Source organism: Hydrogenibacillus schlegelii (assembly GCF_001653195.1).
GTDB lineage: Bacteria > Bacillota > Bacilli > Thermicanales > DSM-22653 > Hydrogenibacillus > Hydrogenibacillus schlegelii.
Genome location: NZ_JXBB01000002.1, coordinates 1 through 86,444, shown reverse-complemented (window position 1 = coordinate 86,444; position 86,444 = coordinate 1). Strand labels below are relative to the sequence as shown.

At 65.3% G+C, this 86,444-nt stretch carries 86 protein-coding genes, 1 pseudogene and 1 riboswitch; of the genes and pseudogenes, 62 read left to right on the top strand and 25 right to left on the bottom strand.

Annotated elements, in window-relative coordinates; genetic code table 11:
- The first annotated feature begins 165 nt into the window (after positions 1 to 165).
- The 25 genes from SA87_RS01905 (at position 166) to SA87_RS01780 (ending at position 23,437) form a co-directional block, all read left to right on the top strand.
- Positions 166 to 1,236 carry an ABC transporter substrate-binding protein gene (locus SA87_RS01905; protein WP_066198298.1) on the top strand — a complete coding sequence of 357 codons (1,071 nt, stop codon included), beginning with the start codon at positions 166 to 168 and terminating at the stop codon, positions 1,234 to 1,236.
- Between the two features lie 51 nt (positions 1,237 to 1,287).
- Positions 1,288 to 2,274, top strand: coding sequence for an ABC transporter permease (locus SA87_RS01900; RefSeq protein WP_066198296.1), 987 nt, complete (start codon positions 1,288 to 1,290; stop codon positions 2,272 to 2,274).
- A complete protein-coding gene (locus SA87_RS01895) occupies positions 2,240 to 3,034 on the top strand; it encodes an ABC transporter ATP-binding protein (protein WP_066198294.1) in 795 nt (264 codons plus the stop codon). The genes SA87_RS01900 and SA87_RS01895 overlap by 35 nt, the downstream gene beginning before the upstream one ends.
- Before the next feature lie 22 nt (positions 3,035 to 3,056).
- Entirely contained in the window at positions 3,057 to 4,190 is a 1,134-nt protein-coding gene (locus SA87_RS01890) for a Glu/Leu/Phe/Val family dehydrogenase (protein ID WP_066198291.1), read from the top strand.
- A 14-nt stretch (positions 4,191 to 4,204) separates the two neighbouring features.
- Complete coding sequence (pdhA, locus tag SA87_RS01885) at positions 4,205 to 5,269, top strand: pyruvate dehydrogenase (acetyl-transferring) E1 component subunit alpha (protein WP_066198288.1); 1,065 nt, start codon at positions 4,205 to 4,207, stop codon at positions 5,267 to 5,269.
- A complete protein-coding gene (locus SA87_RS01880; protein ID WP_281180912.1) occupies positions 5,256 to 6,284 on the top strand; it encodes an alpha-ketoacid dehydrogenase subunit beta in 1,029 nt (342 codons plus the stop codon). The genes pdhA and SA87_RS01880 overlap by 14 nt, the downstream gene beginning before the upstream one ends.
- Positions 6,281 to 7,627 carry a dihydrolipoamide acetyltransferase family protein gene (locus SA87_RS01875; RefSeq protein ID WP_066198286.1) on the top strand — a complete coding sequence of 449 codons (1,347 nt, stop codon included), beginning with the start codon at positions 6,281 to 6,283 and terminating at the stop codon, positions 7,625 to 7,627. Before SA87_RS01880 ends, SA87_RS01875 begins: the two co-directional genes overlap by 4 nt.
- A 152-nt stretch (positions 7,628 to 7,779) precedes the next feature.
- Positions 7,780 to 9,285 carry an aldehyde dehydrogenase family protein gene (locus tag SA87_RS01870; RefSeq protein ID WP_066198283.1) on the top strand — a complete coding sequence of 502 codons (1,506 nt, stop codon included), beginning with the start codon at positions 7,780 to 7,782 and terminating at the stop codon, positions 9,283 to 9,285.
- Between the two features lie 69 nt (positions 9,286 to 9,354).
- Positions 9,355 to 9,660, top strand: a complete 306-nt coding sequence (locus SA87_RS01865; RefSeq protein ID WP_066198280.1) for an EthD family reductase — start codon at positions 9,355 to 9,357, stop codon at positions 9,658 to 9,660.
- 4 nt (positions 9,661 to 9,664) lie between these two features.
- On the top strand, positions 9,665 to 10,078 hold the full coding sequence (locus SA87_RS01860; RefSeq protein ID WP_066198278.1) for a PaaI family thioesterase: 414 nt from the start codon (positions 9,665 to 9,667) through the stop codon (positions 10,076 to 10,078).
- Positions 10,075 to 11,403 (top strand): phenylacetate--CoA ligase family protein, encoded by a 1,329-nt coding sequence (locus SA87_RS01855; RefSeq protein WP_066198273.1) that lies wholly within the window; start codon positions 10,075 to 10,077, stop codon positions 11,401 to 11,403. The genes SA87_RS01860 and SA87_RS01855 overlap by 4 nt, the downstream gene beginning before the upstream one ends.
- Before the next feature lie 76 nt (positions 11,404 to 11,479).
- Positions 11,480 to 12,256: an enoyl-CoA hydratase-related protein gene (locus SA87_RS01850; protein WP_066198271.1), complete on the top strand. Its 777-nt coding sequence runs from the start codon at positions 11,480 to 11,482 to the stop codon at positions 12,254 to 12,256.
- An 11-nt stretch (positions 12,257 to 12,267) separates the two neighbouring features.
- On the top strand, positions 12,268 to 13,059 hold the full coding sequence (locus SA87_RS01845; protein WP_245637602.1) for an enoyl-CoA hydratase/isomerase family protein: 792 nt from the start codon (positions 12,268 to 12,270) through the stop codon (positions 13,057 to 13,059).
- A gap of 195 nt (positions 13,060 to 13,254) precedes the next feature.
- Complete coding sequence (locus SA87_RS13645; protein ID WP_066198265.1) at positions 13,255 to 14,154, top strand: 3-hydroxyacyl-CoA dehydrogenase family protein; 900 nt, start codon at positions 13,255 to 13,257, stop codon at positions 14,152 to 14,154.
- Positions 14,144 to 14,959, top strand: coding sequence for a 3-hydroxyacyl-CoA dehydrogenase family protein (locus SA87_RS13640; RefSeq protein WP_211258122.1), 816 nt, complete (start codon positions 14,144 to 14,146; stop codon positions 14,957 to 14,959). Before SA87_RS13645 ends, SA87_RS13640 begins: the two co-directional genes overlap by 11 nt.
- Before the next feature lie 41 nt (positions 14,960 to 15,000).
- Positions 15,001 to 16,206, top strand: a complete 1,206-nt coding sequence (locus SA87_RS01825; protein ID WP_066198256.1) for a thiolase family protein — start codon at positions 15,001 to 15,003, stop codon at positions 16,204 to 16,206.
- Between the two features lie 32 nt (positions 16,207 to 16,238).
- Positions 16,239 to 16,697 carry a hydroxyphenylacetyl-CoA thioesterase PaaI gene (paaI, locus tag SA87_RS01820; RefSeq protein ID WP_066198253.1) on the top strand — a complete coding sequence of 153 codons (459 nt, stop codon included), beginning with the start codon at positions 16,239 to 16,241 and terminating at the stop codon, positions 16,695 to 16,697.
- On the top strand, positions 16,694 to 17,116 hold the full coding sequence (locus SA87_RS01815; protein ID WP_066198248.1) for a thioesterase family protein: 423 nt from the start codon (positions 16,694 to 16,696) through the stop codon (positions 17,114 to 17,116). Before paaI ends, SA87_RS01815 begins: the two co-directional genes overlap by 4 nt.
- Positions 17,117 to 17,223: 107 nt before the next feature.
- Complete coding sequence (gene paaX, locus SA87_RS01810) at positions 17,224 to 18,057, top strand: phenylacetic acid degradation operon negative regulatory protein PaaX (protein ID WP_066198246.1); 834 nt, start codon at positions 17,224 to 17,226, stop codon at positions 18,055 to 18,057.
- 87 nt (positions 18,058 to 18,144) lie between these two features.
- Positions 18,145 to 19,131: a 1,2-phenylacetyl-CoA epoxidase subunit PaaA gene (paaA, locus tag SA87_RS01805; RefSeq protein WP_066198342.1), complete on the top strand. Its 987-nt coding sequence runs from the start codon at positions 18,145 to 18,147 to the stop codon at positions 19,129 to 19,131.
- A 117-nt stretch (positions 19,132 to 19,248) separates the two neighbouring features.
- Complete coding sequence (locus SA87_RS01800; protein ID WP_066198244.1) at positions 19,249 to 19,587, top strand: hypothetical protein; 339 nt, start codon at positions 19,249 to 19,251, stop codon at positions 19,585 to 19,587.
- Positions 19,587 to 20,408 (top strand): 1,2-phenylacetyl-CoA epoxidase subunit PaaC, encoded by an 822-nt coding sequence (paaC, locus tag SA87_RS01795; protein ID WP_066198240.1) that lies wholly within the window; start codon positions 19,587 to 19,589, stop codon positions 20,406 to 20,408. Before SA87_RS01800 ends, paaC begins: the two co-directional genes overlap by 1 nt.
- 174 nt (positions 20,409 to 20,582) lie before the next feature.
- Complete coding sequence (locus SA87_RS01790; protein WP_082718566.1) at positions 20,583 to 21,125, top strand: PaaD-like zinc ribbon domain-containing protein; 543 nt, start codon at positions 20,583 to 20,585, stop codon at positions 21,123 to 21,125.
- Between the two features lie 75 nt (positions 21,126 to 21,200).
- Complete coding sequence (lpdA, locus tag SA87_RS01785) at positions 21,201 to 22,643, top strand: dihydrolipoyl dehydrogenase (protein ID WP_066198235.1); 1,443 nt, start codon at positions 21,201 to 21,203, stop codon at positions 22,641 to 22,643.
- A gap of 29 nt (positions 22,644 to 22,672) precedes the next feature.
- Positions 22,673 to 23,437 carry an enoyl-CoA hydratase-related protein gene (locus SA87_RS01780; RefSeq protein WP_066198232.1) on the top strand — a complete coding sequence of 255 codons (765 nt, stop codon included), beginning with the start codon at positions 22,673 to 22,675 and terminating at the stop codon, positions 23,435 to 23,437.
- 10 nt (positions 23,438 to 23,447) lie between these two features.
- On the opposite strand, the gene msrA is transcribed toward SA87_RS01780, so the two are convergent.
- Entirely contained in the window at positions 23,448 to 24,407 is a 960-nt protein-coding gene (msrA, locus tag SA87_RS01775; protein WP_245637601.1) for a peptide-methionine (S)-S-oxide reductase MsrA, read from the bottom strand.
- Between the two features lie 167 nt (positions 24,408 to 24,574).
- Between msrA and SA87_RS01770 the strand changes: the two genes are divergently transcribed.
- The 11 genes from SA87_RS01770 to SA87_RS12965 all read left to right on the top strand — a co-directional run bounded on the left by SA87_RS01770 (position 24,575) and on the right by SA87_RS12965 (position 35,753).
- Entirely contained in the window at positions 24,575 to 25,381 is an 807-nt protein-coding gene (locus tag SA87_RS01770) for a segregation and condensation protein A (RefSeq protein WP_066442316.1), read from the top strand.
- Between the two features lie 185 nt (positions 25,382 to 25,566).
- Positions 25,567 to 26,121 carry an SMC-Scp complex subunit ScpB gene (scpB, locus tag SA87_RS01765; protein ID WP_066198227.1) on the top strand — a complete coding sequence of 185 codons (555 nt, stop codon included), beginning with the start codon at positions 25,567 to 25,569 and terminating at the stop codon, positions 26,119 to 26,121.
- A gap of 70 nt (positions 26,122 to 26,191) precedes the next feature.
- A complete protein-coding gene (locus SA87_RS14280; protein WP_066198224.1) occupies positions 26,192 to 27,811 on the top strand; it encodes a D-alanyl-D-alanine carboxypeptidase family protein in 1,620 nt (539 codons plus the stop codon).
- Entirely contained in the window at positions 27,784 to 28,383 is a 600-nt protein-coding gene (locus SA87_RS01755; protein WP_066198221.1) for a nucleoside recognition domain-containing protein, read from the top strand. The genes SA87_RS14280 and SA87_RS01755 overlap by 28 nt, the downstream gene beginning before the upstream one ends.
- A gap of 3 nt (positions 28,384 to 28,386) precedes the next feature.
- Positions 28,387 to 28,929 (top strand): spore maturation protein, encoded by a 543-nt coding sequence (locus SA87_RS01750; RefSeq protein ID WP_066198218.1) that lies wholly within the window; start codon positions 28,387 to 28,389, stop codon positions 28,927 to 28,929.
- A 163-nt stretch (positions 28,930 to 29,092) separates the two neighbouring features.
- Positions 29,093 to 29,836: a pseudouridine synthase gene (locus SA87_RS01745; protein WP_245637600.1), complete on the top strand. Its 744-nt coding sequence runs from the start codon at positions 29,093 to 29,095 to the stop codon at positions 29,834 to 29,836.
- Between the two features lie 230 nt (positions 29,837 to 30,066).
- Positions 30,067 to 31,662: a cytochrome c biogenesis protein ResB gene (locus SA87_RS01740; RefSeq protein WP_066442312.1), complete on the top strand. Its 1,596-nt coding sequence runs from the start codon at positions 30,067 to 30,069 to the stop codon at positions 31,660 to 31,662.
- Between the two features lie 5 nt (positions 31,663 to 31,667).
- The gene (ccsA, locus tag SA87_RS01735) at positions 31,668 to 32,879 is read left to right on the top strand and encodes a cytochrome c biogenesis protein CcsA (protein ID WP_066198327.1); all 1,212 of its coding nucleotides are present in this window, start codon (positions 31,668 to 31,670) and stop codon (positions 32,877 to 32,879) included.
- Positions 32,880 to 32,993: 114 nt separating this feature from the next.
- Complete coding sequence (locus tag SA87_RS01730) at positions 32,994 to 33,710, top strand: response regulator transcription factor (protein WP_066198213.1); 717 nt, start codon at positions 32,994 to 32,996, stop codon at positions 33,708 to 33,710.
- Complete coding sequence (locus SA87_RS01725; protein WP_066198209.1) at positions 33,707 to 35,464, top strand: sensor histidine kinase; 1,758 nt, start codon at positions 33,707 to 33,709, stop codon at positions 35,462 to 35,464. Before SA87_RS01730 ends, SA87_RS01725 begins: the two co-directional genes overlap by 4 nt.
- 148 nt (positions 35,465 to 35,612) lie before the next feature.
- Positions 35,613 to 35,753 carry a YqzM family protein gene (locus tag SA87_RS12965; protein ID WP_169793372.1) on the top strand — a complete coding sequence of 47 codons (141 nt, stop codon included), beginning with the start codon at positions 35,613 to 35,615 and terminating at the stop codon, positions 35,751 to 35,753.
- 137 nt (positions 35,754 to 35,890) lie between these two features.
- On the opposite strand, the gene SA87_RS01720 is transcribed toward SA87_RS12965, so the two are convergent.
- A complete protein-coding gene (locus SA87_RS01720) occupies positions 35,891 to 36,397 on the bottom strand; it encodes an inorganic diphosphatase (RefSeq protein WP_066198207.1) in 507 nt (168 codons plus the stop codon).
- A 117-nt stretch (positions 36,398 to 36,514) separates the two neighbouring features.
- On the opposite strand from SA87_RS01720, the gene SA87_RS01715 reads away from it, so the two are divergent.
- Positions 36,515 to 37,345 carry a LysM peptidoglycan-binding domain-containing protein gene (locus SA87_RS01715; RefSeq protein WP_066198205.1) on the top strand — a complete coding sequence of 277 codons (831 nt, stop codon included), beginning with the start codon at positions 36,515 to 36,517 and terminating at the stop codon, positions 37,343 to 37,345.
- Between the two features lie 108 nt (positions 37,346 to 37,453).
- Positions 37,454 to 37,942 carry a hypothetical protein gene (locus SA87_RS01710; protein ID WP_066198202.1) on the top strand — a complete coding sequence of 163 codons (489 nt, stop codon included), beginning with the start codon at positions 37,454 to 37,456 and terminating at the stop codon, positions 37,940 to 37,942.
- Between the two features lie 30 nt (positions 37,943 to 37,972).
- On the opposite strand, the gene SA87_RS01705 is transcribed toward SA87_RS01710, so the two are convergent.
- Positions 37,973 to 39,103: a polysaccharide deacetylase family protein gene (locus tag SA87_RS01705; protein WP_066198197.1), complete on the bottom strand. Its 1,131-nt coding sequence runs from the start codon at positions 39,101 to 39,103 to the stop codon at positions 37,973 to 37,975.
- A gap of 112 nt (positions 39,104 to 39,215) precedes the next feature.
- On the opposite strand from SA87_RS01705, the gene SA87_RS01700 reads away from it, so the two are divergent.
- The 5 genes from SA87_RS01700 to SA87_RS01675 all read left to right on the top strand — a co-directional run bounded on the left by SA87_RS01700 (position 39,216) and on the right by SA87_RS01675 (position 44,623).
- Positions 39,216 to 39,530 carry a hypothetical protein gene (locus tag SA87_RS01700; protein WP_066198195.1) on the top strand — a complete coding sequence of 105 codons (315 nt, stop codon included), beginning with the start codon at positions 39,216 to 39,218 and terminating at the stop codon, positions 39,528 to 39,530.
- Between the two features lie 139 nt (positions 39,531 to 39,669).
- Positions 39,670 to 40,761, top strand: coding sequence for a sporulation integral membrane protein YtvI (gene ytvI, locus SA87_RS01695; RefSeq protein ID WP_066198192.1), 1,092 nt, complete (start codon positions 39,670 to 39,672; stop codon positions 40,759 to 40,761).
- 119 nt (positions 40,762 to 40,880) lie between these two features.
- Positions 40,881 to 42,044, top strand: coding sequence for an iron-containing alcohol dehydrogenase (locus tag SA87_RS01690; protein ID WP_066198189.1), 1,164 nt, complete (start codon positions 40,881 to 40,883; stop codon positions 42,042 to 42,044).
- A gap of 286 nt (positions 42,045 to 42,330) precedes the next feature.
- Positions 42,331 to 43,269 (top strand): AAA family ATPase, encoded by a 939-nt coding sequence (locus SA87_RS01680; RefSeq protein ID WP_066198182.1) that lies wholly within the window; start codon positions 42,331 to 42,333, stop codon positions 43,267 to 43,269.
- Positions 43,270 to 43,336: 67 nt separating this feature from the next.
- Positions 43,337 to 44,623, top strand: a complete 1,287-nt coding sequence (locus SA87_RS01675; RefSeq protein WP_066198324.1) for a methionine gamma-lyase family protein — start codon at positions 43,337 to 43,339, stop codon at positions 44,621 to 44,623.
- 137 nt (positions 44,624 to 44,760) lie between these two features.
- Here SA87_RS01675 and lexA read toward each other — a convergent pair whose 3' ends face one another.
- Positions 44,761 to 45,402: a transcriptional repressor LexA gene (lexA, locus tag SA87_RS01670; RefSeq protein ID WP_066198179.1), complete on the bottom strand. Its 642-nt coding sequence runs from the start codon at positions 45,400 to 45,402 to the stop codon at positions 44,761 to 44,763.
- 182 nt (positions 45,403 to 45,584) lie between these two features.
- Between lexA and pdaA the strand changes: the two genes are divergently transcribed.
- The 7 genes from pdaA to SA87_RS01635 all read left to right on the top strand — a co-directional run bounded on the left by pdaA (position 45,585) and on the right by SA87_RS01635 (position 53,431).
- Positions 45,585 to 46,493 carry a delta-lactam-biosynthetic de-N-acetylase gene (gene pdaA, locus SA87_RS01665; protein ID WP_066442252.1) on the top strand — a complete coding sequence of 303 codons (909 nt, stop codon included), beginning with the start codon at positions 45,585 to 45,587 and terminating at the stop codon, positions 46,491 to 46,493.
- A 96-nt stretch (positions 46,494 to 46,589) separates the two neighbouring features.
- Positions 46,590 to 46,705, top strand: a riboswitch (SAM riboswitch).
- A gap of 168 nt (positions 46,706 to 46,873) precedes the next feature.
- Positions 46,874 to 47,977, top strand: a complete 1,104-nt coding sequence (locus tag SA87_RS01660; RefSeq protein ID WP_245637599.1) for a methionine ABC transporter ATP-binding protein — start codon at positions 46,874 to 46,876, stop codon at positions 47,975 to 47,977.
- Positions 47,978 to 48,032: 55 nt separating this feature from the next.
- Positions 48,033 to 48,632, top strand: coding sequence for a methionine ABC transporter permease (locus SA87_RS01655; protein ID WP_082718525.1), 600 nt, complete (start codon positions 48,033 to 48,035; stop codon positions 48,630 to 48,632).
- Between the two features lie 205 nt (positions 48,633 to 48,837).
- Positions 48,838 to 49,725, top strand: a complete 888-nt coding sequence (locus SA87_RS01650) for a MetQ/NlpA family ABC transporter substrate-binding protein (protein WP_066198175.1) — start codon at positions 48,838 to 48,840, stop codon at positions 49,723 to 49,725.
- A 138-nt stretch (positions 49,726 to 49,863) separates the two neighbouring features.
- Complete coding sequence (locus SA87_RS01645) at positions 49,864 to 50,949, top strand: fatty acid desaturase (RefSeq protein ID WP_066442250.1); 1,086 nt, start codon at positions 49,864 to 49,866, stop codon at positions 50,947 to 50,949.
- A gap of 131 nt (positions 50,950 to 51,080) precedes the next feature.
- Positions 51,081 to 52,049 (top strand): aldo/keto reductase family protein, encoded by a 969-nt coding sequence (locus SA87_RS01640; RefSeq protein ID WP_066198318.1) that lies wholly within the window; start codon positions 51,081 to 51,083, stop codon positions 52,047 to 52,049.
- On the top strand, positions 52,046 to 53,431 hold the full coding sequence (locus SA87_RS01635) for an amino acid permease (protein ID WP_066198171.1): 1,386 nt from the start codon (positions 52,046 to 52,048) through the stop codon (positions 53,429 to 53,431). The genes SA87_RS01640 and SA87_RS01635 overlap by 4 nt, the downstream gene beginning before the upstream one ends.
- A 29-nt stretch (positions 53,432 to 53,460) precedes the next feature.
- Here SA87_RS01635 and SA87_RS01630 read toward each other — a convergent pair whose 3' ends face one another.
- Entirely contained in the window at positions 53,461 to 54,102 is a 642-nt protein-coding gene (locus tag SA87_RS01630; protein ID WP_066198168.1) for a hypothetical protein, read from the bottom strand.
- A 118-nt stretch (positions 54,103 to 54,220) separates the two neighbouring features.
- Here SA87_RS01630 and SA87_RS14320 point away from each other — a divergent pair.
- The 7 genes and pseudogenes from SA87_RS14320 to SA87_RS01590 form a co-directional block, all read left to right on the top strand.
- A pseudogene (locus SA87_RS14320) lies at positions 54,221 to 54,364 on the top strand (hypothetical protein); the annotation flags it as partial.
- A 33-nt stretch (positions 54,365 to 54,397) separates the two neighbouring features.
- Complete coding sequence (locus SA87_RS01620; protein WP_066198164.1) at positions 54,398 to 55,096, top strand: tRNA (adenine-N1)-methyltransferase; 699 nt, start codon at positions 54,398 to 54,400, stop codon at positions 55,094 to 55,096.
- A 68-nt stretch (positions 55,097 to 55,164) separates the two neighbouring features.
- On the top strand, positions 55,165 to 56,532 hold the full coding sequence (locus tag SA87_RS01615; protein ID WP_066198315.1) for an FAD-dependent oxidoreductase: 1,368 nt from the start codon (positions 55,165 to 55,167) through the stop codon (positions 56,530 to 56,532).
- A gap of 302 nt (positions 56,533 to 56,834) precedes the next feature.
- Entirely contained in the window at positions 56,835 to 57,902 is a 1,068-nt protein-coding gene (locus SA87_RS01610) for a c-type cytochrome (RefSeq protein ID WP_066198162.1), read from the top strand.
- Between the two features lie 181 nt (positions 57,903 to 58,083).
- Positions 58,084 to 58,869: an N-acetylmuramoyl-L-alanine amidase gene (locus SA87_RS01605; protein ID WP_066198159.1), complete on the top strand. Its 786-nt coding sequence runs from the start codon at positions 58,084 to 58,086 to the stop codon at positions 58,867 to 58,869.
- A gap of 456 nt (positions 58,870 to 59,325) precedes the next feature.
- The gene (proB, locus tag SA87_RS01595) at positions 59,326 to 60,450 is read left to right on the top strand and encodes a glutamate 5-kinase (RefSeq protein ID WP_066198154.1); all 1,125 of its coding nucleotides are present in this window, start codon (positions 59,326 to 59,328) and stop codon (positions 60,448 to 60,450) included.
- A gap of 111 nt (positions 60,451 to 60,561) precedes the next feature.
- Positions 60,562 to 61,902 (top strand): glutamate-5-semialdehyde dehydrogenase, encoded by a 1,341-nt coding sequence (locus SA87_RS01590; protein WP_245637598.1) that lies wholly within the window; start codon positions 60,562 to 60,564, stop codon positions 61,900 to 61,902.
- Between the two features lie 429 nt (positions 61,903 to 62,331).
- On the opposite strand, the gene SA87_RS01585 is transcribed toward SA87_RS01590, so the two are convergent.
- On the bottom strand, positions 62,332 to 63,444 hold the full coding sequence (locus SA87_RS01585) for an ABC transporter substrate-binding protein (protein WP_169816883.1): 1,113 nt from the start codon (positions 63,442 to 63,444) through the stop codon (positions 62,332 to 62,334).
- A 247-nt stretch (positions 63,445 to 63,691) separates the two neighbouring features.
- Between SA87_RS01585 and SA87_RS01580 the strand changes: the two genes are divergently transcribed.
- Together SA87_RS01580 and SA87_RS01575 are read left to right on the top strand one after the other, a co-directional pair.
- Positions 63,692 to 64,588 (top strand): manganese catalase family protein, encoded by an 897-nt coding sequence (locus tag SA87_RS01580; RefSeq protein ID WP_066198151.1) that lies wholly within the window; start codon positions 63,692 to 63,694, stop codon positions 64,586 to 64,588.
- A gap of 134 nt (positions 64,589 to 64,722) precedes the next feature.
- Positions 64,723 to 65,079 carry a hypothetical protein gene (locus SA87_RS01575; protein WP_066198148.1) on the top strand — a complete coding sequence of 119 codons (357 nt, stop codon included), beginning with the start codon at positions 64,723 to 64,725 and terminating at the stop codon, positions 65,077 to 65,079.
- Positions 65,080 to 65,203: 124 nt separating this feature from the next.
- On the opposite strand, the gene SA87_RS13405 is transcribed toward SA87_RS01575, so the two are convergent.
- Positions 65,204 to 65,470 carry a hypothetical protein gene (locus SA87_RS13405; protein WP_169816882.1) on the bottom strand — a complete coding sequence of 89 codons (267 nt, stop codon included), beginning with the start codon at positions 65,468 to 65,470 and terminating at the stop codon, positions 65,204 to 65,206.
- Here SA87_RS13405 and SA87_RS01570 point away from each other — a divergent pair.
- Both SA87_RS01570 and SA87_RS12960 read left to right on the top strand, forming a co-directional pair.
- Positions 65,469 to 66,428 (top strand): Gmad2 immunoglobulin-like domain-containing protein, encoded by a 960-nt coding sequence (locus tag SA87_RS01570; protein ID WP_169793363.1) that lies wholly within the window; start codon positions 65,469 to 65,471, stop codon positions 66,426 to 66,428. The genes SA87_RS13405 and SA87_RS01570 overlap by 2 nt on opposite strands.
- 490 nt (positions 66,429 to 66,918) lie before the next feature.
- Entirely contained in the window at positions 66,919 to 67,062 is a 144-nt protein-coding gene (locus SA87_RS12960) for a hypothetical protein (RefSeq protein ID WP_156423675.1), read from the top strand.
- 193 nt (positions 67,063 to 67,255) lie between these two features.
- On the opposite strand, the gene SA87_RS12955 is transcribed toward SA87_RS12960, so the two are convergent.
- The 9 genes from SA87_RS12955 to SA87_RS01525 all read right to left on the bottom strand — a co-directional run bounded on the left by SA87_RS12955 (position 67,256) and on the right by SA87_RS01525 (position 75,584).
- Positions 67,256 to 67,720 (bottom strand): hypothetical protein, encoded by a 465-nt coding sequence (locus tag SA87_RS12955; protein WP_156423674.1) that lies wholly within the window; start codon positions 67,718 to 67,720, stop codon positions 67,256 to 67,258.
- 208 nt (positions 67,721 to 67,928) lie between these two features.
- Complete coding sequence (locus SA87_RS01560) at positions 67,929 to 69,404, bottom strand: sensor histidine kinase (protein ID WP_066198139.1); 1,476 nt, start codon at positions 69,402 to 69,404, stop codon at positions 67,929 to 67,931.
- 1 nt (position 69,405) lies between these two features.
- Positions 69,406 to 70,155 carry a response regulator transcription factor gene (locus SA87_RS01555; protein WP_066442243.1) on the bottom strand — a complete coding sequence of 250 codons (750 nt, stop codon included), beginning with the start codon at positions 70,153 to 70,155 and terminating at the stop codon, positions 69,406 to 69,408.
- A 114-nt stretch (positions 70,156 to 70,269) separates the two neighbouring features.
- Positions 70,270 to 70,563, bottom strand: a complete 294-nt coding sequence (locus tag SA87_RS01550; RefSeq protein WP_066198136.1) for a hypothetical protein — start codon at positions 70,561 to 70,563, stop codon at positions 70,270 to 70,272.
- 51 nt (positions 70,564 to 70,614) lie between these two features.
- On the bottom strand, positions 70,615 to 70,872 hold the full coding sequence (locus SA87_RS01545) for a hypothetical protein (protein WP_066198131.1): 258 nt from the start codon (positions 70,870 to 70,872) through the stop codon (positions 70,615 to 70,617).
- Between the two features lie 99 nt (positions 70,873 to 70,971).
- Positions 70,972 to 71,283 (bottom strand): hypothetical protein, encoded by a 312-nt coding sequence (locus SA87_RS01540; protein WP_066198129.1) that lies wholly within the window; start codon positions 71,281 to 71,283, stop codon positions 70,972 to 70,974.
- Positions 71,284 to 71,531: 248 nt separating this feature from the next.
- Positions 71,532 to 71,948: a DUF2231 domain-containing protein gene (locus tag SA87_RS01535; protein ID WP_066198124.1), complete on the bottom strand. Its 417-nt coding sequence runs from the start codon at positions 71,946 to 71,948 to the stop codon at positions 71,532 to 71,534.
- Positions 71,949 to 72,072: 124 nt separating this feature from the next.
- Positions 72,073 to 72,846: a hypothetical protein gene (locus SA87_RS01530; protein WP_066198121.1), complete on the bottom strand. Its 774-nt coding sequence runs from the start codon at positions 72,844 to 72,846 to the stop codon at positions 72,073 to 72,075.
- Positions 72,847 to 72,977: 131 nt separating this feature from the next.
- Entirely contained in the window at positions 72,978 to 75,584 is a 2,607-nt protein-coding gene (locus tag SA87_RS01525) for an S-layer homology domain-containing protein (protein WP_066198118.1), read from the bottom strand.
- A 213-nt stretch (positions 75,585 to 75,797) separates the two neighbouring features.
- On the opposite strand from SA87_RS01525, the gene dat reads away from it, so the two are divergent.
- Positions 75,798 to 76,652, top strand: coding sequence for a D-amino-acid transaminase (dat, locus tag SA87_RS01520; RefSeq protein ID WP_066198115.1), 855 nt, complete (start codon positions 75,798 to 75,800; stop codon positions 76,650 to 76,652).
- Positions 76,653 to 76,806: 154 nt separating this feature from the next.
- On the opposite strand, the gene SA87_RS01515 is transcribed toward dat, so the two are convergent.
- From SA87_RS01515 to nrfD, 9 genes are all read right to left on the bottom strand, one after another.
- Positions 76,807 to 77,700, bottom strand: a complete 894-nt coding sequence (locus SA87_RS01515; protein WP_066442241.1) for a lipoate--protein ligase family protein — start codon at positions 77,698 to 77,700, stop codon at positions 76,807 to 76,809.
- Between the two features lie 14 nt (positions 77,701 to 77,714).
- On the bottom strand, positions 77,715 to 78,005 hold the full coding sequence (locus SA87_RS01510) for an AzlD domain-containing protein (RefSeq protein WP_066198112.1): 291 nt from the start codon (positions 78,003 to 78,005) through the stop codon (positions 77,715 to 77,717).
- A 17-nt stretch (positions 78,006 to 78,022) separates the two neighbouring features.
- Complete coding sequence (locus tag SA87_RS01505) at positions 78,023 to 78,751, bottom strand: AzlC family ABC transporter permease (RefSeq protein ID WP_066198110.1); 729 nt, start codon at positions 78,749 to 78,751, stop codon at positions 78,023 to 78,025.
- Entirely contained in the window at positions 78,748 to 79,602 is an 855-nt protein-coding gene (locus SA87_RS13400) for a lipoate--protein ligase family protein (RefSeq protein WP_169816881.1), read from the bottom strand. Before SA87_RS13400 ends, SA87_RS01505 begins: the two co-directional genes overlap by 4 nt.
- Before the next feature lie 98 nt (positions 79,603 to 79,700).
- Positions 79,701 to 80,552: a sulfite exporter TauE/SafE family protein gene (locus SA87_RS01495; protein WP_322787505.1), complete on the bottom strand. Its 852-nt coding sequence runs from the start codon at positions 80,550 to 80,552 to the stop codon at positions 79,701 to 79,703.
- 162 nt (positions 80,553 to 80,714) lie between these two features.
- Positions 80,715 to 81,830 (bottom strand): P-loop NTPase, encoded by a 1,116-nt coding sequence (locus tag SA87_RS01490; RefSeq protein WP_066198102.1) that lies wholly within the window; start codon positions 81,828 to 81,830, stop codon positions 80,715 to 80,717.
- 134 nt (positions 81,831 to 81,964) lie between these two features.
- A complete protein-coding gene (locus SA87_RS01485; protein ID WP_066198100.1) occupies positions 81,965 to 82,528 on the bottom strand; it encodes a hypothetical protein in 564 nt (187 codons plus the stop codon).
- Between the two features lie 43 nt (positions 82,529 to 82,571).
- Positions 82,572 to 85,598 (bottom strand): molybdopterin-dependent oxidoreductase, encoded by a 3,027-nt coding sequence (locus SA87_RS01480; protein WP_066198098.1) that lies wholly within the window; start codon positions 85,596 to 85,598, stop codon positions 82,572 to 82,574.
- A gap of 99 nt (positions 85,599 to 85,697) precedes the next feature.
- Positions 85,698 to 86,363 (bottom strand): NrfD/PsrC family molybdoenzyme membrane anchor subunit, encoded by a 666-nt coding sequence (gene nrfD, locus SA87_RS01475; RefSeq protein WP_211264133.1) that lies wholly within the window; start codon positions 86,361 to 86,363, stop codon positions 85,698 to 85,700.
- Positions 86,364 to 86,444: the final 81 nt, after the last annotated feature.

Genomic DNA, 86,444 nt, shown 5'->3' with positions numbered 1-86,444 from the left:
TGAGCCATCCGGTATCCCTCCTGGTGAAGTGGTTTCTTCTCCGTCTCACATTCTACCAAAGAGGGCCGGATGGCTCATTTTATGTTACCTGGACCATCCGTTTTTACACATGATACCGGACACGACTCCGTTGAAAGCGGTTTAAAAATCGGGAGGTGGTCGACGATGACGTGGAGGAACAAGAAGCGCCTCTGGCGGACGCTTGTTCCTAAGCTGGCGGTCCTGCTGGTGTTCGGTCTTACGGCGTGCGCTCAGACGACGTCCGACAAGATGAACGCCGGACAATCCGAGAGCGGGACGTCCGCCCAAAATCCGAACGCCACGGAAAAAACAAAGCCCAAGGTTATTGGCGCAACGCAGATCATCGAACATCCGTCGCTCGACGATGCGTTCCGGGGCTTTAAGGCGGCGCTTCAAGATGCGGGTTTTGTGGAAGGGACGACGGTCCTCTACAACGGTCAGAACGCTCAGGGGGATATGAACAACGCTCAGACGATCGCCCGGAACTTCGTCGCCGACCGGGTGGATCTCATTTTCGCGAATTCTACGCCGAGCGCCCAGGCGGCCCTCAACGCGACCAAGACGATTCCGATCGTCTTTACCTCCGTGACCGATCCGGTCGGCGCGGGTCTCGTGCCGTCGATGCATGAAGCGGGGGAGAACATTACGGGAACGACAGATACCCATCCAGATGCCATTCAAAAAATGCTGGCATTTATCGTTCGGGAGATGGGCCTCAAGAAAATCGGCATCGTGTACAACCCCGGCGAACAAAATTCGGTCGCCCAGGTCGACGCGATCCGAACGATCATCAAAGCACAAGGCTATTCCCTGGACGTCGTCGAAGCGTCCGTCAGCAACACGTCCGAGGTGAAACAGGCGGCGGAGTCGCTGGTCGGCCAAATCGAAGGGTACTACGTCATCACCGACAATACGGTCGTCTCGGCACTCGAAGGGCTTCTCGCCGTCGCCGATGCGAATAAACTTCCGGTCTTTACCGGAGAATTCGATTCGCTCAAACGGGGCGGCTTTGCCGCCTACGGATTCCGCTACTATGACATCGGCTATCAGGCCGGGCAGATGGCGGCCCTTATTTTGAAAGGCGAAAGGAATCCGAAAGATATTCCGCCGGAATATCCCAAGACGCTGCACCTGGCAATCAACAAAACGGTGGCGAAAAAGCTCGGCATCCCCATTCGGCCGGAATGGGAAAAAGAAGCAGAATTCATCGAATAGGTTCCCGAATATCGGAAGCGATATGAACACTGCCTGAAATGGGGGAAGGGGATGGCGGCGGCACTGATCGGCGCCGTTGAAGCCGGACTCATCTTCGGCGTGATGGCGCTCGGCGTGTACCTTTCGTTTCGGGTGTTGAACTTTCCGGACTTGACCGTCGACGGCAGTTTTGTCACCGGCGCAGCTCTGGCATCGATCCTGGTCGTCTACGGCGTTTCTCCCTGGACGGCCAACCTGGCGGCGTTTGTCGCCGGAGCGACCGCCGGCCTGATCACCGGCGTACTGCACGCGTGGGGCAAGATCAATCCGCTCCTTTCCGGCATTTTGATGATGATCGCTCTTTATTCGATCAATCTACGCATCATGGGCCGGCCGAACATTCCGCTCCTTCATCAACGCACCATGTGGACCGATCTCGCTCCTTGGACAGAGCGGCTACAGACCGTCGTCCCGGGCGCCGATCACCTCATCGTGCTCTTCGTCCTCGGTCTGATGGTCCTGGCGATGAAGTTGATCCTGGACTGGTTTTTAAAAACTGAAATCGGCTTGGCGGTCCGGGCGACCGGCGACAGCCCCCGGATGGTGCGGAGTTTTTCGGGCGACACCCGCCGCTTCATCGTGCTCGGTCTCGCGGTGTCCAACGCGTACGTGGCGTTTGCCGGCGCCCTCATGGCCCAATACGGCGGCTTTGCCGATATCGGGATGGGCATCGGGATGATCGTCGTCGGCCTGGCTTCGGTCATCATCGGGGAAACGCTGTTTCGCCAGACGTCACTTCACCGCTTGACGGCAGCGGTGATCGCGGGGGCCGTTCTCTACCGGATCATCATCGCCTTGGCGCTTCGGGCGCGGTTTTTGGAAACCGGCGACGTCAAGCTTATCACCGCGCTGATCGTTATTTTGGCGCTCGTCCTGCCCGAGTGGCGCGGCGGCCGAAAGATGACGAAAGCCAAACCGGCGTCGCGGATCCTTCGACCGCTTCCGTCGGAAGGAGGAGAAGTCGGTGCTTCGCCTGGTGGGCGTCTCCAAGATCTATAACGCCGGGACGTCGGACGAGAAGGCGGCGTTAAAAGGAATCGACCTGGACGTTCGGGAAGGCGAGCTGGTTACGATCATCGGCTCCAACGGCGCCGGAAAATCGACGCTCCTCAACGTCATTGCCGGAACGATCACCCCGGACGAAGGGCACATCGTCCTCGACGGAACGGACATCACCGATTGGCCGGAACACCGCCGGTCCCGCTGGATCGCCCGGGTGTTCCAAGATCCGGCCGCCGGGACGGCGCCCAACATGACCATCGAGGAAAACCTGGCGCTGGCGCTTGCGCGGGACGGACGTAGAACCTTTCGCCGAGGTGTGACCGATGAACGCCGTCAGGCGTTTCGAGAAAGGGTGCGCCAGCTCGGCATCGGCCTGGAAAACCGCCTCGGCGTCAAGGTCGGTGCCCTCTCCGGCGGAGAACGGCAGGCGCTGGCGCTCCTTATGGCGACGCTCTGCCGGCCCAAGTTGCTTTTGCTCGATGAACACACCGCCGCCCTCGATCCAAAACGGGCCGCCTGGGTGTCGGAGCTCACCGTCGGTTTGATCCGGGAGCTTAAGCTCACCGCCCTCATGGTCACCCACAACATGAAGCAGGCGATCGAGATGGGCGACCGGCTGATCATGATGGACGAGGGCGAGGTGATCCTCACCTACGAAGGGGAGGCGAAGCGGTCTCTGACCGTCGAAAGATTGCTTCAATCTTTTGAGCGCGTCCGCGGAAGCATGCTTGACACGGATCGGGCGGTGCTGGCCTAACCAAGCGAAAGGAGGCGCCGAGATGCTCGATTTGCCGACGGTTGCCCGCGGCGATCTCTTTTCGGCCATCGGAGACCACGAACACGTTCTCTTTTTCCATGACCCGGATGTCGGTCTGAAAGGCATCATCGCCATTCACGACACTTCTCTTGGTCCGGCCCTCGGCGGCACCCGGATGGCGCCGTATCCGGATCTCGAAGCGGCGCTTTTCGACGCCCTTCGGCTCGCCCGGGGAATGACGTGGAAGGCGGTTGCGGCCGATCTGGACGTCGGCGGCGGCAAGGCCGTCTTGATCGGCGATCCGGAAAAAGATCGATCGCCGGAACTGTTTCGCGCCTTTGGGCGGCAGGTTCACGCTCTTGGCGGAAGATTTTACACCGGAACGGACATGGGAACCCGGCCGGAAGATTTCGCCTACGCCTATCAGGAGACGCCGTATCTCGTCGGCCTGCCGGAAGCGTACGGAGGGAGCGGTGATTCGTCCGTCACGACTGCCGAGGGCGTCGTCGGCGCCATCCGGGTGACGCTTGAGTTCCTCGACGGGGATGGCGACCTGAAAGACCGGACGTTTGTCGTCCAGGGCCTGGGGAAGGTCGGTCTGAAGGTCGCCCACCGCCTGCTCGAAGCCGGTGGACGACTCATCGTGGCCGATCCGTCGGCGGAACGGGTCGACGCGTTCCGGCGGCTGGCCGAATCGTTCGGCAAAACGTTCCAGATCGTTTCCCCGGAGGCAATCTACGATGCGGAAGCCGACGTGTTCGTCCCGTGCGCCTACGGCGGAGTCATCACCGAAGCAGTCGCCCGGCGGCTCCGCGTGCGGGCGATCGTCGGATCGGCCAACCAGCCGCTCGCCCACCCGGGCATTGCCGAAACGTTAAAGGCGAAAAACATCCTCTTCGCACCGGATTACCTGGCCAACGCCGGCGGCCTCATCCAGGTGGCCGATGAACTGTTCGGCCCCAATCCGAGGCGGGTTGAGCAGAAGCTTTCCGTCGTGCTGGAGACGCTCCGGTTCGTGTACCGGCGGTCCGACGCAGAAGGCCTCACGACGGTCGAGGCGGCCGAGCGCCTCGTTCGGGAGCGGTGGGAACGGCGAAAGCGGCTCAATGTCCGCTACCGGCCGGATGTGCCGCCGAAGTGGCGGTTCCGGCGATGAAGGAGGGTGGCGCGATGCTCGAACTTTCTCCGCCGTTTACCGAGGGAGGATCGGGGGAAGCGCTTTTTCCCCTCTGGCGCCTGGTGGATGAAGAGGGGCGGTGGACGGACGAGCGGTGGGCCGATCGGTTTTCTCCGGAGTGGATCGAGACGGCCTACCGGCACATGCTTCGGGCCCGCCGCTTCGACCGGAAGTGCTTGAGCCTGCAGCGGCAGGGACGGATCGGGACGTATGCGCCCTATGAGGGCCAGGAAGCGGCTCAGGTCGGGAGCGCCCTTGCCCTCGGCCCGGGCGACTGGCTGTTTCCGACGTACCGCGATCACGCGGCGGCGATGACGTTCGGGCAGCCCCTCGGGCGCATTCTCCTCTACTGGAAGGGGCGCTACGAAGGCGGCATTCCCAACGAAGGGCGGAAGATATTCCCACCCAGCGTGCCGATCGCTACACAGCTCCCTCATGCGGTCGGAGCGGCCTTCGCCGAGCGATTTCTCAACACGCCACATGTCGCCCTTGTCTACTTTGGCGATGGGGCGACTTCCGAAGGCGATTTTCACGAAGCGCTCAATCTGGCCAGCGTCTGGAACGTTCCGGTCGTCTTTTTCAATCAGAACAACGGCTACGCCATCTCCACCCCGCTCGACAAGCAGATGAAGTCCAAAACGATTGCCCAGCGGGCGCTCGGCTATGATCTGCCGGGGATCCGGGTGGACGGCAACGATGTTTTCGCCGTCTACGCGGCGACGAAAGCGGCCGTCGAGCGCGCCCGATCGGGCGGCGGCCCCGCCTTGATCGAAGCGGTGACCTGGCGGTACGGGGCGCACACGACCGCCGACGATCCCCGGCGCTACCGGGATCAGTCGGAAAGCGACCGGCTCCGGGAAAAGAGCGATCCGCTTCTCCGCGTGGAACGGATTCTTGAGCGACTGGGGCGATTCGACGCCGAAGCCAAGACGAGGTGGCTCACAGCGATCGATGCGGAGATCGAGGCGGCGGTTCGGGAGATGGAATCCGCATCTCCGGTCTCGGAAGCAGATCTGTTCCGGCATGTCTTTGCAGAATCTCCTGATGCTCCGGCTTGATGAGGGGGAAATCTCCATGACGTCGATTCAGGCGGCTCAAAAGACGATGACGCTGGTCGGGGCCGTCAATGAAGCCCTGCATCTGATCTTGGAGCGGGATGAGCGGGCGATCGTGCTTGGAGAGGACGTCGGGGTGAACGGCGGCGTCTTTCGCGCGACGGAGGGGCTTTTCGAGCGGTTCGGCGGGCAGCGGGTGATCGATACGCCGCTCGGCGAATCCGGCTTCGTCGGCGCGGCCATCGGCATGGCCGCCGCCGGCCTGAAGCCGATCGTCGAAATCCAGTTTCTTGGATTCATCTACCCAGCCTTTGAGCAGATCGTTTCGCACGCTGCCCGACTCCGGGTGCGAAGCCAGGGGCGGTTTTCGGTGCCGATCGTCATTCGGGCGCCATACGGCGCCGGCGTCCGGGCGCCGGAAATTCATTCGGACAGCACGGAAGCCTTTTTCGTGCACATGCCGGGCCTGAAGGTGGCTGTCCCTTCGACGCCCGCAGACGCCAAGGGGCTTTTGCTAGCCGCTTATGAGGATCCGGACCCGGTGATTTTCCTCGAGCCGATGCGGCTTTACCGGAGCGCCCGAGGAGAAGTCCCGCCGGGGTGGGCGCCGGTGCCCCTCGGCCGGGCGCGCCTCGTCCGGGAGGGGGAGGACGTGACGGTGATCGCCTGGGGCGCGATGGTCCCGGTGGCGGAGCAGGCGTCGCGCATGGCGGCCGAAGCGGGGATCGACGTGGAACTTCTCGATCTTCGCACCCTCTACCCCCTCGACCGGCAGGCGATCGCGCGGTCGGTGGAAAAAACGGGACGGGCGGTCATCGTCCAAGAGGCTCACGACACCTTGGGGGTGGCCAGCCACATCGTGGCGATCATTCAAGATGAAGCGTTCTACGCCCAGAAAGCGCCCCCCCGTCGCGTAAGCGGTTTCGATGTGCCGGTGCCGCTTATGGCGTATGAGGATCTGTATCTCCCGACGCCGGAGAAGGTGCTGGCGGCCGTCCGGGAGGTGATGGCCGGATGACCGCCGGAACCGGGGGCGAAGTTGCCCTCCGCCTGCACGACCTCGGCGAAGGGCTCACGGAAGCCGTGGTGCTCCGCTATTTCGTTGCTGTCGGGGACCGCGTAACGATCGACCAGCCGGTGGTGGAAGTCGAGACGGACAAAGTGACGGCCGAGCTGCCGGCGCCGACCTCCGGCATCGTCGCGGCGATCGAAGCGCCGGAAGGGACGAGCGTTCGGGTCGGCGACGTCCTCCTCCGGATCCGGTCGGACGCTTCGGTGCCCACCTCTGGCGTTCGGGAGGCGGATCGAGAACGGGTGGCTGAACGACTCACGCCGGCTGCCGATGCGCCGGGTGGAAAAACCGCCGAAGAGGCGAAGGAGTTGACGAAGCGCCCCGTTCTGGCCAGCCCTTACACCCGTCGCCTGGCCCGCACGCTCGGCGTTCCTTTGGAAGCGGTTGCGGGGAGCGGTCCGGCCGGCCGCATCGAACCGGAGGACGTCCGCCGATATGCCGACCGCCGCGCCGCGGCTATACCGGTTCTCTCGACCAGGTCGCCGGCAACCTCGTCGCCGCCGACGCCCTCGGTCACGAATTCCCCAGCGGAAGAGGTCGCCGACCGCCCGATCGCCCAGAGGCCGGCGGCGGGATTCGGATCAGCCGACGGAGAAGCGGAGACGCTTCCGTTTCGCGGCCGGCGGGAAGCGATTGCCCGCCACATGGTCCATTCGGTGACGACCATCCCGCATGTGACGCAGCTGGATGAGCTGGAGGCGGACGGGCTTCTCGCCTTAAAGGCCCGGCTGGATGCGTTAGAACCCCCGATTCCACTCACGGCGTATTTAATCAAGATCGTTTCCACGGCGCTTCGGGCCCACCCCCGTTTCAATGCCCGCTTGGATGAGGCGGCCGGCATCATCCGGCTGTTTCGCCATCACCACATCGGCGTCGCGGTGGATGCTCCGGAGGGGCTCATCGTGCCGGTGATCCGGCACGTCGAGGGGCGGAGCCTGCGGGAGATCGCTGTGGCGCTCGAGGACCTCGTGCAAAAAGCCCGGACGGGGACGCTTGGTCCGAAAGAGATCGCCGGCGGAACGTTTACCATCAGCAACGTCGGCCCGATCGGCGGAGCGTATGCCGCAACGCCGATCATCCGCCCGCCGGAGGTGGCCATTCTGGCGTTTCACCGGATCCGGAAGCGCCCCGTCGTCGACGAGGACGACCGGATCGTCGTTCGCTCGATTCTGCCGGTTTCGCTCTCGTTCGATCATCGCGTGCTCGACGGCGCCGACGCCGTCCGTTTTGTCGAGACGTTGCGGTCGCTGGTGCGGGAGCCGGAGCGGCTTTTTTTGTCGATGCGATGATTTGTGAAAAAAGATCGGCTTGACGACATTCAAACACCGGAACTATACTGTTTAACGTAACAACGTTTAAAAAACGTTATATGAACAAAACGTTGTAAAGGTCGGCATCGACGGCGGAGGGGAGGCCGGCGCTTAAAGAAGGAGGCGTGCGGATGATCGATTCAGAGAAAGTCAACCGCTACCGGCGTTCGTATTACCCGATGTTCATCGACGGGGAGTGGGTTGACGCCGCCGACGGCAACCGCTACACGGTTTACAACCCGGCGAGCGGGGAGCCGCTGGCAGAGGTGGCAAGGGCCGGACGGGCCGACATCGACCGGGCCCTTCAGGCGGCGCGGCAGGCGTTTGAGTACGGAAAATGGCGCCACTTTTCCGTCTTGCGGCGGGCGCGAGTGTTGAACCGCATCGCCGAGATCATGCGGGAGCGGTTCGATGAGTTGGTGGAACTGGAAATTTTGAACACGGGTAAGACGCTCTTTGCCGCTCAGGGCCAGATCATGCAGGCGATCGAGGACTTCGAGTTTTACGCCGGTGCCATCGTCGGCCACCGGGGATACGTCAACAACATGCCCAGTGGCTTTTTCAACTATACCCAGCGAGAGCCCGTCGGCGTCTGTGCCCAGATCGTCCCGTGGAACTATCCCCTGATGATGGCCGCATGGAAAATCGCTCCGGCGATCGCCGCCGGCTGTTCGGTCGTCGTCAAGCCGGCGACGCTTACGCCGGTGACCGCCCTCGTTCTGGCGGAGATTGCTGCCGAGGCCGGCGTGCCGAAAGGCGTCGTGAACGTCGTTCCCGGTTCCGGGCGGGATGTCGGCGATTACCTTGTCACCCACCCGGAGGTCGATAAGATCGCCTTCACCGGGTCAACGCCCGTCGGTCGGCACATCATGGAGCTCGCCTCCCGTTCGTTGAAAAAGGTGACGCTCGAACTCGGCGGGAAGTCGCCGAGCCTCATCTTTGACGATGCAGATCTCGATGCGGCGGTCGACGGATCGGTGTTCGGGATCTTCTATAACACCGGCCAATCGTGCGAAGCCCGATCCCGCATCTACGTCCAGCGGTCGGTCTATGACGCATTCATGGCGCGGTTCGTCGAGAAGGCGAAAAAGCTCAAGCTCGGCAACCCGTTCGACCCGGAGACGCACGTCGGTGCAGTCATCAGTCGGGAGCAGGTGGATGTGATCGACGGTTACGTCCGTTCCGCCTTGGAAGACGGCGCTCAGGCGGTCTTGGGCGGCGGCGAAGTTCGCGTTCCGGGGTTTGAAGGGGGGTACTGGTACGCGCCGACGATCCTCGTCGACGTCCACCACGGCATGAAGGCGGTTCAGGAGGAGATCTTCGGCCCGGTCGTCACGGTCATGCCTTTTGACACCGAAGACGAGGCGGTCGCCCTCGCCAACGACACGATGTACGGTCTCGCGGCGGCCGTCTGGACGAAAGACGGCGCCCGGGCGAAGCGGATGGCCGACCGCATTCGCGCCGGCATCGTCCTCGTCAACACGCCGTTTTCCGCTTTTCCCGGCATGCCGTTCGGCGGCACGAAGCAATCGGGTTTCGGCCGGGAGCTCGGCATCGAGGCGCTCGACCTGTACACCGAAGTCAAAAGCGTGCTCATGTACTACGGCACCAAACCGCTGAATCCGTTCAAGCTGTAATCCGGTGTTTGACCATCCAAAGCGTCCGGCCCGGCACCGGGCCGGACGAAAGAAGGAGGAGCTTCACGCATGGTCAAGCTGATCGCCGTCTACCGTCGGCCCGATGACGTCGAGGCGTTCGAACGCCACTACCGCGAGGTCCACGCCCCTCTCGCTCGCTCGATGCCCGGCCTTCAGCGCCTGGAAGTCAACCGCGTCTACGGGATCCCGGGCGGCGGTGACTCGGACGTCTACCTGATCGCGGAGATGCTTTTTTCCTCCCGGGAAGCCCTGGAGGCGGCCCTCGCCTCGCCGGAAGGTCGGGCGGCCGGAAAAGACTTGATTTCGTTTGCCCGGGGGATCGTCTCGCTTTACCTGGCGGAGGTGGAGGCGTAGCGCCGTGGTCCAAAAGCCAGGAAACCGCGTCGAAAGCCTGAACGCTTTCAACCGCCTTCTCGGGATTCGCGTTTTGGAAGAAACGCCGGACGGCGCTCGGGCGGAGCTGGTCGTTCGGCCGGAGTTTTTCAACAGCATGGAGGGGATCGTCCACGGCGGCGTCGTGGCGACGCTCCTCGACGTCGTCATGGGGCACGCGGCGGCGCCGCATCAGGACGGCGTGCAACAGAGCGTGACGGCGGAATTTAAGGTCAACTTCCTGCGCCCGGCCACCGGTGAGCGGCTCGTGGCGGCTTCCCGCATCGTCAAGCGCGGCCGTCGCCTCGTCGTCGCGACGGCGGAGGCGTACGGCGGCGATGGGGCGCTCGTGGCGGTGGCGCTGGGGACATACGCCTTGCGAGGGGAGGTCGGACGATGATCTTCAACGTCGAAATGGAAACGATGCCGCGGGTAGAAAAAGAGAAGCTGCAGCTTAAGCGGATTCAAGAGACGGTCGCCTACGCCTATGCGCGGGTGCCGTTTTACCGCCGGCGTTTCGATGAAGCCGGCGTTCGCCCGGAAGACATCCGGAGTTTGGATGACCTTCGTCGGCTGCCGATGATGAAAAAGAACGACCTTCGGGAGCATTATCCGTTCGGCCTGTTTGCCGTCGACACCAAGGAGATCGTCCGGTTTCACGCGTCTTCCGGCACGAAAGGCAAGCCGACGGTCGTCGCTTATACCCGTCGGGATATCGATAACTGGGCGGAAATCGTGGCCCGAACGATCGCCGCCGCGGGCGGGAGACCGGGCGACATTTTTCACAACGCTTACGGTTACGGCCTCTTTACCGGAGGCCTCGGCCTTCATTACGGAATTGAACGCTTCGGTGCGGTCGCCGTTCCGGCGTCCGGCGGAAACACCGCCCGGCAGATCACGCTGATTCAGGATCTCCGGCCGCGGGGGATCTCTGGGACGCCGTCGTACATCCTGAACCTCATCGAAACGATGCGGGCGATGGGCCTCGATCCGCGGAAGACGAGCCTGGAGTACGGGATCCTCGGGGCCGAGCCGTGGACAGAAGAGATGCGCCGGCAGATCGAGGATGCGCTCGGCATCAAGGCCGTCGACATCTACGGCCTGAGCGAAGTCATCGGCCCCGGCGTCGCCATCGAATGCGCCGAAGGGCAGGACGGCCTCCACCTCGCCGACGATCACTTTATCGCCGAGGTGATCGACCCCGACACCGGCGAAATACTTCCGTATGGCGAAACCGGGGAACTCGTTTTTACGTCCTTGACCAAGGAAGCGTTTCCGGTCATCCGCTACCGGACCGGCGACATCGCCTCCCTCAATCCGGAGCCTTGCCCCCACTGCGGCCGGACGACGATGCGCATGTCCCGCGTCAAGGGGCGGATCGACGATATGCTCATCATCCGCGGCGTGAACGTCTTTCCCTCGGAAGTTGAGGCGGAATTGCTGAAATACGCGGAACTGGCGCCGCATTATCAAATCGTCATCGACAAAGACGGCGCCCTCGATCGGTTCGAGGTGCACGTCGAAGTGATCGAAACGGCCCTGGCCGGCGTCGGTGACGTCGAAGGGTTCAAGGCCGAACTCCGCGGTCGGGTCGCTCGGCAGTTGAAAGACGCCCTCGGCATCACCGTCGTCGTCGAGGTGCACCCGCCGAAGGCACTCCCTCGAAGCGAGGGGAAAGCCGTTCGCATCGTCGACCGCCGGAACAAACAGACGGTGACGTCCTGAGTCCTTTGGCGCTGATGATGGGTGGAACGCCGGCCGGTCTGCCGGCGGGCGCCGAGGGATACGGAGGAGGAATCCGATGGCGGAGGAGATGTCGCTTCTTGTGTCGCAGGACGGTCCGGTGGCCATCCTTCGGCTCAATCGTCCAGAGGTGCTGAACAGCTTAAACCGGGCGCTCGTCGAGCGGCTCGTCGCCGAACTTGAACGGCTCGACGCCGATCCGGCTGTGCTGGCGATCGTGATTACAGGCGATGAGCGAGCGTTTGCGGCTGGCGCCGATATCGGCGAGATGGCGGATGAATCGGCCATCGATATGTTGATTCGAGATCAGTTTACCGTCTGGGACCGCATCCGGGCGATTCGAAAGCCGCTTATCGCCGCCGTGAGCGGGTATGTCCTGGGCGGTGGGGCGGAGCTGATGATGAGTTGTGACCTCGTCGTCGCATCGGAGTCGGCTCGGATCGGCCAACCGGAGATTCGCCTCGGCGTCATGCCCGGCGCCGGAGGAACCCAGCGGCTTACCCGGGCGCTCGGGACGCGGCGGGCGCTGGAGCTCCTTTGGACCGGCGAGCCGATCGACGCCGAAGAGGCGTACCGGGCCGGTCTCGTCAACCGGATCGTTCCGGCGGAACGGGTGCTTCCGGAGGCCCTGGCCCTCGCCCGAACGATTGCTTCCATGCCGCCGCTCGCCGTCCGGCTGATCAAGCGGGCGGTTTACCTGGCGGAAGAAGCGCCCCTCGACGTCGGCCTCCAGTTTGAGCGGCACGCCTTTTACCTGTTGTTTGCAAGCGACGATCAGAAGGAAGGCATGCGGGCGTTTTTAGAAAAGCGGCCGCCGCAATTTCGAGGACGGTAGGAGGGATCGCCGTGGCGAAACAGGCGACGGACGTCCTCATCGAACAGCGGGGCGCCGTCCGGTGGATCGTCTTCAACCGTCCGGAGGCGATGAACGCTTTGACGGACGTCATGCTCGAGGCGCTGGAGCGGGCGTTTCGGGAAGCGGCCCGAGCGGAAGACGTCCGTGCGATCGTCCTCGCCGGCCGCGGACGGGCGTTTCAGGCGGGGCAGGATTTGTCGGCGCTCGGGGAGGCGCCGGAACCGGAGACCTACGGCGCGCTGCTTAAAAAGCGCTACCACCCGGTGCTTCGGGCGATGCGGGAGACGCCGAAGCCGATCCTCGCCGCCGTCGGCGGCGTCGCCGCCGGCGCCGGCATGAGCCTCGCCCTTGCCGCCGATTTTCGCGTCATGTCCGACCGGGCGGCGTTCGTGCCGGCGTTTTTCAAACTCGCCCTCGTCCCGGATACAGGAATGGCGTATTTTCTTCCGCGGCTCGTCGGTTTCGGGCGGGCGCTCGAGTGGATGACGCTCGGCGGCCGCATCGGTCCCGACGAGGCACTTCGGACCGGGCTCGTTCACAGGGTCTTTCCGGCGGACGGCTTTGAGTCGGCGGCTCAGGCGTTCGCTGAAACGCTGGCGGCGCTGCCGACGAAAACGTTCGGTATGCTGAAGCGTCTGCTGCAAAAGGCCGAGGCCGCGCCCCTCGGCGAGGCGCTCGCCTACGAGCGGATGCTCCAGAGCGCTGCGGCGGCGACGGAAGACCACCGCCGGGGGATGACGGCGTTTTTCGCCAAGACCGAACCGACGTTTACCGGCCGCTAGGCGCCGGGGACGGCCGAAGAGGTCGACCGGCGGGCGACCCCCTCCGAGCGTCCGGACGGCCGGGAGAACAGGCCGGCACGATCGTCGATGGGCTTTACGTCCGCCGATGGTCGGTCGACGATCGGAAACGGCCGAAACGTGGAGGACCGAAGAATGAGGAAAGGGAAAAAAAAACCGGAAGACCGGAGGATGACGATGGCCGATCGGGTCCAGGAACCGGACCGCGAGGCGAACAAGTCGTCTCTCCGGCGCCTCGGCATCGTCGGCGCCGGGACGATGGGCCGCGGTATCGCCTGGACGGCGGCCCGGGCGGGGTTTACGGTCATCGCCGTCGATGTCGACGAAAAGGCCCGCCAGGCGCTCCTGGATCATGCCCGGGCCCGGGCCGAACGGGCGGTGGGCCGGGGCGAGCTTTCGCTGGAAGCGGCCGAAGCGGCGCTCCGGCGCCTTTCCGCTCACGAGGCGCCGGAGGCTTTGGCCGGCTCCGAGGCGGTGATCGAGGCGGTGTACGAGGCGCCGGACGTCAAGCGATCGGTCTTTGCCGCCGTCGAGGCGGCAGTCGATCCGGCGACGCTCCTTCTGACCAACACGTCGTCGCTGTCGGTGACGGAGATCGCTGCCGGCCTCCGACGGCCGGAACGGCTGGTCGGCATGCATTTTTTTAATCCGGCCGACGTGATGCCGCTCGTCGAAATCGTGCGGGCCGCCCAGAGCGACCCGGCGGCTGTCGCGGCGGCCGTGTCCCTCGCCGAATCCCTGGGCAAGACGCCGATCGTCGTCCGGGACACGCCGGGGTTCGTCGTCAACCGGGTGGCCCGGGCGTACTACAACGAATCGCTCCGGCTCATCGAGTGGGGGCAGGGAAAGCCGGAGGCGATCGACGCCCTGTTCGAAGCCCGGGGGTTTAAGATGGGGCCGTTTGCGCTTCAGGACCTGATCGGCCTCGACGTCAACTTCGCCACGACGTCGACGGTGTTTGCCCAGACGTTTTACGAGCCCCGCTTTCGGCCAAGCCTCCTGCAAAAAGCATATGTGTTCGCCGGTCGCCTCGGTCGGAAGCGCGGACGGGGGTTTTACCGCTATGATGACCGTTGACCGCGTCTGGCTCGTCGGAGAGGGCGTGCTCAAAGCTTTTTGGCTAGACGTCCTCGGGCGCCGGGGCATCGCCGTCGAAGACGGGACGGCGGCCGTCGACGGCCGGCCGGGCGGGCGCCGGCCAGGGCGGGGCGTCGCGCTCCGCTCCCCCGGGGCTGGCGAAGCGCAGCTTTTATCTGCGCCGGCCCTCATCATCGACGTGGAAAACGTCGATCTCCGGGCAAAGCGCCGCCGGCTCCGACGTCTCGGCGCCCGGCTTCATCCGCATGGACTCCTTCTTACGAGCGCCCACGCCGTATCGGCCACCGAAGCCGCCGCCTGGTTCGGTCGACCGGACGCCGTCGTCGGCTACGGCGCCTTTCCGGCCTACGGGACGGCACCGGCGGTTGATCTGGCGGCGCCCCTCGGCGCCGATCCGTCCGGGATCACCCGGGCCGAAGCGTGGCTCGCGTCGATCGGCGTCCGGACGTTCCGCGTTGGCGACGAAGTCGGTCTCGCCTTTCCCCGGGTGCTCGCGATGATCATCAACGAGGCGGCTTTCGCCTTGATGGAAGGGGTGGCGGCGGCGGAGGACATCGACCGCGCCATGCGCCTCGGGACGAACTATCCGGAAGGGCCGCTCGCATGGGCAGATCGGATCGGCCTCGACGAAGTTCAGGCGGTGCTCCGGGGGCTTTACCGGGCGTTCGGCGAAGACCGCTACCGCCCGGCGCCGATTTTCCGGCAGCTCATCGCTGCCGGTCGCCTCGGCCGAAAGGCGGGACACGGGTTTTACGCGTACACCGACGAGGCGAAAGAGCGCTGACGAAGGCGAACGGCCATCATCGACGAACAGGAGGGTGCGGCGTGCAGGAAGCGGTCATCGTCGACGGCATCCGGACGCCGTTCGGCCGCTACGGCGGGGCCCTCGCCCGCGTGCGGCCGGACGATCTGGCGGCCCACGTCATCGCCGAGCTGGTAAAGCGGCATCCGGAGATCCCGCCGGAGGCGTACGACGACGTCTATTTCGGTTGCGCCAATCAGGCCGGCGAGGACGGCCGAAACGTGGCGCGAATGGCCGTGTTGCTTTCGGGCCTCCCGGTCGAGGTGCCGGGCGCCACGGTGAACCGCCTGTGCGGCTCGGGCATGGAGGCGGTCATTCAGGCGGCGGCAGGCATCCAGACCGGCCGCGGCGAGATTTTCATCGCCGGCGGCGTCGAGAGCATGTCCCGGGCGCCGCTCGTCCTCTTAAAGCCGGAGGAACCGTTTGCCCGCGGGCACCGGTCGCTCGAAGACACGACGCTCGGCTGGCGGTTCACCAACCCGCGGCTTGCGGCCGTCTACCCGCCGATCACCCTCGGGGAAACGGCGGAAAATGTCGCCGAGATGGACGGCATCACGCGGGAAGACCAGGACCGGTTTGCTCTCGAGAGCCAGCGAAAGTACCAGGCGGCCAAAGCGCAGGGATTCTTTAAGGAAGAAATCGTTCCCGTCCCGGTGCCGGGGCCGAAGGGCGAAACGATGATCGTCGAGGAGGACGAACATCCGCGGCCGAACGTGACGCTGGAGGCGCTGGCGCGGCTCAAGCCGGCCTTCCGGGAAGGGGGGACGGTCACCGCCGGCAACTCGACGGGGTTAAACGACGGGGCGGCGGCGCTCCTTTTGATGAGCCGGGAAAAAGCCGCCGCCCTCGGGCTTCGTCCCCGGGCCCGCATCATCGCCGCAGCGACGGCCGGCGTGCATCCGTCCATCATGGGACTCGGTCCGGTGCCGGCGTCCCGGAAGGCGCTGAAAAATGCCGGGCTGACCGTCGACGACATGGACGTCGTCGAGATCAACGAAGCGTTTGCCGCCCAAGTCATCGCCTCGGCGCGGCGCCTCGGCGTCCCGGAGGAGAAGCTGAATCCGAACGGCGGCGCCATTGCCATCGGCCATCCTCTGGGCGCGAGCGGCGCCCGGCTGGTGCTAACGCTGATGCGGGAACTCGAGCGGCGGGGCGGCCGCTTCGGGCTGGCGGCGATGTGCATCGGAATCGGCCAGGGGATCGCCGTTGTCCTGGAGCGGATGGCGTAAAATGGATTTCACCGCTAAAAGGAGGCGGCGAGGTGAAGCTTCCGGAAGAGCGGCTCCGGCACTTTGCGACCGATCGCTTCATGCAGCATCTCGGCATGCGCCTCGTCGACGCGACGCTTGGTGCAGCGACGGTCGAGATGACCGTCACCGACGACATGTTGAATTTCCACGGCACGGCAAACGGCGGCGCCGTTTTTGCCCTCGCCGACGTCGCCTTTGCCGTCGCCAGCAACAGCCACGGCGTGCCGGCGGTCGGCGTCCAGATGACGATCAGCTACATGGCGCCGGCCGGTGCCGGCGACCGCCTCGTCGCGACGGCGATGGAAGAGCGTCGGACGCGGCGACTCGCCTGGTACCGAATCGAAGTCCGGCGAGACGAGACGCTACTCGCGCTTGCCCACGGGCTCGTCTACCGGATGGAGGCAGACCTACCGAAGGAAGTCCGGCCGGACGCGGCCACAAAACCGCGGGAAAAAGGAGGGTCCCGATGAAACCCGGGCTGAAACCGGGCGTCCGCGCCGAAGTCACCTTTACCGTAACCGAAGCGATGCTCGCCGGCTTTGACGACGCCGTCGTCCACCCCGTCCTCTCGACGGTGTCGATGATCTACCACATGGAAAAGGCGGGTCGGATGATCATCCTTCCGTACCTCGAGCCCGACGAAGAAGGCGCGGGGTACGAAGTGTGCGTCCGGCACCTCCGGCCGGCGGTCGTCGGCGAGACGGTCGTCGTCGAAGCGACGGCGACGGCGGTCGACGAGCGGTTCGTCGTCGCAGACGTCCGCGCCCGCGTTGGCGAGCGCGTCATCGGGGAAGGGACGTTTACGCAGGTCTTGTTCCGCAAAGAGACGTTAGCGCGGAAGATCGGCGCGTTGAAGCAGGCGCTCAAACGGACGACCGGCGGCGCATGAGCGACCGCTTCTTTTCCGGATAGGGCGTTTCCTGCCGTTTACTTCAACGACCGAGTATGGCATAAAGAGGGCAGGATGCGGAAACGCCCCGAAGAGGAGGAAAACCCATGCGCCCGCGGTCTCTTTTGTTTACGATTTTCGGCGAATATGTCCGCCACTACGGAAACGACATCTGGATCGGCAGCCTGACGCAGCTTCTCGGCGCCTTCGGCATTCGGGAGGCGGCCGTCCGGGTTGCCGTCTCCCGGATGCAGCGCCAGGGCTGGATTGTCGGGGAAAAGCACGGCAACCGAAGCTTTTACGCCCTGACGCCGAAAGGCCGAAAGCGGCTCGACGAGGCGGCGGCGCGGATTTACAAATTCGGCGCCCACCGTTGGGACGGCCGCTGGTATATGGTCCAGTTCAGCATTCCGGAAAGCGAGCGGGAACGGCGAGACGAGCTCCGGAAGGAACTGCAGTTTCTCGGGTTCGGCATGCTTACGAATGGGTTATGGCTTTCACCGAACCCAATCTTAAGCCTCGTTCATGATTACGTCGAAGAACATGGCCTTAAGCCCTACGTCGAGTTTTTTGTCGCCGAACATCGGGGGTATGCCGACGACCGGGAACTGGTTCGGCGCTGCTGGAATCTGGAGGAGATCGAAGCGGCCTATCGACGGTTCATCGAGCGGTTTCGCCCCGAGTTGGACCGGCTTGAAGGGCGAGATCCCAAGTGGGTGCCGAACGATGAGGAGGCGTTCGTGTTAAAAACGATTCTCGTCCATGAATACCGGAAGTTTCTCTTCATCGACCCGGATCTGCCGGCCGAACTTCTGCCGGACGTCTGGGCAGGCGACGAAGCGGATGCACTTTTCGAACGTCTTTATCAGGCCCTTCACCCGGCATCGCTTCGTCATTTCGAACGTGTGTACGAAGGGAGCGCCGCCCAAGTGAAGCGGTAAAGATTACACTTGCCATCTTGTGTTACGAGATCGTATAATTACGTTAGAAAAACGTTATACAATTAATCGTTATGCGAGGTGAGGTTGATGAGCATCTTCGATTTGCCGGCCGTCCGGGAAGATCCGGAACAGGTCGAGGCGTTCCTCGCCCGCATCGACCGCGGAGAAAAAATCGAAGCCGACGACTGGATGCCGATGGACTATCGGCTGCAGCTCGTCAAGCTCATCGCCATGCACGGCATCAGCGAGATCATGGGCGCTTTTCCGGAAAAGGAGTGGGTCCCTCGTGCGCCGACGCTTCGCAGGCGCCTGTCGCTCATGGCCAAGGTCCAAGATGAAATGGGCCACGGTCAGCTTCTCCTTCGGGTGGCAGAAGACCTCATCCGGCCGTTCGGAAAGACGCGGGAAGACATTTTGAATGACTTGTATGCGGGGCGGCTCAAGTTTCACAACGTCTTCCACATGCCCGCTCCGACGTGGGCCGATGCGGCCCTCATCGGCTGGCTCGTCGACGGGGCGGCGATCATCACCCAAAAGATGCTCGTGCAGGGCTCCTACGCGCCGTACGTTCGGGCGCTCCGGCGGATCATCATGGAAGAGCGGTTTCACGCCTTCCACGGCGAAGATATGAGTCAGGCTCTCGGCGACGGCACGCCGGAACAGCGAAAGATGCTCCAGGAGGCGCTCAACCGCTGGTGGGACGCGCTGCTCATGTTTTTCGGTCCCCCGGAAGAAGAACAGATGCCATCCAATCAGCTCAAGAATCTGCGCTACCGGATCCGCACGAAGACGAACGAAGAACTCCGCCAGGAGTTTTTGAGCAAGTACGTGCCACAGATCTGGGCCCTCGGGCTTACGGTGCCCGATGAGACGCTCCGCTTCGACGAGGCGACGGGGCGCTGGGTGTACCGCCATCCGGATTATTCGTACCTGCGGAATGTCATCGGCCGCAACCGGGGGCCGCGGTCTGAGGCGCGGCTTCATCTTCGGCGCTCGGCGTTCGAACACAACCGCTGGGTGCGGGAGGCGCTCCTCGCCCGACAGGCGGTGCAAAAAGAAGCGGCGATCGTATAAAGCCGCTCCAATCGTATAACGCCGTTTCAAGAGACAGGCACTTCACGTCGAACGGCGGAGGCGGGCTCACCCGTCTCCGCCTCGTCGACATCGCGTGGTGGGAGGGCTGGTGCGATCATGGAAAAGGATTATGAGATTTACGAAGTCTTCAGCCAGAAAGAGCCGACGGGCAAATACGAAAGCCAGTTCAGCCTGCTTGCCCCGAGTCCGGAGATCGCCCTGGCCATGGCGCAGGAAAACTTCTTGCGCCGGGAAGACCCCCCGGCCAATCTGTTCGTCGTCAACCGTCGGCACATACATTTCATCTCCCCGGAAGCGCGGGTGGCGCTCCGGCGGATGGACAACAAGGCGTACCGGATGCCCGGCTACTACGGTCGGGTGCTCAAAAAGTGGCATGAACTGAAGGCCCGCCGCGGGATCGGCGATCGGCTGCTTAAAGTCGAGGAGGATGGATGATGGAACGATTCGCGTCGCCGGAGGCCATCGTCAACCGCCCGGACGCTCGATCGGCGCTGGTGGAGCTTCTTTTTCAGCTGGCGGACGATGATCTTTTTGTCGCCCACCGGGCATCGGAGTGGCTCGGGCTAGCGCCGCACATCGAAGAGGACGTCGCCTTTTCGTCCATCGCCCAGAACACGATGGGGCACGCCCTGTACTGGTACACGCTCCTTGAACCCCTCACCGGAAAGAACGCCGATGATCTCGCCTACCTCCGGCCAAGGGAAGCGTACCGCCAGGCGATCCTTGTCGAACGGCCAAACGGTCCCGGTCTCTTCTACGAAAATCCATCGTACGACTGGGCATACGCCGTCGTTCGGGGTCTTGCCTACGAAACGTTCAAGCGCATACGCCTGGAAGCGCTTGCGTCCTCAAGCTATGTCCCGCTTGCGGAAGCGGCCCTGAAGATGCGCGATGAGCAGTTTTATCACCTGTATCATTGGGAAACGTGGTGGACGGAATTGTCGCAGTCGACCGATGAGGCGCGGCGCCGCCTTACTGAAGCCGCACGGTCGGTGTTTCACGATCTGCCGACCCTGTGGGACCTTGGTCCGAAGGCGGAAACGATTGTTCGATTGGGGCTTGGGCCGTCGGCGGAGGAGATCGAACGGAAGACGTTGAAAGCGCTCGAGGCGGAGTTTCGACGTGTCGCTCTTTCGTTTCCGCCCCTCGGTTCGCCGGCGTTTACCGGTCGGGAAGGGCAGCACACTGACGAAGGATGGGCGGCCATCCAAATGATGGGTGAAGTGTATCGGATGGCGCCGGAAGCGGCGTGGTGAGGCCGAAGCGAAAAGAAGCGAAAAGCGGAACTCGAATTAATAAGAGCCAGGATCCGGAAAGGGGGGGAGACCGTGACCGTCGATCGTCCGATCGGGAACGCGAGCTCGAAGAGAGAGGCGGAAAAAATCCGTCGACTGGTTGAAAGGGCGCTGGATAACGTCGGTGATCCGGAGATGCCGGCTGTGAGCTTGTCTGAGCTCGGCATGGTGCATGAAATTCGGATCGTCGAAGCGGATAGAAGTTTTCGCGTGGAGATCGATTTGTTGCCGACATTTGTGGGCTGCCCGGCTCTCGAACTCATGCGGCGGGAAGTCGAGCGAACCGTGCGACCAATTCCGGGCGTCGTACAGGTCGAAGTCCGTTTCGTGTCCCATCCCCGGTGGACGACGGATCGCATCCGCCCGTCGGCCCGACCCAAGCTGGAGGCATATGGAATCGCGCCGCCGCCGTGTCTCACCGTCCGCTCTCCGGCGCCGGCGCCGGACGAAGCGCCGCCTCCGAACGGAGCCCCAGCTCCGGCGGAGGCGACAGTCGCGGTCGGAGCTTCGGTCGAATGGAATCCCCGCTGTCCGTACTGCGGTTCAGAGGACACGATTCTGGAGAATCCGTTCGGTCCGACATCGTGTCGGAGCATCTTTTATTGTCGTTCATGCTTGAACCCTTTTGAAGCGATGAAACCCCTCGGGGTGCCGGTCGTTTTACAGAGGAGGCCGTAAACGGCGAACGGCGACGGCCGATCGCCGGCGGACCTAATAGGCATATTATTACGGATCATAAAGGGGCGATCTCCGTTGGTCGTCGGAGAGACGACGCTCGAGGCGGACGTCGTCGTCATCGGCGCCGGCCCCGGCGGCTACGTTGCCGCTCTCCGGGCCGCCCGCCTCGGACGGAAGGTGACGCTCATCGAGCGGGAAGCCGTCGGCGGCGTTTGCCTAAACGTCGGTTGTATCCCGTCCAAAGCCCTCATTGCCGCCGCCCACGACCTTTACCGGCTGCGCCAAGGAGCGGCTTACGGCCTTTCGGCCGACGTCCGCCTCGACTTTCCCCGCCTCATCGCCTGGAAGGACGGCGTTGTCCGGACGCTCACCGGCGGCGTGGAAAAGCTCCTAAAGGGAAACGGCGTCGAGCTCCTTTTCGGCGAGGCGTTTTTCACCGGTCCGCGGGAACTGCGCCTTCTTGAGACCGGCGATGCGGTGATGAACATCCGTTTTCGGACGGCGATCGTCGCCACCGGCTCTCGACCGGCGACGCTTCCGGGTTTTCCGTTCGGCGGCTTCGGCGGTCGAGTGATCTCATCGACGGAGGCGCTGTCACTTAAGGAGGTGCCGGAGCGGCTCGTTATCCTCGGCGGTGGCGTGATCGGGGTCGAGCTTGGGCAGGCGTACGCCCGCTTCGGGAGCCGGGTGACGATCGTCGAGGCGGCGGAGCGAATCCTGCCGGCGTTTGAGGCGGACCTCCTTCGGCCGCTTCGTCGGAGGCTTCAGGCCGAAGGCATCGAACTTCTGGAACGGGCCAGGGCCATCGGCGCCGCGGAAGGGGAGAACGGGCTTATGGTCCTAGTCGAAACGCCGGAAGGGGAGCGGGAGCTTGCGGCCGACTATGTGCTCGTTGCCGTCGGGAGGCGGCCGAATACCGATGCCCTCGGGCTCGAGACCGCCGGCGTCCAGGTGGACGGACGGGGATACATCGCGGTCAACGACCGCCAAATGACGAACGTTGAGGGGATTTATGCCGTTGGCGACGTCGTGCCGGGGCTGCCGCTCGCTCATAAGGCGACAGCGGAGGGGAAGGTGGCGGCGGAGGCGATTGCCGAAGAGGCGGGGGCGGCCGCAGATTTCCGGGCCGTTCCGATGGTCGTCTACAGCGATCCGGAGGTGGCGACGGTCGGGATGACGGCGGCGGAAGCGGAGGCGGCAGGCTTTCGGGTAAAGGTCGGGATGTTTCCGCTTGCGGCGAACGGCCGGGCGCTTACGCTCGGGGAGAAGGACGGCTTCGTCCGGCTCGTCGGAGACGCCGAAACGGGGGCGCTCCTCGGCGCCCAAGTCGTTGGACCCGGCGCTTCGGAGTTGATCGCCGAGCTGGCGCTCGCGGTGGAGATGGGCATTCGGGTCGAAGATCTTGCGCTTACCGTCCATGCCCACCCCACGTTCGCCGAGGCGGCGATGGAGGCGGCGGACGTCTGGCTCGGCAAACCGGTGCACGTGCTCGGCAAACTCGGCGGTGTGCTAAAATAACCTAAAAAAAAGAAAAGGGGAATCTTCCCGTGACGGTGCGCTTAGAGTCCGAGGGGCCCTTGGCCGTCGTCGTTCTCGATCGGCCGGAAGCGTTGAACGCTTTCGATTACGCCACGCTTCTTCGCCTCGGTGACATCGTGGCCGAGCTCGGCCGACGGTCGGAGATCCACGTCGTCCTGTTCCGCGGTGAAGGCCGGGCGTTTTCCGTCGGCGCCGATCTCAAAGAGCGCCGGACGCTGACGGAGGCCGAAGTGCGCCGCAACGTCGAGACGATCCAGCGGGTCTTTCACGCCGTCGCCCGCCTGCCGCAGCCGACGATCGCCGTTCTTCACGGCTACGCCTTCGGCGGCGGGTTTGAGCTGGCGCTGGCCTGCGACTTTCGCTTTGCCGCGCCGGGGACGGTGATGGGGCTTACGGAGACGTCCCTCGGCATCATCCCGGGCGCCGGCGGAACGCAGCGCCTCGCCCGCCTCGTCGGGCCGATGCGGGCCAAAGAACTCATCTTTACCGCCCGGCGCATCACCGCCGAAGAGGCGCTCCGCCTCGGAATTTTGACCGGCGTGGCGGACGATCCGCTGTCCGCCGCCCGGGCGTTGGCCGCGGCGATCGCCGACAATGCCCCCTTGGCGGTTCGGGCGGCCAAATTCGCCATCGACCGCGGGCTGGAGGTCGATCTCGAGACGGGTCTCGCCCTCGAGACGAAGGCGTACGAGACGCTCATCCCGACCCGCGACCGGCGGGAAGCACTCGAGGCGTTTGCCGAAAAAAGAAAGCCCCGTTTCACGGGGGAGTGAGCCTCTCCGCTCACGATTCTTCGAAGAGCGCCTTGTACCGGCCGTATCCTTCTTTTTCCAGATCTTCCTTCGGGATGAACCGGAGGGCGGCGGAGTTGATGCAGTAGCGCCGGCCGCCGGAGGCCGGCGGCCCGTCGTCGAAGACGTGGCCGAGGTGGGAATGGCCCCGGAAGCTCCGAACTTCGATGCGAAGCATCCCGTGGCTCGTGTCGACGAGCTCGATGACGTTCGCCGGCTCGAGCGGCCGGGTGAAGCTCGGCCAGCCGCAGCCGGCGTCGTACTGGTCTTTCGTCGAAAAAAGCGGTTCTCCGGAGACGACGTCGACGTAGATGCCTTCCCGGCGGTTGTTCCAGTACGGATTTTGAAAAGGCGGCTCCGTCGCCTCCTCCTGGGTCACGGCGTACTGGAGGGGCGAAAGCCGCCCCTTCAGCGCCTCCCGCTCCGGCGCCTTCCACGCCGCTCGGATGAAATCGTCCCGGCCGGAACCGGCACGGTAAAGGAGGTAGTGGAGCGGCGCTTTTTTGTAAAAATCCTGATGTTCCGCTTCGGCGGGGTAAAACGGGCCGGCAGGAAGCACCCGGGTGACGATCGGGCGGCGAAAGCGGCCGCTTGCTTCGAGCTCCCGGATGTAGGCTTCCGCCGCTTTTTTTTGTTCGGCGTCATGGTAAAACACCGCCGTCCGATACTGCGGGCCCCGGTCGGCAAACTGCCCCCCGTCGTCCGTCGGGTCGATCAGCCGGAAAAACCGCTCGAGGAGCGTCCGATAGGCGATCCGGTCCGGGTCGTAGGTGATCCGGACGGCTTCGACATGGCCGGTGGTTCCGCTCGAGACCTGTTCGTACGTCGGGTGCGGGACGTGCCCGCCGGTGTAACCGGAGACGACCCGCTCGACCCCGGGGAGTTCATCGAACGGATGAACGAGACACCAAAAGCAACCGCCGGCAAACGTCGCGAGCGCCAACGTCGCCACCTCCCCGGCGCTGTTTTTGCCAATCGGCTTCGTCCTCATCCTCAAGAGGATCGTGTCGATCTTTGGACTGTTCGGATTCCGGTGCGGCCGCTTTGCCGATGCTCGCGGGCGTCCGATATGCTAAGATGAACCTATCCCGCCTTTGGCGTCCCGCGGTAAGGAGAGGCATGGCCTACACCGTCAAACTCGACGCCTTCGAAGGTCCGCTGGATCTCCTCTTGCATCTCATCCGGCGGGCGGAGATGGACATCACGAATATCGAAATCGCCCGAATCACCGATGATTATCTCGCGTATCTGGCCGAAATGCAAGAGGAAAAAAAGCTCGAGCCGGCCAGCGAATTTCTCGTCATGGCGGCGACGCTCCTCGCCTTAAAGAGCCGGGCGCTTCTTCCCCGGAAGGAAGACCCGGCCGAAGAGACGCTGCGCCTGTGGGAAGAAGCCCTCGATCCCCGGGCCGAGCTCATCCGGCGCCTGATCGAGTACCGGCGATTTAAAGCGGCGGCGGAGCGTCTTCGGGAGCGGGAGAACGCCGGCGCCCTCTACACCCGGCCGCCGGCCGATCTTGCGCCCTACGACCGGCCCGGCGAGCTTCCCCTCGACGTCTCGATCCTGGCCCTCGTCATTGCCTATCAGACGGCGATCCGAAGGCGAGAGGCGGCGGCGACGGTGGCGGTCGTCGTCCGGGAACGCCTGACGGTCGAGGCTGCCCGGGAGGCGGTCGTCCGCGCCCTGGCCGGGCGAACGGAACCGGTTTCGTTCTGGGAACTCGTCCGGTCGGGTCCGGTCGATGTGGACCCCCGGGATCGGGCGATCGCCCTTTTCCTCGCCGTCCTGGAGCTCGTCCGGGAGCAGCGCCTCCGCGTGCTGCAGGAGCGACCCTTTGCACCGCCGCTCCTCGTCCCGGAACCGCCGTCGGGAACGGGAGCCGGAGCCTCCGCCCCGGGCGGTCGCGCGTCTTCGGCGGATGGATGACCTTTCGCAAGTCGACGAACCCTTCCTCTCATATGGAGGTCGGAACGCGCAAAACGGCCGCGGATGACGGGGCGCCACGTCGTGCTGACGTCTTGAGACGAGGGCGCGGACGGGCCGGACGCGGATGCCTCTGTCCCCGTTGACCGTACCAAGCGGTGAGCGCTTCACGAAGGAGGGGACGATCCATGGAGGAGCCCCAGCGGCCGGATCTTTCTCGACCGGAGGAACCCCTGGACGAACTTCTCGCCGCCGCCGAAGCGCTTCTCTTTGTCGCCGGCGACGAAGGGCTGACCGTCGAGCGCCTCGGAGAAGCGCTGGGCGTCTCCCGACGAACGGTCGAGGGGGTCCTGCGGCGGCTTGAGGAATTGTACGCCCGACCGGGGCGGGGGCTCACCCTCGTCCGGAGCGGATCGGTCTATCTCCTCGCGACGCGGCCGGAGCTCGAACGGTACCTCCTCCGGCTTGCGATCGGCCGGAAGGCCGGGACGCTTTCTTCCTCCGCCCTCGAGACGCTGGCGATCATCGCCTATCGCCAGCCGATCACCCGGGCGGAGATCGAGGAGATCCGGGGCGTCCGGAGCGAGCAGGCGATCCGGACCCTGCTCGAAAAAGGGCTGATCGAAGAACGGGGCCGGCTTGAGGTCGCCGGCCGGCCGATCGTCTACGGAACGACCGTCCGTTTTTTGCAGCAATTTGGCTTGACCTCGCTCGACGACCTGCCGCCGCTCCCGGAAGATTAGCCGTCGGCGTCATATCCGGCCCGTCCGGGCATACAGTGGTACCAGCCTGGGACGAGGAGCTGAGCGGAGGATGCCGAAACATCGGGACAGGACGCTCCGGCGCCTCCTCGCCGTCGGTGGGTTCGCCGTCCTCGGGTGGGGCGGCGTCTTCGCGGTCGGCCCGTCCGCACCGGACGGTTTGCCGGCGGGCGCCCCTCGACTGCCGGCCGCTTGGGCGGCGGGGACGAAGTCGGGAGAGAAAGCGGCGGCCGGGGAGACGGGGCACGCCGAGCCCCGGTTGGACCCCGTCCCGGCACGGGAATTTTCGGCCGCCGGCGGCCGTGGAGCGTCCGGTGGCCCGACCGGTAAAAAGCCGGCCGACGGGGGACCCGGTGAAACGGCCGGAGAACGGCCGGCTGACGGCGACGACGGAGAGCCCGTCGCATCGGCCGGAGGACGCCCGGCCGAAGCCCCGTCCGCCGAGGCGTCCGTTTCGGCCGCCCGACCGCCGGCGGTGTCCGCCGCTTCGGCCGCCCTCATCGACGTCGAAAGCGGCCGCCTCCTTTATGAAAAAAATGCCCATGAACGGCGGAAGATCGCGAGCCTGACGAAGATCATGACGGCCATCCTGGCCATCGAGCTCGGCCGGTTGGACGACGTCGTCACCGTCTCCCCCCGGGCCGTCGGCGTGGAAGGGTCGTCGATCTACCTCCGGCAGGGGGAGCGGATGACGCTCCGGGACCTCCTCTACGGCCTCATGCTCCGGTCAGGGAACGACGCCGCCGTGGCGATCGCCGAGCACATCGGCGGCTCGGTGGAAGGGTTCGTCGCCCTCATGAACGAAAAAGCCGCCTGGCTCGGCCTCCAGGAGACGCATTTTGAAAACCCGCACGGCCTCGATGCGCCGGAGCATTACAGCTCGGCCCACGATCTTGCCGTCCTTTCGGCCTATGCGCTGAAAAACCCGATCTTCCGCGAAATCGTCTCCACCGTCCGCTGGACGGCACCGCTTCCCGACGCCGAGTGGAACCGGCTCTGGATCAACAAGAACAAACTCCTTCGCCTCTACGCCGGGGCCGACGGCATCAAAACCGGCTACACCCAGGCGTCCGGCCGGTCGCTCGCCGCTTCGGCGACGCGGTCCGGCCGAACGCTCGCCGCCGTCGTGTTGAACGACGGCGACGATTGGAACGACGCGATGCGGCTGCTCGATTACGGCTTTACGGCATTCCAGCAGGTGGAACTCGTTCATCCGGAGATGCCGTTTTTTCTGAAAGCCGACGGGAAAGCGGCGGTCCTCTATCCCCGCCGCCGGTTCGTCTATCCCCTGCGGACGGAAGAGCTCCCCCGGGTGACTTCGGCGATCGAGACGGTCGACCGCGGGCCGGCGGCGGCGGGCGCCGTCCTCGTGATCCGGCTGAACGGGGAAGAGATCGCCCGCATTCCCCTCGAGCGAGTCGCCCGTTCGGAAGCCGCCGGGGCCGAGCGGGACGAAAGCGCCGCCGTCCGGCTCCCGGAGCCCCCGTCCGGTTCGGCGCCGAAAGAGGCCGCTTCCGTCGCCTCGCCCCCGACGGAAAGCGGCGCCGACCGGCTTCCGTCGACGAAGGGGGGCCCGGCGGATCCGACGCGCCTGTTTCTTCGCCGGATCGCGGCGCCGTTTTACGGGAGAGAGGGGGAAAGCGCATGGTGCACCGGATCTGGGGCGGGATGATCGTCGCCAGCGTCCTGTTCGCGCTTCTTACCGGCCGTGTCGGGCCGGTGAGCGCCGCCGTCTTCGACGGCGCCAAACAGGCGGTGCAGGTGGCGCTCCTCCTCCTCGCCTTCATGACCTTCTGGCTCGGCATTCTGAAGATCGCCGAAGCGGCGGGGCTTCTTTGGGGTCTGGCCCGCCTCCTTTCTCCGCTCCTCCGGCTCCTTTTTCCCGACGTGCCCAAAGGTCACCCGGCGGAGGGGTTCATTCTTTCGAACCTGAGCGCCAATTTCTTCGGCCTCGGGAATGCCGCGACGCCGATGGGCATCAAGGCGATGAAGGAGCTCGCCAAGCTGAATCCCCGGCCGGGGACGGCGAGCCGGCCGATGATCACGCTCCTGGCCTTGAACACGGCGTCGATCACCCTCGTCCCGTCGACGGTCATCGGTTACCGGGCGGCGTACGGAAGCGCCCGGCCGGCGGAGATCATCGTGCCCGCGCTCATTGCATCGACCGTCGGGACCGTCGTCGCCCTCCTCGTCGACCGCCTGTTTCAGCGCCGGGCCGGAGACGGTCCGGACGGGGAGGGGTGACGGGTGTTCGAGGCGCTCCTCCGCCTGTCCGAAGGGCTCATCCCGGCGCTGATCGCCGCCGTCCTCGCCGTCGGCTTGATCCGGCGTCTTCCGATCTACGAGACGTTCATCGACGGCGCCCGGGAAGGGCTCGTGACGACCGTCGACATCGTGCCGCACCTCATCGGCATGCTCGTCGCCGTGCACATGCTTCAGGCATCCGGCCTGCTCCTGGCGCTGATCCAGGCCGGTGCCCCGTTTTTTTCCGCCGTCGGCGTGCCGCCGGAGGTCGTGCCCCTTGCCTTCCTCAGGCCGCTGTCCGGCGCCGCCTCGTCGGCGGTGATGCTCAAGCTTTTCGCCGACCACGGACCCGACTCGTGGCTCGGCCGCCTCGCCTCGATCATGCAGGGATCGACCGACACGACCCTTTACATTCTCGCCGTCTACTTCGGCGCCGCCGGCATCCGGCGTTTTCGTTACGCTCTGTGGGTCGGCCTGATCGCCGATCTGACCGGGCTTGCGGCGGCGCTCTGGGTGCATCGCCTGTTTTTCGGGCCGGCGCCCTAGGCGGGGCGCCCGCCCGGCGTGCGGTCGCTCGTCGTCGACCGGTCGAAAGGAAAGATGCGCCGGTCCTCATCGTCGGCCCCGGGTGCCGCTCGGCGCGATCCGGCGTCCCGAGGACCGGTTTTTTTTTATGGATCGGTTGGCCGGTGGGGAAAAATGCCGTATGATGATGGCGTTGGAGGGAACGCCCGTGGAACAGAAGCTGCAAAAAATCCTGGCCGCTGCCGGCCTCACGTCCCGGCGCAAGGCGGAAGCATGGATTGCCGCCGGCCGCGTCCGGGTCAACGGCGCCGTTGCCGTCCTCGGCATGCGGGCCGATCCAAAACGGGACGTGATCGAGGTCGACGGGCGGCAAATTCAATTTTCGCCCCGTCGCTACGTCCTTTTGTACAAGCCGCCCCGGACGATGACGACGCTCTACGATCCGGGCGGGCGACCGACGGTCCGGGACCTCGTTCGGGACGTCCGGGAACGGATCTACCCCGTCGGCCGGCTCGATTTTATGACCGAAGGGGCGCTCCTCATGACGAACGACGGGGATCTCACGGTCCGCCTCCTGCATCCCCGCTACGGGGTGGAAAAAGAATACATCGCCACGACCCGGACGCCCCTGCCGCCGGACATTGGGGATCGCCTCGTCACCGGCGTCTCGCTCGACGACGGCCCGGCCCGGGCCCTTCGGGCCGTCCGCCTCGGCGAGCGGAAGGTGCGCCTCGTCCTCACCGAAGGGCGGCGGCACATCGTCCGCCGCATGCTGGACGCCCTCGGCCACCCGGTCGTTCACCTCATCCGCGTCCGCTTCGCCTTTCTCACGCTGGCGGGACTGGCGCCTGGGCGGTGGCGGCATCTCGAACCGGCAGAAGTCCGCCGGCTCCGACGCCTCGTCGGCCTTCCGGAGATGGACGGCTGAGCCGGCCAAGGGGGCGTGAAGCGGGGAAACGCCGCCCGGCACCGCTCAAGGAAGTTTGCCGAGTTCACCGTGCCGCCCGGACCGTTCAACGTTTCGTCACATCCCGCCCCGCCGATCGATCCCGCTGCCGCGTGGGGTATGTTAAAATATGAACAGACGCCGACATTTGGATGAAACTCAATGTCACAAGCGATCGCATGCAACTCAATGTCACAAGCGAGGGGATCCCGTTGACGGAGCGGCGCGGACTGGACGGGGTGAAGTGCCCCTGCGGGCACGTCAACCCGCCCGGAACGCTCATTTGCGAAGCGTGCGGCCGGCCGCTCGACGATGACGACGGACTGCTCAACATGCGCTACGAGGGGGCGGCCCGCCGTTCCCAGCAAAAGCCGCGGACGATCGTCGATCACCTGTGGCGCTTTTTCGCTTCGGTCAAAGTCGCCGTCTGGATGATCGTCATCGCCCTCATCGCCTCGATCATCGGGACGATCCTGCCGCAAGAGCAGTTCAAGCAATCGTCGCTGCCGCCGGAGATTTTCTACCCGCAGACGTACGGCCTCATCGGCGAGATTTACTACCGTCTCGGGTTTCACAACCTGTATTACTCCTGGTGGTTCATCGCGCTTCTCCTCATGATCGGCATCTCTCTGGTCGTCTGCAGCATCGACCGGGCGGTGCCGCTTTATAAAGCGCTCAAAAAAAAGCGCTTACCGACCGACCCCGGCTTCTTCCGCCGCCAGCGGCTCTTCGCCGCGGTGGAGGCGCCGGAAGACGCCGTCGATCGCCTTCGGGCCGCTTTTGCCCGGCGCCGTTTTCAACTCACCGAAGGCAAGGGGACGCTCCTGGCGGAAAAAGGCCGCATCAGCCGCTGGGGACCGTACGTGAACCACGTCGGCCTCATCCTCCTCATTCTCGCCTTCATGCTCCGGCTCATCCCGGGTTTTTACCTCGACGACTACGTCTGGGTCTGGGACGGCGAGACGCGGGCCGTCCCCGGGACGCCGTATTACGTGAAAAACGAGCGGTTTGACGTCACGTTTTACACCGAAGCCGATTTTCCCGACCCGAAGGCGTTTCGGCCGGGCATCGTCAAGGAGTACGCGACGCATCTCGTGCTCTACCGGAAAGACGGCGATCGCCTGGTCGAGGTCGCCCGGGGCACGACGCGGGTGAACCACCCGTTCGAATACGAGGGGCTTTACCTCTACCAGTCGGGGGAGCAGGTCGGGGAGCTCTACGGCCTCGTCCTCGACGTCTGGGACAAACAGAAAAACGCGAGCGTCGGCCAGATCCACCTGAGCCTCTATGACCCGCCGGAGGTCGTCGACGCCGGCGGCGGCTACCGGGTGCGCGTCCTCGAATACTATCCGGACCTTCGCATCAACGAAAAGGGCGAGCCGTACTCCGAATCGCCCCGGCCGAACCGGCCGGCGTTCATCCTCGAGATCACGGGCCCCGGCGTCGAAGCCGGGGAGAAGAACTGGGTCATCGCCGGCGTCGACAGCGACACGATCCTCCCCGACAAGCGCTTTAAGTACAAGCTCGCCGGCTTCGACCTTCGGAACCGCTCCGGCCTTTCGGTACGGATCGACCGGGGGCTTCCGGCCGTCTACGCCGCCTCTGCGATCGTCGTTTTGGGGCTGTTTATGGGCTTTTATTTCCAGCACCGGCGGATCTGGATCCGGCGGGAAGGAGGGACGCTCCTGGTCGCCGCCCATACGAATAAAAACTGGTTCGGCCTCAAAAAAGAACTCGTCGGCCTCTTTCGGGAAGCGGGCCTTCCGCTCGACGAGGCGGCGATCGAGCAAAGGAGGAAGACGCGATGACGTCGATGCTTCAAATGGCGAGCGCCGCGCTCCTGGTGGCCTTCGCGCTCTACGTCGTCGGGACGGTCCTCTACTTTTTCTCGATTACCGGACGGATGATGCGGGGCGCCGGCGGCCCCGTCGTGCACGCCCGGCGGTTCGGCGAGCGGGGGTATCTCGTCGTCCTGGTCGGCTGGCTGTTTCAGCTCGCCTTCGTCGTCCTCCGGTGGATCGGAAGCGGGCACGCGCCGACGAGCAACATGTTTGAGTTCATGAGTTTTCTCGCCTTCTCGGTCGTGCTCGCCTTTCTCGTCGTCTACCGGCTGTATCCGATCGCCCTTCTCGGCCTCTTTACCGTTCCGGTGGCGGTCGTCCTCATCGCGTACGCCTCCGTCTTTTCGACCCAGGCGACGCCTCTCATCCCGGCGCTTCAGAGCTACTGGCTCTACATTCACGTGACGGTCGCCGCCCTCGGGGAAGGAGCGTTTGCCGTCGGCTTTGCCGCCGGCCTCATGTATCTCCTCGTCGCCGTCCGGCAGGACCGCCGGAGCCTCGAGACGGCGCTCGTCGAAACCGTGCTCTGGGCGATCCTTTCCCTTGTCGCCTTTATCGTCATGACGTTTGCCTTCCGGGCCGCCGGCCATGAAGTCGTCTTCGAGCGGGTCGTGCCGGACACCGGCATGAAGGAAACGACCGTCTACACGCTTCCGGCCCTCATCAAGCCCCACGGGGCGGAAAAGGTGACGCCGGGCGGCCTGGAGCCGCTTTTCGAAACGCCGGCGTGGATGCGGGGGGTCAACGCCGGACGGAAGTTCAACACGTTCGTCCTCTCGCTCCTCGGCGGCACCGTCCTCTACGGCCTCCTTCGCCTCGCGGCCCGGGAGCGGCTCGGGAAGCGGATCCAGGCGTGGCTTCAGGGGGCCGACCTCGACCTCGACCTCGTCGATGAGATCAGCTACCGGGCGATCGCCATCGGTTTTCCGATCTTCACGCTGGGCGCCCTCGTCTTCGCCATGATCTGGGCCGCCGAGGCGTGGGGCCGGCCGTGGGGCTGGGACCCGAAGGAGACGTGGGCGTTCATCACCTGGCTCTTTTACGCCGCCTATCTCCACCTTCGCCTTTCGGTCGGCTGGCACGGGAAAAAGTCCGCCTGGCTGGCGGTGCTCGGCTTCGTCATCGTCATGACGAACCTCGTCGTCATCAACCTCGTCCTCGTCGGGCTGCATTCGTACGCCTGAGGCGGAAGGAAGCCCGAAAACCGGGACGGGGTCCGAGCCAACCTGGATATTAGGAAAAAAAAAAAGGATCCCGGGGCTCAACAGGCCTCGGGGTCCGGAGAAAGGAGTTTGTCCGTGAACGAAAAGCGGTACCGCCTCCTCATCGTCGACGACGAAGAGCGCATCCGGAGACTGCTGAAAATGTATTTTATGCAGGAGCCGTACGATATCGACGAGGCGGACAACGGCGTCGACGCCCTCCGGATGGCGCTCGAGCACGACTATGACGTCATCCTCCTCGATCTCATGCTCCCGGGAATGGACGGGATTGAGGTGGCCGAGCGCCTCCGGGACAAGAAGGCGACGCCGATCATCATGATCACCGCGAAGGGCGACGAATCGAGCCGGATCAAAGGCTTTGAGGCCGGCGCCGACGACTACGTGACGAAGCCGTTCAGCCCGCGGGAGGTCGTCATGCGGGTCCGGGCGATCCTGAAACGGGCGTCGGCGACGGCGTATCTCGAATCGATGCAGCAAAAAGAAAAAATCATCCTGCCGCACATCACGATCGATCACACCGCCCACCGGGTCGTCGTCGACGGCAAGGAAGTGCAGCTTCGGCCGAAAGAGTACGACCTCCTCTACTACCTCGCCCAGTCGCCGGACCGGGTGTTCACCCGGGAGCAACTCTTAAAAGACGTCTGGCAGTACGACTACTTCGGCGACCTCCGGACGGTCGACACCCACATCAAACGCCTTCGGGAGAAGCTCAAGGAAGCCTCTCCCGAAGCGGCCCGCATGATCGTCACCGTCTGGGGCGTCGGCTACAAGCTTGAGGTGCCCCAGGCGTGATCACCCGAAGCGTCGTCGGGAAGCTGTGGTTGACGATCGTCGCCGTCGGCACGATCGCCCTGGTGACGCTCGGGATGCTCCTCGCGCAGCTCTTTCAAAATTATTTTTACACCCGCGAGACGCGCGACCTCGGCGGGATTGCCGACGCCGTCGTTCGGGTGCTCGCCGCCTCGTCGTCCCGGGGCGACGCCCTGGCCGTCGCCACCGCCCTCGTGGCGAACGAAAACCGAACGCTCGTCTTCATCCGGCCGGAGGAGGTCGGACGGGCGCGAGAACCGGTGCGGTCGATGCTGGAGGATCCCCGGTTTCAGCCGGCGTGGCGCGGCGAGCGGGTCGCCTTTCAGGGCCGGTACCCGGTGGCGCGGGACGGCGGGACGGTTGAGGAAGCGTTCATCGTCGTCGCCGCCGGTTTTCCCGCCGAACGCGGCACAAACGTCGTCCTTCTCTACGAGTCGACGGCGCCGGTCCGGGAAGCGATCGGGAGCATCGATCGGCTGATCTTTTTTGCCATCGTCTTTGCGCTTTTGACGACGACGGTGTTCGCCCTCTTTCTCACCCGGCGGATCACGCTGCCGCTCCGGGACATGATCCGGGCGGCGAACCACATCGCCGAAGGGAACTACAGCCTCCGGCTGGACTACGACTTTCAGGACGAGGTCGGATCGCTGGCCCGGTCGTTCAACCACATGGCCCGCAAGCTCGAAGAGACGCTCACCACCCTCAAGCGGCAGACGGATGAACGGGAGCGGATCCTCGTGAGCCTCGGCGAAGGGGTGCTCTCCGTCGACCGGGCGCTTCAGATCCGCCTGGCCAACCCCCACGCCCGGCGGCTTCTCGAGCGGGCGTTCGGGGAACGGGACCGGCTGCCGGAGCCGCTGGCGGCCCTGTTCCGCCGGACGATCGAGCAGAGGAAAGGCGAAGAGGCGCTTTTGGAAGCCGGCGGCGTCCATCTCATCGCCGTCACCGCGCCCCTTCTCGACGACGACGAGACGCTCGGCGCCGTCGGCGTCCTCCGGGACACCACCCGACAGCGGCAGCTCGATCAGCTCCGGCAGGATTTCATCGCCAACGTCTCCCACGAGCTCAAGACCCCGCTCGCCATGCTCCAGGGGTACACGGAGGCGATCCTCGACGGCCTGTTCACCTCGCCGGAGGAACTTCGGGAGCTCGTCAACATCATCTACGAGGAGATCCTCCGGATGGGACGGCTGGTGAACGATCTTCTCGACTACACCCGCATCGAAACGGGGAATTTTGCCCTCGATATCGAGGAAATCGCCCTCGAGCCGTTGTTCGACCGGCTTCAGCGGCGGTACCAGCCGATGTTCACCGAGCGGGACGTGGCCTTCGTCGTCGACAACCGGGCGCCGGGACGCTTCTGGCTCGACCGGGACCGGATGGAGCAAATCTTCATCAATCTGATCGACAACGCCCTCCGGTACACGCCGCCGGGGGGCGAGATCCGCATCACCGCCGAGCGGCTCGCCTCGGGGCTGCGCCTTTCGGTCCGGGACACCGGGGAGGGGATCCCGCCGGAAGACCTCCCGTTCGTCTTCGAGCGCTTCTACAAGGGGGACAAATCCCGCACCCGCGGGAAGGGCGGAACGGGGCTCGGGCTCGCGATCGTCAAGCGCCTCGTCGAGGCCCACGGCGGGACGATCGCCGTCGAAAGCGCCGTCGGCCGCGGCACGACGTTCGTCATCGATCTGCCGCTGGCGACCGTGCCGCCGGCGCCGAAGGAGGGCGACGAGTGATGCCGTTCGAAGAACTCGGAGGACGCCCGGGGGCCCGGGCGCCGCAAAGCGGCCGCTCCGCCCGTCGTCGCCAGATCGGCCCAGACCGGCGTGGTTTCGCTTCCGATTTTTTGGTATAATGACCCTTGCCGAAGGGAGGGAGCGGACGATGACGGAAAATGCGGGCAAAGCGCCCCGGGTGCGGGAGGAAAACGACCTGTACGACGCGATCGTCGGCTTTCTGGTGGCGTTCGGCTTCTTCTTCGGCCTTGGCCTTCTGGCGATGATCCTGAAGATCGTCCTCGGCTGACGCCGCGCGACGAACCGGGGGGTGACGGAACGGGGATCGGCCCGGCGCCGGACGAAGGGCCGAACCTGTGCCGACGAAAAAAGCGGTTCCCCGGGGAACCGCTTTTTTCGTCGCGCCGGATGCCGCGTGAAGGCCGCTCAGATGCCGACCTTCGCCTGCTCCCGGTAGCGGGCGACGGCTGCTTCGAGGAGGCGTTCCGCCTCGTCCGGGCCGATCCAGCCCTGAATTTCCGTCTTTTTGTTTTCCAGGTCTTTGTACACCTGGAAGAAGTGGGCGATCTCCTTTCGCTTGTGGGCCGGGAGATCGTCGATCGTGCGGATTTCGGCAAAGCGCGGATCGACCGCCGGGACGGCGATCAGCTTTTCGTCCTGGCCCTTGTCATCCCGCATGAGCAGGGCGCCGACGACCCGGGCCGGGATGATACAGCCGGGAAACGTCGGGATCGTCGTAAGGACAAGGGCATCCAGCGGATCGCCGTCTTCCGCCAGCGTCCCTTCGATAAACCCGTAGTCCGCCGGATAGAACATCGGCGAATAGAGGACGCGGTCGAGAACGAAACGGCCTTTTTCTTTGTCGTACTCGTACTTGTTCGCGCTTCCGGTCGGAATTTCGACGAAGACGTCGACGATGCGGCCTTCGCTCATCGGGTGGGCCTCCTTGCGTGCAGAATGGGCGCCGTTCTGTAAGACGGATCCATTATACCAGAAAACGCCGGAGCAAAAAAGCGCCCGCCGACGCGCCGGCGAGGAGAGGATGAGGCGATGCGCGACTGGCGGGAGATCAAGCGATCCCTCGAGCAGGGCGACGCGGCCGCCGATGCGCCCGGGGCACCGCAGGAAAGAGCGCCGGAGAACGGAGGGCAGGAAGCCGGCCGGATGGGGATCGGCGCGGGCGAGACCCGGCCGCCGCTTCCGCTCAGGACGCGGCCGAAAAAGCCGTCGCTCTTTTCATGGAGCACGTTCCCGCGGGATCGGACCCGGCCTGCGACGTCGGGGAGGCGGACGAAAGAGCCGACGGACCGCCGGCGGTGGCTGGATCGGCCGGCGCTCCTTCGCATCGTCGGAGCCAGCTTCGTCCTCGCCGTCGGCCTCATCCTCGCCACCGTCGGACGTCCGTGGTTCCCGGGGCCGCTCCAGGAGCCCCCGGAGGGTGCTTTTCCGGACCGCGACGCTTTGCCGGACGGAAAGGGGGCGGCCGGTGCCCTCCCGCCGCCGCCGGCGACCACGACGCCTTCCCCCTCTCCGGGGTCCGAAGCGCCTTCGCCGCCGGCGTCCGGCTCCGCCGCCTTGCCGGATCGTTCGGAGGCCGCCCCAATCGGCGCGACCGCCGGCGCCGGCGGCAGAACCGAGGAACCGCCGCGCGGACCGGACGGGAAGGATCGGACCGACCGGGCGCCGGCCGGCCGCCGGTACGTCGTCCGGCCGGGGGATACGCTCTACCGCATCGCGATGCGGACGTACGGGACGAAAGCGGCGATCGCCTGGATCCGGGAGGCGAACGGCCTCAAGGACAACACGATCTTCGTCGGCCAGACGCTCCTTCTGCCGGACGCTCCCCCGATGGAGGAGCGTCCGAAAGCCGAATCGCCGTAGGGCCGAAGGCGGCGCCGGATCGGGCCGCCCCCACGTCGACCGGGTCGGAGCGAACCCGGCGCGTCTAAGGGGGCCGGCGGCCGAATAGGTTCCCTCCGGGGGAGTCGGATGCGAGACCGATCGGATGCCCGGGCCGCCCTCGGGGCGGCGGCGCATCTCGGGCTTGCCTTTCTCTTCGTTCCGGTCGCCGAGGGGGAACTCTACCGGGCGGCGGCGGTCGCCGGCGGGTCGTTGGCCGACTGGGTGAGCTGGAGCCTCTATCGCCCGCTCGGGCTTCTCTTCGTGTTCGGCATCGGCGCCTATGCCGGATTTGCGGTCGGCCGGGGGCTTTCGCTCGGCGGTGCGCTCCTTCTGGCCGGGGGGACGCGGCGACGGTGGGCGGCCGGCGCCGGCCGGGGAAGGCCGAAGGAGGCGGGGGGGTTCCTCGTTCTCCTCGCGGCCGGGACGGCGCTCTGGCTCTGGCAGGCCTATCGTCCCCTGGCGCCGGCGGCGGTCTGGGGCGCCGTCGCCGTCGGCGGCCTGAGCGGCCTTCGTTTCGAAAAGCGCCTCGGCCCGCCGCTCCGCACGTCCGGCGGCCGCCTTCGCCGCCGCCCGTAGCCGGGCGGCCGAAGCGAGCGGACCCCGGCGTCAGGGCCGGGGGCCGCTCGGCGCCGGGAAGCGGTAACCGGCGCCGCTCAATCGTTCGAGGATGGGCGCCATCGCTTCGGCGGTCGTTTTTTTGTCGTGAAAGAGGATGACGGCGCCGGAAAAGGCATGGTCGACCACCGTCCGGACGATGTCGTCCGGACGGCTGAATTCCCAGTCTCGAGAGCCGAGGGACCAGTTCATCATCTGCATGCCTTCCCGGGCGAGGATCTTCCGGATCGCTTCGGCTTTCGCCCGATCCTTCGTCGGCATGATGCCGTACGGCGGCCGGAAGTAGGCGGGCCGCACGCCGGCGGTTTTTTCGATCCAGTCGTTCAGGCCGACGACCTCCCGTTCGATCTCGGCCGGGGTAAGGGAGGCCAGGTTTTTGTGGGACCAGGTGTGGTTGCCTAGGAGGTGCCCTCGCCGGACGATCTCCCGCACGAGCGCGGGGTGCGTTTCGGCGTAAATGCCGTTTAAAAACCAGATCGCCCGGACGTGGTAGCGATCGAAAAGGCCGAGCAGCGCCTCGGTGCTCTCGCCCCGTGGCGCGTCGTCGACGGTGATGAGGACGACGCGCTCCGCCGGCGCTCGAGGGGCTTGGACTTCCGAGGAGGCGCCGGAGCGGGCGCCGTCCGCTTTCAGCGTGAACGACTTCGGGTCGACGAAGTAAGCTTCGCCGGCCTCGCCCCCGGAAGGCGGGCCGGGCTCGGCCACCGGCGCCGGCGGGGAAGCCGGGAGGATCGCCCCCGGAGCGTCGGCGCCGGCGCCGCCGACCGGGTGGATGACGAATTCGTGCGGGGAAGGATCGGGCACACCGGCAGGATCGTCCGGCATCCCGGAGCGATCGGCCGGGACTTCCGCGACCGGCGGCACCGGGACTTCTCTCCCGGCGTCGTCCGGCCCGTTTTCTCTCGCCGGCGCGCGGTCCGACGCTTCATATGGGGAGGGGGCGGCCGGCCCGACGGCGGACCGGGCGCAGCCGGCGGCGAGGAGGAGAAGGAGGGCGATGAGGGCGGAAAGCCCCGCGCGGCGAAAAAGCGGGCGGAAGGTCGATGGAGCGGGGGGCCGGCAGCGGAGGGGGCGGATGTTCGGCCGGCCGATGCCGGACCCGGAGCGGTCGGGGCGGCGCATGGGAGGCCTCCTCGTTTGCGTTTCTTTCATTATACATTTTGTCAGCGGGGGGACCACATACGGCCTGTTTTCCCGGTGCACACTACGGGTGCGCCGGGAAGGAGGGAGCAACATGGCGGAACGAGGCTGGGGCGCGTTTTTGCTCGGCGCCGGGCTGGGGCTCGTCGCCGGGGCGCTTTCGCAGCAGTTCGGCCAGGGGGCGGGGGGCGCCCTAAAGCAGGGCCGTCAGATGCTCGCCCGGGCCGGCCGGGCCTTCGGCACCGGCGCCGACGAGCTCGCAGAGATCGCCGAGGAGATGGCGGCCCGGGCGATGCCGACGCTCCGGGAAAAGGCCGGGGCGAAGGTCGCCGGATCGACCTCCGCGGCGGACGCCCTCCGGCCGGATGCGGCCGCCGACGCCGGTCTGGGGAACCTCCTGGACCGGTAACCGCCGGGGACCTTAGGAATCCAACCGGCAGCGCGGGACGAAGCCTTCGAGCCGCGAAGGCTTCGTCTTTTCTTCGGTCCCCTTCCCTTTTGCTCCGCCTCGTTTCGTGGTATGCTAAAAACCGGCAGGTGAACCCGGCGTGTTCGAATATTACCGGAAATATGCCCGGACGATCTTCGACATCGCCGTGATCGTCTTCACGGGGTATGTCCTGATGTTCCTGGCGAGCCTGATCTTCCGGGTGGCGAAGCCAATCGTCTACGGGCTCATTCTTTACGCCCTCATTCACCCGTTCGTCGAAGCGCTCGCCCGCCGCCGGGTGCACCGGGCGGTGGCGACGACGGTGGTGATGCTCGGATTTTTGCTCATCTTGCTCGGCCTCGTGACGCTTGGCGCGGTCATCCTTGTCAACGAACTCAATTCATTGGCGCAAAATTTACCTGAATATATGCGTTACTTGCAACGGCAATTTGAACAGCAGACCGCCCACCTGCAGGCTCGACTCGATCGGGTCCCGCCGGAAGCGATCGTGGAGGTGCAGCGGTATCTCACGCAGGCGGTCGACACGATCAACGCCTGGCTTAAAGACGGCGTTTTCATGCTCTTCAACCTGGTGAAGGGCGTGCCGTTCCGCATCACCCAGTGGGTGGTCCACTGGGGGCTTGCCGTGATCATTGCCTTTTTTTTCAGCTTGGAGTATGATCGCTTTCGCGAAGCATTCCACACCCGGGCGCCGGGGACGCTCCGGCGGGCCGTCCGCTTCCTGCAGGAAAACGTTCTCTCCGGCCTCGGCCGCTACGTGAAGGCGCAGTTTAAGATCGTTTCCATCACGGCGATGATCATCTTTGTCGGCATGATCCTCCTCAGGATGCCGAACGCCTTTTTCGTCGCCCTCCTTTCCGGCATCGCGGATTTCGTGCCGGTCCTCGGCATTTCGTCCCTTTTTCTGCCGTGGATCGGCTACCATCTCATCGTCGGCGATTATCGCACGGCGCTTTGGGTGACGGTCCTTTATGCCGTCGTCGTGGTCGTGCGGCAGATCGTCGAGCCGAGGATCGTCGGCGAGTCCCTCGGGGTGTCGCCCTTTACCATGCTGGCGGCGATCATCGTTTCGACGTCGCTCTTCGGCGCCGTCGGCATCTTCGTTGCACCGGTCGTCGTCATTCTGATCAAGGCCTTGATTGAGCAGGGGTACTTCGCCCGGTGGATCCGCTGGCCGGAAGATCGATGACGGCCCGCGGAGCGCTCCGGAACATCGGATCGGGAAGCCCGAACGGAGCCGGAGAAGGCGAGCGGCTTCGGCGCGAACATCCGCGACCGAAGTCGCATGAACAAAGGGGGAGCAGATCCATGCAATCATTTCAATTTTATAACCCGACGCGCCTCATCTTCGGCCGGGGGGCGGTGGAGCGGCTGCCGGAGTTCCTCGGCGGCATCCGGCGGGTGCTTTTCCTCTACGGCGGCGGGAGCATCAAACGAAACGGCGCCTACGAGGACGTCACCCGGGTGCTGAAGCAGGCCGGCGTCGAATGGGTTGAGGTCTCCGGCGTCGAACCGAACCCCCGCGTCGGCACCGTCCGCCGGGCGGCGGCGATCGCCCGGGAAGCGAGGGTCGAGGCGGTCCTCGCCGTCGGCGGCGGGAGCGTCCTCGACGCGGCCAAAGGCGTGGCGGTCGCCGCGGTGGGCGAGGCGGACATCTGGGACGTCGTCCTCGGCCGGGCGACGCCGGAGGCGGCGCTTCCCGTCTACGCGGTGCTGACCCTCGCCGCGACCGGCTCCGAGATGAACAAAAACTCGGTGCTCACGAACGAAGCGACGAAGGAAAAGTACGGCTGGTCGTCGGAGCTCGTCTATCCCCGGGCGTCGTTCCTCGATCCGGCGTACACCCTCACGGTGCCGAAAGACCAGACGGTCTACGGCATCGTCGATATGATGTCCCACATCTTCGAGCAGTATTTCCACACCGTGGAGAACACGCCGGTGACGGACCGGCTGGCGGAAGGGCTCCTCCGGGCGATCGTCGAGGCGGCGCCGAAGCTCGTCGAACGGCTCGACGACCTCGCGCTCCGGGAGACGATCCTCCTCGCCGGAACGGTAGCGCTCAACGGGACGCTGTCGATGGGCGTCCAGGGCGACTGGGCGACGCACAACATCGAGCACGCCGTCTCAGCCCTCTTCGATATCCCCCACGCCGCGGGGCTGGCGATCCTGTTTCCGCACTGGATGCGGCACGTCTACCGGGTGCGGCCGGAACGGTGGGCGAATCTCGCGACGCGGGTGTTTGGCGTCGATCCGGCCGGGAAATCCGTCGACGATCTCGCCCTCGCGGCGATCGAGCGGCTGGAGGCGTTCTGGCAAGGCCTCGGGGCGCCGGCCCGGCTTCGGGAGTTCGGCATCACGGAGGCGGACGTCGAGGCGATCGTGGAAAAATCCCTCGCCCGGCGGGGGCCGTTCGGCCATTTCATGACGCTCGATGCCGACGACGTGCGGGCGATCGTCCGGGCGGCACTTTAAGGCCGGATCCGGAACGCCCCCTCGAGGGGCCGGGCGAAGGCCGATTCGGCGTCCGTCGGTCTTTCGATCGCGGGCCGCCCGGCGGGATCGACCGGCGAACGGACTTCCGCTCCGAGGGGCGCCGGCCGGTCGCGTTCCCGGACGACTGCCCCCTGCCGCCGATCGGCGAACGGCCCGAAGGGCGGGGGGCGCCCGGGAGATGAAGCGCCGGCGGGGGCGATCCGGCGGCGTGTCACCGACTCTGGGCGCGGCGCATACGGTATGAACGCCCAGAAGGAGGGAGAGCATGCCGCGCTATCAGATGTCGGTCGTCATCGATCACCCCCGGCGGACGGCTCCGGCGGGGATCGCCGACGACCTTCGCCGGTTTGCCTCCGATCCGGAGCTCAAGGTGGCCGACCGGGAGGCGCTTCGGGAGGCGATCGGGGCGCTGGAACGCCTCGTCGGCCTGGACGACGTCAAAAAACTGATCTACACGCTCATCGCCCAGCGCCTCGTCAACGAACGCCGCCGGGCCTACGGGCTCAAGACCGAACGCCAGACGGTGCATATGATCTTCCGCGGCAACCCCGGCACGGGGAAAACGACCGTCGCCCGGCTGCTCGGCCGGATTTTCCGGGAGCTCGGGGTCTTAAGCCGCGGGCATCTGATTGAAGTCGAGCGGGCCGATCTCGTCGGCGAGTACATCGGCCATACGGCCCAGAAGACGCGGGAACTCCTCCGCCGGGCCGTCGGCGGGATTTTGTTCATCGACGAGGCGTACTCCCTCATCCGGGGCGGGGAAAAAGATTTCGGCCGCGAGGCGATCGACACCCTCGTCAAAGGGATGGAAGACCACCGGGACGACCTCATCGTCATCCTCGCCGGCTACGACCGGGAAATGCTCGCCTTCCTTCAGGCCAATCCCGGCCTCCCGTCCCGGTTCCCGCTTCAGATCGTCTTCCCGGACTACCGGATGGAAGAGCTGTTAAAGATCGCCGAGGCGATGTGCGCCGAGCGGGAGTATCGCATGGACGCCGGCGCCCGGCGCAGGCTTGAAGGGCGGATCGCCCGGGCGATGCTCAGGCGGGATGTGCCCTTTGCCAACGCCCGCTTCGTCCGCAACGCCGTCGAGCGGGCGATCCGGCGGCACGCCGTCCGGACGGTGCGCCAGGGGACGACGTCCCGGGAGGCCCTCATGACGCTGACGGCGGACGACTTCGCCGACGACGGGGACGGCCTGTAGGCGGGGACGGCCGGACGAAAAAGCTCGATGCGCTCCATCGGGGAAAGGACGGACGCCGTTGACCGACATGTGGACGCAAAGCGATCGAACCGACGATGAAGATCGCCGGAGGCGGGCGGAGGCGATCGTCGCCGAGGCAGAAGCGGGGCTTCGGCCCGCCTTTTCGACGATCGAGGCGGTGGAACTGGAAAACGTCCGTCGGGTGCTCGACGCCTTCCGGCGGCATCGGGTGGGCGAAGGGCATTTTGCCGGCTCGACCGGCTACGGCTATCACGACCTCGGCCGGGAGACGCTGGAGGCGGTCTTTGCCGACGTCTTCGGCGGCGAGGCGGCGATCGTCCGGCCGCATCTTCTCTCCGGGACGCACGCCATCGCCGCCAGCCTCTTTGGCCTCCTTCTTCCCGGCGACAACCTCGTCATCGCCACCGGGGAGCCCTACGACACGCTCCGGCCGGTGATCGGTCCGGAGGGGCGCGGACAGGGAAACCTCCTCGACTACGGGATCGCCGTCCGGATCGTGCCCCTTCGCCCGGACGGCGGCATCCACCTCGACAAGATGCGGGCGGCGATCGACGAGCGAACAGCGGTCGTGTTTTTTCAACGTTCACGGGGGTATCAGGAGCGACGCTCGTTTTTTGTCGCCGAGCTCGCCGAGGCGATCCGGGCGGCCAAAATGAAAAACGCCGCCGTCACCGCCGTCGTCGACAACTGTTACGGCGAGTTCGTCGAACCGATCGAACCGCTTCACGCCGGCGCCGACGTCCTTGCCGGCTCTCTCATCAAAAACCCCGGCGGCGGTCTCGTCCGGGTCGGCGGATACATCGTCGGCCGCCGGGCGGCGATCGAGCGGATCGCCGCCCGGCTCGTCGCCCCGGGGATCGGGCTCGCCGTCGGGGCGGCGCCGGGGGGCTGGCGCGAATTTTATCAGGGGCTCTTTCTCGCCCCGCACGTCGTCGCCGAGGCGCTCAAGGGGGCGCATCTGACCGCGGCGGTCATGCAGGCGGTCGGCTTTCCGGTCGATCCGCCGCCCGGGGCTCCCCGCACGGACCTCATTCAGTCCATCTCCTTCGGCGACCGGGAAACGCTTCTCCGCTTTGCGGAGGCGGTTCAGGCCCACTCCCCGGTCGAGTCATTCGTCCGGCCGACGCCGGGGGCGATGCCCGGATACCGGGACCCGGTCGTCATGGCCGCCGGGACGTTCGTCCAGGGGGCATCGATCGAGCTTTCGGCCGACGCGCCGCTTCGGCCCCCCTACCGCGGTTACCTGCAGGGCGGACTCATGTACGCCCACGTGAAGCTCGCCCTGATCGGCATCCTCGTCCGGTTGGCGGAAGCGGGGCGGATCGCCCTGTAGGGCGCTCGGTAAGGCGCGGATGCCGCTCGCCGGGGCGAGACCGCCCCGCGCGCCGGGCCGGCGATTCGAGCGATCGGGCCGGCGATCGGTCGGACGGGACGGCGTTCGGGCGACGCCGGCCCCGGCGGTGCGGTCCTCTACCGGTCGTAAAAGCGGAGGAGACCGACGACGCGGCCGAGGACGGTCGCCGTCGCCAGCTCCATCGGCGGGTAGTTCGGATTTTCCGCCGCCAGCCGGACGACGCCTCGGGCCGGATCGGGATAAAAGCGCTTCACCGTCGCCTCTCCGTCTTCGGTCATCGCCACGACGATGTCGCCGGGGTTGGCATGGGGCGTCTTTTCGACGATGACGAGGTCGCCGTCGTAGATGCCGGCAAGGATCATGCTGTCCCCTTCGACCCGAAGGAGGAAAGCGTCATCCGGCGTCCGGGCGGCGGGGAAGGGGAGGTAGCCCTCGATGTTTTCCACGGCGGTGATCGGCCGTCCGGCGGTCACCCTGCCGACGAGCGGGAGGTAGCGGACGTCGCCGTGGGCCTCCCGTCCCTCGGGCCCGAGAAGCCGCATCCCTTCGGCGCTCAGCCGAAGGGCCCGGGGCCGCTCCGGATCTTTTTCCAGCACGCCTTTTTGCACCAGGCGATTGAGTTCAAAGTGGACGGACGATGTCGACGACAGCCCGACGGCTTTCCCGATCTCCCGCACCGACGGCGGGTAACCGCGCTCCCGGAGCGAACGGGCGATCGCCCGAAGGATCGCCCACTGACGGTCGGAGAGGTCGGACATCGGGAACGCCCCTTTCGCGGAGATTTTTCCATCGGTTGCTCCCATTGTAACAGACCGCGCCCGACAAAAACAGATGTTTTCGTCAGGCGGCGGGATCGGGCCGTCGATAGCGGCGCCCCTCACCGGCCATACTACAAAAGAATCAACCCCCGGGCGCCGTCCGGGGAGCGGGAGGGGCGGACATGCGATTTTTGGGCTTTCGGGCCGTTCTTGCGCTCGGGGTTTTCACGGCTTCGGCGTTCGGGTCGGCCGCCTGGGCGGCGCTCGGCGTCGCATCGGATGAGGGCTCCGCCGGATCGGTCGACCGGCCCGCGTCGGAGGCGAACCTGCCCGGCGGGGGGGAGACGAAGGCGTACCACTGGGGCTTTCAAAAAAGCCGCGACGGCCGGCCGCCGTCGATCGCCCGGGAAGGGTTTCAGGGGCTGATCGAGCGGTACGGTGCGCTTTTTTACGATGAAAAGGGCGGCAAGGTGCTGTATCTTACGTTTGACAACGGCTATGAAAACGGTCAGACGGCTCGCATTCTCGACGTGCTTAAGGAAAAGAACGTGCCGGCGACGTTTTTCGTCACCGGCCACTACCTCCGGTCGGCGCCGGAGCTCGTTCGCCGGATGGTCGCCGAAGGACACATCGTCGGCAACCATTCGTGGAGCCACCCGGACATGTCCGCCCTGAGCCCGGCCGAGATGCGCCGGGAGATCGAGCGGGTGAACGCCGCCATCGCGGAGCTCACCCCGCAGCGGACGACCGTCTTTTTCCGGCCGCCCCGGGGGGTGTTTTCCGAACGGCTGCTTCGCACGGTACGGGCAATGGGGATGGAGACGATCTTCTGGTCCGTCGCTTACAAAGATTGGGAACGGGACGTCGTCCGGGGGGCGGATGTCGCCTACCGGCAGGTGATGGGCCAGCTTCACCCCGGCGCGGTCATCCTTCTGCACAGCGTCTCCAAGGACAACGCCGAGGCCCTCGGCCGGATCATCGACGACGCCCGGGCGCAGGGGTACGTCTTTCAGAGCCTCGAGGACTGGCGGCTTCGGGAGCGGAGCCTCCTCACGCCGGAAGGGGCGTCGACCGGCGATGACGATACCTGAAATTTTTGCGCTTGACATACGATCTCGACCGCTCTACAATCGCTGCAGTGAGTTTTTCGAACGGGGTTTCCGGACAATCGCATCGATCTGGATAAGCCCTTATCCAGAGCGGCGGAGGGACTGGCCCGATGAAGCCCGGCAACCGGCACGTCCGTGCCAAGGTGCCAATTCCAGCGGTAAGGCCTGAGCGGTGACTTACCGGCAGATAAGGGAGGCGACTCCTTTCCGTGCCGGTCGCCGGCCGGGCGGAAAGGTTTTTTTATGCGCAAAACCGGGGTTCGGTGAAGATGGACGCCGTGAGGAAGCTTTCGGCCGGAAGGGTTTCGCTTAGGCCGGAAAGGTTTCGCTTAGGAGGTTTCGCTTAGGAAGGAGGAGGCGGCATGCTCGCCGCGACCGCCCCGGTGGAAATCCCGCCCGATGAGGAGACGATCATTCGGCTCGAAAATGTACAAAAAGTATACGTAGGCCGCGGCGCGCCCGTCGAAGCGCTGAAAAACATCAACCTCACCATCCGCCGCGGCGAAATCTTCGGCGTCATCGGCGAAAGCGGCGCCGGGAAGAGCACCCTCATCCGGCTGATCAACTTTTTGGAGCGACCGACCGGCGGCCGGGTGTGGGTCGACGGCGTCGATCTGGCGACCCTTTCCCCGGAGGCGCTCCGGAAAAAACGGATGAAAATCGGCATGATCTTCCAGCACTTCAACCTGCTCTGGTCCCGCACGGTCTTTGAAAACGTCCGCTTTCCCCTCGAGCTCGCCGGTTGGCCGAAGGACCGGGCCCAGGCTCGGGTGGAAGCGCTTCTCGACCTCGTCGGCCTCCGGCACCGGCGGGACGCCTATCCGGCGCAGCTTTCCGGAGGGGAAAAACAGCGGGTCGGCATCGCCCGGGCCCTCGCCAACGAGCCAGACATCCTTCTGTCCGACGAGGCGACGAGCGCCCTTGACCCGAAGACGACGGACGACATCCTCGACTTGATCCTTTCGATCAACCGCCGCTTCGGCATCACCGTCGTCCTCATCACCCACGAGATGCACGTCATCGAAAAAATTTGCGATCGGGTCGCCGTCCTCGACCGGGGCGTGATCCAGGAGGTCGGACCGGTCCCGGACGTCTTCAGCCGGCCGAAGTCGGCCGTCGCCCGACGTTTCATCGCCGAAGTCTTTGATCCCCCCTCCGACGGCAAAGGCGCCTCCGGACCGGCGGAAGGGGACGGGCGGCGCACCGAGGCGCTCCGGCTCGTCTTCGTCGGCGCGGTCGCCGAAGCGCCGATCATCCACCGGCTCATCCGGAGCCACGACGTCGAGGTGAACATCCTCCGGGGGGAGATCAAGCGCCTGAAAGACGTCCCCTTCGGCACCCTGACCGTCCGCCTCACCGGAACGCCGGCGGAACTGACGGCGGCGCGGGCCTTTCTCACCGAAGCCGGCGTCATCGTCGAGGCGGTCACGCCGGCGTCGGAGGAGGTGACGGACGGTGCACTTTGAAAACGTCGTCGCGCACCCCGAGATCGTCGTCCAGGCGACGATCGAGTCGGTGTACATGGTGCTCCTGTCGCTTTTCTTCAGCGTCCTCATCGGCATCCCGCTCGGGGTGCTTCTCATCATCACCTCGCCGGGACATCTCTGGCCGAAGCGCTGGCTGAACGAAGCCCTCGGCGCCGTCGTCAACGTGTTCCGCTCGGTGCCGTACATCGTCCTCATCCTCTGGACGATCCCCGTCTCCCGGGCCCTCATCGGCACCTCCTACGGCACGAACGCGGCGATCATCTCCCTCGTCGCCGGCGCCGCGCCGTTTTTCGCCCGCCTCGTCGAAAGCGCGATGCGGGAAGTCGGCCGCGGCGTCATCGAGGCGGCTCAGGCGATGGGCGCCCGGACGGTCGACATCATCTGGAAAGTGCTCATCCCGGAGAGCCTTCCGGGAATCGTCTCCGGCATCACCGTCACCGCCGTCGCCCTCGTGAGTTACTCGGCGATGGCCGGCCTCGTCGCCGGCGGCGGCCTCGGCGCCCTCGCCTGGAACGAAGGCTACAACTCCTTCAAAAACGACATCCTCCTCGTCGCGACCGTCCTTCTCATCGCCATCGTCCAGGTGCTGCAGTGGATCGGCGACCGGATCGTTCGGCGGCTGGACAGGCGCTGACGGCCGGATCGGACGACCCTCGCGGCGCATTCCCATGCCAGGCCGCCCGTCTGCCCGCCCTTCATGCGCTTTTCGGACGCTCCCGCGCCCAGCCGGCGCGTTGACCATACACCTGGGTACCGCCGGAAAAGAGGCGGCGACGGCGCCGCAAAACGGCGTCCGACCGATTGATCCGCACGATCCTGAACCTTAAGGGGGGATTCGCATGTTCCGTCGCCCGTTCAAAGGCGGAGCCATCTTCCTCGTCCTCGCCGCACTTCTCATCCTCGGCGCCTGCGGCACGAAGACCGCGCCCGGTGAGGGAACCGGTCCCGCCGGCGGCGAAAGCAAAACCGACTCGGCGAAGCCGGAGACGCTCACCGTCGGCGCGTCGCAGGAGCCGCACGCCCAGATCTTAAATGACGTCGTCAAGCCGAAGCTCAAGGACGAAGGCATCGACCTCAAAGTCGTCGTCTTCCAGGATTACGTCCAGCCGAACGTCAAGCTCGCCGAAAAAGAACTGGATGCCAACTACTTCCAGCACATTCCCTTCCTCGAAAAGACCAACCAGGAAAAAGGGTATGATCTCATCCCCGTCTGCGGGGTCCACATCGAGCCGTTGGGCGCTTACGTCGCCAAGGGCAAAAACTACAAGTCGGCGGCCGATCTTCCCGACGGCGCCACGATCGCCATCACGAACGACCCGACGAACCAGGGGAGAATGTTGCTGCTTCTCGAGCGGGAGGGCTTGATCAAACTGGCCGAGGGGAAAGGGGCCAGCGCCACCACGACCGACATCGTCGAGAACCCGAAGCATCTGAAGTTCCTGCCCATGGACGCGCCGCTTCTTCCCCGGGCCCTTGAGGACCCGAAGGTCGATCTCGCCCTCATCAACACGAACTTTGCCCTTCAGGCCGGTCTGAACCCGACGAAAGACGCCATCTTCATGGAAGACAAGACGTCGCCGTACGTCAACGTCGTCGCCGTGCGGCCGGAGTCGAAGGAGGACCCGCGGATTCAAAAGCTCTGCGACGTTCTGCTTTCGGACGACGTCAAGCAGTATATCGAAGAGAAGTACCAGGGCGCCGTCGTCCCGGCGCAGGTCCGCTATTGAATCCTTGGCAAACGGCCCTTCGTTCCCGTTTGACCCGGCGAAAGGTCGGACCTTTCGCCGGGCTTTTTTCCGATTGACCGTAGAGAGCGGCCGGAGTATGCTGGGGAGGAAATCGATGAAAGGGTAAGGGGTGGAACGTTGAAATCGTTTCGGGCGCAAGACTGGGCGCCGCTTCTTCGGCCGTATGCCAGACCCGACCTCCGGTACAGCCTGTGGCAAGTGACGCATACCGGCCTTGCGCTTGTTGTGCTGTTTAGCCTGGCGTATCGCGCCGCCGCTTTTTTCCTGCCCCTTGCCCTCGCGATCGACGGTGTGGCGGCGCTTTTTCTGGTACGTTTGTTTATCTTGCAGCACGACGCCGGGCACGGCTCCCTTTTCCCCCGCCGGTGGATGAACGAGGCGTTCGGTTTTGCCAGCGGCGTGGTGACGCTCGTCCCGTACCACTCCTGGAAATGGCAGCATGCCCGCCATCACGCCACCAGCGGCAACCTGGACAAGCGCGGCGTCGGCGACATCCTGACGTGGACGGTCGACGAGTATTTGCGCGCCTCGCCGTGGGCACGCTTCAAGTATCGCGTCTATCGCAATCCGTGGGTCATGTTTTTCATCGGCCCGATCGCCGTGTTCATGATCGCCTATCGTTTTCCGCTCGGCTTCGGCGGAGAGAAGCCGTTCATCCGGAAAACCGTGGTGCTCACCAACCTCGTCATCGCCTTCGCCCTGGGAGGCGCCGCGTTGGTCTGGGGGGCGAAGGCCCTGCTCTGGGTCTATTTCCCGAGCCTGTACCTGGCGGGGATGATCGGTATTTTCCTGTTCTATGTGCAGCACCAGTTCGAGGATGCCTACTGGTCTTGCGATCCGGAGTGGGAATATGTTCGGGCGGCGATGGAAGGAAGCACGTATTTGAAACTGCCGCGACCGTTGCAATGGGTGACGGGGAACATCGGTTTTCACCACATTCACCACCTCGCTCCGGGCATCCCCAACTACCGGCTGGAAAAAGTGCAGAAAGAAGTACCGCTCGTCCGGGTGGCGCTGACGGTGACGCTCAAAGATGCGCTTTTCGTCGCCTTCGCCGACCTTCATCTGTTCGATGAAGCGACGCGGAAATTGATCGGGTTTCGCGACGTTGCCCCACGCCTCAAGAAGGGCCAAGCCGCCGCGAAGAAAGCCAAAGCCGGCGCCGGACCAAACGAGCGGAAAGCGAAGGCCCACGGGACGTGAGCGGAAACGGGAGTTCTGAACGCGCCGTCGCCGAAGCGGTTCTGGGCGACGCCGTCCCTCGATGCCGAACGCAGAATGAAGGGCGCATGCCTTCTGCCGAAATCTGCTATAATCGACGAGGGGGGATGTCCATGCAATACCGCAAGATCGGCAAAACCGGCCTGCGCGTCAGCGAGATCAGCCTCGGCAGCTGGCTTACATACGGTCGGTCGGTGGACCGGGAGACGGCCATCCGGACGATTCACCGCGCTTACGAACTCGGCATCAACTTCTTCGACACGGCGAACGTCTACGCCCGCGGGGAGGCGGAAAGGGTCGTCGGCGAGGCGCTCAGAGCGTTTCCCCGCGAATCGGTGGTGATCGCGACGAAAGTGTTCTGGCCGATGGGCGACGGTCCGAACGATCGGGGGCTTTCCCGCAAGCACATCATGGAGCAGGCCCACGCGAGCTTAAAGCGCCTCGGCGTCGACTACGTGGACATCTATTACGCCCACCGCTACGACCCCGAGACGCCGGTCGAGGAGACGCTCCGGGCCTTTGACGACCTCGTCCGGCAGGGGAAAGTCCTCTACGTCGGCGTGAGCGAGTGGACGGCGGCCCAGATTCGGGAAGCCCTTCAGGTCGCCGACCGCTACCTCCTCGACCGGATCGTCGTCAACCAGCCGGTGTACAACATGCTGAACCGCTACATTGAAAAAGAAATCATCCCCCTCGGAGAAAAAGAGGGCATCGGCCAGGTCGTCTTTTCCCCGCTCGCGCAGGGGGTACTCACCGGCAAGTACAAGCCCGGAGTCCCGGCGCCGGCCGGAAGCCGCGGCGCCGATCCGGAAGCCGGCGCCTTTGTCCAGCGGTATCTTACCGACGATCAGCTGAAAAAGGCCGAACAACTCGCGGCCCTGGCCCGAGAACTCGACCTCACCCCGGCCCAGCTCGCCCTGGCGTGGGTCCTCCGGCAACCCAACGTCGCGAGCGCCATCGTCGGCGCCACCCGACCGGAGCAGATCGAAGAAAACGCCAAAGCCTCCGGCGTCGTCCTTTCCGCCGATGTCCTCGAACGGATCGAAGCGATCTTAAACGGCGAAGGAGAGACCGTTCGGTGAGCCCCTTCTGGCGGAAGAAAACCGTCGAGGAAGCCCGGGAGCTCGCCGAAGAACGGGAATACAAGCTGAAGCGCGAGCTGGGACCGCTTCAGCTCATGCTCCTCGTTCTCGGCTCGACGATCGGTGCCGGCATCTTCGTCCTGCCGGGAACGGTCGCCCACCACTATGCCGGCCCCGGCGTCATCGCTTCGTTTGCCCTAAGCGGCCTCGTCACCATCGCCGTCGGCCTGGCTTACGTCGAATTCGCCTCGATGGTCCCGGTCGCCGGGAGCGCCTACACGTATGCCTACGTCGCCCTCGGCGAGATCCTCGCCTGGATCGTCGGCTGGGACCTCATCTTCGAGTTTACCGTCATCACTTCAACCGTCGCCGTCGGCTGGTCCGGCTACGTCGTCGAGATCGCCCGCTCCGCCGGCCTGTCGCTTCCGGAGCCCCTCACCCGGGACCTCGCCCACGGCGGCATCGTCAATCTGCCGGCCGTCTTGGGCCTCCTCCTCGTCGCGTCCATCGCTCTGGCCGGCATTCGTCTCGTCGGACAAGCGAACGCCTTATTTACGTGGATCAAGGTCGCCGCGATCCTCTTTTTCATCGCCGTCGGGGTCGGCTACGTCGATCCCGCCCACTGGCAGCCGTTTGCCCCGTACGGCTTAAGCGGCATCCTCACCGGCGCGGCCCTCGTCTTTTTTGCTTACACCGGCTTTGACGGCGTGACGACCGTCCTCGAAGAAGTCAAAAACCCCCAGCGGACGATCCCGATCGCCCTTCTCGGCGGGCTCATCCTGCTCACCCTCTTTTACGTCGTCGTCGCCGCGGTCATGCTCGGCATGGTGCCGTACACCGATCTCGACGTCCCGGACCCGGCGGCCTACGCCCTGGCCCGGGTCGGCATCCGCTGGGGAAGCGCGCTCCTTTCGGCGGCGGTCGTCTTCGGCCTCATCGCCACGATGCTCGGAAACGGCCTTTCCGCCACCCGCATCCTCTTCGCCCTCGGCCGGGACGGCCTTCTCCCGCCGGCGATCGCCCGCGTGCACCCGACCCGCCGGGTGCCGACGATGGCGACGGTCCTCGTCTTCGGCACCAGCATCATCCTCGCCGGCTTTCTCTCGATCGGCGAGCTCGCGGAGCTCGCCAACATCGGCGGACTTTCGGCCTTTTTGCTCACGACCGTCTCCGTCGTCGTCATGCGCTTCCGGCGACCGGATGAGCCGCGGGTCTTCAAAGTGCCGGCCCTCTGGCTGTTTGCCCCGATCGGCATCGTCGGCTCCCTCGTCCTCATCGCGTCTTTGCCGGCGGTGACGTTCGTCCGCTTCGGCCTCTGGCTCCTTCTCGGACTCGTCGTCTACTTCGGCTACGGCATCCGCCACGCCCGGATCGCCCGCTGAAGGGTCCCGGCAAGGGGCGGCACCGACCGTCAGCCATCGTCCGGCCGAAAGGAGCGCCGGACGAAGGGGAGGAGAAAGCCGGCGGCGGCCATAAACGCCGCCGGACCGCGGCAGGGCGCCGGCAGGACGTCCCAACCGGCAAGGGCGATGAGGACGGCGGCGGCGCGAACCGTCCACGGAGAGCGGAACACCGCCTCCGGCAGCCCCCAGACGGCCAAAAACGCCGCCCAGAGCCCGCCGAGGACGGCGGCAAAGCCGGGAAGGCCTGCCGGGAGCCAGCCGGCGCCGATGACGAGCTGATCGGCGCTTAAGGCGAGGTCGAGCAGGAGGACCGCGAAAAGCCCCTGGGCGATCGCCACCGCCCGCCGAAGCCCCGCCCATCGCGCGGGGACCGTTTCGCGTTCCGGGAGCGGAGGGCGGAACGACTGCCCGAGGATGAGGGCGGCCAGCCCGAACGCATACAGTCCCACCGGGCAGGCGACGGTCGGGCGGGCGAGCGCCGGCGCGATCTGTTGCATCGCCGACCCCCGGACGAGGGCCACCAGCGAGACCACTGCGAAAAGTGCCGGGCGGGAGAGGGCAAACCGCCGCCGAACGACGGCGGTGAGGACAAGGACGTTGTCGAGCTCCGTCACCGCGTTAAACAAAAGCGCCGGCCAAAACCCGTTCACCGATCGGCCTCCTCGCTGCCGCCGTTTCCGAACGCCTGGGTTTCCGGCTTTTTTCTCCTTTTTTGTTTATGACGGCCGGGCCGACCGGCATGACCGAAGCGACGCGAGGTGAAGCGACATCCGCCCCTTCGATTACGGTGACCTCGTCCTGTTCATCGATGCCAAAGGGCGTTCTTTCCTCCGCCGGCTCCGGCGGGGCCAGGTCGCCCAGACCCCCTCCGGGAGCATCGTCCGTCACGACGACGTCGTCGGCCGTCCCGAGGGAAGCCTCATCCCGACGAGCGCCGGCCAGACGGTGCTGGCGATTCGGCCGACGCTCGAAGACTACATCATGACGATGCCCCGCCGGACGCAGATTCTTTATCCGAAAGATCTCGGACGCATCCTCCTTCGCGGAGATCTTCGCCCCGGCGCCCGGGTGATGGAATCGGGCGTCGGCTCCGGCGCGGCGACGCTCGTCCTGCTTCGCGCCGTCGGCCCGGAAGGGTTGGTCGTCTCCTACGAGCGGCGGCCGGAGTTTGCCGAACTCGCCCGGGAAAACGTCCGCCGCTTTTTCGGCACCGATCCGCCGAACTGGCGCCTCGAAGTCCGGGACGTTTACCGCGGCATCGACGAGCGGGAGCTCGACCTTCTGCTCCTCGACGTGCCGGAGCCGGAGCAGGCGATCGCCGGCGCCGAGACGGCCGTCCGTCCCGGCGGCCTCCTTCTCGTCTGGCTGCCGACGACGAACCAGCTGCACAAGTTCGTCTCCTCCATCTCGGGCCGACCCGGCTGGGGACCGATCGAAGTCGAAGAACTCCTTCTTCGGCCGTGGCACGCCACGCCGGAAAGCGTTCGGCCGGACCACCGCATGGTCGCCCACACCGGCTTTCTCATCCGCCTGCGGCGCCTTGCGGCCGGCGTCGTCGTTGAGGCTGAGGGCGAAGCGGAAGGCGGGGCGGACGTTGATGGCGGTGCCGGCGCCGACGAAGAAACCGACGCGCGCGAGCGTTAAACGCAAACGTTAACGAAGCGCGATGATATCGCAGGGGTCAGGGACAAAACAGCGGGGAGGCGATGGAGATGTCCCGACGGTATGTCATCATCGGCGGCGATGCCGCCGGCATGAGCGCGGCGTCCCAGATCCGCCGCCTCGATCCGGATGCGACGATCGACGTGTTCGAGCGGGACAACGTCGTTTCATACGCCCAGTGCGGGCTTCCGTACTACATCGGCGGCCTCGTCCCTTCCGCCGAGCGCCTCGTCGCGCGGACAAAGCAAGAATTCGAGGAAAAATACAACATCCGGGTCCATCTCCGGCACGAGGCGACCGCCGTCGACCCGACCGCCAAAATCGTCGCCGTCACCGATTTCGCCACCGGAGACACCCGCACCGTTCCGTACGACAAGCTGCTCATCGCCACCGGCGCCCGGCCCATCCTGCCGGGGTGGGAAGGACGGGACCTCGCCGGCGTCTTTCCGCTGAAAACCCTCGGCGACGCCGAGCGGATCCTCGCCGACCTTCGGGACCGTCCCGTCGAGCGGGTCGTGATCATCGGCGGCGGCTACATCGGCCTCGAGATGGCAGAAGCGTTCCACCTCCTCGGGAAGACGGTGACCGTCCTCGACCTCGCGCCGCAGCTGGCCCTCACCTTTGACGCCGACATGGCGGACCTCGCCCGGGACGCCTTGGAGCGCCACGGCATCGCCGTCGGCCTCGGCGAAGAAGTGCGGCGCCTCGAAGGGGAAGGGGGGCGCGTCCGGGCCGTCGTCACGAACAAAAACACGTATCCCGCCGACCTCGTTCTGGTCGCCGTCGGCGTCGTGCCGAACAGCGAGCTTGCCCGGGAAGCCGGCGCCGAGCTCGGCCCGAAAGGCGCCATCCGGGTGAACGACCGGATGGAGACGAGCCTCCCGGATGTGTACGCCGCCGGCGACTGCGCCACGCAGTTCCACCGGATCAAGGGCGCCGACGACTTCGTCCCCCTCGGCACCCACGCCAACAAGCAAGGCCGGGTCGCCGGAACGAACATGACCGGTGGAGACGCCCGCTTCGCCGGCATCGTCGGGAGCGCGATCATGAAGGTGCTCGACATCGCCATGGGACGCACCGGCCTATCGAGCCGCGAAGCGGAGGCCCTCGGCGTGCCCTTCGAAACCGTCCGCATCCGTTCCCGGGCCCACGCCCGCTATTATCCCGACAACGCCGAGCTTCACGTGAAGCTCCTCTTCCGGCGCGACGACCGGCGCCTTTTGGGCGGACAGATTGTCGGCAAAGCCGGCGTCGACAAGCGGGTGGATGTCCTGGCGACGGCCCTCTACCACGGGATGACGATTGACGAGCTCGAAGCGCTGGATCTTTCGTACGCGCCGCCGTTCAACGCCGTCTGGGATCCGCTGCAGCAGGCGGCGACGGTGGCGAAAAAAGCCGATCGTCGGGCGGAGCGATAAACTTCCGTCCCGCTCGGTGCACACGCCGTCCCCGAACGGGACACGAGCTGCCGACGGTGACCGTCCGTGTCCAATCGTTGAACGGGCGGGGGCCGTTGGCGGCCGTTTTTATTGTACCCATGCTAAAAACCAGCAAAAACAAGCCCGATTCGACACCTTTGCAAACGAGCGGAAAATCCCTTTTCACGAGAAAGCGATTTCCCTTAAACTGAAAGTGAAAGAAAACACATTCTGCCCGTCACCGGCGGCCGGAGGCGGCGGCCGGCGGTCACCGGACGGGTCTTCAGAGAGGGGCGTGACCGATGAACGGCAACGACCGCGCCGACGGCGCCGCCAAACGGATGTGGACCGCCATCATTCTCCTGCTCGCCATCGTCTTCGTCCTCATCGTCGGCAACGAAATCCGCACCGCCCTGGCAACCGCCGGGAAAGGGCCGGAAAAAACGCCGGCCTCCGATGCCGCCGCTTCCGCCGGCGCCCAGGCGCCGACCACCGCCGTCCCGAAACCGAAGCCGGATTTGAGCCAGGTCCCCGACGGGCCGGAGGGAGAAGCGATCAAGTACGGCTACAGGCTGATGAACGAGACGAACACCCTCCTCCCGGATTACGTCGGCAACGACCTTTCCTGCTCCAGCTGTCACGCCAACGGCGGCATGGACGATACGTCGCCGTACTTAGGCGTCGCCGCCGTCTTCCCGCAGTACATTTCCCGTTCCGGCAAAGTGCTCACGCTGGAAGACCGCATCAACGGCTGCTTCATGCGCAGCATGAACGGCAAACCCCTCCCGTACAACTCCGACGAGATGCGGGCGATGGTCGCCTATCTCACCTTCATCTCCGAAGGCGTGCCGATCGGCATCAAAGAACGGCCGTGGATCGTGAAGAACCGGGTGGAAGCCTACCGGGACATGACGGCCCCGAACCTGGAAGAAGGGAAAAAGCTGTACGAGCAGGCTTGCGCCGCCTGCCACGGCCAAAACGGCGAAGGCACCGGCCCGACGACCGGCCCGGCCCTCTGGGGCGATCGCTCCTTCAACATCGGCGCCGGGATGGCCCGCATCGGCACGATGGCCGGCTACATCAAGCGCAACATGCCCCTCGGCCAGATGGGCGGCATCAAACAGGGGGAGCTCACCGACGAGCAGGCGGTGAACCTGGCCGCCTACATCCTCTCCCACGACCGGCCGGACTTCGCCCCCAAGGGGAAAGACTGGCCGAACGGCGACGCGCCGGACGACGCGGCGTACATCACCGACGCGGAGCGGGAAAAAGGCTTCGACCCGTCTTCGGCGCCGTGGTACAAAGGCTACGCCGAACGGGCGATCGAAGCCGCCAAATCCGCCAAATCGGGCGCCGGACAAAAGCGTTAGGACGAGGCCCGAACCCCTTCGGCCTCCGGAACGTACATTGCCGGTAGAACGGTGTTCTGCCGGCTTTTTGTTTTCCGCCGCGTTCCGGCTGGACGGGGCTCATCGGCGGATTGGGCGGCCGCGGCCCGACGATCCGGCGGCCGCTTGTTTCCACACCAGAAGGGCAAAAGGAGGCAGGTCGATGTCCAAATTGATCGTCCTCGATCCGGGGCATGGCGGCCGAGACCCCGGGGCGGTCGGTTTTGGGCTTACGGAAAAAGCGTCGGCGCTCGACCTGGCTCAGAAGATTCGCTCGGCGCTCCTCGACCGATACGACGTCCGGGTCGAGCTCACCCGGACGGAGGACGTCACCGTTCCGCTTGCCGATCGGGCAGCGTTTGCGAACCGGCTTCGGGCTGATTTTTTCTTTTCGGTCCATCATAACGCCTTCGACGGCCGGGCCCGGGGTTTTGAATCATATATCTATCGGGGCGCCGTCTCGCCCTTCACCGAAGTCGCCCAGCGGTGGATTCATGCCGAAATCATGCGGGCGCTTAAACCCTACGGCGTCGCCGATCGAGGGGTGAAGCGGGCCGACTTCGCCGTCCTCAGGCTGACGGCCATGCCGGCCCTACTCGGCGAATTTCTCTTTATCGACAATGCCGAAGACAATGCCCTCCTCCGGAATCCGGCGGCCCGGACGGCGATGGCCGAAGCGACCGCGGAAGGGTTGGCCCGGATGCTCGATCTCGCGCCGCGATCGTCCCCGCCGGCGCCCCTGTTGCCTCCGGAGACGGCCGGCCCTCCGGCATCGGACGCCACCGCCGGGACGCCCCTTCAACCTCCGACCCTTTTTTCGGCCGGGTCGCCGCTTTACCGCGTTCAGGTGGGCGCCTTTTCCGATCGTTCGAGCGCCGAGGCGCTTTTGCGGCGGTTGAAAACGCTCGGCTTTCACGACGCGTGGATCGTCGGACCGACGGAACGCTGAGCGGGCGCCGGTGAGGCGGGCGCCGAGCGACGAAGAAGGCGTGTTTAGGCTGGCGCTTGGCGACGCCGGCAAAACTTGACGACGCCATCAAAAAAGGATATATAGAAGTCAAAGCCGATCGTCGAAGGGCGCCCGAGCGCCCGCTCCGACATCCGCATAATCCGCAAGGCAAAGGCGCATAACCGGCGATGACGAAGGCCATGCGTCGGGGGCTTCTGCGGTCCAGAGAGGCGCGCCCGCGGCTGAAAGGCGGCCCCGCACCCCTCGACGTCCCCCCTTCGGAGCTCCTCGCGAAGAGCGAGGCGGCGGTGCTCCGATATCGGCACCGAGCGGGCCCGACCGGCGGACGGTTCCCTCCGGCCGCCGCCGGATCGGCCAACGAAGGTGGTACCGCGGAAGCGACGCTTTCGCCCTTCACGGGCGAAAGCGTTTTTTCGTATCAGGGGAGGGAAGCCGATGGCCCGATGGGTGGTGAAAATCGGCTCGAGCAGCCTGACCGGCGACGACGGCCGATTTCGGCCGGATCGGCTTGAAGCGCTGGTCGACGACATCGCCGGCCTACGGCGGGCGGGGCAGGCGGTCGTCCTCGTCTCCTCCGGCGCCGTCGCCCTCGGCCGGGACGCCCTCGGCTGGCGGCGGCCGCTGACGGTGCCGGAGAAGCAGGCGGCGGCCGCCGTCGGCCAGGGAATGCTCATGGAACACTATCGCCGGGCGGCGGCCCGGCACGGCCTCGTCGTCGGCCAGCTGCTTCTTTCCCGGGATGACTTCGACCACCGGGAGCGCTACCTCCATACCCGTTCGACGGCGGAGATGCTCCTTTCCCACGGGGTCCTTCCGATCATCAATGAAAACGACACCGTCGCCGTCGATGAAATCCGCGTCGGAGACAACGACACCCTTGCCGCCCGGGTGGCGATCGCCCTCGACGCCGAGCGGCTCGTCCTCCTCACGGACACCGACGGCCTCTACGAGGCCGACCCCCGCAAAGTCCCCGGCGCCCGGCGGATCGAGCGGGTCGAAGCGTGGGATGACGCCCTTCTTGCCCTCGCCGGCGGCGCCGGGACGAGCGTCGGCACCGGAGGCATGCGGACGAAACTCCTCGCCGCCCGCCTCGCCGTCCTCGCCGGAATCGACGTCATCATCGCCCGGGCGGAGCCCGGCGTCCTTCAGGCCCTCTACGCCGGAGAAAGCCGCGGCACCCGTTTTTTCCCGGCGAGGCGCTACGCGGGAAAAAAACGCTGGCTCGCCGCCGCGCTCCGGCCGGCCGGCGCGATCGTCGTCGACGCCGGCGCCCGGGACGCCCTCGTCGCCGGCGGAAAGAGCCTCCTTTTTCCGGGCATCGTCGCCGTCGAAGGGCAGTTCGACGAACACGCCACCGTCACCGTCCGGGGTCCGGACGGGGAGGAGATCGGCCGGGGGATCTCCCGATTCGGCGCCGCCGACCTCCGGCTTCTTCTGGAGCGCCGGGCGCGGGAAGGAAAGGGCGCCGTCCGGGGGATCGGCGTCGTCATCCACCGGGACGACTTTGTGCTCACCGTGCCGGCGGGCGGCGCCCGGCCGTCAAAAGACGCCCGACCATAAAAAGAAGACGCCCGGCTGTAAAATCCGTCACGGCTTCCTGGCGACTTCTCCCAAGCCGGTGATTTCTTCCAAAACGGGTGACTTCTTTCCTAGGAGGGATCGGCCATGTCGATGTCGACTTCGATGTCATCGCCGGATCCGGCGATCGCCGCCCGCAAGGCAGAGGTGGAGGCGCTCCTTCGCGCCGCCCGGGCCGCCGCCGGGGCGGTCGGCCGGGCCGAAACGGAAACGAAAAACGCCGTGCTTCGAACGATGGGGGAGGTCCTCTGGCGGGAGCGGGAAGCGATCCTCGCCGCCAACGCCGAGGACGTCCGCGAAGCCGCCGGACGGGGGACGCCGAGGGCCCGGCTGGACCGGCTCACGCTGACCGAAGGCCGCCTCCGGAGCATGATCGAAGGTCTGGAGGCCGTCGCGGCCCTGCCCGATCCCGTCGGCCGCGTCGCCGCCGCCTGGACGCGGCCGAACGGCCTCCGCATCGAAAAGGTCCACGTGCCGTTCGGCGTCATCGCCATCATCTACGAAGCGCGCCCGAACGTCACCGTCGACGCCGCCGCCCTGGCGCTCAAGGCCGGCTCTGCCGTCGTCCTCCGGGGGAGCCGGGACGCCCTGCGGACGAACAGCGCCCTCGTCGCGGCGCTTCAGGCGGCCCTAGAAGCCCGCGGCTTTCCGCCGTCGGCCGTGACCCTCATCAAGCGGCCCGAACGGGAAGTCGTCGACGACCTCATCACCGCTCGGGGGCTCATCGACCTCGTCATCCCGCGGGGCGGCGCCGGCCTCATCCGCCGAGTCGTCGACGGGGCGCGGGTGCCGGTGATCGAAACGGGCATCGGCAACAACCACCTGTACGTCGACCGGGCGGCGGACGTCGCCATGGCCGTCCGCCTCGCCGTCGACGCCAAGGTCGACCGGCCGTCGGTCTGCAACGCCATCGAGACCCTCCTCGTGCATCGGGAAATCGCCGAGGCGTTTCTTCCGGAAGCCGGCCGCGCCCTTTCCGGCCTCGGCGTCGAGCTTCGGGCCTGTCCCCGGGCGCTCGAGATCTTCGCGGCCCACGGCATTCCGGCCCGCCCGGCGACGGACGAGGACTATGCCGAAGAATTTCTCGACCTCATCCTCGCCGTTCGGGTGGTCGACGATCTGGACGAAGCGCTCCAGCACATCGCCCGGTACGGCACGAATCATTCCGAAGCGATCGTCACCGACGATCCGGAAGCCGCCCGGCGCTTTCTCACCGAAGTCGACGCCGCCGCCGTCTATCACAACGCGTCCACCCGCTTTACGGACGGTGGCGAATTCGGCTTCGGCGCCGAGATGGGCATCTCCACCCAGAAGCTTCACGCCCGCGGCCCGGTCGGCCTCCCGGAACTGACGACCGTTCGCTACCGAATCGTCGGTCACGGCCAGATTCGCGGCCCGGAGCGGGTCGGCGGCGGCGAGCGTTTGCCCGTTTAAGGCTTGGCGCTGGCCCCCGGCCGGCCTGGACGTCGGCCGGGGAACTGTTCGTTCTTTCCCTCTTTGGGCAAAAGCCCGTTTTCTCATCGGAGTTCGGCGCTTCGCCGAGGCAAGGAGGAGGGAGGGAAGGAGAGGCGACTCGACCAGCAAAGCCTTTTTCGAGCTAAGGACCGGTTTTTTGTGCTTTTTCATTGCTTCTCCAACCGGTTCCTCGCACGGCGCCGACAGCACCGGAATATCGTCATGGGTGTCCCATTCGGTCAGCGTGGCCCCGATAACGATCGGCCCCTCGGTAAAATGAGCCAGCCGCTCATAAAGCCGCGGGGCCATCTCGCGATTGCCCGCTTTTCTTTTGGCTTTTTCATCGCGGCCATTTTGAACCGAAGCGGATCGGCGGTGGCGAGCGCTTACCCGTTTCCGATCGGGTTTTTACCTTGCCAGCGCCGCCTCGGCGACGGTCGGATCGACCACCGCTTCATAGGGGAGAGGATGCTCAAGCCGCCCGGCTTCCCGGATGAGCTCGAGCGTTCGGGCGTAATCTTCTTTGGGCGGCAGCGGATCGTGGCTCCAGACGTCCTGGCTTCTCAGCCGTTCGAGAATCTTGAGGGCCACTTCCCGGTCAAGGCCGGAAAAGTCGTCTTTGAGCGCTTTGTAAACCGTCGCATCGTCATGTTCGAGCACATAGGTCTGTGCTCGGGCAATCGCCCGCGTAAAAGCGACGAAGGCGTCGCGATCGGTCTCCAACCGGGAACGCCGCGTCAAGTAAGACGTATACAGGACGGTCCCGGCCTCCTCGCCGAGGCCGGCCACGACATAACCTTTTCCGGCCCGCTCCACCTGGGAGGCAAACGGCTCAAATAGCTGAACGACGTCCCCCGTTCCGGCCATAAACGCCGGAGCCAGGTTGGCGTAATCGACGTTTTGCAGGTACTCGAGATCCCGGCCCGGCTCAAGGCCGTGTTTCCGCAAAATGTGCTGGGCGATCGTGTCGGGCATGCCCCCTTTCCTCTGGGCAAGATACGCTTTTCCGCGCAGATCTTCCCAGCGGAAATTCGGCATCGGCTCCCGGGCGACGAGAAAGCTTCCGTCCCGCTGCGTCAGGCGAGCAAAGACGACGATCGGATCGCTCGGGTTCTGGGCGTTGACGTAGACCGCCATTTCGGCGCCGACGAGGATGAGGTCCGCCTGCCCCGAAAGAAGCGCCGTCGTCACCTTGTCGCCCCCTTCTCCGGAGACGATCTCGACGTCGAGGCCTTCTTCCCGGAAAAAGCCGAGATTTTTCGCCACGTACTGCGGCGCATAGAAAAGCGAATGGGTCACCTCATAAAGCTTCAGCTTTTTGAGCGCCTTCGCCGGCGCCGCATCCTGCCTTCCGTCAGACGGGGCCACCTCCGCTCCCGATGCTCCTTTGCCGCCGCCAGCCGGCACCGATTCCGCTTGAGAGCCTTTCGGACCGTCCGGCGCTGTTTTCTGACAGGCGCCAAGAAGAACGAGGGAAGCGACGACGAACGCGGCGAGCGCCCAACGAATCCTTCGCCGCATCGTTCGAAATCCCCCGGCATGGTCCGGAGCCGCCATTTTGCTGCCTCCTTTCGTCGGTTAGGCGTTCGTCATACGATATGCGCCAGGAAAGAAGCCGGTGACGAACGTCGAAACAAAAACAGATTGGGTCCCCTTACGCCAGGGGAAAGCGCACCTGCAAAAATGAGGGATTGTCCTCGAGAAATTATTTATATATAGTCTAAGTGCGATCATAAATTCAATCCCTGGGTGAAGAGGAGGCGAACCGATGTATTTGCGCATCGACCGACTGCAGATCGAGCTGCCGCGGGTGACCGACCCCGATCCCGATGCGGCCGCCGCGGTTCAGGAGCTGTTCGGCGGGCGATTTGGCGAGATGTCGACCTTGATGAACTACACGATGCAGTCGTTCAATTTCCGGCAGAAAAAAGCGCTGCGCCCGTACTACAGCCTGATCGCCAACATCGCCGCCGAAGAGCTCGGCCACATCGAACTTGTCGCCAACACCGTCAACCTTTTGCTCGAAGGCTCCGTTGACGATCGACCGCCGACAGAAGCGCCCCTTGCCGGCGGGACGGCGAAGCGGAACAGCCACTTTTCCATCCTCACCGGCCGGACGGCGCTGGCGACCAACTCGATGGGCGCTCCGTGGCAGGGAGATTACGTGTTCAACAGCGGTGACCTCGTCCTCGATCTTTTGCACAATTTCTTTCTGGAAAACGGAGCCCGCATGCACAAACTCCGCGTCTATGAAATGACGACGCATCCGGTCGCCCGCGAGATGATCGGTTATCTCCTCGTCCGAGGCGGCGTCCATGCCCTGTCGTACGCCCTCGCCCTTGAATCTCTGACCGGCGTCGAGGTGAAGAAACTGTTGCCGATCCCGAAGATTTCCGACGAAAGAATTCCTGAGGCGAAAAAATACCGGGACCAAGGCCTGCACCGGCGTCTCTATCGCTTCAGCCCCGACGATTATCGCGAGATCGCGGCCCTTTGGAAAGGGGAGCATCCCGACGGCGGCACGCTCGACGTGGTCGACGGTCCGCCGGAAGGCGGGGAGATCCCCGATCTTGCAGCCATCCCGAACGCCTTCGCTCCTGGCTATCATCCGGAAGAACTGGCGGAGATTGCCGCGGCGATCATGAAGCGGAGCACGAGATTATAAGTAAAATGACACGAATGTAAAGGGCTTGCGTTTTTGCAAGCCCTTTTTTCGATGGATTGCACGATGCGATGAGGGAAGATTCCGGGAAAGGATCGATGGAACGGCGTGATCGTTATGGTATAATGATACGATAGATGCGACGGGATGATGAACTCGGGCTTGCGATCATTCTCAGAAGCCGGGATCGTGAAAAAAGGGAAGGAAGCGAGGAAGCAGAAGCGGAAAGTGAATCAAGAAAGAATGCAAGAAAGGATGAAGTCGGGCGAATGAAAGGGAAGAAAGGGGGATCGCTCCTAATGGCAGGCCGCCGGCCGAATTCGACGGAAACAATCGCTCGGCGGATCCTCTCGACGGATTTTAGGCGGCCGGTGCCTTCCTTTGAAACCGGAACGGCGATCCACGAAGACGGCACGAACACGCCAACGCGTATGGCCGGAATCGTTTTGGTCATGTTGTCGAAAGGATCGACGCCGGACATCTCGCTCATCTGAACGCCGTCCGGCGCCGGCGTCCTTCGGGTCGGCCTGTACGACACCGAGGCGGGCAAATTCATCTGGATCGACTCGGGCCTCAAGCTGCCCTTCGAACCGTCCTGACGGTGCCGAAAGACGGACATTACAGCGTCGCGCTCGGCAACAAGACCGATGAGATGCTCTTTGTGATGTGTTTGTGATGAGAAGGGATGGTATGCGTATTGAACGGACGGATGCGAAAAACGACCGGGGCGATCGGACGGACTTTGCTTTTTTCCTTTGCCGCTTCCCTTATTTTTCCGATCGCCTTCGCCGCCTTGCTCTCCGCCTGCAGCGCGGAATCGGATCGCCGGCCGCCGGAAGCTTCGACGCCGGATCCGGAACGCTCGCCGGGCGCTGCGATTTCCATGCGGGGACACCTGGCGGCCGTCGACCGGGAAAACGGGCGCCTCGTCCTGACCCGCCTGAACGTCGATGCCGCCGGTCGTCCGATCGTCGCCGTGGAGACGTTCCGCTATGGCGAAGGGACGTCGATTACTGACCCCTCCGGGACGCCACTGCCTGCGGAGTCCCTTCGCCTCGGCGATTTCTTGGACGTCAGCGGGGCCGGTGGGGAAGAGCAGGGTGCGATTCCGACGCTGAATAAGATCGTCCGGCTCGAGAAAGGGATCGCGACGCCGGATGGAGACGCAAGCGGTGAAAAAGCGAACCAACCGGTTGCCGACGGGGACGCCGCAACGTCCGACGTTGCCGCGCTCGTCCGAAAGGCCTTTGCCGTCCTCGAGGCCTGGAAAAAGGAAACGGATTTTTCCACGTTGATCACGGAAGAAGCAGGGGAGGCGGCAAAGTCCGAAGCCGGACCGCCGGGCGCGATCTGGGCCATCTCCGGGGTGGCGCCGCTTGCCGGCGACGGGACGTGGGTCGTCTCGTTCGTCGACGCGTCGCTGTCTTTCGGCCAAGCCGTGCTCGTTCACCGTGACGGCGACGCGACGAACGCCGAGGTGATCACGGCGAAACCGGTCGTGATGAAAAATGCAGCATTTCGCGTTTTCCGGCCGCTCCCATATACGGTGCAAAAAGGAGATTTCCTCATCGAAGGAGAGGCGCGCGTCTTTGAGGGCGTCTTTCACTGGTCGCTCGATGACGGTCATGTCGAATATGGCGGCGACGACGTCCAGCTTGATCGAGCCGCGCCTGCCTGGGCGCCGTTTCGTATCCGTATCGACAAATACGACGGTTCGGCCACCAATCCGTTTTTGAATCTCAATTTGTTCACGCGTTCGCCGAAGGACGGCGAGCCGGACAACCGGCTTACGATTCCGCTCATGGCAAACTCGCTCAGGCCGCTCGACAGCACGAATCCTTAGCCCCGAACCATAGACGCAAGCCCCGAACCATACGGTCAGACGAGCTTGGCGAAAGCCCCGACTTCCGTGCGGCGCGCGGCGGTCGGCGGCTGGTCTCTTTGTCCCTTTTTAGTTTACATGTTTACATAATGTACATTATCGGGCGTAATGTCACGTAACGAAGGGAAACGCGACTCGGATGAGATCTTGCCGCATACCTTTTCTTCTTTCCGTCATTCCGATGCTCGACCCTGTCGTTCCATGAAGCGCCGGCGAAAAACGGGCGGGCTCCGTCCCACACCGCCGGTCGGACAATGCCATATGGTAAGAGCGAAAGGAGGTGCAGCGCATGACCCACGCCGGAACGCCGTATGTCGGCGGTATGAGCCTGTTTGCCTTCGCGATCGTCATCTACGTGCTCCTCGTCATCGTCCTCGATGGTCGTTGGTGGGCGTAATCATCTCGTCGCCGCCGCGCTGCCGAAGGCGGCCGAGGAGACTCCGCAAAGGAGGTGACCGAGATGGCCTTCGCTTCGGCTCAGGCGGGCACGACCCCGGCCGTGACGTACGGCTACGGCGTCGGCAGCGTCTTCGCCTTCGCCGTCGTCATCTACGTCCTGCTCGTCATCATCCTTCGGGCCGGCATCATCGCCTGAAGGACGATGGGACCCCTACAATTGAAAAACCGGGAAAGCTTCGGCTTTCCCGGTTATTGTTTCTTCCGTCATCATCTACCGTCATCCGGAACGGGGCCCCGAGATGTTTAGTCGCTCTTGGAATCCAGCACGCCGGGAGACACCGGATCAGCCCCCGTAACGCGGTCGATGTGACGCATCGGAAAACGCGGATTCATAACGCGCGACATGGCCCGATCTTTTCTTCCGCGTCGCGGATCTGTTCAGCGATGAGAAGCAGCCTTTTTTTATCTTCATGACAATGAATGTTTTTGTTATATTTTTTTATGAATGCCTTAATCTCATTAATCAAATCGCAAAAGAGGGCCTTTTTCCCGTACGTGATGGAATGGTGCATGTTTTCGATGACCACATGACCGTTGGTTGCGGTGAAGTGACATCGGTTCTGTACGGAATAACCGATCGGCTCTATTTTAAAATGATCTATTTTCCGTGATAATAAATCTACAAATTTATCAAGCAAAGTGTAGATCGTTAAATATAATAATTCCGTTTTTATTTCTACGCCGTCTTTTTTGTTATAGAACAAAAGGGTTGCATCCCAGGAAAAGCGTTCATCATCCGGCGTTTCCGTTGCTTCTTCCGAGGATTCCTCCAATAACAGAATTTTTACGCCCATAGGTATCCTCCTCTGATTTCTGATCCGTTCCTCAACTCATAGACACATATCCCGGCGAAGGGATACCGCCCCGGTTGCGTCCTGCTTCATCCACCGGCAGCCCCGAACACGACGATGGCACACGCCGCCTCCGGCCGAATTCACGTGTTCACGTGGCAAACCCGCATTCCTCGACGGCGCGACGCCGAACGGCGTTCGGACAAGGAGCTCACCTCGATGTCACGTGCCGGCTCAAAAATCCCCCGGCTGCATCCGGTTCGATCCCTCCCCCTTCGTCGTCGCAGAGCACGATCGTAACCTCCGCTCCGCCGCTCGGCCGGTTGGCGGCGACGATCGAACCGCCGTGGGCTTCGACGAAGCCTTTCGCGATGGCGAGCCCCAGACCCGTCCCGCCGTCCTTGCGCGACCGACCTTTGTCGCTCCGGTAAAAGCGCTCAAAGACATACGGCAGATCCTCCGGGGAAAATCCCGGGCCCGGATCCCGGATGGCAAGGGAAAGGCATTGCCCCTCCCGCCGGCCGTCGATTTCGATCGTCTCCCCCGGCGGCGTGACCTTTAAGGCATTGCCGAAGACGTTCACGAGCACCTGTTCCATTCGCGCCCGGTCGATGAACGCCCAAAGAGGCCGCGGGCGGAAGGCCGCCCGCACCTCGACGCCGGCGTCTTCGATCGCCGGTTGAAAAGCGGCCAGCACCTTTTCCACCAGCGCCGCCAGGTCCGTCCGTTCCCGGTGAAGAGGGAGCTTGCCGGCATCGGCAAGCGATAGATTCTGCAAGTCCTGAAGGATGTGCCCCATCCGGAGCGCCTCATCGTGTAAAAGGGCCAGCCGCTCCGGTGTCGCCGCCCGGGGATTTTCCAGCATCGCTTCCAGGTGGCCCCGCATGATCGAGACCGGTGTCCGGAGCTCGTGGGCCACATCGGCGATCAAATTTTTGCGCACCGCCTCCAGGCGATCGATTTCGTCCGCCATGTGGTTGAACGCCCGGGCGAGCTCGGCGATCTCATCCCGGCCTTCCGCCCGAGCCCGGACGCTCCGGTCGCCCCGGGCCAGAGCACGAATCGCCGCCTCCAGCGCCTGAAGGGGGCGCGTTGTCCGGGAAGCCAGCCCGGCGCCGAAAAAAAGCGCCAGCCCGAGGGAGATGCCGGCGCTCAGCCAGACGGCGCGGCCCACCGACCGCTTGAACGTCGCCTCCAGAGCCGTAAGGCGCTCTGAGGCCGGCGAGGTGGCGAGAAGATAACCGACGACGGCGCCGCGAACGGCGATCGGCCGGCCCTGCGCCCGCACCGTCGCCGGATCCAGCCGCACGCCAAGCGCATCACCGCGACTGTCGGCGACGACGATGCCGTCGGCGTCGACGACCCGGTACCGCTCGATCGGTGGCCCCGCCGTCCACCGCTCCGGCCGCTCGAAGGACCGGCTCCCGGGGAGCCGGTCCCCATCTCCGGGTGGTCGACCGCTTCGGTTGACAAAGCCGAGCCACCGGTCGACGCCCGCCCAGCTTCCGTGGCGGGCATAGTAGTCGGCCAGCGCTTCGACGAGGGCATCGGTGCGGACCGACCGGATCGCCTGGGTAAAGCGGACGGCGCTGCGTTCGAGCAAGGCCGAGGCGACGAAGCCGACGAGGACGGTGGAAAACAGCGCGACGGCGGAAAAGGCGAGCACAAGCCGCGTCCCGAACCGCACGTCATCCGTCCCCTCCAAACTTGTACCCGACGCCGTAGACGGTCAGGATGAGCTTCGGCTGCGATGGAACATCTTCGATTTTTTTTCGCAAATTGCTCACGTGCGTGTCGAGAACGCGGTCGTAACCGATATAGGCGTCGCCGAGGATTTCCAGAAGCTGCATGCGGGTAAACACTTTCTTCGGGTGGCGGACGAAGGCCTCGAGCAGCTTGAATTCCGTCGGCGTCAGAGCAATCTTTTTTCCGTTTTTATAAACTTCCATGCGCTCCGGAAAGACGACAAGGGGGCCGGCGCGAAGCACCTCTTCGCCGGGCGAGGCGTCCGTCGATCCGGTCGAAGACGCGGCGGAAAGCGAAGCAGAAGAAAGACGACCGGATGCAGACGCTCCTTTTTGCAAGCGGCGCAACACGACGCGGATCCGCGCGACGAGCTCCCGCAGGCTAAACGGCTTGGTGAGATAATCGTCGGCGCCGAGTTCCAAACCGAGGACCTTGTCCGCTTCTTCCGCTTTGGCGGTGAGCAGAATGACGGGAATGTCGGCGGTTTTTCGAAGCTCGCGCAGGATGTCGAAACCGTTCCGTCCCGGCATGAGCACATCGAGGACGATGAGATCCGGGCGTTCGGAATGCGCCGCCTGAAGCGCCTGAACCCCGTCCGTGAGGCCGACGGCCCAGAAGCCTTCTGCGCGCAAATATTCGACGATCATATCCACGAGCTTCGGCTCATCGTCGACGACGAGGATTTTGTCCACCGATTTTCCCTTCTTTCCCCCGTCCTTTCTGCCCCTCATCATAACCCAAATTCCCCATCGCGGCCAAACGTGACCAAACAACGCCGGACCGCAGCGCGACGAGGCCGGTCGCGATCATCTTCGGCGAGCCGGAGGTGTTTGGGGGAGATTTTCTCTCGCTTTCGGTCTGATCGAGAACACGAACTGCAACAAAGCCAACAAAGCGATCATTCCGACGGTGGCTTCGTAAAAGACGATGGCCCAAAGCGCCTGGCTATCGGTGCCGGCAAACACGCCGTGAAAAAAAGCAAGCAAAAATGTCGGATAAGAAAGAAGGTGGAACTTGCGCCACATGGCTTGGCCAATGACCTTAACGGCGCCGGAGGTAACCATCACGATGATGAGACCGTAGAAAGCGAAAATGCCCAAACCGTAGACCGCCGATCGGGCATCGGCGAACGAAGGGAAAACGATCGCCGTTCAGGGAAACGGCATGGTTGGGTCGAGCGACAAAAGAAGCATATGGAGCAAAAGAAAACCGAGGCCCCATCGGGCCCCTTGGCGGTGAACAATGTTCAGGATGCCGCGAAGTTTACCCGGAACAAAGGGCAACGAGGCAAGCATTCCGGCCGCCACGGTCAAAAACAGCCAGACGTAGGCAGAAAAGCCGAAGGCGCGAATAAGCGGCCAAATCGGCCAGGTCTCGATCCATGCGCGGAAGGCGTTCTCCCCATTCAATTCAACGCGTCCCTCTCCCTCCGCCGGTTGATTCGGCGACTGCCTCCGGCGAACAGACCATCCAGGCCAGCAAAGCGGTCTTCTGAATGACGGGCGGTTTTAATAGACGCGCGTCCGGACCTTACGCGAGAAAGGGGCGCTGGACGCCGGCGCCCGATCGGTCGAAGGAGGCATCGACTTTAGCGTCGGGAGTTGAGCCGACTCGTCATCGGCGGCGTCCGGGAACAGGCGACTTTCCGTCGGATGGTCCAGCGATCGGTCTTCGACGGGCCCGTCGTCGGCGGAAACGGAAACGGCCGATTCCGTTCGGGCGTGGACGGCGTCTTCATGTTGGACGGCGGCGTAGCCGGAGCCGAAGGTCAGAGAAGCGGCGAACGCCACGGACCACTTGATTCTCCGCGCTGTGTTCACGGCCGGCCCTCCTTACCGGAAAAGCGATCGCATGCCAAGGGACCATCGAGAACGTCAAGCTCATATATCGGACGGATCCACGAGGACAACGCTTGCGGTCACGAGAAAAGCCTAGATCGTTCGGCGGAGGCGCCAAGCGGATGTCTCGCACCACCGGCGGCCTTGTTCGGCTCGGAACTTCAGCGTGTATCAATCCAAATCAAAGCTCAAGGCAAAAGGGGGTTGACGCCGCGCACGCCCAGGCCGTGCTAATACACCAACTGACCGCCTGTGCCGCCCACAAAGAAAATCCAGACCAAGCCCAGCAAAGCGACCATCCGATACCCGTTTTGCCGGCCGATATCTTTGCCCTTGCGCCGTCCCGCGTAGCGCCAAACCGCCAGCGCGATCAGCGCCAGCGTTCCCAGGATGGCCGAAAGTTGATGCGGCACGATCACAGGCGCAAGGCTGCTCTCTTCATAAGGGCGGTGGGCGATGATTCCCGTCACGACGGCCACCGGTGATGCGATCGTCGCCAGGACAAAAAGGTGCCACTCCATTTCCGGGAAAGGAGGTCGTTTAAGGCCGACAAGCGCCATGAGGAAACTTAAAAAAAACAACACAATAGGAAAATGAACCACCATCGGATGAAGATCTTGCGTTAATGTAAAAAGAAAATCAACCATGCTTCTCCTCCCTTGGAATGAATTGGTGAAAAGAACAGAGGACACCCGTCGCCGATCGGCGACGGGCGGGACGGGAATCGCGCAGGCCCCCTGCATGTACGGTTCGATTTGCGCTTTTCGGCGGTTACGCTTCCTGACCGGCCCTCAGATTCGGCCGCTCGCCGCGTTTCCCGTCGTACAAAGGCGGCACGCAGTCGACCATCGTCTCAACGCGCTGTTTGAACTTCGCGAGCGCTTGATCCGCTTGTTCCTGCGTCATCTTCCCCGCCTGCACCCGCTCGTCGAGCGTTTGCTTCACCGCGTCGGTGAGGCGGGCGATGAGATCCGCCTTGGCGATGCCGTGGGCTTCGGCGATCTGGGCGAGCGACTTGCCGTTTTTCAGTTCATTTTGGAGCTCATCCGGCTCAAGGCCCAGGATGTTGGCCAGATCCGCGCTGGAGGCGCGGAGGCCCAAACCGTGCGGGCCAAAGCCGCCCCGGTCAAAGCCCCGTTTAAACGGAGGGGCGTCCTTGCCCTGAGCAAACGGTTTCCCCGCTTCGGACGGCGTCTTTTCGATCCGTTGCGGGAGGGCGCTTTTGTACTCTTCCAACAGGGCGTCGGCCCGCGCCTGATCGATCTTCCCGCTTTGGACGAGCCGATCGAGCGCCGCCTTTTTCGCCTCGACCAGCCGGTCGATGAGCGTCGCCTCGTCAATGCCGTGAGCTTTGGCGATGTCGACGAGCGACTTACCCTGTTGAAATTCGGCCTGCAGCTCTTCCGCTGGGATGCCGAGCACATCGGCGATCGACCCTTTGGCGTGGCCAAAACCGAACCCGTAGGCATTCGCCGTACCGGCCGTCACGCCCATGGCCGCGAAAAACGCGAGCGCCAGTGCCCCTTTGGCCCATCGGTTGCGCATGCCTTCTGCCTCCTTTGCGTCAAGCGTCCTTAGGCAAACACGCCATCGCAAACGGCGCCCCGCGTTTTCCCGTCCACCGCTATTGTAGCCGGCGATTGTCAAAAACTTCTTCAGCGCTTCTTAAGAAAATCTTAAGATGATCCGCCGAGGTTGAGGAGGTTGTAGAAGACGGCCGCCGCTTCGGCACGCGTCGCCGCCCGATGGGGGTCGAACGCCGCTCCCGTTCCGCGCATCACGCCGGCGGCCACAACCCGCGCCACCGCCTCTCGCGCCCAGACGGGAATGGCGGCAGCATCCCGGAAGATGGGGGCGCCTTCCGTCCGAAGGCCGTCCTCCCGCGACAGGCGCGCCAGGACCTGATCGACGAGCACCGCAAGCTCCGCCCGGCTGACCGGCCGGTCGGGGCGAAACGTCCCGTCCGGATAACCCCGAAGCACCCCCAGCGCCTGAAGGCGCGCGACCGACGTTTCCGCCCATGGCGGGACGGCATCGCGAAACGCCGGCCTGGCGGCCTCTTTCACAACCGGCGATCCCGTCAAACTCGGCGAAGCCGAAACGCCCGCGAGACCCGTCCGGTCGCTCGACCCCGAGGGCGCCGACGATGATCCTGCCGCCGCGGCCGGCATCCCGGCCGAAGCCTGCCCGACCGTCGCAGCGGCCCCGAGCGCCCGATCGAGGAGCACCGCCGCCTCCGCCCGGGTGAGGGGCTTATCGGGGGCAAACCGGCCCGACGCGACTCCGTCGACGATTCCCCGAGCATACAGCGCCGTAGCCGCCGGCTCCGCCCAGTGGCCGACGAGGTCGTCAAACGCCCGCACGACGACGGGGATTCGCGTTCGGGCCCCGTCGAAGTCGATTTCGATCCGTCCCGCTCCCGGTACCGCCCCGGCCACGACGGTCAGCCCTTCCACCCGGACCCATTCACCGGAAAAATCTTCCGGTGCGCCTCCTCGTCCGTCGCCCTGCCCGGCGGAAGCGGTGTCCTCCCGGACGACGGTCAGGGTGACGTTCTCCGGCGCAAGCCGGATCCGGCGGCCGTCCCGGAGACGGGCCCACACCGTAAGCGCCATTTGTCCGCCGGGCTTCAGCGTAAGCGCCGCCGGTTCCGCTTCCAGAGCCAGCACGTCCCTTCCGCCCAGGACGCGGACTTCCAGCGTTTGCCGAACGTCGCCGACCGCGGCGGTCAGGACGTACGTCCCGCCGGTCGGGAAGCGGACCGCCGGGCCGGAAGCCTCGATCTCCGCCGGCCCCGTGGCCGACCACGTGAGCGCCTCCGTCGGAAGCGACAACGGATGATAGTGCGTATCGTACGCCTTGACCTCGAAGCGGACCGTCCCGCCGGCGAGGACATCCCCGCCTTTCGGCAGCCGCACGATGAGTCCCCCGACCGAATCCCCCGGCGGCGCCGTGTTGAGGACGCCGATCGCCGTCGGCACCGCCCGGGGGGATCCGCCGGAGGGTCGGTTCAGCACCGTCGGCGCCGTTTCGCCGAGACGGCGGGCGACGAACGTCGCCGAACCGCCGCCGTCCAGATTGATCGCCCGGTCGGCCCCAAGCGACGCGAGATACTGCGCCAGCTCCGGAAGCGTCATGCCGCGGCTTTCGGCCGACGCCTCGACGACGACGATCCAGACCGTCCGCCCGGCCGCATCGATCGCAACGGCCGCCCGCGCCCGCGGCTTGTCCCCGTCGACCGCCGGGTCCATCACCGGAAGCGGCCGGCCCCCTTCGACGAGAAGGCGGTGGCTTCCGACCGTCGACAGAAGGACTGGGACGCCGGACGAAGCGTCCCTTGCCTCTCCGGCCGGCGTGTCCCCCGCCTCTCCGGCGGCGGAAGCGGAAGTTGCCCCGACTCCCGCGGCCAAAGCGGCGGCCGGAATCGAAACCCGGCTGCCGTCCGGAAGCGCCATCCCGGCCCGGAGCTCCAGCCGGACCGGATCGCCGGGGGCAAAATGCGCCCGCAAAAACGCCGCCGCCGGCCCTTCACCCCAGAGGACGAATCCGTCCGGCGGGATCGGACTTCCGTCCGACGCCTCGACGACGGACCGGACGACGCCGTCGGCGACGACGACCTCGACGACGTCCCGGAACCGACCGCCGGCCCGGCCGTAGCTTTTTGCCCCCCACGCCGGCGTGTAGAGGACGATCTGCCCGGAGTGGCTCGGCCGGCCGTCCCGGGGGTCGTACGCCTCCTTGTTCACCGCCCGGATCGGATGCGTCGAGCCGTCCGGCGCCCAGAGCGTCCCTTCAAACCAGAACGTCCCGATCGCCGCCCGGCCGTCCGAAAGGAGGCCGAAAACGTCCCACGTCGCCACCCCCGGCGCGCTCATCACCGTCCCGCCGTCCACCACCGGCCCGAGGGGCGCTCCGATCCCCGTCAGGTGGAAAAAGTCGGCGTTCACCGCCGCGATTGCCCCTTTTGCTCGGGCGAGCTCAGACACCGGCGCCTTTCGGCCGATCCCCTCGGCGCTCGTAAGCGGCACCAGGCGGACGTACGGGTTGGTGAGGTCGATTCGAACGCCGTAGACGACAACCGGTTTTCCGGAGAGCGAAAGCGTGCGTCGGAAGGCGCTAACCCCTTCCCCGACCGGCTCTTCCCAGTCGCCGCCGGCCGCTCCGGCTGCGGCCGGAAAACTGACGCCCGCAAACACCGCCCCCGCCAGGACGGCGAAAAGAAACGCCCGGACCTTTCGTCCGAGTCCCGTCCACCGATGCCCACCGCGCCGTCTCTCCGACATCGCTCCGCCTCTCCCTCCACGATCTCTGCATTCTTTTCCCTCACTCTTTATACGAGCGTTGGGCCGGTCCGTTGCGTACGCTTTGCCCGGCGCGCTTTTTTCCACGGCCTCCCTTCGATATAATGAATAAAACAAACGCAATGCCGAGGGCGGGGCCGTCCCCGGCCGCCGTTCGCGCTTGCGAAAAAACATTCAGAAAAGAGGGGACACCGGGTGCACGCTTACTGGAACGGAGAGATTCTCCCGCTGGACGCCGTCCGCGTCTCGCCGCTCGACCGGGGTTTCGTCTTCGGCGACGGCGTCTATGAAGTGATCCGCCTTTACGGCGGTCGCCTCTTTTACGCCGACCGCCACTGGGCGCGCCTCGCCCGGAGCTTGCAGGCGCTGTCCATCGCCCCGGCGCCGGATCCGGCCGCCCTGGAAGACGCCCTCCGGCAGCTCATCGCCAAAGACGGCGTCGAAGACGGCATCGCCTACGTCCAGGTCACCCGCGGCGCCGCGCCCCGGACGCACGCTTTTCCCGCGCCACCGGTCGCCCCGAGCGTCCTCGCCTATGTCCAGCCGATCCCGCGGCCGGCGTCCATCGACCGCGGCGGCCGGGCCGTCCTCTACCCGGACCTCCGCTGGCAGCGGGTCGACATCAAATCCGTCAACCTCCTCGGCAACGTCCTCGCCAAACAGCACGCGGTGGAAGCCGGCGCCGACGAAGCGATCCTCCACCGGGACGGTCTGATCACCGAAGGGTCGAGTTCCAACGTCTTCATCGTCAAAAAAGGCATCGCCTTCACCCATCCGGCGACGAACGCCATCTTAAACGGCATCACCCGCCAGCTCGTCCTCGAACTCATGGGCGAGCTCGGCCTGCCGGTCGTCGAGCGGCCGTTTTCCATCGAGGCGCTCTGGGAAGCCGACGAAGTGTTCATCACGAGCACGATCAACGAAGTGACGCCGATCGTCGCCGTCGACGGCATCCCGATCGCCGGAGGAAAGATCGGCCCGTGGACCGCCGCCGTCCGCGCCGCATTCTCGGACCTCGTCGAACGGGTCCGCATCGGCGCCGGCGCCTGAAGGATGGGGGGCGCCGACCGACGGTCGACTCCGCCCGCCGGATGCCCGCCGGATGGGGCCGCAGCCGGCGCCGTCGGTTCCGGACCGCGCCTGGACCGCGATCGCCCGAGGGCACGGACGCGGCTTTCGGAAGGCGCGAAAGCCTCGGTTCCGCTCAGCGCCGGAAAGTCCACTCCGGGCGGCCGTACTTTTCCCGGACCAGCCGTTCGGCGAGGGCCGCTTCCTCCGGCGTAAGCGGCTCCGGCACAAAACGGATGCCGAGGGCCCGCGAGAACCCTTCGACGAGGGCAGCTTTCAGCGCCTCCACCCTGACCGGCCGGCCAAGCTCCGCTTCGATCGCCGTCGCCGTCCGGCGAAACCGCTCCCGGGCCTGTTCCCGGGCCGCTTCATTCGGAAAATAAAACAGGCGAAACATCGCCGCCTCATCGTACGAAAGCGGCACCGATCCGTGCTGCAGAAGAACGCCGCCAAGGCGCGCCTGGGCGCTTCCGGCGGCTTTTTTGCCGCCGATGACGAGCTCATACGCCCCCGGCGACTCGAAACAGACGGGCGATCCCGACTTCGGCGCCGCCGCTTCCGGCGTCTGAAGCTCCGCCGTCCGGAGGCCGAGGGCGTGAAAGGCGGCCACAAGCCCTTCCGTCAGGCGCCGAAAGGCGTCCATCACCCCTTCCGGGATCCGCGGGTCGTTTTCCGGAACAACGATCGAATACGTCACCTCCCGGTCGTGAAACACCGTCCGCCCGCCGCTCGGCCGCCGAACGAGACCGACGCCGAGCGCCTTGACCGCCTCGAGGTCGACCGCCTCCCGGACCGCCTGGTTCATCCCGAGGGAGAGCGAGCGGGGGCGCCACGTATAGAGCCGAAGCGTCGGCGGCACCCGCCCGGTCCGGACGAGCTCGACCATCGCTTCATCGAGCGCCATGTGAAAAGCCGGATCTCGATCGTCCGTCACGACAAGCCGCCATGTCGGCGGCTTTCCGGCCGGCAGAGGGTCGCCGGCGGCCCGCTCACCGGCAAAGCCCGCCCCGGCGCCGATGTCCTGCACCATCCTCGCCCCCTCCCCTAAAACGAGGCGCTCACGGCGGCCGTCACCGCCACCGCCCCGAGGACGACGACGATGAGCGGCCGGCCCCGCCACGCCAGCCCCGCCGCCGCCGCGGCGCCTGCAACGCCCGCCGCCGGCGGCTCCGTCGCCTGAAACACCCCCGGAACGATGAGCGCCCCGAGAACGGCAAACGGAAGCAGATCGAAAAAACGGCGCGCCCGCGGCGATCGGCCCGCCAGCGGGAGCCAGAAGGGAATCGCCCGCAGGGCATACGTCACGAGCGCCATCCCGATAATGAGCGCCGCCATCCTCTCCCTCCCCTGGCTTAAGACGCTTCCTCCTCGGACGTCGTCAGCTCGGCCCGGTCGTCCTGAGGCCCGAACGCGGCCATCCCCCCGGCGACGAGGAGGGCCGTGAGGACGATCGCGGACCCCTTGCCGATCCCGCGGCTTATGAGCGCGCTCAACATCATCGACAGGCCGGTGGCAATTGACGCCGTCCGGCTGGCCCGAACGGCCGGCACGACGAGACCGATGAAAAGGGCATAAAGCGCCACGCCCATGCCCGCCTTCAGGCTCGCCGGGAGGCCGTCGCCGACGACATAACCGGCGGCGCTTCCCCCGACCCAGGCGGCATACGGCACGAATTCGAGAGGCAACAAATACGCCGGCGTCAGCGCCGCCTGCTTGAGCGTGAGGACGGCAAACGTCTCATCCGTCACGCCGAACGCGGCCAGGGCCCGCATCGGCCCCCGCCGATCCGAAAACCGCCGGGCGATCGCCGCGCTCATGAGCGTCATGCGGGCGTTCAAAAGGAGCGTCAAAAGCACGATGCTCCCGGTCCCGGCGCCTTCTCCGAGGAGCGTCAGGGCGAGAAACTGGCTCGCGCCGGCGTACACCGCCATCGACATGCCCATCGTCGCCCACAGGGAAAGGCCGACGCCTTTGGCGAGAAGGCCGTAGGCGAGCGCCACCGGCAGATACCCCAAGGCGATCGAAACGCCGTCGAGGGCGCCGCGGCGGACGTCGGTTCCGAAGGGGGATCCCGGCTTCATCCCCCCGCCCCGCCTTCCGCGCCGCCCAGGCCGAGGCGCGCGCGGCTTTCGGCCACCAGCGCTCGCACGAACGGGTGAAGCGCCGAAACGCCGTCCGGCCCGAGGACGGCCGAAAGCGTCCCCGCCCGGACGCATTCGTCGGTCCCCGCCACGAACGCCGAAAGAAGCGCCGCCGCCGCGGCCCGAATCCCCACTTCATCCTTCAGATCCCGCCACTCCGCCAACGCGCCCATCCGCTCCGGCCGGACGACCGGGCCGCCGGCCAGCCGGTAAAACGCCGCCGCCCGCTCGGCCCGCTCGGCGCCGGTCCCCGCGACGAGCACGAACGCCTCGACGGCTGCGGCTCCCCGCCACCTCCGCTGGGCAAGGCCGACGATCTTTTTTCCGAAGACGGCGCCGTCGTACCGGCCCGGACAAAACGCGCCCTCCACCTCGCCGAAGGCGACGGAAAGGCCGAAGCGACGGAAAAAATCTTGAAGCCGCTCCGCCGCCCACCGAAACGCCCCCTCGATCGTCGCGAGCGGACCGCGGGTCGGCCCGATCCAGGCAAGGTTCACCACCCCCGGATCGATCGGCACGAGGCGACCGCCGGACGGCCGGACGAGGCCGGCGGCCCGGTATTCGGCAAGCACCTGCCGGGCCGCCCGGCGACCGGCCGTCTCTTTGACGTCCTGGGCGCCGAAGACAAACGTCGGCGGCGCCGTCCAGACAAAAACGGCGGTCGGCCCCCCGCCGGCGATCCGCTCGGCCAATCTCCTTTCGGCCGCAAACGCCAGCGCCGCGTCCGAGAGCAAAAGGCCCGGCCCCGGCGGCCGGCGATCTTGAGGTTCTTCCATCGGTTTCGCCACCATCATGCCGCTATTATAGCACTTCGACTCCCAAGGAAAAAAACGAAGATCCGTCCGCATCTTCGGACGGATCGCCGCTTCCCGATCGAACGGTCCGACGTTCAATTTTCCGGCTCCGCCGGCGGAAGCGGCGCGTCGGCCGGCACTTCGCCGGGAAGAAGAATGTCCCACCACATTTTCGCCACCGTGAGCGCGATGAGGGCCGTGAGAATCCCCTGCAAAAGGCGCGGGCTCGTACGCGTCATGAGGCGGGCGCCGAGCGGAGCGCCGAGCATGCTCGCGATCACCAGCACCACGCCGTCGGGCCAGTAGATGATCTGGTTTGAGAGCACCTTGCCGAGCGTCGAGCCGATCGAGTTCAAAAACGTCACGGCGAGCGACGTCGCGATCGTCATGCGCGTCGGGATGCGGAGGATGAACAGCATGAGCGGGACGAGGATGAACCCGCCCCCGGCCCCCACGACGCCGGAGGCGAGCCCGACGAAGACGGCGATGCCGACGGCGAGCGCCCGGTTGAAGCGCACCTTATCCGGCGGGACGTCATCCAGCGCTTTTTTCGGCAAGAACATCAAAAAGAGCGCCGCCACCGCCAAAAACGCGAAGACGACGTTGACCGCCGCCTGCGACAGATACTGGGCGCCGAACCCGCCGATAAAACTCGCCAGCAAGATGGCGCCGCCCATGTAGAGCACCAGCGATCGGTTGAGATACGGCTCCTTCCGAAGCGCCACCACCGCCGAAAGCGTGGCAAAAAACACCTGGATCGCGTTCAGACCGGCCACCTCGTGGGCGCTGTAGGAAAAGCCGGCGAGAAGCGGCGGGAGATAGAGAAGCATCGGATATTTGATCACCGCCCCGCCGATGCCCACCATCCCCGAGACGAACGAAGCGCTCCAGCCGATGAGCGCGAGCACCAGAATCTTAAGCAGCATCGCTCCTTCCAATGCCCCCACCCTTTCTTCCCCGACTCCTTCTCCTTCTCCGACGCTTTCCGGTCGTCGGAATCCCCCGCCAGAACTCAAAAGCGGGGCCGCCCCGCCCTCGAGGCATACCGTACCACCGTTCGTTTCCCCACCGCCCCGAAAAAAGCCGGTCGGTCGGGCGACCGGCCTTTTTCAGTTCGGACGGGCGAGGACGAGCGGCCCGAGCGGGCGCTTCTCGGCGGCTTGGGCGCCGGAGGCCTCGAGCGCCGCGATCCGTTCCAGCAGCCGATCGACGACGGCCGAAAGCGCCGCCCCCGCATGCGGATCGTCGAGGAGAAGCCCGCCACCCGACACAAACGGCACCTCCCCCAAAAGCGGCACGCCGAGCGCCTCCGCCACCGCCCGACCGCCGCCCTCGCCGAAGATCCGATCCCGGGCGCCGCAGTGGCGGCAGACGACGGAGGCCATGTTTTCGATGACGCCGAGCAGGGTCGACCGGTTCATCGCCCCGGCCCGCTCCGCCACGTGGGCCGCCGTCGCCTCCGGCGTCGTCACGAGGACCTCGTACCGCCGCGCGGGGAAAAGCTCCCGCACGTCCAGCGCGAGATCCCCCGTCCCCGGCGGCAGATCGAGGACGAGCACATCGAGCGGTCCCCAGTAGACGGCGTCGCTCAGGTGCCGGAGTGTCTTCGTGAGCATCGGCCCCCGCCAAAGGATGGGAAGATTCTGCTCCTGAAACAGGCCGATCGACATCCACTTCACCCCGTGGACGACCGGCGGCACCGTCATCACATCGACGACGACCGCCCCTTTCAAACCGACGAGGCGCGGAATGCTGTGGCCGTAGATGTCTGCGTCGAGGACGCCGACCCGGTGCCCCCGCCGGGCGAGGGCGATCGCCAGATTGGCGGAGAGCGTCGACTTGCCGACGCCGCCCTTGCCGCTCTGGACGGCCAGAATGCGCACCTCGGGGTTGTGGCGGTAGATCCGCGAGCGGGCGTCGTTCGACAGCTTGTGGCGCATAAGAAGCCGGTCGGCGAGGGCTTTTTTCTCCTCCGCGGTCATCTCCGTAAACCGAAGCTCCACCCTCGCCGCCGCCTCGCCGAGGGCTTCTTCCAGCGCCCGCCGCACGTCCGCCTGAATCCGATCCGTCAGCGGACAGGCGGACGTCGTGAGGGCTACCTCCACCCTCCCGCCGCCCCGACCGACGTCGATCGTCCGCACCATGCCGAGCGTGACGATGTCGAGGCCGAGCTCCGGGTCGATCACCGCCCGAAGCGCCCGTTCCACCTTGCGCCGTTCGAACATCTCCGTCCCTCCTTTCCGCTTCGGATTTCTCTTCCCCCGTTTCGAGCGTTCGGTCCCAGCCGCGACCGCTCCGGGCACGGCGCAAAGCGGCCGGAGTCGGCGACCGTCCGGCGGCCGATCGCCGCCTCCGGGTCTTAACTTCCCGGCGGAACGAAGGCAAAGCTCGCCGCCTGCGGCGAAGAGAGGTACTCCCGGAGCGCCGACAGCGGCCCGTCCGAATCGGACCCGGAAGCCGCCAGCACCTGATCGAAAAACCGCTCCAGCGCCGCCATGAGGCCGTCCGGCTCGGCGGCCTCGAGGATGAAGCGCGGTTCGGGCGGCGCGCTTTTGTCCCCGGCAATGACGAGGAGCCGCTTCGGTTCAAAGGCCAACAGGGCATCCCACCCGTGGCCGGTTCGCCCTCGCCCGAGGCGCACCTCCGCCGGTACGGCGATCGCGAGCGTGCCGGCCGGCAAAAAGGCGTAAAGGAGGAGGGCCGGCATTCCGTCCTCCCGCTGTCCGGCCCCCCACGCCATCTCCGCCCGCACGGTCGGAAGCGCACGTCCTGCGCCGTCCGGCGGCCCCTCCGCGCCGAGGAGGCGCCGGAGGGAGGATAGATCGGCCGCCGGATCGACGACGGCCAGCGTCTCTCCGTCGTCGCCGGCCGCCCCGGGGCGGGCCAGCCCTTCGGCGACGATGAGGACGACGTCCTCCGCCATGGCCCTCCTCCTTTCCGGATTCTTTATTGACCGCCTCGCCCGATCAGCGTTGCGGCTGCCAGCGGTAGGCGTCCGGGTGGGGCTTAAGGGGCCGGAGCATCCAGTACGGCCGCCGCTCGCCCCGGGGCCCCGGCGCCGGCCGGGTGTAGCCGAGCCAGCGCTTGTAGACCTGGAACGATTTTTCCGTGTCGACGACGACCTCTCCGTAGCGGCTCGGATCGTCGACCCGCTCCACCCGCACCTTGACGTGCCAGCACATCATGCCGCTGATCGGGTCCGGCTGCACGGGAATGATGAGGTTCTGATGCACCCCCGCCTCTTCCCACCAGATGCGGCTCGTATCCGGATCGTCGCTCGCCCACGGGGTGACGCCTTTTAAGCGCACCATGCGCCAGCGGCTTCCCTCTTTTTCCAGGCGGACGAGGGCGGAGTTCCACCGATCGCTCCCGTGGTCTTCGTGGAGACGCCAGCGGCCGAGGTGGTGGGAGACGGCGATGACGCCGGGACGGATGCCCTCCGTCACCCAAACCTTGTCGATGAAGTAGCCGATCTCCGATTCCACCTTGACGAGCGAACCCGTCTTCACTCCGAGGCGCTCGGCGTCGACCGGGTTCATCCAGACCGGGTTCGTGTGGGAAATCTCATACAGCCACTTGGCGCCGTTCGTCCGGGAGTGGATGAGCGTCGGGATGCGGAACGTCGGCAGAAGGTCGAACTCGTTCTTCTCGCGGTCGATGAAATCCGGATGCACGTGGGAGACGATGTGGAAGTACTTCTTCCGCTCTTCTTTGTTCCGGGGGTAGAAGGGGATCGCGTACTCCGGCCACTTCCAGTCCTTAAGCGTCGTCGAGAAGAACTCGAGCTTGCCGGACGGCGTCGGGAACCCCTGCACCGGCTTGCCGTCGACGACGATGCCGACGCGCACCTCGCCGTGTTCGTTTTTGAAGGGCCCCGGATACGGTCGGAAGTTGACCTTCGGCGGCGGGGTTTTCGTCCACACCCCCGGCCGGACGCCCGGCAGCGTCACGTCGAGCGGAAGCGCCTTCGGATCGGCGGCCGCCGTCCCGCTCGCCGCCCCCTCTTTCATCGCCGCCTCCCGATCCGGGATGATGCGGGCGTCCTTCAGGACGTCTTCCGGCACCGGCTTTTCGTACTCCCGGTAGACGTCTTCCGTCACGGTAAAGACGCCGTACTTGCGCATGTACTCCATCGGCGTCAGGCCTTCTTTGGCCGCCGCCTCCGGAAGGCCGGGGACCGAGTTTTCGAAGATCCACCGGTAGTACGCTTCGATCGTGATCTTTTCCCCCGGCCGGTACGGCGACTCGAAGTACTTCCGGATGCCGAGCTTGCCGTCCGGATCGATCCGCCACGACAGCTCGATCCAGAATTCGTTTTCCTCCCAGACCTCGCCGGGGTTTGCCTCGTAGGTGAACGTTACTTTCTGGCCCTCTTTTTCCTTGAGCACCCGGAGCACCGGCTGCCGGAAGCCGATCCACTGCGCGGCATGCGTCTCGTAGCTGAAGAGGTCATGCCGCTCCGGGGCGAGGCCCATCGGAAGGACGTAGTCGGCGTACTGGGCCGTCTCGTTCCACGTCGGCGTCAAGGCGACGTGCAGGCCGACCCGGTTCGGATCGGTGAGCATCTCGATCCAGGAAAATCCGTCGGTGAACGTCCAGACCGGGTTGACGACGCGGGTGAAGTACACTTCGAACCGCTTGTTTTTGTCCTTTAAAAGGTGCGGCAGCATAAAACTCATTTCGAAATAGGCGAGCGGAAATTCGTCCGGGAACTGGATCGTGCTCCAGACGCGGACGTTCCCGTGCGGATCGGAAAACGGCTTCGGCACGAACTTGACGTAAGCGTTCGGGATCGTCCCGCCGGGGGTCGCCACGGAGCCGGAGAGGACGTTCAGGAAAAAGAGCGCCCGAGCGATCATCCAGCCGCCTCGGTGCCCGGCCGCGGCGTTCCGCCAGATGTGGGAGGAAAAGGCCGATCCGGCCCGGCGGATCTCTTCGGCGATCTTCACGAGGACGTCCGCCCGGACGCCGGACTCTTCCGCCGCCCACTCCGGCGTAAAGGGGCGGTAGAGGGCCTTCAGCAGCCGGACGAACGCGTCGAACGTCGTCGCCTTCGGCAGATCCGCCTCGCCGATCCACCCTTCTTTGACCATAAACTGCAGGTATTCCTGGTCTTCCAGCAGTTCGTCCCAGTTGACCCACTTCCGGACGAACTCCCGGTCGAACCAATCGTTCTGGATGAGGACGTTGGCGATGGCCAGAAGCAGCGCCGCCTCCGTCCCCGGCCACGGCGAAAGCCAGTAGTCGGCCTTGTTCGCCGTGTTCGACAGGCGCGTGTCGATGACGGCGATCTTCGCCCCCCGCTCTTTGGCTTCGATGATCCGCTGAGCGTGGGGGTTGAAGTAGTGGCCGCTTTCCAGGTGCGAGCTCATGAGCAGGATGAAGCGGGCGTTCGGGTGGTCCGGCGCCGGCCGGTCGATCCCCATCCACGTCGCGTAGCCGACCCGGGCGCCGGAGGAGCAGACGTTCGTGTGGGAGTTGTGACCGTCGACGCCCCAGGCCATGAGCACCCGCTCGGTGTAGAGGTCTTCCCCGGGGCGGCCGACATGATAGATGACTTCATCCCGCCGCCCTTCCTGAAGCGCCTTGCGGATGCGGGCGGCGATGTCGTCCAGCGCCTCGTCCCAGCTCACCCGCGTCCACTTGCCTTCCCCGCGGGCGCCCGTCCGCTTCAGCGGATAGAGGATCCGGTCCGGGTTTTTCACCTGGGTGAGGGTGGCCGGCCCTTTGCCGCAGTTCCGCCCCCGGCTCGCCGGGTGCAGCGGATGCCCTTCCAGCTTCCGGATTTCGCCCGTCTTTTGATCGATGTAGGCGAGCAGGCCGCAGGCCGCCTCGCAGTTGAAGCAGACCGTAGGAATAAGCTTGTACCGGCGCTCGACGCGCTTCGGCCAGGCTTTCGCATCGAGCTCGGCCCAATCGTCCCACCGCTCCGGCGGCGGAAACGAATGGAGCTTGCCGAAACGCTGGAAACGCCCCGCTTTCACCGTCACCATGAACGGTCCCTCCTTTTTAAGCCTTTCCGCCGATCACCCGAGAACGATCGCCTGGACGCCGATCCCCTGAATCCGTAAACCGGCCGGATCTCCGGACGTTCACGTGAGCGGCACCGATTGCGCCGCCTGGACGTAGGCGTGCTCGTAAGCCAAAAGCCCCGCCAATCCGAGGAGGGCGGCAAAAACGGCCCCCTGGCCTAGGACGGCGAAGAGGACGAGCGGCAACACCGCGCCGGCGATGAGCCCGGTCCAGTAGAACGTCCCGTAGCGGCCGAAGATCATCTGATGGGCCGCTCGCTTGGCGTCGATCGTCATGGGCGGCATCACGAGTTCGCTCAGGGCGAAGAGGAGGTGGACCAAAAGGCCGACGGCAAAGGCCCAGCCGACGAGGGTCCGGGCTTCCGCCGGAAGCGGAAGGAAGCGCTCGACAATGAGGAAGGCGGCGGCGCCGGCAAAGAGCCCCTGGCTAAAGAGATGCAGCGGAAGAAGCGGGTTCTGCCACAGATCGCGTCCCTTCGATTGGCCGAACAACCACGCGGTGTAGATGACCGCGAGCACCGAGAGGATCGCCCCCGGGATCACCAGGGCATCGGCCAGGCCCGAAAGGCCGAGGAGCCCGGCGAGGAACAGAAGCGCCAGCACGAGCGCATAACCGGTGATGATAAACGCCCCGCGGACGAGCCAGGACCGCCACTGCGGACGGGTGAAGATCCGGTAAAAGTCGTGTCCGGTATCATGTGTAAAAACGGATGGTCCAGGTAACATAAAATGAGCCATCCGGCCCTCTTTGGTAGAATGTGAGACGGAGAAGAAACCACTTCACCAGGAGGGATACCGGATGGCTCA

Excerpts from the sequence above, each read along its gene's own strand:
- SA87_RS01650 (WP_066198175.1), top strand. The coding sequence starts at position 48,838 with ATGTTCCGTCGCCCGTTCAAAGGCGGAGCCATCTTCCTCGTCCTCGCC.
- SA87_RS01510 (WP_066198112.1), bottom strand. The coding sequence starts at position 78,005 with ATGGCGGCGCTCATTATCGGGATGGCGCTCGTGACGTATGCCCTGCGG.
- SA87_RS01610 (WP_066198162.1), top strand. The coding sequence starts at position 56,835 with ATGAACGGCAACGACCGCGCCGACGGCGCCGCCAAACGGATGTGGACC.
- SA87_RS01710 (WP_066198202.1), top strand. The coding sequence starts at position 37,454 with ATGCGAGACCGATCGGATGCCCGGGCCGCCCTCGGGGCGGCGGCGCAT.
- SA87_RS01850 (WP_066198271.1), top strand. The coding sequence starts at position 11,480 with ATGGCGGAGGAGATGTCGCTTCTTGTGTCGCAGGACGGTCCGGTGGCC.
- SA87_RS01855 (WP_066198273.1), top strand. The coding sequence starts at position 10,075 with ATGATCTTCAACGTCGAAATGGAAACGATGCCGCGGGTAGAAAAAGAG.
- SA87_RS01660 (WP_245637599.1), top strand. The coding sequence starts at position 46,874 with ATGCTCGCCGCGACCGCCCCGGTGGAAATCCCGCCCGATGAGGAGACG.
- SA87_RS01530 (WP_066198121.1), bottom strand. The coding sequence starts at position 72,846 with ATGCGCAACCGATGGGCCAAAGGGGCACTGGCGCTCGCGTTTTTCGCG.
- SA87_RS01480 (WP_066198098.1), bottom strand. The coding sequence starts at position 85,598 with ATGGTGACGGTGAAAGCGGGGCGTTTCCAGCGTTTCGGCAAGCTCCAT.
- SA87_RS01605 (WP_066198159.1), top strand. The coding sequence starts at position 58,084 with ATGTCCAAATTGATCGTCCTCGATCCGGGGCATGGCGGCCGAGACCCC.
- nrfD (WP_211264133.1), bottom strand. The coding sequence starts at position 86,363 with ATGTTACCTGGACCATCCGTTTTTACACATGATACCGGACACGACTTT.
- paaC (WP_066198240.1), top strand. The coding sequence starts at position 19,587 with ATGGAACGATTCGCGTCGCCGGAGGCCATCGTCAACCGCCCGGACGCT.
- SA87_RS01755 (WP_066198221.1), top strand. The coding sequence starts at position 27,784 with ATGGTGCACCGGATCTGGGGCGGGATGATCGTCGCCAGCGTCCTGTTC.
- pdaA (WP_066442252.1), top strand. The coding sequence starts at position 45,585 with ATGCGATTTTTGGGCTTTCGGGCCGTTCTTGCGCTCGGGGTTTTCACG.
- SA87_RS01535 (WP_066198124.1), bottom strand. The coding sequence starts at position 71,948 with ATGGTTGATTTTCTTTTTACATTAACGCAAGATCTTCATCCGATGGTG.
- SA87_RS01515 (WP_066442241.1), bottom strand. The coding sequence starts at position 77,700 with ATGGTGCAGGACATCGGCGCCGGGGCGGGCTTTGCCGGTGAGCGGGCC.
- SA87_RS01800 (WP_066198244.1), top strand. The coding sequence starts at position 19,249 with ATGGAAAAGGATTATGAGATTTACGAAGTCTTCAGCCAGAAAGAGCCG.
- SA87_RS01525 (WP_066198118.1), bottom strand. The coding sequence starts at position 75,584 with ATGTCGGAGAGACGGCGCGGTGGGCATCGGTGGACGGGACTCGGACGA.
- SA87_RS01570 (WP_169793363.1), top strand. The coding sequence starts at position 65,469 with ATGCGGGGACACCTGGCGGCCGTCGACCGGGAAAACGGGCGCCTCGTC.
- SA87_RS01640 (WP_066198318.1), top strand. The coding sequence starts at position 51,081 with ATGCAATACCGCAAGATCGGCAAAACCGGCCTGCGCGTCAGCGAGATC.
- SA87_RS01815 (WP_066198248.1), top strand. The coding sequence starts at position 16,694 with ATGAAACCCGGGCTGAAACCGGGCGTCCGCGCCGAAGTCACCTTTACC.
- SA87_RS01870 (WP_066198283.1), top strand. The coding sequence starts at position 7,780 with ATGATCGATTCAGAGAAAGTCAACCGCTACCGGCGTTCGTATTACCCG.
- SA87_RS01700 (WP_066198195.1), top strand. The coding sequence starts at position 39,216 with ATGGCGGAACGAGGCTGGGGCGCGTTTTTGCTCGGCGCCGGGCTGGGG.
- SA87_RS01865 (WP_066198280.1), top strand. The coding sequence starts at position 9,355 with ATGGTCAAGCTGATCGCCGTCTACCGTCGGCCCGATGACGTCGAGGCG.
- SA87_RS01485 (WP_066198100.1), bottom strand. The coding sequence starts at position 82,528 with ATGGCGGAGGACGTCGTCCTCATCGTCGCCGAAGGGCTGGCCCGCCCC.
- SA87_RS01585 (WP_169816883.1), bottom strand. The coding sequence starts at position 63,444 with ATGCGGCGAAGGATTCGTTGGGCGCTCGCCGCGTTCGTCGTCGCTTCC.
- SA87_RS01675 (WP_066198324.1), top strand. The coding sequence starts at position 43,337 with ATGTGGACGCAAAGCGATCGAACCGACGATGAAGATCGCCGGAGGCGG.
- lexA (WP_066198179.1), bottom strand. The coding sequence starts at position 45,402 with ATGTCCGACCTCTCCGACCGTCAGTGGGCGATCCTTCGGGCGATCGCC.
- SA87_RS01705 (WP_066198197.1), bottom strand. The coding sequence starts at position 39,103 with ATGCGCCGCCCCGACCGCTCCGGGTCCGGCATCGGCCGGCCGAACATC.
- paaX (WP_066198246.1), top strand. The coding sequence starts at position 17,224 with ATGCGCCCGCGGTCTCTTTTGTTTACGATTTTCGGCGAATATGTCCGC.
- pdhA (WP_066198288.1), top strand. The coding sequence starts at position 4,205 with ATGCTCGAACTTTCTCCGCCGTTTACCGAGGGAGGATCGGGGGAAGCG.
- SA87_RS01715 (WP_066198205.1), top strand. The coding sequence starts at position 36,515 with ATGCGCGACTGGCGGGAGATCAAGCGATCCCTCGAGCAGGGCGACGCG.
- ccsA (WP_066198327.1), top strand. The coding sequence starts at position 31,668 with ATGCTTCAAATGGCGAGCGCCGCGCTCCTGGTGGCCTTCGCGCTCTAC.
- SA87_RS01615 (WP_066198315.1), top strand. The coding sequence starts at position 55,165 with ATGTCCCGACGGTATGTCATCATCGGCGGCGATGCCGCCGGCATGAGC.
- SA87_RS12965 (WP_169793372.1), top strand. The coding sequence starts at position 35,613 with ATGACGGAAAATGCGGGCAAAGCGCCCCGGGTGCGGGAGGAAAACGAC.
- SA87_RS01505 (WP_066198110.1), bottom strand. The coding sequence starts at position 78,751 with ATGAAGCCGGGATCCCCCTTCGGAACCGACGTCCGCCGCGGCGCCCTC.
- SA87_RS13640 (WP_211258122.1), top strand. The coding sequence starts at position 14,144 with ATGACCGTTGACCGCGTCTGGCTCGTCGGAGAGGGCGTGCTCAAAGCT.
- SA87_RS13645 (WP_066198265.1), top strand. The coding sequence starts at position 13,255 with ATGGCCGATCGGGTCCAGGAACCGGACCGCGAGGCGAACAAGTCGTCT.
- SA87_RS01875 (WP_066198286.1), top strand. The coding sequence starts at position 6,281 with ATGACCGCCGGAACCGGGGGCGAAGTTGCCCTCCGCCTGCACGACCTC.
- SA87_RS01890 (WP_066198291.1), top strand. The coding sequence starts at position 3,057 with ATGCTCGATTTGCCGACGGTTGCCCGCGGCGATCTCTTTTCGGCCATC.
- SA87_RS01690 (WP_066198189.1), top strand. The coding sequence starts at position 40,881 with ATGCAATCATTTCAATTTTATAACCCGACGCGCCTCATCTTCGGCCGG.
- paaA (WP_066198342.1), top strand. The coding sequence starts at position 18,145 with ATGAGCATCTTCGATTTGCCGGCCGTCCGGGAAGATCCGGAACAGGTC.
- SA87_RS01880 (WP_281180912.1), top strand. The coding sequence starts at position 5,256 with ATGCTCCGGCTTGATGAGGGGGAAATCTCCATGACGTCGATTCAGGCG.
- SA87_RS01575 (WP_066198148.1), top strand. The coding sequence starts at position 64,723 with ATGCGACGGGATGATGAACTCGGGCTTGCGATCATTCTCAGAAGCCGG.
- SA87_RS14280 (WP_066198224.1), top strand. The coding sequence starts at position 26,192 with ATGCCGAAACATCGGGACAGGACGCTCCGGCGCCTCCTCGCCGTCGGT.
- SA87_RS01580 (WP_066198151.1), top strand. The coding sequence starts at position 63,692 with ATGTATTTGCGCATCGACCGACTGCAGATCGAGCTGCCGCGGGTGACC.
- SA87_RS01720 (WP_066198207.1), bottom strand. The coding sequence starts at position 36,397 with ATGAGCGAAGGCCGCATCGTCGACGTCTTCGTCGAAATTCCGACCGGA.
- SA87_RS01900 (WP_066198296.1), top strand. The coding sequence starts at position 1,288 with ATGGCGGCGGCACTGATCGGCGCCGTTGAAGCCGGACTCATCTTCGGC.
- SA87_RS01680 (WP_066198182.1), top strand. The coding sequence starts at position 42,331 with ATGCCGCGCTATCAGATGTCGGTCGTCATCGATCACCCCCGGCGGACG.
- SA87_RS12955 (WP_156423674.1), bottom strand. The coding sequence starts at position 67,720 with ATGGGCGTAAAAATTCTGTTATTGGAGGAATCCTCGGAAGAAGCAACG.
- SA87_RS13400 (WP_169816881.1), bottom strand. The coding sequence starts at position 79,602 with ATGGTGGCGAAACCGATGGAAGAACCTCAAGATCGCCGGCCGCCGGGG.
- SA87_RS13405 (WP_169816882.1), bottom strand. The coding sequence starts at position 65,470 with ATGGAAATCGCAGCGCCCGGCGAGCGTTCCGGATCCGGCGTCGAAGCT.
- SA87_RS01745 (WP_245637600.1), top strand. The coding sequence starts at position 29,093 with ATGATGGCGTTGGAGGGAACGCCCGTGGAACAGAAGCTGCAAAAAATC.
- scpB (WP_066198227.1), top strand. The coding sequence starts at position 25,567 with ATGGAGGAGCCCCAGCGGCCGGATCTTTCTCGACCGGAGGAACCCCTG.
- proB (WP_066198154.1), top strand. The coding sequence starts at position 59,326 with ATGGCCCGATGGGTGGTGAAAATCGGCTCGAGCAGCCTGACCGGCGAC.
- SA87_RS01590 (WP_245637598.1), top strand. The coding sequence starts at position 60,562 with ATGTCGACTTCGATGTCATCGCCGGATCCGGCGATCGCCGCCCGCAAG.
- SA87_RS01490 (WP_066198102.1), bottom strand. The coding sequence starts at position 81,830 with ATGTTCGAACGGCGCAAGGTGGAACGGGCGCTTCGGGCGGTGATCGAC.
- SA87_RS01655 (WP_082718525.1), top strand. The coding sequence starts at position 48,033 with ATGGTGCTCCTGTCGCTTTTCTTCAGCGTCCTCATCGGCATCCCGCTC.
- SA87_RS01905 (WP_066198298.1), top strand. The coding sequence starts at position 166 with ATGACGTGGAGGAACAAGAAGCGCCTCTGGCGGACGCTTGTTCCTAAG.
- SA87_RS01770 (WP_066442316.1), top strand. The coding sequence starts at position 24,575 with ATGGCCTACACCGTCAAACTCGACGCCTTCGAAGGTCCGCTGGATCTC.
- SA87_RS01790 (WP_082718566.1), top strand. The coding sequence starts at position 20,583 with ATGCCGGCTGTGAGCTTGTCTGAGCTCGGCATGGTGCATGAAATTCGG.